Source organism: Neorhizobium huautlense (genome assembly GCF_030811685.1).
In the GTDB taxonomy this organism is placed as follows: Bacteria; Pseudomonadota; Alphaproteobacteria; order Rhizobiales; family Rhizobiaceae; genus Neorhizobium; species Neorhizobium huautlense_A.
Genome location: NZ_JAUSRF010000013.1, coordinates 1 through 113,211 on the forward strand (window position 1 = coordinate 1; position 113,211 = coordinate 113,211).

The 113,211-nt window shown below is 59.7% G+C and carries 114 protein-coding genes and 1 other annotated feature (1 of these 115 only partly in view); of the genes, 59 read left to right on the top strand and 55 right to left on the bottom strand.

The window, feature by feature from the left end:
• Nucleotides 1-142 precede the first annotated feature (142 nt).
• From J2T09_RS18675 to J2T09_RS18695, 5 genes are all read right to left on the bottom strand, one after another.
• Nucleotides 143-2,281 carry a sodium-translocating pyrophosphatase gene (locus tag J2T09_RS18675; protein ID WP_306837453.1) on the bottom strand — a complete coding sequence of 713 codons (2,139 nt, stop codon included), beginning with the start codon at nt 2,279-2,281 and terminating at the stop codon, nt 143-145.
• A gap of 243 nt (nt 2,282-2,524) precedes the next feature.
• Nucleotides 2,525-3,763, bottom strand: coding sequence for an MFS transporter (locus J2T09_RS18680; RefSeq protein ID WP_306837454.1), 1,239 nt, complete (start codon nt 3,761-3,763; stop codon nt 2,525-2,527).
• 15 nt (nt 3,764-3,778) lie between these two features.
• Entirely contained in the window at nt 3,779-4,258 is a 480-nt protein-coding gene (gene nusB / locus J2T09_RS18685) for a transcription antitermination factor NusB (RefSeq protein ID WP_373458516.1), read from the bottom strand.
• Nucleotides 4,259-4,262: 4 nt separating this feature from the next.
• The gene (ribH, locus tag J2T09_RS18690; protein ID WP_112728394.1) at nt 4,263-4,715 is read right to left on the bottom strand and encodes a 6,7-dimethyl-8-ribityllumazine synthase; all 453 of its coding nucleotides are present in this window, start codon (nt 4,713-4,715) and stop codon (nt 4,263-4,265) included.
• Between the two features lie 190 nt (nt 4,716-4,905).
• Entirely contained in the window at nt 4,906-5,286 is a 381-nt protein-coding gene (locus tag J2T09_RS18695) for a lysozyme inhibitor LprI family protein (protein WP_306837458.1), read from the bottom strand.
• Nucleotides 5,287-5,492: 206 nt separating this feature from the next.
• Here J2T09_RS18695 and J2T09_RS18700 point away from each other — a divergent pair, with 206 nt between their 5' ends.
• Nucleotides 5,493-5,831 (top strand): hypothetical protein, encoded by a 339-nt coding sequence (locus J2T09_RS18700; RefSeq protein WP_306837460.1) that lies wholly within the window; start codon nt 5,493-5,495, stop codon nt 5,829-5,831.
• Nucleotides 5,832-5,990: 159 nt separating this feature from the next.
• Here J2T09_RS18700 and nrdF read toward each other — a convergent pair whose 3' ends face one another.
• From nrdF to J2T09_RS18725, 5 genes are all read right to left on the bottom strand, one after another.
• The gene (gene nrdF, locus J2T09_RS18705; protein ID WP_306837464.1) at nt 5,991-6,980 is read right to left on the bottom strand and encodes a class 1b ribonucleoside-diphosphate reductase subunit beta; all 990 of its coding nucleotides are present in this window, start codon (nt 6,978-6,980) and stop codon (nt 5,991-5,993) included.
• Nucleotides 6,981-7,051: 71 nt separating this feature from the next.
• A complete protein-coding gene (gene nrdE, locus J2T09_RS18710; protein WP_306837466.1) occupies nt 7,052-9,178 on the bottom strand; it encodes a class 1b ribonucleoside-diphosphate reductase subunit alpha in 2,127 nt (708 codons plus the stop codon).
• Nucleotides 9,175-9,588, bottom strand: a complete 414-nt coding sequence (gene nrdI / locus J2T09_RS18715; RefSeq protein WP_306837469.1) for a class Ib ribonucleoside-diphosphate reductase assembly flavoprotein NrdI — start codon at nt 9,586-9,588, stop codon at nt 9,175-9,177. Before nrdI ends, nrdE begins: the two co-directional genes overlap by 4 nt.
• Nucleotides 9,589-9,600: 12 nt before the next feature.
• The gene (gene nrdH / locus J2T09_RS18720; protein ID WP_306837471.1) at nt 9,601-9,822 is read right to left on the bottom strand and encodes a glutaredoxin-like protein NrdH; all 222 of its coding nucleotides are present in this window, start codon (nt 9,820-9,822) and stop codon (nt 9,601-9,603) included.
• Nucleotides 9,823-10,397: 575 nt separating this feature from the next.
• Complete coding sequence (locus tag J2T09_RS18725; RefSeq protein ID WP_306837474.1) at nt 10,398-10,979, bottom strand: thymidine kinase; 582 nt, start codon at nt 10,977-10,979, stop codon at nt 10,398-10,400.
• A 324-nt stretch (nt 10,980-11,303) separates the two neighbouring features.
• On the opposite strand from J2T09_RS18725, the gene J2T09_RS18730 reads away from it, so the two are divergent.
• Nucleotides 11,304-12,596, top strand: a complete 1,293-nt coding sequence (locus J2T09_RS18730; protein WP_306837475.1) for an MFS transporter — start codon at nt 11,304-11,306, stop codon at nt 12,594-12,596.
• An 18-nt stretch (nt 12,597-12,614) separates the two neighbouring features.
• On the opposite strand, the gene J2T09_RS18735 is transcribed toward J2T09_RS18730, so the two are convergent.
• The gene (locus J2T09_RS18735; protein ID WP_306837477.1) at nt 12,615-13,532 is read right to left on the bottom strand and encodes a DMT family transporter; all 918 of its coding nucleotides are present in this window, start codon (nt 13,530-13,532) and stop codon (nt 12,615-12,617) included.
• A gap of 299 nt (nt 13,533-13,831) precedes the next feature.
• Between J2T09_RS18735 and J2T09_RS18740 the strand changes: the two genes are divergently transcribed.
• Complete coding sequence (locus J2T09_RS18740; protein WP_373458518.1) at nt 13,832-14,197, top strand: hypothetical protein; 366 nt, start codon at nt 13,832-13,834, stop codon at nt 14,195-14,197.
• 119 nt (nt 14,198-14,316) lie between these two features.
• Nucleotides 14,317-14,727, top strand: coding sequence for a hypothetical protein (locus J2T09_RS18745; RefSeq protein WP_306837479.1), 411 nt, complete (start codon nt 14,317-14,319; stop codon nt 14,725-14,727).
• 91 nt (nt 14,728-14,818) lie between these two features.
• Here the strand turns inward: J2T09_RS18745 and J2T09_RS18750 are convergent, their stop codons facing one another.
• From J2T09_RS18750 to J2T09_RS18785, 8 genes are all read right to left on the bottom strand, one after another.
• Nucleotides 14,819-16,792 (bottom strand): methyl-accepting chemotaxis protein, encoded by a 1,974-nt coding sequence (locus J2T09_RS18750; protein WP_306837481.1) that lies wholly within the window; start codon nt 16,790-16,792, stop codon nt 14,819-14,821.
• Nucleotides 16,793-17,122: 330 nt separating this feature from the next.
• On the bottom strand, nt 17,123-17,263 hold the full coding sequence (locus tag J2T09_RS18755; RefSeq protein ID WP_306837483.1) for a hypothetical protein: 141 nt from the start codon (nt 17,261-17,263) through the stop codon (nt 17,123-17,125).
• Between the two features lie 74 nt (nt 17,264-17,337).
• A complete protein-coding gene (locus tag J2T09_RS18760; protein WP_306837484.1) occupies nt 17,338-17,961 on the bottom strand; it encodes a riboflavin synthase in 624 nt (207 codons plus the stop codon).
• Nucleotides 17,961-19,103 (bottom strand): bifunctional diaminohydroxyphosphoribosylaminopyrimidine deaminase/5-amino-6-(5-phosphoribosylamino)uracil reductase RibD, encoded by a 1,143-nt coding sequence (gene ribD / locus J2T09_RS18765; protein WP_306837486.1) that lies wholly within the window; start codon nt 19,101-19,103, stop codon nt 17,961-17,963. The genes J2T09_RS18760 and ribD overlap by 1 nt, the downstream gene beginning before the upstream one ends.
• Before the next feature lie 2 nt (nt 19,104-19,105).
• Entirely contained in the window at nt 19,106-19,585 is a 480-nt protein-coding gene (gene nrdR, locus J2T09_RS18770; protein WP_306837488.1) for a transcriptional regulator NrdR, read from the bottom strand.
• Nucleotides 19,586-19,604: 19 nt separating this feature from the next.
• The gene (gene glyA / locus J2T09_RS18775) at nt 19,605-20,894 is read right to left on the bottom strand and encodes a serine hydroxymethyltransferase (protein ID WP_373458519.1); all 1,290 of its coding nucleotides are present in this window, start codon (nt 20,892-20,894) and stop codon (nt 19,605-19,607) included.
• Between the two features lie 200 nt (nt 20,895-21,094).
• Entirely contained in the window at nt 21,095-22,420 is a 1,326-nt protein-coding gene (locus J2T09_RS18780; RefSeq protein ID WP_306837492.1) for a L,D-transpeptidase family protein, read from the bottom strand.
• A gap of 238 nt (nt 22,421-22,658) precedes the next feature.
• Nucleotides 22,659-23,066, bottom strand: a complete 408-nt coding sequence (locus J2T09_RS18785) for a hypothetical protein (protein WP_306837494.1) — start codon at nt 23,064-23,066, stop codon at nt 22,659-22,661.
• Nucleotides 23,067-23,377: 311 nt separating this feature from the next.
• On the opposite strand from J2T09_RS18785, the gene J2T09_RS18790 reads away from it, so the two are divergent.
• From J2T09_RS18790 to J2T09_RS18800, 3 genes are all read left to right on the top strand, one after another.
• Complete coding sequence (locus J2T09_RS18790) at nt 23,378-24,346, top strand: Bug family tripartite tricarboxylate transporter substrate binding protein (RefSeq protein ID WP_306837496.1); 969 nt, start codon at nt 23,378-23,380, stop codon at nt 24,344-24,346.
• Between the two features lie 130 nt (nt 24,347-24,476).
• Complete coding sequence (locus J2T09_RS18795) at nt 24,477-24,902, top strand: GNAT family N-acetyltransferase (RefSeq protein ID WP_306837497.1); 426 nt, start codon at nt 24,477-24,479, stop codon at nt 24,900-24,902.
• A complete protein-coding gene (locus tag J2T09_RS18800; RefSeq protein WP_306837499.1) occupies nt 24,902-25,321 on the top strand; it encodes a DUF5086 family protein in 420 nt (139 codons plus the stop codon). Before J2T09_RS18795 ends, J2T09_RS18800 begins: the two co-directional genes overlap by 1 nt.
• Nucleotides 25,322-25,326: 5 nt before the next feature.
• Here the strand turns inward: J2T09_RS18800 and J2T09_RS18805 are convergent, their stop codons facing one another.
• Entirely contained in the window at nt 25,327-25,485 is a 159-nt protein-coding gene (locus tag J2T09_RS18805) for a hypothetical protein (RefSeq protein WP_306837501.1), read from the bottom strand.
• A gap of 130 nt (nt 25,486-25,615) precedes the next feature.
• On the opposite strand from J2T09_RS18805, the gene J2T09_RS18810 reads away from it, so the two are divergent.
• Together J2T09_RS18810 and J2T09_RS18815 are read left to right on the top strand one after the other, a co-directional pair.
• The gene (locus J2T09_RS18810) at nt 25,616-26,506 is read left to right on the top strand and encodes a LysR family transcriptional regulator (protein WP_306837651.1); all 891 of its coding nucleotides are present in this window, start codon (nt 25,616-25,618) and stop codon (nt 26,504-26,506) included.
• 390 nt (nt 26,507-26,896) lie between these two features.
• Nucleotides 26,897-27,499 (top strand): DUF4274 domain-containing protein, encoded by a 603-nt coding sequence (locus tag J2T09_RS18815; RefSeq protein ID WP_306837502.1) that lies wholly within the window; start codon nt 26,897-26,899, stop codon nt 27,497-27,499.
• A gap of 100 nt (nt 27,500-27,599) precedes the next feature.
• Here the strand turns inward: J2T09_RS18815 and J2T09_RS18820 are convergent, their stop codons facing one another.
• Nucleotides 27,600-28,364, bottom strand: a complete 765-nt coding sequence (locus J2T09_RS18820) for a hypothetical protein (RefSeq protein ID WP_306837504.1) — start codon at nt 28,362-28,364, stop codon at nt 27,600-27,602.
• Between J2T09_RS18820 and J2T09_RS18825 the strand changes: the two genes are divergently transcribed.
• The gene (locus J2T09_RS18825) at nt 28,351-29,205 is read left to right on the top strand and encodes an NADAR family protein (RefSeq protein ID WP_306837506.1); all 855 of its coding nucleotides are present in this window, start codon (nt 28,351-28,353) and stop codon (nt 29,203-29,205) included. The two genes, J2T09_RS18820 and J2T09_RS18825, sit on opposite strands and share 14 nt — an antisense overlap.
• A 148-nt stretch (nt 29,206-29,353) precedes the next feature.
• On the opposite strand, the gene ldtR is transcribed toward J2T09_RS18825, so the two are convergent.
• Together ldtR and J2T09_RS18835 are read right to left on the bottom strand one after the other, a co-directional pair.
• Entirely contained in the window at nt 29,354-29,866 is a 513-nt protein-coding gene (gene ldtR, locus J2T09_RS18830; protein ID WP_306837652.1) for a transcriptional regulator LdtR, read from the bottom strand.
• 240 nt (nt 29,867-30,106) lie between these two features.
• A complete protein-coding gene (locus tag J2T09_RS18835) occupies nt 30,107-30,538 on the bottom strand; it encodes a DUF6163 family protein (RefSeq protein ID WP_306837508.1) in 432 nt (143 codons plus the stop codon).
• Nucleotides 30,539-30,685: 147 nt separating this feature from the next.
• Between J2T09_RS18835 and hemB the strand changes: the two genes are divergently transcribed.
• The 5 genes from hemB (at nt 30,686) to J2T09_RS18860 (ending at nt 33,875) form a co-directional block, all read left to right on the top strand.
• A complete protein-coding gene (gene hemB, locus J2T09_RS18840; RefSeq protein WP_306837510.1) occupies nt 30,686-31,699 on the top strand; it encodes a porphobilinogen synthase in 1,014 nt (337 codons plus the stop codon).
• A 118-nt stretch (nt 31,700-31,817) separates the two neighbouring features.
• Nucleotides 31,818-32,276, top strand: a complete 459-nt coding sequence (locus tag J2T09_RS18845) for an RDD family protein (protein WP_306837513.1) — start codon at nt 31,818-31,820, stop codon at nt 32,274-32,276.
• 144 nt (nt 32,277-32,420) lie between these two features.
• Nucleotides 32,421-33,179, top strand: coding sequence for an arginyltransferase (locus J2T09_RS18850; RefSeq protein WP_306837515.1), 759 nt, complete (start codon nt 32,421-32,423; stop codon nt 33,177-33,179).
• Between the two features lie 88 nt (nt 33,180-33,267).
• Nucleotides 33,268-33,489 (top strand): AbrB/MazE/SpoVT family DNA-binding domain-containing protein, encoded by a 222-nt coding sequence (locus J2T09_RS18855; RefSeq protein ID WP_153356820.1) that lies wholly within the window; start codon nt 33,268-33,270, stop codon nt 33,487-33,489.
• Nucleotides 33,486-33,875: a type II toxin-antitoxin system death-on-curing family toxin gene (locus tag J2T09_RS18860; RefSeq protein WP_306837518.1), complete on the top strand. Its 390-nt coding sequence runs from the start codon at nt 33,486-33,488 to the stop codon at nt 33,873-33,875. The genes J2T09_RS18855 and J2T09_RS18860 overlap by 4 nt, the downstream gene beginning before the upstream one ends.
• Here the strand turns inward: J2T09_RS18860 and parC are convergent, their stop codons facing one another.
• On the bottom strand, nt 33,876-36,134 hold the full coding sequence (parC, locus tag J2T09_RS18865; protein WP_306837520.1) for a DNA topoisomerase IV subunit A: 2,259 nt from the start codon (nt 36,132-36,134) through the stop codon (nt 33,876-33,878). It lies immediately after the preceding gene.
• Between the two features lie 208 nt (nt 36,135-36,342).
• On the opposite strand from parC, the gene J2T09_RS18870 reads away from it, so the two are divergent.
• The gene (locus J2T09_RS18870) at nt 36,343-37,533 is read left to right on the top strand and encodes a hypothetical protein (RefSeq protein WP_306837522.1); all 1,191 of its coding nucleotides are present in this window, start codon (nt 36,343-36,345) and stop codon (nt 37,531-37,533) included.
• A 56-nt stretch (nt 37,534-37,589) separates the two neighbouring features.
• On the opposite strand, the gene J2T09_RS18875 is transcribed toward J2T09_RS18870, so the two are convergent.
• The 6 genes from J2T09_RS18875 to J2T09_RS18900 all read right to left on the bottom strand — a co-directional run bounded on the left by J2T09_RS18875 (nt 37,590) and on the right by J2T09_RS18900 (nt 45,444).
• Nucleotides 37,590-39,077: a SulP family inorganic anion transporter gene (locus J2T09_RS18875; protein ID WP_306837524.1), complete on the bottom strand. Its 1,488-nt coding sequence runs from the start codon at nt 39,075-39,077 to the stop codon at nt 37,590-37,592.
• 85 nt (nt 39,078-39,162) lie between these two features.
• Nucleotides 39,163-39,220 (bottom strand) — a sequence feature (sul1 is cis-regulatory element that is thought to sense ions involved in sulfur or methionine metabolism; They are found in Alphaproteobacteria).
• 648 nt (nt 39,221-39,868) lie between these two features.
• Complete coding sequence (locus J2T09_RS18880) at nt 39,869-40,207, bottom strand: DUF1236 domain-containing protein (protein WP_306837526.1); 339 nt, start codon at nt 40,205-40,207, stop codon at nt 39,869-39,871.
• A gap of 168 nt (nt 40,208-40,375) precedes the next feature.
• Nucleotides 40,376-42,478 carry a methyl-accepting chemotaxis protein gene (locus J2T09_RS18885; RefSeq protein WP_306837528.1) on the bottom strand — a complete coding sequence of 701 codons (2,103 nt, stop codon included), beginning with the start codon at nt 42,476-42,478 and terminating at the stop codon, nt 40,376-40,378.
• Nucleotides 42,479-42,666: 188 nt separating this feature from the next.
• On the bottom strand, nt 42,667-44,457 hold the full coding sequence (gene aspS / locus J2T09_RS18890) for an aspartate--tRNA ligase (protein WP_306837530.1): 1,791 nt from the start codon (nt 44,455-44,457) through the stop codon (nt 42,667-42,669).
• 213 nt (nt 44,458-44,670) lie between these two features.
• On the bottom strand, nt 44,671-45,042 hold the full coding sequence (locus tag J2T09_RS18895) for a hypothetical protein (RefSeq protein ID WP_306837531.1): 372 nt from the start codon (nt 45,040-45,042) through the stop codon (nt 44,671-44,673).
• A 42-nt stretch (nt 45,043-45,084) separates the two neighbouring features.
• Complete coding sequence (locus J2T09_RS18900; RefSeq protein WP_306837533.1) at nt 45,085-45,444, bottom strand: SecDF P1 head subdomain-containing protein; 360 nt, start codon at nt 45,442-45,444, stop codon at nt 45,085-45,087.
• A gap of 201 nt (nt 45,445-45,645) precedes the next feature.
• On the opposite strand from J2T09_RS18900, the gene rnd reads away from it, so the two are divergent.
• A complete protein-coding gene (gene rnd, locus J2T09_RS18905; protein ID WP_306837535.1) occupies nt 45,646-46,791 on the top strand; it encodes a ribonuclease D in 1,146 nt (381 codons plus the stop codon).
• Here the strand turns inward: rnd and J2T09_RS18910 are convergent.
• The 3 genes from J2T09_RS18910 to J2T09_RS18920 form a co-directional block, all read right to left on the bottom strand.
• Nucleotides 46,788-47,210, bottom strand: a complete 423-nt coding sequence (locus tag J2T09_RS18910) for a type II toxin-antitoxin system VapC family toxin (RefSeq protein ID WP_306837537.1) — start codon at nt 47,208-47,210, stop codon at nt 46,788-46,790. The genes rnd and J2T09_RS18910 overlap by 4 nt on opposite strands.
• Nucleotides 47,207-47,470 (bottom strand): FitA-like ribbon-helix-helix domain-containing protein, encoded by a 264-nt coding sequence (locus tag J2T09_RS18915; protein ID WP_306837539.1) that lies wholly within the window; start codon nt 47,468-47,470, stop codon nt 47,207-47,209. The genes J2T09_RS18910 and J2T09_RS18915 overlap by 4 nt, the downstream gene beginning before the upstream one ends.
• Nucleotides 47,471-47,554: 84 nt before the next feature.
• A complete protein-coding gene (locus J2T09_RS18920; protein WP_306837540.1) occupies nt 47,555-47,962 on the bottom strand; it encodes a DUF2000 family protein in 408 nt (135 codons plus the stop codon).
• Here J2T09_RS18920 and J2T09_RS18925 point away from each other — a divergent pair.
• The 3 genes from J2T09_RS18925 (at nt 47,961) to J2T09_RS18935 (ending at nt 50,949) form a co-directional block, all read left to right on the top strand.
• Entirely contained in the window at nt 47,961-48,854 is an 894-nt protein-coding gene (locus J2T09_RS18925) for an AraC family transcriptional regulator (RefSeq protein WP_306837542.1), read from the top strand. The two genes, J2T09_RS18920 and J2T09_RS18925, sit on opposite strands and share 2 nt — an antisense overlap.
• Nucleotides 48,855-49,009: 155 nt before the next feature.
• Nucleotides 49,010-50,365: an esterase-like activity of phytase family protein gene (locus J2T09_RS18930; RefSeq protein ID WP_306837544.1), complete on the top strand. Its 1,356-nt coding sequence runs from the start codon at nt 49,010-49,012 to the stop codon at nt 50,363-50,365.
• Nucleotides 50,366-50,505: 140 nt separating this feature from the next.
• The gene (locus tag J2T09_RS18935) at nt 50,506-50,949 is read left to right on the top strand and encodes an SRPBCC family protein (protein WP_306837546.1); all 444 of its coding nucleotides are present in this window, start codon (nt 50,506-50,508) and stop codon (nt 50,947-50,949) included.
• Between the two features lie 55 nt (nt 50,950-51,004).
• Here the strand turns inward: J2T09_RS18935 and J2T09_RS18940 are convergent, their stop codons facing one another.
• The 5 genes from J2T09_RS18940 to J2T09_RS18960 all read right to left on the bottom strand — a co-directional run bounded on the left by J2T09_RS18940 (nt 51,005) and on the right by J2T09_RS18960 (nt 57,523).
• Complete coding sequence (locus J2T09_RS18940) at nt 51,005-51,739, bottom strand: glycoside hydrolase family 19 protein (protein ID WP_306837547.1); 735 nt, start codon at nt 51,737-51,739, stop codon at nt 51,005-51,007.
• Nucleotides 51,740-51,843: 104 nt separating this feature from the next.
• On the bottom strand, nt 51,844-53,364 hold the full coding sequence (gene ppx, locus J2T09_RS18945; RefSeq protein ID WP_306837548.1) for an exopolyphosphatase: 1,521 nt from the start codon (nt 53,362-53,364) through the stop codon (nt 51,844-51,846).
• A gap of 20 nt (nt 53,365-53,384) precedes the next feature.
• Nucleotides 53,385-55,577, bottom strand: a complete 2,193-nt coding sequence (locus J2T09_RS18950; protein ID WP_306837549.1) for an RNA degradosome polyphosphate kinase — start codon at nt 55,575-55,577, stop codon at nt 53,385-53,387.
• A gap of 63 nt (nt 55,578-55,640) precedes the next feature.
• Complete coding sequence (hdaA, locus tag J2T09_RS18955) at nt 55,641-56,360, bottom strand: DnaA regulatory inactivator HdaA (protein ID WP_306837550.1); 720 nt, start codon at nt 56,358-56,360, stop codon at nt 55,641-55,643.
• Nucleotides 56,357-57,523 carry an AI-2E family transporter gene (locus J2T09_RS18960; protein ID WP_306837551.1) on the bottom strand — a complete coding sequence of 389 codons (1,167 nt, stop codon included), beginning with the start codon at nt 57,521-57,523 and terminating at the stop codon, nt 56,357-56,359. The genes hdaA and J2T09_RS18960 overlap by 4 nt, the downstream gene beginning before the upstream one ends.
• 281 nt (nt 57,524-57,804) lie before the next feature.
• On the opposite strand from J2T09_RS18960, the gene purM reads away from it, so the two are divergent.
• Together purM and purN are read left to right on the top strand one after the other, a co-directional pair.
• Nucleotides 57,805-58,878: a phosphoribosylformylglycinamidine cyclo-ligase gene (gene purM, locus J2T09_RS18965; protein ID WP_306837552.1), complete on the top strand. Its 1,074-nt coding sequence runs from the start codon at nt 57,805-57,807 to the stop codon at nt 58,876-58,878.
• Nucleotides 58,875-59,546: a phosphoribosylglycinamide formyltransferase gene (gene purN / locus J2T09_RS18970; protein WP_306837553.1), complete on the top strand. Its 672-nt coding sequence runs from the start codon at nt 58,875-58,877 to the stop codon at nt 59,544-59,546. The genes purM and purN overlap by 4 nt, the downstream gene beginning before the upstream one ends.
• Before the next feature lie 400 nt (nt 59,547-59,946).
• On the opposite strand, the gene J2T09_RS18975 is transcribed toward purN, so the two are convergent.
• Both J2T09_RS18975 and J2T09_RS18980 read right to left on the bottom strand, forming a co-directional pair.
• Nucleotides 59,947-60,567 (bottom strand): NUDIX domain-containing protein, encoded by a 621-nt coding sequence (locus J2T09_RS18975; protein WP_306837554.1) that lies wholly within the window; start codon nt 60,565-60,567, stop codon nt 59,947-59,949.
• Between the two features lie 57 nt (nt 60,568-60,624).
• On the bottom strand, nt 60,625-62,757 hold the full coding sequence (locus J2T09_RS18980; protein WP_306837555.1) for a molybdopterin-containing oxidoreductase family protein: 2,133 nt from the start codon (nt 62,755-62,757) through the stop codon (nt 60,625-60,627).
• A 77-nt stretch (nt 62,758-62,834) separates the two neighbouring features.
• Between J2T09_RS18980 and J2T09_RS18985 the strand changes: the two genes are divergently transcribed.
• Nucleotides 62,835-63,719: a 23S rRNA (adenine(2030)-N(6))-methyltransferase RlmJ gene (locus J2T09_RS18985; protein ID WP_306837556.1), complete on the top strand. Its 885-nt coding sequence runs from the start codon at nt 62,835-62,837 to the stop codon at nt 63,717-63,719.
• A gap of 31 nt (nt 63,720-63,750) precedes the next feature.
• Here J2T09_RS18985 and J2T09_RS18990 read toward each other — a convergent pair whose 3' ends face one another.
• Entirely contained in the window at nt 63,751-64,716 is a 966-nt protein-coding gene (locus J2T09_RS18990; RefSeq protein ID WP_306837557.1) for a lysylphosphatidylglycerol synthase domain-containing protein, read from the bottom strand.
• A 135-nt stretch (nt 64,717-64,851) separates the two neighbouring features.
• Here J2T09_RS18990 and J2T09_RS18995 point away from each other — a divergent pair, with 135 nt between their 5' ends.
• The 3 genes from J2T09_RS18995 to J2T09_RS19005 all read left to right on the top strand — a co-directional run bounded on the left by J2T09_RS18995 (nt 64,852) and on the right by J2T09_RS19005 (nt 67,287).
• The gene (locus J2T09_RS18995) at nt 64,852-65,544 is read left to right on the top strand and encodes a ribonuclease T2 family protein (RefSeq protein ID WP_306837558.1); all 693 of its coding nucleotides are present in this window, start codon (nt 64,852-64,854) and stop codon (nt 65,542-65,544) included.
• Between the two features lie 30 nt (nt 65,545-65,574).
• A complete protein-coding gene (locus tag J2T09_RS19000) occupies nt 65,575-66,171 on the top strand; it encodes a glutathione S-transferase (protein ID WP_306837559.1) in 597 nt (198 codons plus the stop codon).
• Between the two features lie 126 nt (nt 66,172-66,297).
• Complete coding sequence (locus tag J2T09_RS19005; RefSeq protein ID WP_306837560.1) at nt 66,298-67,287, top strand: Bug family tripartite tricarboxylate transporter substrate binding protein; 990 nt, start codon at nt 66,298-66,300, stop codon at nt 67,285-67,287.
• Nucleotides 67,288-67,363: 76 nt separating this feature from the next.
• On the opposite strand, the gene J2T09_RS19010 is transcribed toward J2T09_RS19005, so the two are convergent.
• The gene (locus J2T09_RS19010) at nt 67,364-68,008 is read right to left on the bottom strand and encodes an outer membrane protein (protein WP_306837561.1); all 645 of its coding nucleotides are present in this window, start codon (nt 68,006-68,008) and stop codon (nt 67,364-67,366) included.
• A gap of 372 nt (nt 68,009-68,380) precedes the next feature.
• Here J2T09_RS19010 and J2T09_RS19015 point away from each other — a divergent pair, with 372 nt between their 5' ends.
• The 5 genes from J2T09_RS19015 to J2T09_RS19035 all read left to right on the top strand — a co-directional run bounded on the left by J2T09_RS19015 (nt 68,381) and on the right by J2T09_RS19035 (nt 72,751).
• Nucleotides 68,381-69,142 (top strand): SDR family oxidoreductase, encoded by a 762-nt coding sequence (locus tag J2T09_RS19015; protein WP_306837562.1) that lies wholly within the window; start codon nt 68,381-68,383, stop codon nt 69,140-69,142.
• Complete coding sequence (gene uvrC / locus J2T09_RS19020; RefSeq protein WP_306837563.1) at nt 69,139-71,217, top strand: excinuclease ABC subunit UvrC; 2,079 nt, start codon at nt 69,139-69,141, stop codon at nt 71,215-71,217. Before J2T09_RS19015 ends, uvrC begins: the two co-directional genes overlap by 4 nt.
• 89 nt (nt 71,218-71,306) lie before the next feature.
• On the top strand, nt 71,307-71,891 hold the full coding sequence (gene pgsA / locus J2T09_RS19025) for a CDP-diacylglycerol--glycerol-3-phosphate 3-phosphatidyltransferase (protein WP_306837564.1): 585 nt from the start codon (nt 71,307-71,309) through the stop codon (nt 71,889-71,891).
• Nucleotides 71,891-72,145, top strand: coding sequence for a molybdopterin converting factor subunit 1 (gene moaD / locus J2T09_RS19030; RefSeq protein WP_306837565.1), 255 nt, complete (start codon nt 71,891-71,893; stop codon nt 72,143-72,145). Before pgsA ends, moaD begins: the two co-directional genes overlap by 1 nt.
• Nucleotides 72,146-72,286: 141 nt before the next feature.
• A complete protein-coding gene (locus tag J2T09_RS19035) occupies nt 72,287-72,751 on the top strand; it encodes a molybdenum cofactor biosynthesis protein MoaE (RefSeq protein ID WP_373458520.1) in 465 nt (154 codons plus the stop codon).
• A gap of 61 nt (nt 72,752-72,812) precedes the next feature.
• Here J2T09_RS19035 and ndk read toward each other — a convergent pair whose 3' ends face one another.
• A complete protein-coding gene (gene ndk / locus J2T09_RS19040) occupies nt 72,813-73,235 on the bottom strand; it encodes a nucleoside-diphosphate kinase (protein WP_112728489.1) in 423 nt (140 codons plus the stop codon).
• Nucleotides 73,236-73,336: 101 nt separating this feature from the next.
• Entirely contained in the window at nt 73,337-74,026 is a 690-nt protein-coding gene (locus tag J2T09_RS19045) for a glutathione S-transferase family protein (protein WP_306837566.1), read from the bottom strand.
• 230 nt (nt 74,027-74,256) lie between these two features.
• Between J2T09_RS19045 and J2T09_RS19050 the strand changes: the two genes are divergently transcribed.
• From J2T09_RS19050 to J2T09_RS19075, 6 genes are all read left to right on the top strand, one after another.
• Entirely contained in the window at nt 74,257-75,312 is a 1,056-nt protein-coding gene (locus J2T09_RS19050) for a GGDEF domain-containing protein (protein WP_306837567.1), read from the top strand.
• A gap of 56 nt (nt 75,313-75,368) precedes the next feature.
• Nucleotides 75,369-77,255, top strand: a complete 1,887-nt coding sequence (locus J2T09_RS19055; protein ID WP_306837568.1) for an ABC-F family ATP-binding cassette domain-containing protein — start codon at nt 75,369-75,371, stop codon at nt 77,253-77,255.
• A 144-nt stretch (nt 77,256-77,399) separates the two neighbouring features.
• Nucleotides 77,400-79,442 (top strand): prolyl oligopeptidase family serine peptidase, encoded by a 2,043-nt coding sequence (locus J2T09_RS19060; RefSeq protein ID WP_306837569.1) that lies wholly within the window; start codon nt 77,400-77,402, stop codon nt 79,440-79,442.
• Between the two features lie 72 nt (nt 79,443-79,514).
• The gene (locus tag J2T09_RS19065; protein WP_306837570.1) at nt 79,515-79,787 is read left to right on the top strand and encodes a type II toxin-antitoxin system VapB family antitoxin; all 273 of its coding nucleotides are present in this window, start codon (nt 79,515-79,517) and stop codon (nt 79,785-79,787) included.
• Nucleotides 79,787-80,185: a type II toxin-antitoxin system VapC family toxin gene (locus J2T09_RS19070; RefSeq protein WP_306837571.1), complete on the top strand. Its 399-nt coding sequence runs from the start codon at nt 79,787-79,789 to the stop codon at nt 80,183-80,185. Before J2T09_RS19065 ends, J2T09_RS19070 begins: the two co-directional genes overlap by 1 nt.
• A 100-nt stretch (nt 80,186-80,285) precedes the next feature.
• Nucleotides 80,286-81,161 carry a polysaccharide deacetylase family protein gene (locus J2T09_RS19075; protein WP_306837572.1) on the top strand — a complete coding sequence of 292 codons (876 nt, stop codon included), beginning with the start codon at nt 80,286-80,288 and terminating at the stop codon, nt 81,159-81,161.
• A gap of 3 nt (nt 81,162-81,164) precedes the next feature.
• Here J2T09_RS19075 and J2T09_RS19080 read toward each other — a convergent pair whose 3' ends face one another.
• Complete coding sequence (locus J2T09_RS19080) at nt 81,165-81,611, bottom strand: DNA polymerase III subunit chi (RefSeq protein ID WP_306837573.1); 447 nt, start codon at nt 81,609-81,611, stop codon at nt 81,165-81,167.
• Nucleotides 81,612-81,615: 4 nt separating this feature from the next.
• Nucleotides 81,616-83,106 carry a leucyl aminopeptidase gene (locus J2T09_RS19085; RefSeq protein ID WP_306837574.1) on the bottom strand — a complete coding sequence of 497 codons (1,491 nt, stop codon included), beginning with the start codon at nt 83,104-83,106 and terminating at the stop codon, nt 81,616-81,618.
• 273 nt (nt 83,107-83,379) lie between these two features.
• Here J2T09_RS19085 and J2T09_RS19090 point away from each other — a divergent pair, with 273 nt between their 5' ends.
• The 9 genes from J2T09_RS19090 (at nt 83,380) to J2T09_RS19130 (ending at nt 93,220) form a co-directional block, all read left to right on the top strand.
• Nucleotides 83,380-84,117, top strand: coding sequence for a phosphatase PAP2 family protein (locus tag J2T09_RS19090; RefSeq protein ID WP_306837575.1), 738 nt, complete (start codon nt 83,380-83,382; stop codon nt 84,115-84,117).
• Between the two features lie 82 nt (nt 84,118-84,199).
• Complete coding sequence (locus tag J2T09_RS19095; RefSeq protein ID WP_306837576.1) at nt 84,200-85,372, top strand: LptF/LptG family permease; 1,173 nt, start codon at nt 84,200-84,202, stop codon at nt 85,370-85,372.
• Nucleotides 85,372-86,460, top strand: coding sequence for an LPS export ABC transporter permease LptG (gene lptG, locus J2T09_RS19100; RefSeq protein WP_306837577.1), 1,089 nt, complete (start codon nt 85,372-85,374; stop codon nt 86,458-86,460). Before J2T09_RS19095 ends, lptG begins: the two co-directional genes overlap by 1 nt.
• Complete coding sequence (locus J2T09_RS19105) at nt 86,460-88,817, top strand: LPS-assembly protein LptD (protein ID WP_306837578.1); 2,358 nt, start codon at nt 86,460-86,462, stop codon at nt 88,815-88,817. The genes lptG and J2T09_RS19105 overlap by 1 nt, the downstream gene beginning before the upstream one ends.
• Before the next feature lie 126 nt (nt 88,818-88,943).
• On the top strand, nt 88,944-89,894 hold the full coding sequence (locus tag J2T09_RS19110) for a SurA N-terminal domain-containing protein (RefSeq protein ID WP_306837579.1): 951 nt from the start codon (nt 88,944-88,946) through the stop codon (nt 89,892-89,894).
• Between the two features lie 17 nt (nt 89,895-89,911).
• Complete coding sequence (gene pdxA, locus J2T09_RS19115) at nt 89,912-90,934, top strand: 4-hydroxythreonine-4-phosphate dehydrogenase PdxA (RefSeq protein WP_306837580.1); 1,023 nt, start codon at nt 89,912-89,914, stop codon at nt 90,932-90,934.
• Nucleotides 90,934-91,773: a 16S rRNA (adenine(1518)-N(6)/adenine(1519)-N(6))-dimethyltransferase RsmA gene (gene rsmA, locus J2T09_RS19120; protein ID WP_306837581.1), complete on the top strand. Its 840-nt coding sequence runs from the start codon at nt 90,934-90,936 to the stop codon at nt 91,771-91,773. Before pdxA ends, rsmA begins: the two co-directional genes overlap by 1 nt.
• Nucleotides 91,774-91,898: 125 nt before the next feature.
• Nucleotides 91,899-92,351 carry a carboxymuconolactone decarboxylase family protein gene (locus J2T09_RS19125; RefSeq protein WP_306837582.1) on the top strand — a complete coding sequence of 151 codons (453 nt, stop codon included), beginning with the start codon at nt 91,899-91,901 and terminating at the stop codon, nt 92,349-92,351.
• On the top strand, nt 92,351-93,220 hold the full coding sequence (locus J2T09_RS19130) for a sigma-70 family RNA polymerase sigma factor (protein WP_306837583.1): 870 nt from the start codon (nt 92,351-92,353) through the stop codon (nt 93,218-93,220). Before J2T09_RS19125 ends, J2T09_RS19130 begins: the two co-directional genes overlap by 1 nt.
• A 12-nt stretch (nt 93,221-93,232) precedes the next feature.
• Here the strand turns inward: J2T09_RS19130 and J2T09_RS19135 are convergent, their stop codons facing one another.
• From J2T09_RS19135 to J2T09_RS19175, 9 genes are all read right to left on the bottom strand, one after another.
• On the bottom strand, nt 93,233-93,622 hold the full coding sequence (locus tag J2T09_RS19135) for an Imm50 family immunity protein (protein WP_306837584.1): 390 nt from the start codon (nt 93,620-93,622) through the stop codon (nt 93,233-93,235).
• Between the two features lie 30 nt (nt 93,623-93,652).
• Nucleotides 93,653-94,315 (bottom strand): guanylate kinase, encoded by a 663-nt coding sequence (gmk, locus tag J2T09_RS19140; protein WP_306837585.1) that lies wholly within the window; start codon nt 94,313-94,315, stop codon nt 93,653-93,655.
• 4 nt (nt 94,316-94,319) lie between these two features.
• Nucleotides 94,320-95,207, bottom strand: a complete 888-nt coding sequence (locus J2T09_RS19145; protein ID WP_306837586.1) for a YicC/YloC family endoribonuclease — start codon at nt 95,205-95,207, stop codon at nt 94,320-94,322.
• A gap of 45 nt (nt 95,208-95,252) precedes the next feature.
• Nucleotides 95,253-96,473, bottom strand: a complete 1,221-nt coding sequence (mltG, locus tag J2T09_RS19150; protein WP_373458522.1) for an endolytic transglycosylase MltG — start codon at nt 96,471-96,473, stop codon at nt 95,253-95,255.
• A 114-nt stretch (nt 96,474-96,587) separates the two neighbouring features.
• The gene (gene fabF / locus J2T09_RS19155; protein WP_306837587.1) at nt 96,588-97,850 is read right to left on the bottom strand and encodes a beta-ketoacyl-ACP synthase II; all 1,263 of its coding nucleotides are present in this window, start codon (nt 97,848-97,850) and stop codon (nt 96,588-96,590) included.
• 136 nt (nt 97,851-97,986) lie between these two features.
• Entirely contained in the window at nt 97,987-98,223 is a 237-nt protein-coding gene (locus tag J2T09_RS19160) for an acyl carrier protein (RefSeq protein ID WP_003502080.1), read from the bottom strand.
• A gap of 289 nt (nt 98,224-98,512) precedes the next feature.
• Nucleotides 98,513-99,250: a 3-oxoacyl-[acyl-carrier-protein] reductase gene (gene fabG / locus J2T09_RS19165; RefSeq protein ID WP_306837588.1), complete on the bottom strand. Its 738-nt coding sequence runs from the start codon at nt 99,248-99,250 to the stop codon at nt 98,513-98,515.
• A 114-nt stretch (nt 99,251-99,364) separates the two neighbouring features.
• Entirely contained in the window at nt 99,365-100,312 is a 948-nt protein-coding gene (gene fabD / locus J2T09_RS19170) for an ACP S-malonyltransferase (protein WP_306837589.1), read from the bottom strand.
• A gap of 94 nt (nt 100,313-100,406) precedes the next feature.
• The gene (locus tag J2T09_RS19175; protein ID WP_306837590.1) at nt 100,407-101,696 is read right to left on the bottom strand and encodes an Nramp family divalent metal transporter; all 1,290 of its coding nucleotides are present in this window, start codon (nt 101,694-101,696) and stop codon (nt 100,407-100,409) included.
• A gap of 205 nt (nt 101,697-101,901) precedes the next feature.
• Here J2T09_RS19175 and J2T09_RS19180 point away from each other — a divergent pair, with 205 nt between their 5' ends.
• The 13 genes from J2T09_RS19180 to J2T09_RS19240 all read left to right on the top strand — a co-directional run.
• Nucleotides 101,902-102,945 (top strand): aldo/keto reductase, encoded by a 1,044-nt coding sequence (locus tag J2T09_RS19180; RefSeq protein WP_306837591.1) that lies wholly within the window; start codon nt 101,902-101,904, stop codon nt 102,943-102,945.
• Nucleotides 102,946-103,321: 376 nt separating this feature from the next.
• Entirely contained in the window at nt 103,322-103,702 is a 381-nt protein-coding gene (locus tag J2T09_RS19185) for a hypothetical protein (RefSeq protein ID WP_306837592.1), read from the top strand.
• 165 nt (nt 103,703-103,867) lie between these two features.
• A complete protein-coding gene (locus J2T09_RS19190; protein ID WP_306837593.1) occupies nt 103,868-104,755 on the top strand; it encodes an RTX toxin in 888 nt (295 codons plus the stop codon).
• Nucleotides 104,756-105,053: 298 nt separating this feature from the next.
• Complete coding sequence (gene rpsF / locus J2T09_RS19195) at nt 105,054-105,497, top strand: 30S ribosomal protein S6 (protein WP_306837594.1); 444 nt, start codon at nt 105,054-105,056, stop codon at nt 105,495-105,497.
• Between the two features lie 23 nt (nt 105,498-105,520).
• Nucleotides 105,521-105,763: a 30S ribosomal protein S18 gene (rpsR, locus tag J2T09_RS19200; protein WP_112728513.1), complete on the top strand. Its 243-nt coding sequence runs from the start codon at nt 105,521-105,523 to the stop codon at nt 105,761-105,763.
• A 220-nt stretch (nt 105,764-105,983) separates the two neighbouring features.
• Entirely contained in the window at nt 105,984-106,934 is a 951-nt protein-coding gene (locus J2T09_RS19205; protein WP_306837655.1) for a DUF2232 domain-containing protein, read from the top strand.
• 19 nt (nt 106,935-106,953) lie between these two features.
• Nucleotides 106,954-107,529 carry a 50S ribosomal protein L9 gene (gene rplI / locus J2T09_RS19210; RefSeq protein ID WP_306837595.1) on the top strand — a complete coding sequence of 192 codons (576 nt, stop codon included), beginning with the start codon at nt 106,954-106,956 and terminating at the stop codon, nt 107,527-107,529.
• Nucleotides 107,530-107,869: 340 nt separating this feature from the next.
• Nucleotides 107,870-109,366 carry a replicative DNA helicase gene (locus J2T09_RS19215; protein WP_306837596.1) on the top strand — a complete coding sequence of 499 codons (1,497 nt, stop codon included), beginning with the start codon at nt 107,870-107,872 and terminating at the stop codon, nt 109,364-109,366.
• 138 nt (nt 109,367-109,504) lie between these two features.
• Nucleotides 109,505-110,692 carry an alanine racemase gene (gene alr, locus J2T09_RS19220; RefSeq protein ID WP_306837597.1) on the top strand — a complete coding sequence of 396 codons (1,188 nt, stop codon included), beginning with the start codon at nt 109,505-109,507 and terminating at the stop codon, nt 110,690-110,692.
• A 78-nt stretch (nt 110,693-110,770) separates the two neighbouring features.
• A complete protein-coding gene (locus J2T09_RS19225) occupies nt 110,771-111,028 on the top strand; it encodes a ribbon-helix-helix domain-containing protein (RefSeq protein WP_306837598.1) in 258 nt (85 codons plus the stop codon).
• Between the two features lie 53 nt (nt 111,029-111,081).
• Entirely contained in the window at nt 111,082-111,321 is a 240-nt protein-coding gene (locus J2T09_RS19230; RefSeq protein ID WP_306837599.1) for a type II toxin-antitoxin system RelE/ParE family toxin, read from the top strand.
• 4 nt (nt 111,322-111,325) lie between these two features.
• Nucleotides 111,326-112,729: a DNA repair protein RadA gene (gene radA, locus J2T09_RS19235; RefSeq protein WP_306837600.1), complete on the top strand. Its 1,404-nt coding sequence runs from the start codon at nt 111,326-111,328 to the stop codon at nt 112,727-112,729.
• Nucleotides 112,730-112,881: 152 nt separating this feature from the next.
• A protein-coding gene (locus J2T09_RS19240; protein ID WP_306837601.1) for a CvpA family protein crosses the window boundary here: on the top strand, nt 112,882-113,211 show its 5' portion. It continues 249 nt past the right edge of the window; only the first 330 of its 579 coding nucleotides appear in the window; it begins with the start codon at nt 112,882-112,884; its stop codon lies beyond the right edge, outside the window.

The following is a 113,211-nucleotide window of genomic DNA, read 5'->3' on the forward strand; positions in this document are numbered from 1 at the left end:
ATTGCCTCATTCGAACGCGGCCGGCAAACCCGGTGGTTCGCATAAAACAAAACCCCGCCAAAAAATGACGGGGTTTGTCAGCAGTCTGAGCCCGCGAAACCTCTGGTCTCGCGGGCTTTTTTTCATGTCTGGGCGTTATCGCTCAATGCGCCAGCACGGCAAGCAGAAGCAGTGCAACGATATTGGTGATCTTGATTGCCGGATTGACGGCCGGGCCTGCCGTATCCTTGTAAGGATCACCGACCGTATCGCCGGTGACGGAGGCCTTGTGGGCATCCGACCCCTTCAGGTGACGCTGGCCGTCCTTGTCGACAAAACCATCCTCAAAGCTCTTCTTGGCATTATCCCACGCGCCACCGCCCGAGGTCATCGAGATTGCCACGAACAGACCGTTGACGATGACGCCCAGCAGTGAAGCGCCGAGAGCGGCGAATGCCGAGGCCTTGGATCCGGAAATCAGCAACACGCCGAAATAGACGATGATGGGTGCCAGAACCGGAAGCAGCGACGGCAGGATCATTTCCTTGATCGCAGCGCGTGTCAGCATGTCGACGGCGCGGCCGTAATCAGGACGCTCCGTGCCCTGCATGATGCCGGGCTTTTCGCGGAACTGGCGACGCACCTCCTCGACGATCGAACTTGCAGCCTTGCCCACCGCCGTCATTGCGATGCCGCCGAAGAGGTAGGGAATGAGACCGCCGAAGATCAGGCCGGCGACGACATAAGGATTGGACAGGCTGAAGGAAATGGCGCCGACGCCTTCGAAATAGGGATACTGGGCGGCATTGGCGGCAAAATATTCAAGGTCGTTGGAATAGGCGGCAAAGAGCACGAGTGCGCCCAGACCCGCCGAACCGATGGCATAACCCTTGGTAACGGCCTTGGTGGTGTTACCGACCGCATCGAGCGCGTCGGTGGCCTTGCGCACTTCCGGCGGCAGGCCCGACATTTCGGCGATACCGCCGGCATTGTCGGTGACCGGGCCAAAAGCATCGAGCGCAACGATCATGCCGGCCAGACCGAGCATGGTGGTGACGGCAATGCCGGTGCCGAACAGGCCGCCAAACTGGTAGGTGGCGATGATACCGCCGCAGATGACGATGGCCGGCAGAGCGGTCGATTCGAGTGAGACGGCCAGACCCTGGATGACATTGGTGCCGTGACCGGTGACCGAGGCCTGCGAGATCGAATTGACCGGGCGCTTGTTGGTGCCGGTGTAATATTCGGTAATGACGACGATCAGCGCCGTGACGATGAGGCCGACGATGCCGCAGATGAACAGGTTAGCCCCGGTGATCTCCTTGCCGGCGACGGTGCCGATGGAACCCCAGCCGATGGTGAAGGCAGTGGCGGCGGCAAGGCCTGCAATCGACAGGACGCCGGTTGCGATCAGGCCCTTGTAGAGCGCTCCCATGATCGAGCCATTGGCGCCGAGCCGCACGAAGAACGTGCCGACGATGGAGGTGAGAATGCAGACCGCGCAGATGGCGAGCGGATACAGCATGGCGGCGGCAAGCGTTGGCGTGCCGGTAAAGAAGATGGCGGCCAGAACCATGGTGGCGACCACGGTGACGGCGTAGGTCTCGAACAGGTCGGCGGCCATGCCGGCGCAATCGCCGACATTGTCGCCGACGTTATCGGCAATGGTTGCCGGGTTGCGCGGATCGTCTTCCGGGATACCGGCTTCAACCTTGCCGACAAGATCACCGCCGACATCCGCCCCCTTGGTAAAGATACCGCCGCCCAGACGAGCGAAGATCGAGATAAGAGATGCGCCGAAACCGAGCGAGACGAGCGCATCGATGACGGTGCGCGAACCGGGGTCATGACCGAGGGCACCCGTGAGAATGGCGAAATAGATGGCAACGCCGAGAAGCGCCAGGCCCGCCACCAACATGCCGGTGATGGCACCGGACTTGAAGGCGATGTCGAGACCGGCGGCAAGGCTTTGTGAGGATGCCTGCGCGGTGCGGACGTTGGCGCGCACCGAGACATGCATACCGATAAAGCCGGCAAGACCGGACAGGACCGCGCCGATGACGAAGCCGAATGCGGCCAGACCGGACAGAAGCAGCCAGACAAGAACGGTTACGACCGCACCGACAATGCCGATGGTGATATACTGACGGGTGAGATAGGCTTGTGCGCCTTCGCGAATATAGCCTGCGATTTCCTGCATGCGGGCATTGCCCTGATCCGCGGCGAGAACCGATCGTGTCGCCCAGACGGCGTAGACGATCGACAGAAGTCCGCAGATGATTACCCCTGTAAGCACTGTCATTCGTTTTTCCTCTCCAAAAAACGCAACGCCAAAAATGCATTAGGTATGGGCCTGAAAAGGCCGGGCGCCAAAACCCTCCCCTCCCAAGGACGGCTGTGCAGCGCGACCGCGAGATTGCTGCGCGGGCGCGAGTGCGTCAAGCCCCGCCTCACAACCGTCCGAGAACGGACGCATGATGCTAGTTTCGCTATGGGACGGTGTCGTTGACGATCATCAGGATTTTGCGCGCTGCGACAGTGAGGCTCAAGCGGCCGACTGGCGGCTCTGCAGGCGCAGGAGATTAAGCACGAGCAGAAGGCAGACAATCGCCACCGGCCAGATGACGAGGTTCATCACCGACCAACCATAGGCGGTAAACACCTTGCCGGAGGAGAAAGACGACGCCGCGACGCAGGCGAACAGGATGATATCGTGGAAACCCTGCACCTTGTCGGCTTCCGCCGGGCGGTAACTGGAGGCGACAATGGCGGTTGCGCCGATGAAACCAAAATTCCAGCCGATGCCGAGCAGCACCAATGCCCCCCAGAAATTCCAGAGTTCAATGCCCATATGGGCGATGACCGCGCAGGCCATGAGGATGAAAAGCCCTGACATCACCAGCTTTTCAGCACCGAAGCGGGTGATCAGCATGCCGGTGAAAAAGCTCGGCGCGAACATGGCGAGCACGTGCCACTGAATGCCGAGCGTCGCCATTTCAGTCGGGAAACCACAGCCGATGACCATGGCAAGCGGCGCGCCGATCATCACGAAACTCATCAGAGAATAGGTGCCGATACCGCAGATCATGCCGGTCATGAACCGCGGCGTGGCGACAATCTGCCGCAGGGGACGGGCCTCTTCCGCGTGTTCGGCCGCAGCTTTCGGCGCCGGAAGTTTCAGGAAAAACAGGATACCGATCGCAAGAATCGCCAACGGCACGATGGCGAGGAAAGTGCCGGCAAAGGTGAAGGGCTCGAAAACATCCTTGGCCCAGATGGCAAGCTGCGGACCGATGACGGCGGAGATGACCCCCGCCCCGAGAATCCACGAAATCGCCTTGGCCTTGAAGAATGATGGAGAAGCATCGGCGGCGGCAAACCTGATTTTTTGCGTGAAGCCGCTGCAGGTGCCGATGAGGGTGAGTGCTGCGGCAAACAGCCAGAAATCGCCGCGGAACAGAGCGATGGTGGCCAGCGCACCACCCATTGCACCAATGACTGCACCGAGCATGAAGGCTTGCGGACGTCCGAGCATTCGGGCGAGGAACGCGATGAGCACCGCGCCCAAAAGCGTGCCGGCATTAAAACCGGTGACCGGCAGCGTGGCGAGCGACTTGTCGAGGCTCAGGAGCTGGTAGCCGGCAAGCGAGCCGATCGAAATGGTAAGCGGCGCGACGGACCCCAGAATGGCCTGCGCGACGGAGAGAATGAGGACATTGCGTCTGGCGGTTTTCAGCTGCCCTTCAAGGCCATGTGAAGGCGCGGTTGCCCCAGACGCATCCATTGTCTTCTTCCCTGCTTATTTCCTGGTGTCGCCCCGGATCTGCTTGGCGAGACGGTCGAGAACCGCGTTGACGATCTTGGGTTCTTCACCCTCGAAAAAGGCGCGGGCGATCTCGACATATTCCGTTACGATGACGGCGACGGGGACGTCCTTGCGTTCGATCAATTCGAACGTGCCGGCACGCAGTGTCGCACGCAACGTGGAATCCAGACGCGACAGCGGCCAGTCTTCCTGCAGCGCGGAACGCAGCATCGGGTCGATCTTTTCCTGATCGCGGACCACGCCCGACACGATCGAGCGGAACCATGAAGGATCGGCCTTCAGGTAGGTGTCGCCGTCGAGCTCCTGGCCGAGACGATGCGCCTCATATTCGGCAACGACTTCAAGCACGCCGGTGCCGCCGATATCCATCTGGTAAAGCGCCTGAACGGCGGCGAGACGGGCAGCACCACGCTGGTTTGCCGGTTTGACCGGATGTTCGTTTTCACGTGTCATGATGTCAGCCCGCCAGCTTTTCGCGAAGGGCGATCATGGTGAGCGCGGCGCGCGCGGCAAAACCGCCCTTGTCCTTTTCCGAACGGCGCACGCGAGCCCAAGCCTGCTCGTCGTTTTCGACGGTCATGATGCCGTTGCCGATGGCAAGCGATTCCGACACGGCCATATCCATCAGCGCACGCGAGGATTCATTGGCAACGATATCGAAGTGATAGGTCTCGCCGCGGATGACCATGCCGAGCGCGACAAAACCATCATAATGGGTGCCGCCATTGTCGGCACCATCGAGCGCCATGGCAATCGCCGGCGGAATTTCGAGCGCACCGGGAACGGTGATGACATCATAGGTGGCGCCGGCGGCGGTGATGGCGGTGGTTGCGCCATCGAGCAGCGCATCGGCCATATCGTCGTAAAAACGCGCCTCGACGATCAGAAGATGAGGGTTTTCCGTAGGCATTTGCGATGTCCTGATAATGAAGGCGACGCATAAGCGCCGCGAATTGGCCGGGTCAAACCATGTCGGGCCGGGAATGGCAAGCCTTTTTAGCCATGGCTGCCCCGTGCTCTCTGCATGCTTGCGCTTTGCCAAGGCGTTGGCAAGGGGATTTCAGCCTCATGCCTGTTCGGTTTTCAAACGCGCATCCGGCTCAGTATTCACCATCGCGAAACTGCTCCAGTTGCTTGATCCGCGCCTCGATCGTCTGCGCGCGGCAGGCCGGAAAATGGATGACTTGCCCTTCCCGGCCGAAATCGCCATTGGCGAAAAAGTCGCATGACTTTTCCTTGTAGGCGTTCCACAGCCTTTGTTCGGCCAGCATGTCCTTCTTGCTGGCGTCTTCGAGGTTCGAATAGACCTCCTTCCATACCGCGTTCAGCTTCGCATCGGCGCGCGCCACCCATTCACCGCCGCATTTTCCAAAACCCGGATTGGTGCCATCGGCCTCGGCCATGCATTTGTCGTAAAGGTCATCGCCCGCGGCATAGGATGCCGGAGCAAGGAACAGGAGGGCGAGCAGAAGCTTCTTCACGTGCATTTTTCCGAAATTGATGAAGGACGGTCCCTCGGTAAATGGATGCCGAAAGCCGTGATGAAAGGGGCGCTCAGCGAAATTATACGACGGATTTTTACCCTATCGCACAGTGGCAACCGGATTATCGTTGCAGTGCCATCGATCAGGCGACTATGACCGCAACATTTCAAGATTGCGGACATTCATTTCGAAAGGAAAACAGCATGATCGTGTGGAGTGGCCTGGGCTTTCTGGTGCCGGCTATCGCTTTTGGCATATGGGTGATCATGAACCTGATGGTTGACGGCATTTACGGCGATGGCGCCGATGCGGAGCGTGTCGTGGCATCGGCCATCGCCCTGCTGCTGGCTGCGCCGGCCATCTGGTTCAGCGGCAAGGCGCTCGAAAGCCCTGGCCGCCTGGTCATCGACAAGGAGACTGGCGAGGAAATGATCCTCAACGGCCCGCGCCATACGTTGTTTTTCATTCCCATGAAATACTGGGCTTTCCCGGCCATCGCCGGCGGCCTCTTCGCCATCGGTGTCGCGCTGTTCGGTTCCTGATTGCGCTTGGCGTTGAGCGGCAGCGAATTCCGGTCAGTGAGTTGCGGGAATTCTGCCGCGATGACCACCGCTAAAACAAATGCGAGGGCGCACCGGATGCGGTGCGCCCTCGTCTCGTTTTCGCAGCCGTTCAAGGCTGGCTGAAATCGGTTTTCTTCCTCAGAAATCCCAGTCGTCGTCTTCCGTCGCGACCGCCTTGCCGATGACATAGGACGAGCCGGAGCCGGAGAAGAAGTCGTGGTTTTCATCGGCATTGGGCGACAGTGCCGAAAGGATGGCCGGGTTGACCTTGCAGGCCTCGGCCGGGAACAGCGCCTCGTAACCGAGGTTCATCAGCGCCTTGTTGGCGTTGTAATGCAGGAACTTCTTGACGTCTTCCGTCAGGCCCACGCCATCGTAAAGCGCTTCGGTGTACTTGGTTTCGTTGTCGTAAAGTTCCAGCAGAAGTTCGAAGGCAAAATCCTTGATCTCCTGACGCTTTTCCTCCGGCAGAAGCTCGACGGCGCGCTGGAACTTGTAGCCGATGTAATAACCGTGCACCGCTTCGTCGCGAATGATGAGACGAATGAGGTCGGCGGTGTTGGTGAGACGCGCACGGCTCGACCAGTACATCGGCAGATAGAAGCCCGAATAGAACAGGAAGCTTTCGAGGAAGACCGAAGCCACCTTCTTCTTCAGCGGATCGCCGCTTTCATACTGTTCCATGATCAGCGCCGACTTGCGCTGCAGGAACTCGTTTTCCTCCGACCAACGATAGGCATCGTCGACGTCGGGCGTCGAGCAGAGTGTCGAGAAGATCGAGGAATAGGAGCGCGCGTGCACGGCTTCCATGAAGGAAACGTTGGAAAGCACGGCCTCTTCATGCGGCGTGGCGGCATCTTCCATCAGGCGCACCGAACCGACGCCGTTCTGGATCGTGTCGAGAAGCGTCAGGCCCGTGAAAACGCGGATGGTGAGCTGCTGCTCATTGGCTTTAAGCGCCGCCCAGGACGGGATGTCGTTGGAAAGCGGCACCTTTTCCGGCAGCCAGAAATTGCTCGTCAGACGGTTCCAGACCTCGAGATCCTTGTCGTCCTCGATGCGGTTCCAGTTGATGGCGCGGATGGCGGCGGCGGGTTTCGCGGCCTTGGTCTTGGCTAGGGCGTTCATGGTCATTCCCGAATGTCAGCAAGGCCGACACCCGCAAGCGCCATAGACGTTGCGGGTGGCTGGCAGCGAAATCAAAGCGCGCAGGATACGCAGCCCTGCACTTCCGTGCCGGTCAGCGCCATCTGGCGAAGGCGGATGTAGTAGATGGTCTTGATGCCCTTCTTCCAGGCGTAGATCTGCGCCTTGTTGATATCGCGGGTCGTCGCGGTATCGCGGAAGAACAGCGTCAGCGACAGGCCCTGGTCGACGTGCTGGGTGGCCGCCGCATAGGTGTCGATGATCTTCTCAGGTCCAATCTCGTAGGCATCCTGATAATAATCGAGGTTGTCATTGGTCATGAAGGCAGCCGGGTAATAGACGCGGCCGATCTTGCCTTCCTTGCGGATCTCGATCTTGGACACGATCGGGTGGATCGAGGAGGTCGAGTGGTTGATGTAGGAGATCGAGCCGGTCGGCGGCACAGCCTGCAGGTTCTGGTTATAGAGCCCGCCTTCCATGACGGCAGCCTTCAGCTTCGCCCAGTCTTCCTGGGTCGGGATGTGGATGCCGGCCTTGTCGAACAGTTCGGCTACGCGCTCGGTCGCGGGCTTCCACTCCTGCTCGGTATACTTGTCGAAATATTCACCGGTGGCGTATTTCGAGTTTTCAAACCCCTTGAAGCTCTTGCCGTTTTCGACGGCGAGCAGGTTGGAGGCGCGCACCGCGTGATAGGTCACGGTGTAGAAATAGATATTGGTGAAATCGACGCCTTCTTCCGAACCATAGAAGATTCGTTCGCGGGCGAGATAGCCGTGCAGGTTCATCTGGCCAAGGCCGATGGCGTGGCTGTCGTGGTTGCCCTGTGCGATCGACGGAACCGAGGTAATGTTGCTCATCTCGGAAACGGCGGTCAGAGCGCGGATCGAGGTTTCGATCGTCTGGCCGAAATCAGCACTGTCCATCGCGGCGGCAATGTTGAGCGAGCCGAGATTGCAGGAAATGTCCTTGCCCATCTTGGAATAGGACAGATCGTCGTTGAACTCGCTCGCTTCGCTGACCTGCAGGATTTCCGAGCAAAGGTTGCTCATGGTGATGCGGCCGGCGATCGGGTTGGCGCGGTTCACCGTGTCCTCGAACATGATGTAGGGGTAACCGCTTTCGAACTGGATCTCGGCGATAACCTGGAAGAAGTCGCGTGCCTTGATCTTCTTCTTCTTGATGCGGCCGTCCTCGACCATTTCCTGATACTTTTCCGTCACCGAGATTTCGGTGAACGGTACGCCGTAAACGCGCTCCACGTCATGCGGCGAGAACAGGTACATGTCCTCGTTGTTGCGGGCGAGTTCGAACGTGATGTCCGGAATGACCACGCCGAGCGACAGGGTCTTGATGCGGATCTTTTCGTCGGCGTTTTCGCGCTTGGTATCGAGGAAGCGCATGATGTCCGGGTGGTGAGCGTTGAGGTAGACGGCCCCTGCCCCCTGACGCGCACCGAGCTGGTTGGCGTAGGAGAATGAGTCTTCCAGAAGCTTCATCACCGGGATGACGCCGGAGGACTGGTTTTCGATCTGCTTGATCGGCGCGCCCATTTCACGAAGGTTGGTGAGCGACAAGGCCACACCGCCGCCGCGCTTGGACAGCTGCAGCGCCGAATTGATCGAGCGACCAATCGATTCCATGTTGTCTTCGATACGCAGAAGGAAGCACGAGACGAGCTCGCCGCGCTGCTTCTTGCCGGCATTGAGGAAGGTCGGGGTTGCCGGCTGGAAACGGCCGGAAATGATCTCGTCGACAAGTTCGCGGGCATGCTGCTCGTTGCCGCGGGCAAGCGCCAGCGCCACCATGCAGACACGGTCTTCGTAACGCTCGAGATAGCGTTTTCCGTCAAAGGTCTTCAGCGTGTAGCTGGTGTAATATTTGAACGCGCCGAGGAAGGTCGGGAAGCGGAACTTCTTGTCATAGGCGTGGTCGAACAGGTCACGGACAAAATTGAACGAATACTGGTCCAGAACCTCGCGCTCGTAATAGCCCTCGACGACGAGGTAATCGAGCTTTTCGCGCAGGTTATGGAAGAAGACCGTGTTCTGGTTGACGTGCTGCAGAAAATACTGCTTGGCCGCCTGCCGGTCCTTGTCGAGCTGGATATGGCCCTGCTCGTCATAAAGGTTCAGCATGGCGTTGAGCGCGTGATAATCGAGCCCGGTTTCAGCCGTCTTCATTGGCTTCTCGAAGTTTGTCGCGTCCAAAATCGTTCCAATCCGTGTCTGACGTTGTCGACATCTTCCTGAGTGCCCAGAAGCTCGAACTTGTAGAGATAAGGCACCTGGCACTTGGCGGAAATGATGTCACCGGCGATGCAATAGCCTGCGCCGAAATTGGTGTTGCCCGCGGCAATCACACCGCGAATGTTGGATCTGTTGTCCGCATCGTTCAAAAAGCGGATCACCTGTTTTGGAACGGCGCCCTTGTTCTCACCGCCGCCATAGGTCGGCACGATCAGGACATAGGGGTCGCGCGCGGCGAGCGTCTCTTCGCTTCGGATCGGAATACGCCGGGCCGTGAGGCCCAGCTTTTCCACGAAGCGATGGGTATTTTCCGACTTGGAGGAAAAATAGACGATCTCGCCCATCGCCCTTCAACCTTAAGAGAGCGAGCTGATCATGTCAGGGCGGAAACCGGCCCAGTGCTGCTCACCGGCGATGACAACCGGCACCTGACGATAACCGAGGCCCTGAACGAGCTCATAGGCATCCGCATCGGCGGAAACGTCGATGATCTTGTAGTCGATGCCCTGACGGTCGAGCGCGCGGGTAGTCGCGGTGCACTGAACGCAGGCAGGCTTGCTGTAAACGGTGATGTTCATAATGGATCCTCGTGTCAGATAGGCATGGACAGGCATTCGGACATCCGCCTGATGTCCGTTGGGTAACTTACTAGGAGAGAAAACGGTCGCTACCGGGCGCTTACACGCCCATCATTCGCGTTGGCATCGATCGAAACTCAAGAACACAAAACTTCACTCCGAAGCATTTCATGCGAGAGCATTCCAGGCACAGCGCAAGCGATATCATTCCGCCTTTACGCGACCTTTCGGACCCCCGCCCGTGGACTTTCGTTACAAGACCGGCATCCTGCCCTGCTGGCCCGAGCTTCCGGCCTGTCGCCCGACGCATTACGCGCCCGAGACCGGTCGATCATTGCTCACCACTGCAGGTACAGGGACGAAACAGGCATCATACAGCCCATCATAGGCAGCACTTACCGTGTTTCCGCCTCAGCCTTCGATCATAGAATCGAAACGGCCTCGAACACTATATATAGTATAGAAGGTGAAAATTTCGTCAAGAATTATGAGCACCTTCCTGCAAAAACTCTGGGGATTTTAATCAAAAATCCGCGTTTGACGGAATTTCAAATGCTTAGCGCCACACGGCTGCCTCAATCGCAACGCAGCCGCCCTTCCCAGTGCCTGCGGCACAGCGAGACGTAGCGATCATTGCCGCCGACCTCGACCTGGGCTCCCTCGTGCACCACTTCTCCATCCGCCCCGATACGCACGACCATGGTCGCCTTGCGGCCGCAATGGCAGATGGTTCGGACTTCGCGCAATTCATCGGCGATGGCCAGCAACTCATGCGAGCCGGGGAAAAGTTTCCCCTGAAAATCTGTGCGAAGACCGTAAGCCATCACAGGTACGCCGATTCGATCGGAGACGCGAGCCAATTGCCAGACCTGCTCGGCCGACAGGAATTGCGCCTCGTCGACAAAAACGCAGGCGACAGGTTCCTCGGCGTGCATTGCCTCGATCTGCGCGAACAGATCGTCAGCGGGACCGAAGGGAATGGCATCCGATGACAGGCCAATTCGCGACGCCACCTTGCCGGCACCCGCACGATCATCCAGCGCCGCGATAAAAATCACCGTCCGCATGCCGCGTTCGCGATAATTGTAGGAAGCCTGCAAGAGCATGGTCGACTTGCCGGCGTTCATCGTCGCGTAATGGAAATAGAGCTTGGCCATGGCGGTGTTTTGATCCTGCCGGGCAAAATACGGAAGATGGGTTCCGTAAAAACCACAGAAAATTGCAGGAGACGGCGGCGGGCGACCGAAGACATGTTGCCGCCGTGACATTCATGTCGCAATCATTCGACATTATCTGTTTTGCGACGTGCGCAAGTCGCAAAAAGGAAAGCTTGTCGCGTCTGAGACTATATGTGTCGCTGCGAGCCTGCGCCCGTTTGGATCTCCGTCTCACGCATATGCCTGACGCCCTTGTCGCGGGTCAGTACGCGACTGAGCACTTCGAGCCGTCGGCAGGCCGCATTCGCATTTTTCGAGGTCTTCATGTCTCCGCAATTGCTGGCAATGGTGCTGGCACCGCTTCTCGGCCTTTTCATCATCAGTATCGGCAACGGTTTTCTGTCTTCGCTCACCACGCTGCGGCTGGATGCCGCCGGCACCTCGCCGCTGATGGTGGGGCTGATTTCGTCCGCCTATTTTTTCGGCCTCACGCTTGGCGCGCTGTTCGGCGACCGGGTGATCGTGCGCACCGGCCATATACGCGCCTATAGCAGTTTTGCCTCGCTGACCGCCGTGACTGCCATGGCACAGGCACTGACCACCGATCCGTGGATCTGGCTTTTTCTGCGCCTGATCAATGGCTGGGCGATTGTCGGCGTGTTTCTGGTGGTGGAAAGCTGGCTGCTTCTGGCCGGCGACCAGAAGATGCGCGGCCGGCTGCTGGCGCTTTACATGATCGCGCTGTACGGCGCCGGCATGCTGGGCCAGATGGGGCTTGGCATGGTAGACAGCTGGGGACCGGTCGAACCCTTCATCGTGGCCGGCATGCTGGCCTCGCTGTCGGTCTTGCCGATGGCGATGATCCCGCGCACGGCACCGCTGGTGGAAAAGGTAGAAGCACTCAGCCCACGGCGGCTGTTTGCCGATGCGCCCGCCGGTGTCGCCGGCTGTTTCGGCTCCGGCATCGCCATCGGCGCGGTCTATACGCTGCTGCCGCTTTATCTGCAGCGCATCGGGCTCGACGTGCAGAATGTCGGCTTGATGATGGCAAGCGTCATTCTCGGTGCCATGGTGCTGCAATATCCCGTCGGCCGCTGGTCCGACATGCAGGACCGGCGCGTGGTGATGATCGCGCTCGGGCTCTTGAGCGTCGTCCTGTCGGCCGCCATCATCCTGCTGCCGCCGGCTTCGTCGCTGCTGATCGTTCTTCTGTTCCTGCTGGGCGGCTGCATTTTCGCGATGTATCCGGTGGCGGTCAGCCATGCCGCCGACAATGCCTCGCATGATGCGCTTGTGCCGATGATCCAGGGCCTGCTGCTGATCAACTCGTTCGGCTCGGCCATGAGCCCGCTGGCGATCTCGTCCGTGATGACCGAGTTCGGCGAGGCCGGGCTGTTCTGGTCGTTTGGCATTCTCAACGCCGTGCTGGTCGTCTTCCTGATCTGGCGTCGCCGTCAGAAAGTGGTACCGGCGCCGGCCGTGCCGATTGCGCCGGCCCCGATCCTGTCGCCTATTCGCGCCGAATTCCGCGTGACGGAAGAAATGGTGCAAGGCGCGATCGAAAACGACGAGGCCGAGCAGAATGCGGTCGAACAGAATGCGGAAAGAGCGACCTGACGGTCGCTCTTTCGAAGGCTAGCCGTGGCTGGAATTGTTGGGGACGAGCGGCTCCTCGTCCTTCACCTTGGCTCGGTGGAAGATGAACAGGCCCGACAACACGATGATGGCGGCGCCGATGAGGGTCTGGTTATCAGGGAAATCGCCGAAGAAGGCCCAGCCGAAAGCGATTGCCCAGAGCAGAAGCGTATATTGCAGCGGCGCCAGAACCGATGCCGGCGCCAGCTTCAGCGACCGGGTGATCATCAGATGCGCCGAGCAGGACACGATACCGAGCAGAAGCATGGCCAGCAACTGCTGCAGATCGAATGTATTCCACGCGCCCACACTCAGCACAGCACCGGTGACGAGGCAGCCGATCGTCTGCCAGGTCACGAGCGTGGTATCGGATGTGGTGCGCAGGACGCGGCCGAGCACCATGGACAGCGCAAAGGACAGGCTGCCGACCAGGCCGAAGATCGACGGCCATGACAGCATGGCTTCCGATGGGCGAAGGGCCACGAGAACGCCGATGAAACCGATGGCGACCGCCATCCAGCGACGCCAGCCGATACGCTCGCCGAGCAGGAAATGCGAGATCGCCGCCACATAGATCGGGCCAGCCATATAGAAGGTCATGACATCGGCAAGCGGCAGGTAGATCACGGCGGCGTAAAACAGGCCGGTATCGGCCGTGGCCATGACGACGCGGATGAGCTGCAGAGACGGTTTTTCGACGACATAAAGCGCTTTGAGCGGGCGTTTGGCCAGCATCGGGCCGAGGACGACGAAGGCCCCGAACGAGCGGATCAAAAGCACCTGCCCGACGGAAAAACTGGCGACCAGCCATTTGCCCATGGCGTCGTTCAGGGCGAACATGAGAATGCCGATAAGCATCAGGGAAATGCCGGCCAGGATGGCGTTGCCGCCGACGGCAGATGCCGCTTTAATTTTCATGATGTGGAGGCGCTCCAGGACGCCGGTTGCGAGACGGTTGTTGCGACAGATCCGTTTCGCGGTCCGCCTGCCGTTTCGACGCCATATGATGGCGGGCTGATACTCCGGTTGCGGGGCCGCCGCAAGCGGATTTGATGGGGCTGAAGCACGCGGATGACGGGTGACGGATCAGGGATGTCTGGCCCCGGGATTTTACGGGTATCCCTATCGATCGCGCAGGAACCTGTTCGGAGGCGTTTGAGGCCCCGCACTGGGTGATCGTCAGGCCGGATCGGAAGGCATGGAGGGCGATAATCTGCATGGTGTGCCCCACAGGCATTCTTGTGCTGAGCATTCCCGATACCCAGATAGCTGAAAACATTCAGGAGCCCCGATTGTCCGATTTCTTCAGCTATCTCTTCGCCATTTTCGTCGTCACGCCCCTGCAGGCGGAACTGAGCGATCGGTTGCCCTCGCCCGAACTGATGGATGCGGCCAGAAGCTGCGTGACGACCGAAGGCCCGCGGCTCTTGGAAATGGCCGAACAGAACTGGGGCTGGGCTGCGGCCAATGCCATCGGTGTCGGTTTCGGCATGGTCGATCCGGTCACGCTGCTTTCGCCGGCCAATGCCGATTGCGCCAAGATCATCCGCGCCCTGCGTGCTGAGGAAACCGAAGAAGCCTGAGCACGTGGCAGGGTATTCTTTCCCTATTTGTCAAACTGCCAAGCATTGGCACTTGCGAAGCCGACAGGCTCTCCTAATTTCCCGATCCATTACGTAACGTTTTCGTGAAGGATTGGGGAATGAGACTGTTTTGCCTCTCGCTGGTAACAGCGGGATTGATTGCCGGTGCTGCCAATGCGGCGCCATGTGACACGAATTTCAAGGTCAGCGGCGTTCCGATGTTGAGCGCCATGAGCTATCGCACGTTCGAAGTGTTCCCGAAGGCAAAGGCACCCGCCATGCTGCAGAAGCTGGCGCAGGCGGTGTCGGCTGAGGGTTTTGACGGCGTGAAGATCGACAAGGGGTTGTCATCCATCAACGCGTTTCAGGAGACCACCGGTTCCGGCCGCATCCAGACGCTGCGTGTCGTTGCCCGCCAGCAGGGTGCCAATGTGCGCGTCGATGCGATCTTCGATATTCAGGCCGGTCAGCTGACCGACAAGAAGATCGTCCGCGAAGGCCTTTGCAACATCATCAACGGCGCGCGCTGAACCATCATAGAATGCCGACATGAAAAGAGGCCGGACGATCGCTCGTCCGGCCTCTGCGCATCATGCAAAAGTACTTGTCAAAAGTGCTTTATCAAAACTCTTCCCAGGCATCGCCCGAGGGAGCTGCGGCAGCAGCAGCAGCGCCGCCACCCGAAACCCGGCGGACCAGGTTGTTGACCATCTGGCGGGCCGGCGAGGCAACCGGACGCGCCCCATTCGTGGCGACCTGCGGTACGGCGACCGGACGGGCGCCCATATTGGTACCGGCCCCACCATTGCCGATGTTGAACTGACCGAGCAGATGCGTGAGCGCTGCGGCTTCGCTGGCCAGACCATGGCTTGCAGCATTGGATTCTTCCACCATCGCGGCATTCTGCTGGGTGCTCTGGTCCATGGCATTGATGGAGGTGTTGATCTCCTGAATGCCGTTTGCCTGTTCGCGCGAAGCCTCGATGATGGCACGCACCAGCGTGGAGATTTCCTTGACCTCATGCTGGATGGCATCCAGCGCCTCGCCGGTTTCGCCGACCAGATCGACACCGGTGCGGACATGACCGCCGGACTTCCCGATCAGCACCTTGATCTCGCGGGCGGCGGTGGCCGAACGCTGCGCCAGTTCGCGCACTTCCTGGGCAACGACCGCAAACCCCTTGCCGGCTTCGCCTGCACGTGCCGCTTCGACACCGGCGTTAAGAGCCAGCAGGTTGGTCTGGAAGGCGATGTCGTCGATGACGCCGATGATGTTGGAGATTTCACCGGAAGAATTCTCGATCTCTTCCATGGCGGAGACGGCCTTGCGGACGACATCGCCGGAACGTTCGGCCTCATTGCGGGCCTTTTCGACCAGAATACCGGCCTCTTCGGCGCGTCTGGCGCTGTCGCGTACGGTGGTGGTCATCTCGTCGAGGGCGGCTGCGGTTTCTTCCAGCGAAGCGGCCTGCTTTTCGGTGCGCTTGGCAAGGTCGTCGGCAGCCGAGCGGATTTCATCGGCGCCCGAGGAAATGGCAGCGGCATTGCCGCCGACAGTCTTCAGCGTTGCCTGCAGCTTTTCAAGCGAAGCGTTGAAATTGCCGCGCAGCTGATCGAGATGATCGACGAAAGGCTGGTTGATGCGATAGGCGACATCGCCATCAGACAGGCGCTGCAGGCCGAGCGCAAGCGCATCGACGGCAGCCTTGGTATCGGCGGCATCCTTGGCCTTGGCGGCGTCGCGGGTGCGGGCCTCCTGTTCCGACTGGCTGCGGCCGGCATCGGCTTCGCGGGAAAGACGGGTGGCCTCGAGAGCCTGATCGCGGAAAATGGCAACGGCCTTGGCCATCTGGCCGACCGCATCCTTGCGGACGAGGCCCGGAATTTCGCCAGCGGTATCACCTTCCGACAGCGACACCATGCGGGCATTCAGGCGGTTGATCGGGCCGACGATGCTGACGGTCGCGATATAGAGAGCCATGAAGACCATGGCGACGATGACGATACCAAGCACGATCGGGCCGGCCATGATGGTCACGCCGTTTTCTGCGGTCAGATTTGCAGCCCCCTGGTCGACCGCCTTCATCAATTCGTCATTGCCGGTGGCAAACAACGGCAGGGTGGCCATGACCTTGGCGCCGGCTTCGCGCATCACGGCGCGCGCCTGCATGGTCTGGCCTGCCTGCGAAAGCGCGATGACGCGCTTGCCGATCTGGTCGAATTCATCGACGGCCTTCAGCATGTCGGCGACGGCGGGAGCGCGCGACGGAACCAGTTCGGCGGTCTTTGCGACGCGTTCCTTCATGAGGACGAGATCGCCCTGATATTTCTTCACGGCGGCTGCGAATTCCGGCGAGGCAGGATCGTTGACCTGCATCAGGCCAAGCTGAAGACCCATCTGAAGCAGACCGCCGGTCGCGCGCGCATTAAGCGTGGATGCCAGGCTCTCGTGGCCGATGAAATCGGTATAACGCTTGTCGGCATCCTTGAACTGGGCGCTGACATAAACAAGACCAGTGAAGGAAATGATGCCCATCAGGGCGACAAGGAAGACGATCTTGGTGCGGATTTTTGCATTATCGAGATATTGCAACATGGCGGGTTCCGAATGGCGCACAGACGACCGCGCCCGGCCGTGCGAAAGCGCAGCCGACTTCAGGAAGATCTGTCGATGAAAATTTCTTGCATGGCAGCCGACATCGCTAACATCGCGACAAAGACACCCCTTACTGCCGAGAATATACCTAGTCTTACCGTGGTTTAAATTTGATTAAACACGATTTTATCAGCAGTAATTTTATCAATACATAGAGTCACTTAATAGTCGTTTCCGAGATATTGTCGCAACAATGCAATCAATTGTGGAAACAACGCGGCGAACGCCGCCACTTGACGGTTGCAAACGACACCGCAACCGGAAAGATACTCAGTTTTTGATGGAGAACGTGAAGTTCGACTGCGCATATTCGCGTGATTTCGCGACCCCATGCATGGATGGCAGAACGTATGTGGCGGCGACGGCCAGAAGCGCCACGCCTATGGATGTGGAAATCAGCACCAGCTTCATGCTTTGCTCCTCCGACACGAAGTCACCCGTAACGACGGGTGACAGGTTTGGTTCCGGAGAAGCGTCGAGGTTCCTTAAGGCTGTGTTTGCGGCTGCGGGAATTCGGCAAGGCGGGCGGCATAACGAGCCATGGTATCGACCTCGAAATTGACGCGATCGCCGGCCTTGCGTTCACCCCAGCTGGTAACACCGAGCGTGTGGCGGATCAGAAGGATATCGAAATCCGTACCTTCAACCGCGTTGACGGTAAGCGACGTGCCATCGAGCGCGACAGAGCCTTTGGGCGCGACGAAACGCGCCAGATGTTCGGGCGCACGCAGGCGGATGCGTACAGCCTCGCCTTCCGGCTCCACCGACAGGATTTCGGCCGTGCCATCAACATGGCCGGACACGATGTGGCCACCGAGTTCGTCGCCGATTTTCAGCGCGCGCTCAAGATTGACTTTCGTGCCTTCGACCCAGCTCGAAACGGTGGTGAGGCGCAGCGCCTCTTCCCAGGCCTCGACCTCGAACCAGCGCTCGTTGGACCCCTCGCCCGGCAGGCCGGTGACGGTGAGGCAGACGCCGGCGTGGGAAATGGAGGCGCCCATATCGATCGTCTTCGGATCATAAACGGTGTCGATGCGCAGCTTTACGCCTTCGTCCATGGGTGTGATGGCGGAAACGGTGCCGACATCGGTGACGATACCAGTGAACATCAGGCGGACCTTTCGTATTCATAACGGCGATCTGCGCCGACCGTGGCGCTGCCGAGAAAAGTGAAGCTGGCCGGGATATCGGATGGCGTCAGCGGCGATTCAAGACCACCCTCGCCGACGATCGTGTCGCTCACGTAAAGGACGATGCGATCAACGAGGTCCTGCGCGAGGAACGCGCTTGCGACCGTGGCGCCGCCTTCGACCAGCAGGGTGGAGAGGCCACGGGTGGCGAGGGTTTTGAGGAGAGCGCCAAGGTTGGAAACTTCCAGGTGGTTGATCGGGGTCAGCCGCGCTTTGGCTTCTTCGGAATGATCGTGGTGGCCGCACCGGCATGATGCGTCATGAACAGGCTCGTGACCTGTCTCGTTCGCCATGTCACGGATATTCGCCACGATCACCGGCACGATATCCGACGTCTGCGCCAGCCGCGAGGTTAGCGGAAACCGTCCGTCCCGATCCAGCACGATGCGCACCGGCGAACGATCCTCAAGCCCCGTAATACGCACCGTCAATTCGGGATCGTCGGACAGAACAGTGCCGATACCGACCAGAATGGCGTCGCTTTCGGCGCGCAGGTGATGCACCTCTTCGCGCACTTCAGCACCGGTAATGGCAATCTCTTCACCACGCCGACCAAGCATGCCATCGGCGGAAACGGCAAGTTTGAGAGTGACATAAGGCCGGCTGCTCGTCTGGCGCATGAGGTAACCGGCAAGCGCTCGCCTGCCCTCCTCTTCCATCAGTCCGGTTTCGACGGTGATGCCGGCATCGGACAGGATCTTCAGCCCCTGCCCTGCCACGCGCGGATCGGGATCGGTGACGGCAACCACGACACGGGCAATACCGGCATCGACCAGCGCATTGGCGCAGGGCGGCGTTCGGCCCCAATGGGCACAGGGTTCGAGCGTGACGTAAGCGGTGGCGCCGCGTGTCCTGTCCCCGGCGATGGCGATGGCTTGGGTTTCAGCATGTGGCCGACCACCGATGGCGGTGACGGCGGAGCCGACGATTTCGCCCCCATTGACGATGACGCAACCGACGGAGGGATTGGTATCGGTGAGGCCGGTATGCGTTCGTGACACCCGGATGGCTTCGCCCATGAAACGGCGATCATCTTCGGGCGCGCTACGCTCCGGCGTCACGATCAGGGCTCCACGACGCTGTCGCGGCCGATCTTTGCGTTGATCTCGGCGATGACCTTTTCAAAGTCTTCCGCATGGGAAAAATCGCGATAGACCGAAGCGTAACGCACGAAGGCGACGTCATCGAGGCTTTTCAGGGCCTCGAGAACCTGCAGACCGATTTCTTCCGACGAAATTTCCGCCTCGCCGGAGCTTTCCAGACGCCGGACGATGCCCGAGACGGCACGTTCGATACGATCAGGATCGACCGGGCGCTTGCGAAGCGCAATCTGGAACGACCGCACCAGCTTGTTGCGGTCGAAAGGAGCCTTGCGGCCGGTTTTCTTGACGATCATCAGCTCACGCAGCTGCACGCGTTCGAACGTGGTGAAACGTCCGCCGCAATCCGGGCAGATGCGACGCCGGCGGATGGATGTTGCATCCTCCGCCGGGCGGCTATCCTTCACCTGCGTGTCTTCGGATCCGCAATAGGGGCAGCGCATTCGCGATCAGTCCTCAAGATTACATGTAGGGGTACATGGGGAAGCGATCGGTCAGCTTAACGACCTTTTCGCGTACCGATGCTTCAACGGCGGCATTGCCTTCGTCGGAATTGGCAGCCTTCAGGCCATCCAGCAGCTCGACGATGAGATTGCCGATTTCCTTGAACTCGGCTTCCTTGAAACCGCGCGTCGTGCCAGCCGGCGTGCCGAGGCGGACACCGGAGGTGACGAACGGCTTTTCAGGATCGAACGGGATGCCGTTCTTGTTGCAGGTGATGTAACCGCGACCAAGTGCTGCCTCGGCGCGCTTGCCGGTGGCGTTTTTCTTGCGCAGGTCGACCAGCATCAGGTGGTTGTCGGTGCCGCCCGAAACGATGTCGAGACCGCCGGCAACCAGCGTTTCCGAAAGCGCCTTGGCATTCTTGACGACTTGGGCCGCGTAGTCCTTGAAATCAGGCTGCAGCGCTTCACCGAAGGCAACTGCCTTGGCGGCGATGATGTGCATGAGCGGGCCGCCCTGCAGGCCGGGGAAAACGGCCGAGTTGAACTTCTTTGCCAGATCCTCGTCGTTCGTCAGGATCACGCCACCGCGCGGACCGCGCAGCGACTTGTGGGTCGTGGTGGTGGCAACGTGGCAATGTGGGAACGGCGACGGATGCTGGCCACCGGCAACGAGACCGGCAATGTGGGCCATGTCGACCATGAGGTAGGCGCCGACTTCATCGGCAATCTCGCGGAAACGCTTCCAGTCCCAGATGCGGGAATAGGCGGTGCCGCCGGCGATGATCAGTTTCGGTTTGTGGGTGCGGGCCTTTTCGGCAACGGCATCCATGTCGAGCAGGTTGTCGCCTTCGCGCACGCCGTAGGACACGACGTTGAACCATTTACCGGACATGTTGACCGGCGAACCGTGCGTCAGGTGACCACCCGAGTTGAGGTCGAGGCCCATGAACGTGTCGCCCGGCTGCAGGAGAGCCAGAAAGACGGCCTGGTTCATCTGCGAACCCGAGTTCGGCTGCACGTTGGCGAAGTTGACGCCAAACAGTTTCTTGGCGCGCTCGATGGCGAGCTCTTCGGCGATATCGACGAACTGGCAACCGCCGTAATAGCGCTTGCCCGGATAACCTTCCGCGTACTTGTTGGTCATGATCGAGCCCTGGGCTTCGAGCACGGCGCGCGAGACGATGTTTTCCGATGCGATCAGCTCGATTTCGTGACGCTGACGACCGAGCTCCTTGCCGATCGCGCCAAAGATTTCAGGATCGGTTTCGGCCAGCGGGCGGGAAAAGAAAACGTCGGTCGTCGACATATGCAAGGCTCCTCGAAGGGGTGGGCAAGCGATGTCAGGCGTCTTAGCGGGCTGGCGACATCAGGGCAATACGGTGAACGACATTTGCAGGCCTGATGGCGCGCCACACCCCATATCTTTGTCGACGATCGCGCTAAAAATCAAAACGCCCTCCCGCAAAACGGAAGGGCGCTTGACGATTGTCAAATATCGACGGTCGATTATTGCGGCAGCATGTCGCTTTCGGTGAGCGCGCCCTGGCGCTGCTCGATACCGGTCGTGGTCTGCAGAGCCAGTTCCTGGTTGCCGTCGGCCTGATAGATATCGTCACGGAACTGCACGACGCGGTCCTTCGCCGACCATGCGGTGATGTAGACGATATAAACCGGCACTTCCTGCGCCAGCTTGATCGGCGTGTTCTGGCGGGTGGCGATGACGCGTTCCATTTCCTGACGCGACCAGCCAGGCGTTTCCTTGAGCAGCCATGCATTCAGGTCACGCACGTTCTGGACGCGGATACAACCGGAAGATTCGAAACGAATGAGCTTGTTGAACAGGCCCTGCTGAGGCGTGTCATGCATGTATTCGTTGTTCGGGTTATGGAAGTTGATCTTGGTGGACGCCATGGCGTTGATCTTGCCCGGGTCCTGACGGAACATCAGGTTCGGTGCCTTTTCAGCGTGCCAGTCAACCGTTTCCGGAGCCACTTCCTGCCCCTTGTTGTCGAACAAGCGGATCTGGTTGCGTGTCAGATAGGTCGGGTCCTTGCGCATCAGCGGGACGATATCCTTGACGATGATCGAGCGCGGCGCGGTCCAGTAAGGGTTGAGGATGACCTCGTAGACCTTGGAATTGATGGCATGGGTCGGGCGGTCGATGCGACCGACAACGGCGGTATTGCGCAGTGCCACGCGGTCGTTTTCAACGGCCTCGACGTAAGCGCCCGGAATGTTGACCATCATGTAGCGCGGGCCAAGGTCGCCCGACATCGCCTGAAGACGGATGAGGTTGGTTTCGAGCTGCGCAAGGCGTGTCTGTGCGGGAACATTCAGTGCCTTGACCGAAAATTCTCCGAGAACGCCGTCTGCCGGCAGTCCATGGCGGGACTGGAAACGCTTGACCGCGCCATCGACATAGCTGTCGAACGCTGTCGAGATGCCGGCCTGACGCGAAAGGTCGCCCGATATCATCAGGCGCTGGCGCAACTGCTGCACGGCCGGATCGTTGACGCCGAGACGCAGGGTCTGGCCGGAATTGACTTCCGGCCAGCCACCGTTCTGGACGATGCCCTGATACTCCATGATCGCCGTCTGGATATTTTGCGGGCCGGAGGGGCCGAGAACCGGATTGTTGGTGCTGACGCTGGCGCTGGAAGAGGAGCGCGCATCGAACTGGTCGTCCCAGCCACCGCGGCGCGGCGCATTGATCAGATCATCGATTGCCGATTGCGCGAGCGCCGGTGCCGCAAGCGCCGCTGCACCGGCGGAAACCGCCGTGCGAAGCATCGTGCGGCGGGAAATCAGTTCAGATCCAATCTTCTTCGACATTTTCCTGTCCATCTCATCCGTAGGCATAAGGCAACATCCCTAAACGGATATGGTTAAAAATCGTTGCGTCTTCCGCAGCAGCTGGGCGCGGAAAAACAGACGCAAGACGGCTTTGTGTAGCTTGGCGGTCACATAGCAATATGGCCGATTCGTGTCAGCAAAACTTCCGCTCACGCGGGCGTGTTGAGACGTGACCGGAAGGACACAGATTTGCTGCAGCGCAACGGAAACCGGCAGTTCAGTTCAGTTCGATCTCCGGCGGATATTGGCGAAAGCACTCTTTTGCGATGCCCTGCGCTTTTACCGGCTCACTGAGCATCATCTCGGTCAGCACATCCATGATGTGCTGGATGCGATCTTCCGATGACAGCGACTGCGGGATCTGGGCTTCCGACGAAGGCACGTCCGGAGCCTGAACCTCAGAGGCTTGCACTTGCGCAGAAACGACATCCTGCTGCGGCCGGATGTGTGCGCGTGCCAAAACCTTCTTCTCTTCCAGCAGCCGCTCTTTCAGATCATCGTCGGCATAGGCGTAAGCCATGACGGTGAACACCGCGACGCAGGTTTCGGCAGCGGCGGGATCAATCGCGCCCTCCTCTGCCCGGACGGGAACGGAGGAAAAAGCGACTGCGCAGGCAAGCGCCAATGGCGACATCGAAAGCAAACGTCGCCTGAACGACCGGGATGAAACTGACGACATGTTTTAACAGACCCGCGCAGGAGCGATTTTTATCCGATCAATCAGAGCAGATCGTTGCCGGAGTTGATAGTGCCGCGCGTGGCCGATCTCAATCTGCAAAGACGCTGCATCCACATCTGAGAGTGGTCACAACGAGATAATATGACTGACGCTTGCATTGTCAGACATTCTCGCGGAGAGTGCATATATCCGCAGTCTCGGGGAGGAGTTCGAGGGGTGGATGTTTCGCACATGACCATCAATGGGAGAGATGTTTCATGAAATTTTCGCGCGTTTTTATGCTGGCGACCGTGGCAACCGTGTTTTCCACCTTCGCAGGGGCTCAGGATTATCCATCGAAAACGGTCACGATCCTCGTGCCGTTCGCGGCCGGCGGCAATACCGATGCGTTTGCGCGCCTCGTCGGGGAGCGACTGGACCAGCGGTTGGGGCAACGCTTCCTCGTGGAAAACAAGCCGGGCGCCGGTGGCAATATCGGACTTGGGGAACTCGCCCGCGCCGAACCGGATGGCTACACGATCAGCATGGGTACGGTCAGTTCCAATGCGATCAACCAGACGCTCTACAAGGAACTGCCCTATGACAAGGCGAAAGGCTTTGCGCCGATTTCGCTGATTGCCACCCTGCCCAACGTTCTGGTGGTCAACCCGGAACGGATTTCGGCCAAAACGGTGCCGGAACTGATCGAGTTCCTGAAAACCAAACCGGGCGAAATCAGCTACGCCTCATCCGGCACCGGCACATCGATCCACCTCGCCGGCGAACTGCTGGCGACCAAGGCGGGCGTGACGATGAACCATGTGCCCTACAAGGGATCGAGCCAGGCGATCATGGATGTGGTGGCCGGCCATGTGGACATGATGTTCGACAACATCCCCACCGCCGCCCAGCAGGTGAAGGCCGGCAAGGTGCGGGCGCTGGCCGTCACCAGCCTCGAAAAGGCCGAGCTTCTGCCCGACGTGCCGACCATGGCGGAGACCATTCCCGGCTTCGAGGCGACCTCGTGGCACGGCCTGTTTGCGCCCGCCGACACGCCGCCGGAAATTGTCGAGAAGCTGAGCCGCGAAGTGCAGGCAATCATGGCCGATCCGGACATGGTGGCCAAGATCAAGGGCATGGGCGCGACCCCCGTCGGCAACACCTCGGCCGAGTTCAAGACTTTTATCGGCAACGAAACGACCAAATGGGCCGAGGTGATCAAGGCCGCCAACGTTCCGCTGCAATAAGCCGGAATCATCGACATCTGCCGGCCGGAGCATCAAAAACCCGGCCGGACGATGCTTGACCATCGATGTGGGATCGGCCGACACTGGCGGCATGCAAATCAGAACCGCAATACCGAATGATGCCCCGGCCATGAGCGCCATGTTGCAACTGCTCGTTCAGGCGGGCAAACGCACCGCCCCTGCCGACGAGGCTTTTGTGCTTTCCCACTACATCAACAATCCTGACGGCATTCGCTGCTCGCTGGCGGTGGATGACGATGGCTCGGCGCTCGGACTTCAATCGCTGATTTTTGCCCGGCAAGGCAACCGCTACGAAACGCCGGCCGGCTGGGGGATTGTCGGCACGCATGTTTCGCCTCTGGCTGCCCGACGCGGTATCGGACGACAATTGTTCGAGGTGACGAAACTGGCAGCTGTCGAAGCAGGCCTCGAAAAGATCGAGGCGTTTATCGGCGAGAAGAATGCCGAGGGGCAGGCCTATTATGAGAAGATGGGTTTTGTGACCTATAGGCTGGCCGACGGTGCGGTGTGCAAATGTTTCGAGGTGATGCGCTGATGCGGCTGCGTCTTGTTACGGCGCTCGCACTGCCTTTCCTGTCCTCTGCAATCCCGGCACAGGCACAACAGATGCAACAGGAAAACGTCATCCTCTCCGTATCGGGTAAAACGGTACGCTGGGCGGTTGCCTATAAGGCGATGCCGGAACGTGCCGACGATCCCTATGTCCACGTGATCGTGTTCGAGCACGAAAAAGGTGCCGAGCCGTGGCGCTACAAGCAGCTCGCCTTCCATATGGCGGTGACGCCGCAGGCACTCGAAAAAAGCCGCAGCGGCAGAAAAGCAAAAATTCATAATTACAAGGACGTGGAAATTCGCGGCGCCTATCGCCGCTGGCTGGAAGACCCGACAGCACGCGGGGATGTGCCGGTCTGCGAAACGGATATTCTGGACTGCATAAAACGGCTCGGCCGATAAGCCGCTCAGCGGTCGGCGATATAGGCACCGGATGTGATCGCGGGTGCGGCATCGGCCATCATCGGTGCGCGATTATCCGGCACATTCCGGGCGACGAACACCAGAAGAAGCAGGAATGCCAGCCTCCATGCAATGCCGCGCAACAGGCCTTCCGAGGCGTCCATATCGAAGTCCTTTCCACAAAAACATGGCGCCATTCTCCGCGAGGCGCGACTTTGCACAATGCGGAAGATACAAGGAGAGACTTCGGATAATCCGAAGGGTCCGGGATCAGACCGGTGACGGGAGGACATGATGCGCTTCGACCTGACGGATTTGCGGCTTTTCCTGCATGTGGTGGAGGCGGAAAGCATCACGCAAGGGGCCGAGCGCGCCGGCATGGCGCTGGCTTCGGCCAGTGCGCGCATCCGCGGCATGGAGGAAACCAGCGGCATTTTGCTTCTGGACCGCGGCCCGCGCGGCGTGCGCCCCACCCCGCCCGGTGAGGCACTGGCGCATCACGCCCGCATCATGCTTGGCCAGATGGAACAGATGCGCGGCGACCTGCAGCTTTATGCGCGCGGCCTGCGCGGCCATATCCGCGTCTGGTCCGGCCGCGCCGCCATGGCGCATCTGCCGGGCGCGCTGCGCCGCTTTCTCGTCGATCATCCGGCGATCGATATCGATCTCGAGGAGCGCCAGAGCGTCGATGTGGTGGCGGCGGTTGCCGGTGGACTCGCCGATCTCGGCATTGCCGCCGATACGACCGATACCGGATCGCTGGAAACACGGCCTTTCGAGACCGATCGGCTGGTGCTGATCGCACCGCGGACGCATGTGCTGGCTGAAAAACAGTCGATCGCCCTGCGCGAACTCCTGGACGAACCATTCGTGGGCCTACCCGCCGACAGCGCCCTGCAGGGGCATCTGGCCATCCACGCTGCGCGCGAAGGCAAACCGTTCAAGCTGCGCATCCGGCTGGACAGTTTTGAAGACATCTGTTCGATGGCCGGCAGCGGTGTCGGGCTGGCAATCGTGCCGGAAATCTATGCGCAGAAATATAAAAACGAAATGGGGCTGGCGATTATCGCCCTCTCCGATCCTTGGGCGCTGCGGCATCTGCTGATCTGCGCCCGCAGCTTTACGGCCCTGCCGGTACACGCGCGCAAACTGGTGGATTGCCTGACCGGACATGCCGCCCACTGAAGTGTTCGGCCCGTTAACGCCCACATCACTTGCGCGCGGCGACCGTGGTATAATTACCCTTTTTACTTCGCTGGCGATCCAGCCAATGACGATCTGCGTTCGCACGGATTATCGAGGCGCTTACCGTTTTGCTGCGACAGCAGACAGAAATCGATTCCCGCAAACAACTGTAAAACAACGCTTTTTCCGATTTCCTCAATCCTTTTTCGGCGGCATCGGATGCGCTGGAAGGCCAAGGCTTGCGTGAATATCGGACAGCCACCTGCCCCGAAACGGACCAAATCCCGACTTGATAAAAGCTCAATTTTTATATTCGTTCATAATTCTAAATTATCGCGCCGCAGGTATTTCGGCATTTCGACTGTAGATGAATATGGACCAAGCATTTCGATGAGCTTTGCAAGCAGCGAAGAATCCAAGAACTTCTTTGACTTTCTGGACATCTATTACGAATATTCTAAAATATGCAATGACGACGAGGTCATCAGCTGGCTGGAAAATCGCGGCAGTGACCCGGATTTCTGGCACGAAACGGCTCTTACCTGGCACTGGGAATCCGGTGTTGACGTGCTGCACTGGATCATCCGGCAACCGACATGCGAAATGGCGACCGCCTCTTGGATCCTGATCGAGGCGCTGTCCGGCGGTGACCTTCACGCAACGGCCGCCGATTACGTGACCTCCGATCTCGAATTTTTCGACATGTGCAAGGATATCGTCGAGCGCTGGCGCGCCGGCTTCTACACATCCAACCGTCTCGGCTTCACCAAGCAGCAGGCCATCAATTTCGACCAGAGCGTCGCTGCCTTCAACCGCCAGCGCCTGCGCATCGGCAACCCGCCGCTTTGGCAATTGCCGCGCGCGGCTTTGGGCCCGTTCAAGGGCAAACAGGCCGTTTCGGCAAAGGACGCGATATTCGAGCGCGGCACGCTGCGCATGACCATGCAGCAGTTCACCGACACGTATATCGGCTCGCTGACGCTGCCAAAATAACGACAGTTCCAGGATATTGCGCAGGTTTTCAGCGCCGCGTGTCAGAGATGACGCGCGGCGTTTTCGTGACCGATGGCGCCGGAATACCCTGCGCGAAAAATCAGACGCAGGGCGATGGGCCGGTTTCGGCGACGAGATAGGGTTTCAGCTCTTCCGGTGCATCATCCTGAAAATCGGCCCGGGAGATCAGCGACAGTTCGGACAGGGCGCGCAGCTGTTCGCCGAGGATCGCCGGCACCACCTGCACCGGCATACGGCCGGTCTTGATGACGGCAAGATCCGTCGTCGTTTCGCCCCTTCTGACGTTTTCCGCCACCGAAACGACACCCGCCCTCTGGGCGCGAACGAATTCCTCAAGCTGGGCAATAATCCGGGTGCGATAGGGAGCTTCGCATAAACGCCCCTTGTAGACCTGCAAAGAGCAGACGAGGAAACGCGCGCCGGTCTGGGTGTTCAGCGGCACCATGCCGTTTTCCTGCGCATATCGGGCAGCATTGCCGTTCAGACGCTGCAGGCAATTTTCCTGCAATGCGCTGTCGACCTGATCGACCCCTTCGGACGTCACGGTCATGGTGAGCATCATGGCCATGGGATTGTCGGCAGTAAACCGGGTCTGGCCATAGGAACGTTCGAATTGGCCCGGCTCATAGCCGAAAGCCATCACCGGATCGGCCTCCATAGTCGCGGGACCGTAGGCCCTGACGGCATCGCCCGCGAAAAGATAAACGCCCGTAAAAACCGCCAGAGCGGTGCAGAGCGCAAGGCCGACATCGCCGCGCGAAAGGCTCCAGTCGCCCCGACGCACTGCCCGGTGACCGTCGATTGGCCGCTCCAGCTCGGATACGCCCCTTTTGCCGAATGCCATGATGTTAACCCAACCCCTGAACCCCAAAATCTTCCGGCCCATGTGGTGCCGACACGAAGACAGGGCCAGAACATCAGGAAAACCGACAGAAATCGTTACAAGATCCAGGCAAAGTCATTGGGAAGCTTCAGTAACTGATCACATCGTTAAGCGTGCATTTTCGAAAAGAAGAAAATTGCCAATCAACCGATATCAACCATGGCCCATGCGTCGTCATAGCCGATCATCGTCGCGGTGGAAACGGTTCGTTGACAAAGGCACATCCGGCTCCATCTATGGCGCCATGTACGACAACCGCACCGCAATCGAAACCGCATTTTTATCAAATGCTTCGCTGGATTTCCTGTTCTTCTGGGGCCACCGGCCGTCCAGGGATGGCAGGATCACGGCTTCGTGCCTCAGCCAATGGTGGCCCTCACCTTTCACCGTCAATGGCGTCACCTATCAGACCGCAGAACACTGGATGATGGCCGGCAAGGCACGGCTTTTCGGGGATGAAGAAACGGCAGAAAAAATCCTTGCCGCAACCGATCCGAAGCAGGTCAAGGCGCTGGGGCGGAAGGCGCGTGGCTTTGATGCGGAAGCCTGGGACCGTGAAAAGTTTTCGATCGTCGCCGAAGGCAGCTTTCAGAAGTTTTTCCAGAATTCAGAGTTGCGCGCGTTTCTGTTGTCGACCGAAGACACGGTTCTGGTGGAAGCTAGCCCGGTCGATCCCGTCTGGGGCATCGGACTTGCGGCCGATGATGCGGCGGCAGCCGATCCGACGCAGTGGCGTGGGGAAAACCTGCTCGGCTTTGCGCTGATGGATGCGCGGGCGCGGATCAGGGCAGCGACTTTTTAAGCACGACACTCACGCGAAAAACCGGAGGCGCAGGGGCGCGTCCGGTATTGATCGCTTCTGGAGGTGTTTTGTTGTTCTTGCCGGTGGCCGGCCCGTGGATGGGCCTGGCCGCGCGGAGGCATGGCCTGATGTCCCGTGAGGGATCTGATTACATGCGGTAGGCGATCGAGTCGTTCCAGAAACGGTCGAGACGCTGCAGAAGCTTGTTCATCTGCGAAAATTCGCCTTCGCCGATGCCGCCGACCTTTTCGATCGAGCCGATGTGGCGATCGTAAAGTTTTGCAACCGTTTCAGCGACTTCCTGGCCTTCCTTGGTCAGGCTGATGCGGACCGAACGACGGTCGATGCGCGAACGCTGGTGGTTGATGAAACCGAGGTCGACCAGCTTCTTGACGTTGTAGGAAACGTTGGAGCCGAGGTAATAACCACGCGAGCGCAGCTCGCCGGCGGTCAGTTCGGAATTGCCGATGTTGAACAGCAGCAGTGCCTGGACGGCGTTGACATCGTCGCGACCCTGACGGTCGAACTCGTCCTTGATGACATCGAGAAGGCGACGGTGAAGACGCTCGACCAGATGCAGGGATTCCATGTAAAGACCACGGATCTGATCTTCGTGGGGATTGGCGACTGCCGCAGCCTGCGGCTTGATTTTTGCGTTCAACATTTTTTGCCTCACTGTTTTGTTTGGCGGTGTGTTTGTTTGTTCCCGCCTTGTGAGAGACACTATCGAATGCGCATAAAATTCGACTTAAAACACACGGCTAACAGCCGGTAAACGCACGTTTCCCCATTGTGGCGCGGTTGGGGCAAGGGCCGCGTTAAGCAAATCAGCCCCATATTTTTCAATGGCTTGCCAGATAAATTCGATCGAATTTTAACGAAAATTGCTTGGGAAACCTGGTTAATCAGTGGTTACCCGCTCGGCATTTTTGCGGTTTTCGAGGTAAATCGCGACGCGAAAGAGCACATAAATGGCGGCGACGAGGGCGTGCATGAGAGTTATCAACAGGCTGTGCCCGAAGATTTCCGGCCAGACTTGATACATCAGAAGCTGGGTGCCGGCGGCAAGCGCCCAAAGCACGGGCCCCCACGAGACGGCAAGCCAGAGGCCGAGCGAAGCAACCGGGAAAAGGACGGCCAGCGTCGAGGCCGCCGCACGCCATGGAAAGCTCAACAGATCGAACCGGCCACGCCCGCCAAAACTGTAACCGGTGATCATGCCCCAATATTGCAGGCCGAACCAGAAACAGGAAACCGCGACGAGACGCAGGAACACGACATAAAGAAGCTGGGTCAGCGAAGGTTTCGGTCGGTTGAGAGAATCATGGGCCATGATGCGGACGATAGCGGTGGTTTTTGCGGATCGCCAGAGGCTGGCGCGCCTATGACTTCAGTGCATACAAGATGCGGTGTCAGATCAATTCGCAAAACGCAGGTCGCGTGATATGGGATCGGAACCATTATAAAGAAGAGGCATACCATGTCCGACAAGACGCACCTGGTGGACGAGATCACCGGCCACCGCCGCATGCGGCGCAACCGCAAGGCCGATTGGACACGCCGCATGGTTCAGGAGAACCGCGTGACCGTGGACGACCTGATCTGGCCGATCTTCATCGTGCCGGGTGAAAACATCGTCGATCCGATCAAGGCCATGCCCGGCGTCTATCGCCTCAGCGTCGACAAGGCGGTGGAAGCGGTGAAGGAAGCCGCCGATCTCGGCATTCCGGCCGTTGCCCCCTTCCCCGATATCGAGATGGATCTGCGCGATGCGACCGGCTCGGCCATTCTCGACCCCAACAATCTGATCAACCGCTTTACCAGTGCGGTGAAGAAGTCGGTGCAGAATATCGGCGTGATCAGCGACGTGGCGCTCGACCCGTTCACCAGCCATGGCCATGACGGCATCTTGCGTGATGGCGTCATTCTTAATGACGAGACGGTGGATCAGGTGGTCAAGGCCGCCGTGCTGCAGGCTGATGCCGGCTCAGATATCATCTCGCCATCGGAAATGATGGACGGCCGTATCGGCGCCATCCGTCGCGGACTGGACGCAGCCGGCCATCAGGATGTCGGCATCATGTCCTATGCGGCAAAATTTTCGTCCGGCTTTTATGGCCCCTATCGCGAGGCGATCAATACCGGTGGGCTCCTGAAGGGCGACAAGAACTCCTATTACGTCTCGCCCGCCAACGGCACCGAAGCTTTGCGCGATGCCGCCCTCGATGTCGAGGAAGGTGCGGACATGCTGATGGTGAAGCCGGGCCTGCCTTATCTGGACATCTGTTGGCGCGTGAAGGAAGCTTTTGGGCTTCCGACCTATGCCTATCAGGTCTCGGGCGAATATTCGCAGATCAAGGCCGCCGCCATGCAAGGCTGGATCGACGAAGAGCGGGTGATGATGGAAACACTTCTCTGTTTCAAGCGCGCCGGCTGCGATGGCATCCTCACCTATTTTGCCGTCGATGTGGCACGGAAGCTGGCCAAGGGCTGAGCGCGCTTTTCCTCTCTCTATAATATGCAGCATTTTCCGGCGGTCTTGTGTCGCCGGATTTCTCCACCATATTGAATAGGGTAAAATCCCGATTTCGGGAGAAGGAGAACATAAGACCATGAGCCTTGACCCCAACACAGCCGTCGTCGCACCGGAAGATTGGCGCGCCTATAGCGGCGTGCTGCTGCGGCGCTCATTCGCCTTCATTCTCGATTACCTGATCGTGCTGCTGCTCTGTATTCCGGCGGCAATCATCGTCTTCTTTCTCGGCGTGCTGACGCTCGGCCTCGGCTTCATGCTCTACCCGGCGCTGTTCGTGATCGTGGCAATTCTCTATTTCGGCATGACACTGGGCGGCCCAAGCCAGGCCTCTCCGGGCATGCGTGCCGCCGGCATCACCATGCTACGCCTTGATGGCCGCCGCATGGATTTCATGACCGCCATGGTGCATACGGTGCTGTTCTGGCTGATCAACTCGGTGCTGACACCGCTGATCCTGCTGGCCGGCCTGTTTACCGACCGCTCGCGTCTGGTGCATGACTTTCTGCTCGGCACCGTGGTTGCGCGCACCAGCTGAGGCCGCAACCGCGCCTGAATGAAAACATTTGATGACCACACATGCGGGCAGGCTTTGCCCGCATGTTGACGTTTTGCGAACTTAGGTCATGCTAATGCAAATTGTCGCAACGCACGCTCGTCGAACGCAAGGCTCCAACCCGGGATGAACTCGCAAATTTCGCCATCACCGCAGTTCTATCTGACGGCTCCGGCAGCGTGTCCTTATCTTCCGGGTGAATACGAGCGAAAAGTCTTCACGCATCTGGTCGGCCCCCGCGCCGCAGAGATGAATGACCTTCTGACACAGGGCGGTTTCCGTCGCTCCCAGAACATCGCCTACCGTCCCGCCTGCGAAGCCTGTCGCGCCTGTGTTTCGGTGCGCATTCTCGTCGACCAGTTCGAGCCGAGCCGCACGATGCGCCGCGTACTCAACGCCAATAGCGACATCACCGCCGACATCTATCCGGCCCAGCCTTCTACCGAACAGTTTTCGCTGTTCCGCACCTATCTCGACAGCCGCCACCAGCGTGGCGGCATGTCCGACATGTCGGCGCTCGATTACGCGATCATGGTGGAAGACACGCATGTGAACACCCGCGTCATCGAATACCGCCGCCGCGTGGAAGGTGCCGGTATCGGTGCCGCCAAGGGCGAACTAGTGGGCGTGGCTTTGACCGACATGATGAGCGACGGGCTTTCGATGGTCTATTCGTTCTTCAACCCGGAGCTGGAAAAACGCTCCTTCGGCACATTCATGATCCTCGACCATATCAACCGCACCCGCACGCTCGGCCTGCCGCATGTCTATCTCGGCTACTGGGTGAAGGGGTCGGCCAAGATGGGCTACAAGACACGCTACCAGCCGCAGGAGCATCTGACGGCACGGGGTTGGGAATTGTATACGGGTGAGGATGAGGGCTGAGGCCCTCTGTATCCAAAGCGCTTCATGAGAGGATATTGCCCGCATCGAGCGGCGGTGTTATAACATGGTTAGAACAGAGGTTTGAACCATGAACGCGACCATTCGTAAAATCGGCAATTCCGAAGGCATTATCATTCCCAAGGATGTTCTTGATCGCATGGGGCTGAAGGCCGGCGACACGCTCGAAATTCGTGAGGAAAATGGCAACATTGCCCTCGTGCCCGAGCAAGCCGACCTCGCTGAGCAGCTCAAGGCGGCACGTCTTGGCATGGAAAAATATCGGATCGCGCTGCGGGAACTTGCCAAGTGACAGCCATCAAATGGCTGTCACGCCCGGCCATTGAGATCATCCATAGCGAACAGCTAGCCGAACATGGTGGACTGGTCGGCATAAAGGATGAAAATGCTCTCGAAGCTGCCCTTGCCCGTCCGCTCCACAAAAACACCTATGGCGAGGAAGATATCTTCGTTCTTGCTGCAGCCTACGTGTATGGACTTGCGAGAAACCACCCATTCTCAGATGGAAATAAGCGCACTGCGTATCTGGCAGCTTTCACCTTTCTTCTGATGAACGGTTACCTGATTGAAGCAACGCAGGCGCAGATCGTAACCCTCATATTGGGTGTCGCCGCCGGAGAAATCGATGAGGACGGCCTGACACGCTTCCTGCGTGATCACACCGTCCCCTATCCCTGATTACCCCGCAAACTTGCCAGAGCGCGGAAAGCCTTTCGGCACCGTACGGCCAGCCGAGGCACGGTCGCCGCTCCATTCCAGAAGCTCGTCCTTGGTCTTGGTGAACTGGCGGCCGGCGCTGTCTTCCCAGGTCAGACCCGTCTCGATCGCAAAACACTTGATGTCGGAAATGCCGCCATCCTTGTAGCGCTGCAGGCGAACGCCCTTGCCGCGGGTCATTTCCGGTAGCTGCGCCATCGGGAAGACCAGCATCTTGCGGTTTTCGCCAACGACAGCCACGTGATCACCCGATACCGGAATGACAAGCTTTGTTTCGTCCGGCATGCCGACATTCATGATCTGCTTGCCCTTGCGGGTATTGGCGATCATTTCGCTTTCGGCAACGACAAAGCCGTTGCCGGCGGTCGAAGCAAGTATGTGTTTGCGTGTCGCGTCATGCACGAAGGCCGTCAGAATATCCTGATCGTTCTCCATGTCGACGATGATACGGATCGGTTCGCCATGCCCACGGCCGCCCGGCAGCTTGTCTGCACCAAGCGTATAGACCTTGCCGCCGGTAGTGATCAGCAGCAGCTTGTCGGTCGTCTGCGCCGGGAATGCCAGTTTCGGCCCGTCGCCTTCCTTGAAGGTGAGCGTCGAAGTGTCGGCGATATGGCCCTTGAGCGCGCGGATCCAGCCCTTTTGCGAGATGACGACGGTGATCGGTTCCTTTTCGATCATCGCCTGCTGGATGGCTTCGAGATCGGCTTCAGGCGCATCGGCGAACTGCGTCATGCGCGCGAACGGCTTGCCCTTGCCCTTGGCAAAGGCTTTTCGCACGTCCTGGATCTCGATCTCGACGACCTTCCATTGCTTGTCGTCGGAACCGAGCAGCGCCTCGATATCTGCCTTTTCCTTGGTGAGCTCATCGAATTCCTTGCGGATTTCGAACTCTTCCAGCTTGCGCAGGGAGCGCAGGCGCATGTTGAGGATGGCTTCTGCCTGGATGTCGGTGAGCCCGAAGCGGGCGATCATCGCCTGTTTCGGCTCATCCTCCTCGCGGATGATGCGGATCACCTCATCGATATTGAGGTAGGCGATCAGGAAACCGCCGAGCAGTTCCAGCCGGCGCTCGATGGCGGCCAGACGGAAACTGGAGCGGCGAACCAGCACTTCCTTGCGGTGCGCCAGCCACTCCGTCAGCACTTCGTTGAGCGCCATGACCCTGGGCACCTTGCCCATGGACAGGACGTTCATGTTGAGCGGGAACCGGTTTTCCAGATCCGTTAGCTTGAACAGCGATTCCATCAGAAGCGTCGCATCGACGGTGCGGTTTTTCGGCACCAGCACGACACGGACATCTTCGGCGGATTCGTCACGCACGTCTTCCAGAAGCGGCAGTTTACGAGCGATCAGCAGTTCGGCGATCTTTTCGATCAGGCGCGATTTCTGCACCTGATAGGGAATTTCGGTGACAACGATCTGATAACCGCCGCGGCCGAGATCTTCCGTCTCCCATTTCGCACGCACGCGAAAACCGCCGCGACCGGTGCGATAGGATTCGATGATCGATTCACGGCTGTCGATGATGATGCCGCCTGTCGGCAGATCCGGGCCGGGAATGAATTCGACCAGCTTTTCGACCGTCGCATCGGGATGTTTGATCAGATGCAGCGCCGCGTCGCAGAGTTCATGTGCGTTATGCGGCGGGATGGATGTCGCCATGCCGACGGCAATACCGGACGAGCCGTTGGCAAGTAGGTTCGGGAAGGCGCCGGGCATGACGACCGGTTCTGAGTCTTCCTCGTTATAGGTCGGACGGAAATCGACACTGTCCTGATCGATGCCTTCCAGCAGGAGGGCAGCAACCTCGGTCATGCGCGCTTCGGTGTAACGATAGGCGGCGGCGCCATCGCCATCGATATTGCCAAAGTTGCCCTGGCCATCGACGATCGGGTAACGCTGCGAAAAATCCTGTGCCAGACGCACCAACGCGTCATAGACCGACTGGTCACCATGCGGGTGGAACTTACCGATCACGTCACCGACGATACGGGCGCATTTCTTGAAAGCCGAATTCGGCCGGATGCCCATTTCGCTCATCGCGTGGATGATGCGGCGATGCACGGGTTTGAGGCCGTCGCGAACGTCCGGCAGCGCGCGGTGCATGATGGTCGACAACGCATAAGCGAGGTAGCGCTCTTCCAGCGCCGCCTTCAGGTCGACCGGCAGAATGTGGTCGTCGCCATCTTCTGGCGGCGGAGTCAGACTTTTTCCCATGGGGTTTGACTAGCGGAAAGCCCGATTCCCGGCAACAAACCGAGAGAATCAGACTGTGGAGAACCTCACGCTTCAGTCATCTCTCATTAAGCCTTGCCACAAAAAGGCCCGGATAGACTTCACAGAGAGAATTCAACGCATTATTCGCGTAGCTTATAAATTCCATTTATTTTTCAGGCGGATCACCTGCCTCATGAGGAGCCTATTCATGCGCTACACTGCCTCGGCCAAGTTGTTTGCGGCCGGAACTGCCCTGTTTGCTTTCACCACGCCGGCTTTGGCGCTGGATGGCAACGATCTCGTCAACAAGCTCAACACCGCGCTGAACATGCAGAACGGCATGGGCATCGTTGCCGGCTCGATCACCGTCGATGGATCGGACGTGACGCTAACCGACAGCCGCTTCGAAGCCGGCAACGGCCAGGGCAGCGTGCCGCTCGGCACGATCGAGCTGGAAGGCGTCGAGGAAGATGCCGGCGCCTACACGATCGAAAGCGTCACCTTTGACGACATCAACATCACGGATGAAAAATTCGCGCTGACGGCTTCGGACCTGTCGATCTCCGACATGCGCATCCCTGCAAGCTCGGCCGGCGACACAACAGATGCCGTGCTGTTCTACGGCGAGGCAAGCGTTGGCGCCATCGAGATCAAGCTCGACGGCAAGAGCGTGGCATCGGTCGGCTCCGCCAAGATGACGAGCGAAGCCGCAGACGACAAGAAGTCGATCACGTTCGATGTCAAGGTTGCCGATATCACGGGCGATCTCAGCGCCGTCGAAGACGCACAGGTACGCCAGACCATCGACGACCTCGGCATCAACGAGATCGACGGCAATATCAGCATGACCGGCAGCTGGGACCTGACCACGGGCACGCTGGAAACAGAGGAATACGCCTTCGACTTCGCCAATATCGGCCGCCTGAACATGGCGTTCAGCCTGTCCGGTTACACGCTCGATTTCCTGCGCTCCGTTCAGGAGGCTGCAAAGAAGGCTGAAGCCAGCGCCAATGACGAACAGGCCCAGCAGGCAGCAGGCCTTGCCATGCTCGGCCTGATCCAGCAGCTCAGCTTCAACAGCGCGGAAATCCGCTTCGACGACGACGGCATCACCACCAAGGCGCTCGATGTGGCCGCCAAGAAGCAGGGCACGACCGGCGACCAGCTGGCGCAAATGATCAAGGCCATGGCGCCGATGATGCTGGCACAATACAACGTGCCGGAACTGCAGAAGGCTCTGACCGAAGCGCTCAATACCTATCTCGACAAGCCGGGCAGCTTCACGATCAGCGCGAAGCCGGAAAAGTCGGTTCCGGTTCCGACGATCATGGGTGCCGCCATGGCCGCGCCGAACACGATCCCGCAGGTTCTCGGCGTGACCGTGACCGCAAACGACTAAGGTTCGGTTCAAACTAGTTTTGGAAGCCCGGCAGGTGACTGTCGGGCTTTTGCGTTTCAGTGTGCGGGTGATGCGCTGAAGGAAGCGTGTTCCTTGTCGTGCAGAGCAAAACGATCAATCATCCCGGCACTTGCCTCGTTGACACCGACGACATCAACATCAACACCGCGATGACGGAATTTCAAGACGACCTGATCGAGCGCGCCGACGGCGGAAATGTCCCACAGATGTGCGCGTGTGACATCGATGACGATACGCTCCGGCGTCTCCGTGAAATCGAAACCGCCAACAAAGGCTTGCGCCGAGGCAAAGAAGATTTCGCCTTCGACGCGATAGGTGCGCAGCTTGCCGTCTTCGGAAAACTCTGAGGAGACGCGGAACATGCGCGCCACCTTGCCGGCAAAAAACACGCCCGACAGGAGCACGCCGACGATGACGCCCTTCGACAGGTCATGCGTGGCGAGCACAACGGCAACAGTCGCCAGCATGACGATGGAAGACGTGCCGGGATGGCGCTTCAGGTCGATGATCGATTTCCATGAAAACGTGTTGATCGAGACCATGATCATGACCGCCACGAGGGCCGCAACCGGCACGACGCGCAGAATGTCATCGAGCACCAGAAGCAGGATCAGCAGGAAGGCGCCGGCGACAAAAGTGGACAGACGTCCACGCCCGCCCGACGAAACGTTGATGACCGACTGGCCGATCATGGCGCAGCCGCCCATGCCACCGAACAGGGCCGAGACGATATTGCCGGCGCCCTGACCCAAACATTCCTGACTTTTGCTGCTGGTCGTATCTGTCATCTCATCGACGATCTGAGCCGTCAGCAGCGATTCCAGCAGGCCGACGGCGGCAAGCGCCAGCGAATACGGGAAGATGATCTGCAATGTCTCGAAGGTGAAAGGCACCATCGGGAAGGCAAAACCCGGCAGGGATGTCGGCATGGCACCGAGATCGGCGACCGTCTTCACCTCCACGCCAAAAACGAGGACACCGATGGTGACGACGGCGATGGCGACCAGCGGTGACGGCACCGCCTTGGTAACATACGGAAAGAGATAGATGATGGCGAGACCGACCGCGATCAGCGCGTAGGTGATATGCGGAACATTGGTCAGTTCCGGCAGCTGCGCCATGAAGATGAGGATGGCCAGCGCATTGACGAAACCGGTCATCACCGATTTCGAGACGTAACGCATCAGGCGGCCGAGTTTCAGCAGGCCGGCAAAAATCTGCAGCACGCCCATCAGGATGGTGGCGGCAAACAGATACTGGATACCGTGATCGCGTACCAAAGGCGCCATCAGCACGGCGGTAGCGGCGGTGGCGGCGGAAATCATGGCCGGACGGCCACCGCAAATGGCGGTGACGCAGGCGATCAGCACCGAGGCGAATAGGCCGACGGCCGGATCGACGCCGGCAATGACGGAAAAGCCGACAGCTTCGGGGATGAGCGCAAGTGCAACGACGATGCCAGAGAGGATATCGCCGCGGATATTGGAAAACCACTCACGGCGGTAGGCAGACAATGAAATCATGGGTTTGGATTTTTCGCAAAAGGGAGCGCATCCGCCGGGAGGAAATCCTGGTGTGACTTATGTCGAGATAAAGGCTGATGCTTTGCGTTGTCCGACGGATCGGCGGCCGGAAGAGCCACCCGGGAGTTTCACCCGAGTCCTTGTGGTGAGCGACCTATAGCCTCGAACCAAGCAAATGCCAAGTGCGGGATGTGGCTCTTGAGGCGGAAGGCTTTGCGGATAAGCTGTGGGGGACTTGGGGATGGGGCGATGGATGATCGAAGCAAGCTTGTGAACAATGAGCGGCTGAAGCTGCTGGCAACGTTTGTAAACGGCATGGGATTGGCGACGTTCGCCATCGGCGGCCTTGGACCACTGATATCCAGCATATACGGGCCACATGGACTTACGCGCCCAGTCGCTATCCTGAGTGCAGTTTGTTTTCTGGCTGCCTTCGTACTACATTATGCGGCAAGTCTGTTTCTGAGGAGGCTCGTACCATGACCATATGGCAAATAGCCGCGATGCTGATGATGCCTGCTTCTGCCCTGATCTTTGCCGGGGTTGCCCTTTATATCGTCAATCGCAAATTCGGGCCTGGTTACAAGGACTGATCACCGCTTACACAAGGCCGCATGACCGATCTCGATTTCTTCCTGCTTCCGCTACCAACGGTTGGCAAGGTGATTTTTTGCCTCGCTATACTCTATTGGTGGCACCGCAAATTCGGCTGATCGATCGCCGGACGTAGAAAAGGCCGGAAGCGCTGAGACGATCCCGACCTTCTTCTTCAATTATAACCTGCCGTCAGGTCATTCCAGAACCTGGATGACCGTGTGGGTCTGTGGATCGACGATCACTCGGCGTTCGTTGACGATCGTATAGCCGTAATCGTTATACCCTTCGACCGGACGAACCTCGACACTTTCCGGCAGGACACGGCCGACAAGGACGTCGCCTTCATAGGGGATGGATTCCATCGGCTCCTGCTCCATCACATAGGTGCGGACTTCGCCGGGCAGGACATGGGTGGTCGAGTGGGTGACGACCGGGTCGGCCGGTTGCTGTTCGATGATGACGGTGCTTTGTGCATAGGCCGAAGCCGAAAGAGCGAGAAAAGCTGCCGTGGCAGCGAGAGTAAACTTACGCATATTGCTTCTCCCTTGAGCGAATTGCTGGGGTAGAAACACCGATCTTTGAAGATGGTTCCGCTTTTATCGCTGCCCCATTTGGACAGATATCAAGGCAAAACCGCCACAATACAAAAGAGCCGCCAGGTTTACTTGGCGGCGGCTCCGTTGTTTTTACAAGGCTTACGCTCAGGCCACGCGGCTGCCACGAAACCCTTGCGCCTTGCCTTCCGTCAGCCTGAACATGCCGACCAGATCACGCAGTCGCTGGGCCTCGCTCATGAGAAGCGCGCTTGCGGCATTGTTCTCTTCCACCATGGCGGCGTTGTGCTGGGTATTCTGGTCAAGCAGGTTGACGGCGGTGTTGATCTCACCCAGGCCGACCGACTGTTCACGGGCGGACAGCGCGATCGCCTCAACCTCGATATTGATCGCCTCGACGCGGCTGCCGATACCGGTAAGGGCTTCGCCCGTTTCACGCACTGAGCGTACACCATCCTTCACCTCGACACCCGACACGCGGATCAGCTCCTTGATCTCGCGTGCCGCATCAGCGGAACGGCCGGCGAGCGAGCGAACTTCCTGCGCCACGACGGCGAAACCGCGGCCGGCCTCCCCTGCCCGTGCCGCCTCGACACCGGCGTTGAGGGCGAGAAGATTGGTCTGGAATGCAATCTCATCGATGACACCGATAATGCCGGCGATACGCGAGGACGAGGCTTCGATGCGCCCCATGGCCTCCAGTGCTTCGGTCACGAGCACGCGTGTCTGACCGGCCGACACATTGGCTTCGCCAGCGATGCGGTTGGCATCCTGCGAACGTTTCGAGGAATTGCGGACATTGGCGGTGATCTGTTCCAGCGCCGAGGCGGTTTCTTCCAGCGAGGCGGCCTGCTGTTCCGTGCGGCTGGACAGGTCATTGGCGCTGCCGGCGATTTCGCGACTGCCACCGTCGATCGCGTGGGCGGAATGGGCGATCGATGCCATGACTTCGCCGAGACGGGCAACCGTCTGGTTAAGGTCACCGCGCAGGTTTTCGAAATCCGGCGCGAATGGTTCTGTCAGTTCGAAGGCGAGATCGCCGCCAGCGAGACGACGCAGGCCTTCGGCAAGTCCTTCGGTCGCCTGCATCAGGCGGGCACGCGCTTCGGCTTCGGCCTGGCGCTGCAGACGAACACGTTCGCCCTCGGCATTGGCGCGCGCCTCTGCCGCCTCTTCTTCCAGTCGACGATTGGCAATGGCGGCTTCTCTAAAAGTGTCGAGCGCGCCGGCCATGGCGCCGAATTCGTTGCGACACTTCAGCGAAGGAATGGTGAGGTCCGTCTGGCCGCCTGCAAGCTTGCGCATGGCGGCGGTCATGGCAACGACGGGCCTTGTGATGGAGCGGCCGATCAGCCAGACGCCGAGACCGAGTGCGATGATGGCGGCAAGGACAAGACCGGCAGCAATCATCAGGTTGCGTTCGGCGACGCGGGTGTTTTCGGCAAGCGTTGCTTCGCGCTTGGTTTCATAAGCGGCGCTGACGACCTGAACCTGCGGTTCCAGAGCCTGATAGGCGGCTGTGACGGCTTTTTGGCTCTGCGCTTCCTTCAGGCTGGCCTCGGCATAAAAACGGAACGCCGAACGGTAAACTTCCAGCGCGTCCATGACGCGGCTGCGCTGCGCGCCGGGACGAAAGGCTTCCTTCACGAGCGTGGTGAAGGTTTCAGTCTCCGCATCGTGCTTCTTCAGATAGGAGGCATCGCCGCGCAGCATGAAATCCTTTTCGTGTCGGCGCAGCATCAGCATGCTGGCGCGGATGCCGGCTTCTTCGACGGTTTCGAGACGGTTCTCGATCGAGTGCACGGCCGAGCGCATGGCGCCCTGCAGGCCGCTGTTCTGGTCGAGACCGAGTTCCTGATCGTTCTTGACCAGTTCGGCGAAGGCGGCTTCATAGGCGATGAGGCCGTTATCGAGCTGATCGAGTTGACCTGCCAGTTCAGGGCTGGCCGTTGCACGCAGGCCATCAAGAGTGGTGCGAACCTCTGCAGTTGCTGCCGAGAACTTCTCGACGGCACCCATATCCTTGTGCAGCAGGAAATATTGCTCCCACAAAAGGCTGTCGCGAACGCTGGCCGACATGCCCGCCACTTCGGTCTGACGCTGCGAAAGCGCGTCAGCAGCCGTCCGATAGCCCGCCTCGATCTGACGTTGACCGAGGAAAATTGCGGCGATGGCGATGATGCCGGCAAAGGCCAAAACGGCCAGAAGCAGAACACGCTGTGAAATCCGAAGATTTGAAAAGAACGACAAGAGCAAAATCTCCGAGGCAACTGAACTTTGCCGGTGTTCTGACCCTTGAGGTTTTAACGAACCTTCAAATCTGAGGTGAAATTACAATGACAGTTTCATGACAGTGGATAACGGGGATTGCCGATACACGAACGGCGACCCGAAGGCCGCCGTCGCAATACTTGACGAAAAATCACCTTTACTGGCGATCAGTCCTTCTTGACCGGCGGGATCGGGCGGATCGCCAGTTCGCGCAGCTGCGCCGGCTGTGCTTCCGAAGGCGCACCCATCAGAAGGTCCTGCGCCTGCTGGTTCATCGGGAACAGCGTGATTTCGCGCAGGTTCTTCGCTCCGGTCAGCAACATGACGACGCGGTCGACGCCGGCTGCCATGCCACCGTGCGGAGGCGCACCGTACTGGAAGGCGCGGTAGAGGCCACCGAAGCGATCTTCCACGTCCTGCTGGCTGAGACCGACCATTTCGAAGGCTTTCACCATGACTTCCGGCAGCTGGTTACGGATCGAGCCCGAGGCGATTTCAAAGCCGTTGCAGACCATGTCGTACTGGTAGGCCTTGATCGTCAGCGGATCCTGGTTTTCCAGCGCGTCGAGGCCACCCTGTGGCATCGAGAACGGGTTGTGGGCGAAATCGATCTTCTTGTCTTCTTCGTTATATTCGAAGAACGGGAAGTCGACGATCCAGCAAAGAGCGAACTGGTCCTTGTTGGCCAGACCCAGTTCGTCGGCAGCGCGGTTACGGGCTTCGCCTGCAAACTTGTAGAATTTTTCCGGTTCGCCGGCGACGAAGAAGCAGGCATCGCCCGCTTCGAGGCCAAGCTGTGCCGCAATCGCTGCGGTGCGCTCTTCGCCGATGTTCTTGGCAAGCGGACCGGAGCCGGCAACCTTGCCCTCTTCTTCCTTCCAGAAGATGTAGCCGAGGCCCGGCTGACCCTGCTGCTGTGCCCATACGTTCATGCGGTCGCAGAATGCGCGGCTACCGCCGGTCTTGGCCGGGATCGCCCAGACTTCGACCTTCGGGTTGGACGCGATCATGCCGGCAAACACCTTGAAGCCGGAACCGTCAAAATGCTCGGTAACGGCCTGCATTTCGATCGGGTTGCGCAGATCCGGCTTGTCGGAACCATACTTGCGGATCGCCACGTCATACGGGATGCGCGGGAATTCCTTGGTGACCGGCTTGCCTTCGGCAAACTCTTCGAAGATGCCACGCATGACCGGCTCCATCGTTTCCCAGACTTCTTCCTGGGTCACGAAGCTCATTTCTAGGTCGAGCTGGTAGAATTCGCCCGGCAGGCGATCGGCGCGCGGGTCTTCATCGCGGAAGCAGGGTGCGATCTGGAAGTAGCGGTCGAAACCGGCCACCATCATCAGCTGCTTGTACTGCTGCGGCGCCTGCGGCAGGGCAAAGAACTTGCCGGGATGAATACGCGACGGCACGAGGAAGTCGCGCGCGCCTTCCGGCGAAGACGCGGTCAGGATCGGCGTCGAATATTCGGTGAAGCCACCGGCCGTCATTTCGCGGCGCATGGCGGCGATGATCTGGGTGCGCTTGACGATGTTCTTGTGCAGCGTTTCGCGGCGCAGGTCGAGGAAACGGTACTTCAGGCGCACGTCTTCCGGATATTCCGGCTCGCCGAAGACCGGCAGCGGCAATTCCTTGGCAGCCGAAAGAACTTCGATTTCCTTGGCGTAGAGTTCGATTTCGCCGGTCGCCATGGTCTTGTTGACGGTCTCTTCCGAACGCGCCTTGACCACACCATCGATGCGGATGACCCATTCGCCACGCACGATTTCGGCCGACTTGAAGGCTGGGCTATCCGGGTCGCAGACGACCTGGGTCATGCCGTAATGGTCGCGCAGGTCGACGAACAGCACGCCGCCATGGTCGCGGACACGATGAACCCAGCCGGAAATGCGGACATTGGAGCCGACATCCGACTTGCGGAGGGCTGCGCAGGTATGGCTACGGTAACGATGCATGTCTTTTATCCTGGACTGATGCTTTGAACGGCCTTTTTGGGCGCGCGAAGCGGCCCGGCCGAAAATCATGAAAATCGGCGCGAAAAGCGCATGGGCGGGCCGATTTGTCAAGGGTTGCGGGGCATCCGTCGACGGTGGCTTTCAGGCGAAGCGCACTATTCGCTACCCGGACATCATCAGCACCATGACAAGGATGCAAACAGACAGCCCCTCTCAAGCGTCCGGGTTGTTATATGCAACAACCTTAAGGTCATGGGCGCTTCTGCTGAATGGAAAACGCCCGATGGGTTGAAGAGCAGCCAAGACCTTTTCTGCGTGTTCTTCCGCGATCTCAATCCATTCGATGTTTCTATAAGGCCCGTAAGGAGACGGCAAAACATCACCCAATCCGGTTTCAAGATAGCTGTCTGCAAATGGATGCAGGCCCGCGTTATAGATGCATTCGTTACGGACGAATTTCCAGCGCAATTTACCGAGTTCGAGCGGGACAAGCGTATCAAACAGCTTTTTCCATTTCGCGTTGCTCATATTCGAGGCCGTCATGCGCGAAATAGCCGCGTCATCGCGTTGCTGTGCTTTTGACATCTCTATATTTCTCGCCATGTCTAATGCAGACCGATCTGTTTTCTACGGCGCGATGATGGTCGCATCCAGCTGTCCGGCCCGTTGAATGTCCTCGGCCAGCCTTTCTGCATCGGGGCGTGTCATAGCCCCCGAGAGAAGGAAATAACGATTGGTGGTCGGCTCACGTATGACCGGTGCCATCAGTTCGCGCTCTCCGAGCTTGAGTGAAAGGCGCCGACCCACATTCTCGGTCGTCAGCCGCTGAACAGCCTCACCGCCTGCGGGCGTCAGACGCACAACCACCCCTGGACCGTTACTATCGGCAGAACGGTTCGGATATGCATCAAGAATCTCAAGCGGCTCTGCGGACGCCACGGTGATGGAGCCCAGTAGCAGCCATATCGAGTAAGTCGTTTTTCTCATTTCTCGCTTCCCGCTTCAATGACAACCAAAATTGGAGTGAGCATGCGGATCGGCAAGCAACGGACGCCAAGTTTCGCGCTTTATGGTGACTTCTTGCCGCCACAAGGCGGTTTCGGGCCACATCCGCACCGCTTGCGGTTGACATAAGCGATTGAAAGGGAAAGGAAGGTTGATCCTTTATTTCCCCGCCTGACGAAGACCATGATCGAAACCACTGCTGCCCTAGAAGAAGCCTGCCTCAAGCTGGCAAAGTCGGAATTCATCACCATCGACACGGAGTTCCTGCGGGAAACGACGTTCTGGCCGGAACTGTGCCTGATCCAGATGGCAAGCCCGGACCTGGAAGTGATCGTCGATCCGCTCGCCAAGGGCATCGACCTGAAACCTTTCTTCGCATTGATGGCCGATACGTCGGTAGTGAAAGTGTTTCATGCGGCGCGTCAGGATATCGAGATCATCCATCATCTCGGCAATCTCATTCCGCAGCCGATCTTCGACACGCAGGTTGCAGCCATGGTCTGCGGTTTCGGCGACAGCATTTCCTATGACCAGCTGGTCAACCGCATCAAGGGCGTGCAGATCGACAAGTCGTCGCGCTTCACCGACTGGAGCCGCCGCCCGCTGACCGACAAGCAGCTGGATTATGCCGCCGCCGACGTCACGCATCTGCGCGACGTCTATCTGTCGCTGAAGGAACAGCTGGAGCGTGAAGGCCGCGCCCTGTGGGTGAGCGAGGAAATGGCGGTTCTGGAAAGCGCTTCCACCTACGACATGCATCCGGACAATGCCTGGCTGCGGCTGAAATCGCGCCTGCGCAAGCCGACCGAGCTGGCCATCCTGAAATTCGTTGCCGCATGGCGCGAACGCGAGGCGCGCAGCCGCAACGTGCCGCGCTCGCGCGTGCTCAAGGATGACGGTCTTTTCGAGATCGCCCAGCAGCAGCCGAAAGACACCGAAGCGCTTGGACGCCTTCGCACCATTCCAAAGGGCTGGGAACGATCCGCTTCGGGTGCCGCCATCATCGAGGCGGTAAACGCCGCGCTGGCCCTTCCCAAGGCTGACATGCCACACGCACCAAAACACGTACACGTACCTGAAGGCACGGCTGCCGCCGTCGAACTCCTGAAAGTTTTGCTGAAGCTGGTTTCCGATCGTCAGGGCGTGGCGGCAAAGATCATCGCCAATAGCGACGATCTGGAAAAGATCGCAGCGGAAGGCGAAAATGCACAGGTCGGTGCCTTGTCCGGCTGGCGTCGCGACCTGTTCGGCGACATGGCGCTGCGGCTGATCAATGGCGGCGTGGCCCTGCGCTTCGTCGACAAGAAGGTCGAGGCGGTCGAGCTTTAAGCGACATTCCAAGGATTGATGACGGGTACGCCCGCCGCCTCGAACGGGGCGGTATCGCGCGTGGCGACGGTGAAGCCGCTGCTTTGCGCGATAGAGGCGATCTGACCATCGGCCATCAGGATGGAGCGTCCCTTTGCGCGGGCGGCTGCTACGATACGGCCATAAGCCCGCGCGGCGGTTTCGTCGAACGGCAGAATACGAGACGAAAATACACGACGAAAAATCTCGTCCGTCCGGGTATTGAGCGATGTTTTTCGCACTCCATCCGGCATGATTGCAATCCCGAAAGTCACTTCAGCCAGCGTTACTGCCGTGGTGAACAAATGCTGCATTGCCTGGGAGGCGACCCAGATCCTGACACGAACATCCATATCCGGCTTGGCAATTTCCGAAAGGACGTTCGTGTCGAGTACGATCATTCGAAGGACGCGGCTCTTGCCGGTGTCTGATCGCGCGAAAAATCAAGCTCCAGAAATTCTGGAAAATCTCTGCCGAGTTGCTGAAGCGCCTCAACCAGTTGCAAACCGGAAGCGTCCGCTGCCTTCGGTGAAACGATTGCAAGTGCATCCTCCAACATCCGCTCGGCCTCCACCTCGGCCGTCGTACCGTTCTGCTCGGCACGCGCTTCCAGAGCCCGGCTCGCATCATCGGATAGATTTCTCAGCGTAATGGCATTCATGGCTGCACCTCCGATCACGCATCGATCGATGCCCCAACAATAAGCGCCAGCCAGAACCTTTGCAATCCGGCACTTTTGAGGGGCTTACGGGTGCATCTTCGCGCCCTTAGTGATCTTGTCGACCACCTTCTTGTCCGCCCTGAGCGCAATACCCACCAGTTTTGCATCCTCGGGCCCGAACTGCGCAAACACCTCGCGGTTGGCGGCATCATGGCCGGTCGAGAACATCTCTTCGATATAGGCCGAAGTCGTTACCTCGCGGTCAAGCGCGCGTTTGTGGATGGTCCGCAAGGTCTCCTGATCCGTGGCCAGCACGACAATTGGCTGAACGCTGAGCGGATTGTAGACATGGCCGGCCGCATCCCGGTATGCTTCGCCGATGATCGCCGGCGTTTGCGCGACGATGCCGCTTGTCAGAAAAGCGGTGACGTTGAGCTTCTGCCAGGTGGCGAGGTCATCGCGGATAATAATCGCGATCTTGGTGTCGAACATGCAGGAAAACTCCGTTCGGGGGATCGAAAGAACCGAACACTTAGCGCCGGGCGTTGCGGGCGGTCTTGAACGTTCGTGCAAGGCCGGCTTTGCCGATGGCATGCGCATCGCCATGCCATCGCGCGGTGTCGAGCGCATCGAGGCGCGTTTTCATGGCAATGGCTTTTCCCCCCACCGGCACGATACCTATGCGCTCGGCCTGACGCTGCATGGCGTGCAGACATTTCGCTATCGCGGGGCCGAGCGGTTCAGCAATCCCGGCAATGTCATCGTGCTACATCCCGACGAAGTGCATGATGGCGCGGCCGGCACCGAGGACGGGCTGATCTACCGGATGATCTATCTGCCGCCGGAGCTGATCGGCGCGGTCGATGGCCACCGAACAGCCCTGCCCTTCGTCGCCGATCCGGTCGTGGCCGATAGCGGCCTCTGGCAGGCGCTTGCAGATATTCTCGGCGATCTGGATGCCGACCCCGACGACCTGATCATGGACGATGTGGTGATGCGCGTGGTGGCCGGTCTTTACCGGCAATCCGGCGCACCGCGCAAGGTGGTGACGGCCTCGGCGCAGACTGCCGTTCTGCGCGCCCGCGACTTTATCGAAAGCCGTTGCGGCGAACTGGTGCTCTCCGAAACACTGGAAGCGGAAACGGGGCTGGACCGTTACGACCTTGCACGACAGTTTCGCCTTCTGCTCGGCACCAGTCCGCATCGTTATCTCATCATGCGCCGTCTGGAGCGGGCGAAACGATCGATGGCGGCGGGTGGCGGACTGGCGGATGCGGCCGCCGATGCGGGTTTTGCCGATCAGGCGCATTTCACCCGCCATTTCCGCAAAAGTTTCGGCATGACACCGGGACGCTGGCTGGCCTTGCGCAGGGGGACCGGTTAGGCGGCCCGTCATGCCGACGTCTGCGCAACCCCTTTATACGCCTCTCAAAACTACGCCATGAAACCTTCATCGATCTGTCAAATGCCGATCACCTGAGCGTCATGCGGGATGGATAATCGGAGCATGTGTCCGACACCCAACAGATAGGTGATCCCATGACCCGACTTTTTCTCAGCACTGTCGCTTTTGCCGCGCTCTTCGCCGGCGCCGCTTTCGCCGATGACAAGGAATTCCCGGCAAAGCTGGCCGGCCAAGCAATTCTCCCCGCCAACACGCTGACCCCTGCGCCTTCCGATGCGCCGGATTTCCTGAAGACGTCGGGCAAGTTCACCACGCCCGGCAAGCGTGTCGAAAAGCTCGGCACCGTGGATGGCAAGGACGGTGTCCGTGTGACCGATGTGAAACTGCCGCTCGATGGCCAGCCGATCCAGGGATTTTCGGGCATCAAGGCCATGGATGATGGCACCTTCTGGACGCTGTCCGACAACGGTTTTGGCTCAAAGGCCAATTCCGCCGACGCCATGCTGTTCCTGCATCAGGTGAAATTCGACTGGGCCACCAACAAGGTCGAGGTGGTCAAGAACCTCTTCCTGTCGGATCCAAACCGCATCGCCCCCTTCCCGATCGTCATGGAAGGTTCCGACAAACGCTACCTGACGGGCGCCGATTTCGATATCGAGTCGATCCAGCCGGTGGCGGACGGTTTCTGGCTCGGCGAGGAGTTTGGCCCCTACCTGATCAAGGTCGATGCCAATGGTCAGCTGACCGATGTCATCCCGACCATGGTGGATGGCAAGCCGGTAAAATCTCCCGACAACCCGGCGCTTGTGATGCCGGCCAACCCGACGGCCAAACTGCCGGTGTTCAACCTGAAACGCTCGGGTGGTTACGAAGGCATGGCGATGTCGAAGGACGGATCCAAGCTTTACGGCCTGCTGGAAGGTCCGCTCTTCCTCGAAGACGGCAAGGTCGAACAGGTGGATGGCGCAACTGCGCTGCGTGTCATCGAGTTCGATATCGCTTCCAAGTCCTGGACCGGCCGTTCCTGGTTTTATCCGCTCGCCGAAAAGGGCGTCGCGATCGGCGATTTCAACATGATCGACGACACGACCGCCCTTGTCATCGAGCGTGACAATGGTGCCGGTACGAAGGACAAGGCCTGCGCCGATCCGAAACAGCCGAAGCCGGATTGTTTTGATGCCCCGGCCGAACTGAAGCGCGTCTACAAGATCGAGATGAGCGACGCCAATGTCGGCAAGGCCGTACGCAAGATCGGTTATATCGATCTGATGAACATCAAGGACCCGGACAACAAGAAAAAGGCCGGCTCCAAGGATGGCGTCTATGACATGCCGTTCGTGACCATCGAAAATGTCGACGTGGTCGATGCCACCCATATCGTCATCGGCAATGACAACAACCTGCCCTTCTCGGCCGGCCGCGCCGTCGACAAGGCTGACGACAACGAATTCAGCCTGCTGGAAGTCGGCGCGTTTCTGTCGGCGAAATAAGCCGGCCACCTCGACAGGAAACGCCCGGTGAAAGCCGGGCGTTTGCGATTTTTGAAATAATTCGCTGCGGCATGTCGGACCGTGGGTTTATTCTTCGTCCTTGGGGAAGTCGCCATGGTTCAAAACAGGAGGATCAGACCATGCCAAGCACGATCAAGCTGCACCGCGTTCTCGCCACCAAGCCGGAAAAGATCTATCGCGCCTTTATCGAGGCCGACGCGCTGACCAAATGGTTTCCGCCGAACGGCTTTACCTGCACCGTGCATCATCTCGATGCGAAAGTCGGCGGCACGTTCAAGATGTCGTTCCGCAATTTCACCACCGACAACAGCCATTCCTTCGGCGGCGAGTTTCTGGAACTCGTGCCCGGCGAGCGAATTCGCTACACCGACAGTTTTGAAGACCCGAACCTGCCGGGTGTGATGGAGGTGACGGTGACCCTGAAGGCCGTGTCCTGCGGCACTGAAATGCACATCACCCAGGCCGGCGTGCCGGAGATCATCCCGGCGGAATCCTGCTATCTCGGCTGGCAGGAATGCCTAGCAAACCTTCACCGGCTGGTGGAACCGGACATCAATGAATAGGACGAGTGGCCGTCATCGCGGCCACCCGATGCCTGCCGCCCGGGGCTAAAACCGCTCAACTCTGCGCGCGGCGCAGCGGCCGCACGGCCGGCACCGGCGTCACGGACCGGATCGTCTCCACGATCGGAAACAGCGCCGCGACATTGGTCAGGCGGCTGATCATCGGATCATGGCCGGCCATGCGTGCCTCATGATCGGCGATGCTGACGCGGTGGCCTTTCCATTTTTCCACGCAACCGTGGAAATTGCCGACATCCGCCTGTGTGCTCAGCCCTTTCCAGCTCCAGAAGGCGGCAAGGATGGCCGGTTGATAGCGGGCTTCGGCCGCCAGTTCCGGCCGATGGACCAGATCAAGTCCACAACGTTGGCCAACTTCCCAATATTCTTCCCGACCGATGATCTGTGGCCCGCCCCGCCCGATGAAGCGCGAACCGTCGCTCGTGCCGCGTCCATTGCCCATGCAGTCGCCATAGATGTCGTCGATCGCCTTTTTCTGCCAGCCGTACCCCGTGCCATAGGCCTTGCGCACGGAAGCGGCATCGGTGAAACGGCCCGGCCAGGTCTTCGCCACGCCCTCGGCGGAATAATAAATGTCTTCGGTCAGGTTCTTGAGGGTAAAGCCGTCGCACTCATGTTTCACATTGGCAAGCGCATAGGCCAGCCGTGTGCGGTTCAGCGTAATGCCAGCCGCAGCGAGAAGCGGCGCGCCATCGATAAAGGCTTGAATGATCGCATTCGAGGCCCGCGGCAATATCGCGCGCCAGTCTGCCCCCCGCAGCACCAGCACCATTCATCTGCATCCTTGCCAAAACAAATGTGACAATATCACATATTACATTTGTGGGCGAGATGTATTTCGCAGCGCTCACCGTGCCGGGAGGATAACGGCCATCCTTATTCGTAGCGGAAGGCCAGACGCTTGCCTGTGAGCTTGGCGAGCTGCTGCAGACGACCATCCAGACGCTCTCCGGCAAACTCGCGATAGGCCGGCGGGACGACGAATTCCAGGTCGATATCCGACTGGCTGGACGGCCGGAAGCTCAGGTGGTTGACGATGCCCGGCATCGATGCCGAAAACAGGTAGACCACCCGCAGCAGACCACCCAGCAGCTTGGCCAGTTCCAGCAGGCGCGGCGTGCCGATGGCGGCAAGCGGGCCGGTGGCCCCGTTATCACTTAGTCCTTCGAACCGGTAATAATTGGCAAGCGCGATATAGGCGCGGCCGGCATGCGTGATGCCGGTAAACGACGAATGGGCGATGATGTTGAGCGCCTGAAGCCCGCGATAATCGGGATGCGCGCGCCAGCTGATATCGGCCAGCAGGCAGGCAGCGCGGCGATAACGGCTTTCCTCGTCGCTTTCATCGATGCCGAAAACCGGCACCATGCGACCGGTCCATTCCGCCAGTTCGCGCGCATGTTCGGGCGATCGGGCGCGGAGAACCGCAAGCTGATCGGCTGCGACGAGCAGCGGATCGGATGCCTTTTCTTCCGGAGACAGTTTTGAATAGAGATACCCTTCGCGCACGCCCTGCGCCGACACGATGATGCGCGACGGTTTCATCACCGCCAGCACTTCCTGCATGGCGACGGCGCCGAAAGGGAGAAGCGCGCGACGGTTCTTGGAAACCGCCTGCCAGGCCGGGTTCTTGGCCGCAGTGCCGTCAACGATCTCCTTCAGGAAGATCTGCATTTCCGACAGCGGCAGCTCGTAACCCTGCATCATATGCAGCGGATAACCGCGCATTTCCATGTGCAGCTTGGCGATGTTGCGCCAGGTCCCGCCGACAGCATAGAAGGTGCGCCCCTCGCCTTTCGACAGGAGCTTGGCCGACTTGACCTGCTGCCGCGCAAAGGCACGCGCCTTGGCAATCGAACCGCCGGAATATTCCGACAGGCGCAGGCCGCCAAGCGGTAGCGTGATACCTTTGCCGAGTTCGTGATCCTGGATATCGATCAGTTCCAGCGAGCCGCCACCGAGATCGCCGGCAATGCCGTCGGCATGGTGGAAACCACTGGTGACGCCGAGTGCAGAATAATAGGCCTCTTCCTCGCCGGAGAGCACATGTGCCTCCTGCCCCAGGATTTTCTCGACATTGCGGATGAAATCCGGGCCATTGGAGGCTTCGCGGGCGGCAGCCGTGGCGAGGACATAGATTTCCTTGGCACCGGCCTGTACCGACAGCGCCTTGAAACGACGCAGGGCCGCGAGCGCACGATCAACCGCCTCGGGGTCCATGCGACCGCTCGAGCCAAGCCCTTTGCCGAGGCCACACAACACCTTTTCGTTGAAAAGGGTCGTCGGGGCGCGGGAAAGACCTTCGTAGATGACGACGCGAACGGAATTCGAGCCGATGTCGATAACGGAAACAGGAGCGCTACCTTGAACGCGCCCCTGAGCTTCTGTTCGTACCATGCGAGCCTGCAGTTTGGGCCTTATTTCTTTCGTCCGGACATGACGCCCGCGATCAGTTTCGGCGCACTCGATTTCAGGGCTTCCCCGCGTCCAGAAAGAGACGGGTTGGTCATGAAATACTGCTGGGCGTTGAAAGGTTCCTCTCCATGACGAACCTCCATCCGCCGCGATGTGCCGTCGGGCAATATCTCGTAGCTCTGCTGGTTGTCAATGAGATTGCCCAGCATGATCTGTGAAAGAACCTGCTCGTGCACGGTAGGATTGAGCAGCGGCACCAGCGTTTCGACACGGCGGTCGAGGTTGCGCGGCATCATGTCGGCCGAACCGATATAGACGAGCGCCTTCTCCGAAGGCAGGCCAAAACCGTTGCCGAAGCAGAAGATACGGCTGTGTTCCAGGAAACGGCCGACGATCGATTTGACGCGAATATTGTCGGACAGACCCTTCACCTGCGGGCGCAGGCAGCAGATGCCGCGAATGACCAGTTCGACATCGACACCGGCATGGCTGGCGCGATAGAGCGCATCGATGATCTCCGGGTCGACCAGCGAGTTCATCTTCATCCAGATGGCGGCCGGGCGACCTTCCTTGGCGTGGACGATCTCTTCCTCGATATGACGCAGGATGCGCGGACGCAGCGTATAGGGTGAAACCGCCAGCTTCATGCTTTCGGTCGGCTCGCCGTAACCGGTGATGAAGTTGAAGATGTTGGCCATGTCGTGGCCGATCTTGGCGTTGCAGGTGAAGAAGGACAGGTCGGTGTAGATCTTCGCCGTGACCGGGTGATAGTTGCCGGTACCGAGGTGGCAATAGGTGCGCAGCTTGCCGTCTTCACGGCGCACGACCATCGACATTTTTGCGTGCGTCTTCAATTCGATGAAGCCGAACACGACCTGTACGCCGGCGCGCTCGAGGTCGCGGGCCCAGCGGATGTTGGCCTCCTCGTCGAAACGCGCCTTCAGTTCGACCAGCGCCGTCACCGACTTGCCGGCTTCGGCGGCATCGATCAGGGCTCGGACAATGGGGCTGTCGTTGGAGGTTCTGTAGAGGGTCTGCTTGATGGCGAGGACGTCGGGGTCGCGCGCCGCCTGCAGAAGGAACTGCACCACCACGTCGAAACTTTCGTACGGATGATGGACCACCATGTCCTTTTCGCGGATGGCGGCGAGGCAGTCTCCGGCGTGTTCGCGGACGCGTTCGGGAAATCGCGCATTGTAGGGCAGAAATCGCAGATCATCGCGCGGTGCCTTGGCGATCTCCGAGATCGTGTTGAGGGCAAGCAGGCCCGGCAGAACGGCGACGCGGTTTTCCGGCACGCCCAGTTCCTGCACCACGAACTGGCGCAGCGAGGCCGGCATTTCCGAATCCGTCTCGATGCGGATGACCTTGCCGCGACGGCGGCGCTTCAACGCCGTCTCGAAGAAGCGCACCAGATCTTCGGCTTCTTCTTCCACTTCAAGATCGCTGTCGCGGATGAGGCGGAACGTGCCGGCGCCCTGCACCTCGTAACCGGGGAAAAGCCGGTCGATGAACATGCTGACCACATCTTCGAGCGTGATGTAGCGCACCGTCGTGCCATCATCAGGCAGGCGCGTGAAGCGATCGAGCGTGGTGGGCAGGCGCAACAGGCCGGTCATCGGCTCCTTGCCGTGCTTGCTGTGCAACTGCAGGCCCATCGAGAAGCCGAGGTTCGGAATGAACGGGAACGGATGCGCCGGATCGATGGCGAGAGGTGTGAGGACCGGGAACAGATCCTCCTCGAAATCGGTGGCCAGCCAGTTGCGATCCTCTTCCGAAAGAGCCGCAGGGCGGACGATCAGGATATCTTCCTTGGCGAGATATTGCTGCAGGACGGCAAGCGAGGCCTGCTGTTCCATCTGCAGATTGTCGATTTCCTTCAGGATCTCTTCCAGCTGCTCGGCCGGCGTCTTGCCATCGGGGCTGCGCACCAGAATGTTCTGGCGGACCTGACCTTCGAGACCGGCGACGCGGACCATGAAGAACTCGTCGAGGTTGGCCGCCGAGATCGACAGAAAACGGATGCGTTCCAGCAGCGGATGATCGGTGTTCAGGGTCTCTTCGAGGACGCGCCGATTGAACTGCAGCCACGAAAATTCGCGATTGATGAAGCGCTCGGGGCTGGCCATCAGGTCCTCGAAGCTCGGGCTCGCCTCAACTTCGGTAGCTTCATGCGTATCGGCGATCTGGTCCATGCCCCGTCCCTCATATGTTTAGCCTTGCGGCCGTATAACGTTTTGACGACGGAACTGTGACAGTCAATCGTCGCCGTCGTCGCTTCCGCCTTCTTCGCTGAAGGTTTCCAGCACTTCCGCCGCGATACTGCGGCTGATGCGGGTACCTCGCGCCAAAGCCAGACGGTCGATCTGGTCTACCACGCGCTGGGCAGCCTCCAGCGACCGTTCCATTCTGGCGACGATATAAGCGACAATCTTGTCATCGATATTAAGCTGACGGTCGGCAAACAATTTGACGATCACCTGCGCCAGAAGTTCCTCGTCCGGCTCGCCGATCTCGACGATGGTCGCGGCCTTGAGGCGCGAGCGCAGATCCGGCAGGGTGACACCCCAGGCGGACGGCCATGTGCGCGAGGTCATCAGCAGGCTGGAGCCGTTTTCACGTACGCTGTTGATGACGTGAAAAAGCTCCGTGTCATCGAAACCACGGCGATCGGCATCCTCGAACAGGACCGGGCCTTCGGCTGCCACCAGATTGGCATGCTCGCCGGGCACCGGGTGAATGTCCTTGGCACCGCTTTTCTGCCGCCAGATGCTGGTGAGATGTGTCTTGCCGGAACCGGCGGGGCCGGCCAGCACGATGACGGGCGATGGCCATGCCGGCCAACTATCGACAATGGCGACGGCAGCGCTGACCGGGCCGGACACGAGCAGGTCGTCGCGGCCCGTTGCCGGGTCGTGGGAAAAGGATAGCGCCAGTTGTTCGCTGCGCTTTTGCGTCTGCCGGTCGTTTTCGGTCATTCTGGTTTCTGGACGATAATCTGGGTGGCGTCGGTTGTCTGGTGAGCCACCTGAGGTCTTTCCTCCTCCCATGGCAGCGTTTCCGAACGCCCGTAATACATGTCGCTATCAAGATAACGAGACAGCACGAAGCGGACAAGCACGCCGACCATGGCGGCGGCGGGTACGGCGACCAGAAGGCCGACGAAACCGAACATGGCGCCGAAGGCAAACAGTGCGAACATCAGCCAGACCGGGTGCAGGCCGACGCTGGAGCCGACGAGCTTCGGCTGCAGGATATTGCCTTCGAGGAACTGGCCGAGGAAAAACACACCGGCAGTGGCGATGATCCAGGTATATTCCGGCCAGAACTGTACCAGCGCCACACCGACGGACAGCACGAGGCCGATCAGCGAGCCGATATAGGGAATGAACGAGATCATGCCGGCAACAAAGCCGATGAGCAGGCCGAAGTTCAGGCCAACAGCCGAGAGGCCGGCGGCGTAAAAAATGCCGAGGATAAGGCAGAGCGAACCCTGCCCGCGGATGAAGCCGGCAACCGAGCGGTCCATTTCACGCGCCAGCTGGCGCACGACCTGCACCTGATCGCGCGGGATCCAGCTATCGACCTTGTTGACCATGCGGTCCCAGTCGAGCAACAGATAAAAGGCGACGACCGGGGTAACGATCAAAAGCGATACGACATCAACGATGGCCTTGCCGGAATTCCAGACCTGCGCAAACAATGTGCCGATGAAACCGGCGCCCTGGCTCAGCACTTCGGAAAAGTTCTGCTTCACCGTGTCGATCTGGCTGGTGACCCAACCGGGCAGGAACGATGTTTCCGGACTGGAGAGGATCTGCTGCAGCTGGGTGATATATCCCGGCAGGGCGGCTGCGAACTGCGCGAACTGGTTGACGATGACCGGGATGACCAGCATCAGCGACAGCGCGAAGATCAGCACGAACCCGATCAGGATCAGCACCGACGCCATCATGCGGCTCAAGCCCCTCCGCTCCAGCCAGTCGGCAACCGGATCGAGGAAATAGGCGAGCGCCATGCCGGCCACGAAGGGCAGCAGGATCGAGCGGAAGAACCACAGGAATGCGACGAACAGGATGAACACGCCGAGCCAGAAATAGATATGGCGTCGCAGAGTGGTTCCGCTGATATGATAGGCCATAAAGTGTCCTCTCGGCTTCGTTCTTGTGCCTTGGGATATGAAGGCGCGGCCTCCCGAGGTCAAGCTTGGGCAGGCTCAGGATAGCGCTGCTGTGGATCACGCCTGTGAAAACCCTGTGAACTGCCTGTAAAAACCCATGGAAACCGTGGTGGCGCTTGCATCCGAAGGCCCATCGTGCAATTGCGGGCCAAACGATTATATGCATGCCCCTGACCGGGGTTCGCTTTGCTTCCCCTGGGCGTTTCCGGCAGACATGCAATGGCTTCATTGGAGAACATGCGATGAGCGAGGCGGGCAAGAACGGTCTCACCTATAGCGATGCGGGCGTCGATATCGATGCGGGCAATCTGATGGTGGAAAAGATCAAGCCGGCCGTGCGCTCGACGCGCCGTCCGGGCGCCGATGGCGAGATCGGCGGCTTCGGCGGCCTGTTCGATCTGAAAGCTGCGGGCTTCAACGACCCGATCCTGGTGGCCGCCAATGACGGCGTCGGCACCAAGCTGAAGATCGCCATCGACGCCAACCGCCACGACACGGTTGGCATCGACCTCGTTGCCATGTGCGTCAACGACCTCGTCGTGCAGGGCGCCGAACCGCTTCTCTTCCTCGACTATTACGCCACCGGCAAGCTCGACCCGGAACAGGGTGCCGCGATCGTTCTCGGGATTGCCGAGGGCTGCCGCCAGGCAGGCTGCGCGCTGATCGGCGGCGAGACCGCCGAAATGCCCGGCATGTATTCCGAAGGTGATTACGATCTCGCCGGTTTTGCCGTCGGTGCCGCCGAGCGCGGAAAACTGCTGCCGGCCGGCGATCTGGCCGAAGGCGATGTCATTCTGGGCCTCACCTCTTCCGGCGTGCACTCCAACGGCTTTTCGCTGGTGCGCAAGATCGTTTCGCTGTCGGGTCTCGGCTGGGATGCCCCTGCCCCGTTCGCGGACGGCAAGACGCTCGGCGAAGCGCTGCTGACCCCGACCCGAATTTATGTAAAGCCGCTGCTTGCCGCGATCCGGAGCACAGGCGCGCTCAAGGCACTCGCCCACATCACCGGCGGCGGTTTCCCGGACAATATTCCGCGCGTATTGCCTGACCATCTGGCGGCTGAAATCGAGCTTTCCAACATCCCGGTTCCGCCGGTATTTTCGTGGCTGGCCAAGACCGGCGGCGTTGCGCCGACCGAAATGCTGCGCACCTTCAACTGCGGCGTTGGCATGATCGTCGTCGTTTCGGCTGAAAACGCAAAGACCGTGACCGAGGCGCTGGCCGCCGAGGGCGAAACCGTCGTGCAGCTCGGCCACATCATCGCCCGCGAAGAAGGCGGTGCAGGCACCGTCTACAAGGGCACGCTCGGCCTATGACATCGACCTTCGGCCGCAAACGCGTCGTCGCCTTCATTTCCGGCGGAGGCTCCAACATGGTGTCGTTGGCGGATGCCTGTGCGAGCGAAGACTTTCCGGCCGAGATCGTTGCCGTCATTTCTGACAAGCCGGATGCCGGCGGGCTTGCCAAGGCGGCCGCACGCGGCATCATGACCCGCGTGTTCGAACGCCGCGCCTATGGCAGCAAGATCGAACACGAACTGGCAATCCTCGACGCGCTCGAGGTCATCAAGCCCGATATCATCTGTCTTGCCGGTTACATGCGGCTGATCTCGGGTGATTTCATTTCCCGTTACGAAGGCCGGATCATCAATATCCATCCCTCGCTTCTGCCGCTGTTTGCCGGCCTGCATACCCATCAGCGCGCCATCGACGCCGGCATGAAGATAGCCGGCTGCTCGGTCCATTTCGTCACCGAAGGCATGGACGAAGGCCCAATCGTGGCGCAGGCGGCCGTGCCGGTTCTGGCCGACGACACATCCGACACATTGGCGGCACGTGTGTTGACCGTCGAGCACAAGCTCTATCCGCTGGCGCTGAAGGCGCTGGCCGAGGGCAAGGTGCGGATGGAAGGTGGCAAGGCGATTTCCGCGCCCGGCACGGATGCCGGCCTTGCAGACCAGCGCATCGTTTCCGCCAGCCTCTGAGCCGCGATTGACGGGTTTTCCGGGTGGCTCTATCCTGTGATATCAGGTGGAGCGGAATTTATGCGAATTGCTAAATGGTTGGCGATAGCAGCCCCAGTTATCGTGTTGTTTAGCGGGTATCTGAGTGGTTATGGCTGGCTGATACAAGAAGTGCGGTCGTTTGGCGCCAAGGGTGACGAAGGCACATGCCGGTATCAGACCTTGAGGGGCGTAAGGATTGCATATTATCTCGGGGACTGCCCGAAATTCTCAACGGCACACTTTCCAGACGAACAAAAGAGATTTTGATTGGCGTATTATAGAGCCGTTGCGCGCAGCAGCGGCACGGGAAGGTGTGCCGCTGCTGGCTTGATGACATCGGCCTTGTCGGCCGTATCAGCGTCATCCCAACGCGGCTGCCTCAGCCGAGGTTCCCTGAAGACAGTTTTGCGCGGTTGATCATCGCCCATTGCAGGGCAACGACCGTCTTGGCGTCTGTAATCTCACCGCTACCGATCATGTGATAGGCATCATCGAGACCGAGCGTGACGATCTCGATATCCTCCCCCTCTCCGGCCAGACCACCACCATCTCCGACCTTTTTCGTCGCATCGATGCTGGCTGCAAACAGGGACAGTTTTTCCGTGACGGCACCCGGGCTTGGATACATTTCGCAGATATGATGCGCCAGATCGATCTGGAAACCGGTTTCTTCCATCGCTTCACGAATGACGGCTTCGGCAGGATTTTCGCCTTCATCGACAAGACCGGCCGGCAGTTCGAGCATGAAGCCGGGATCACCATTGACGAAAGCAGCCGGTCGGAACTGACGAACCAGAACAACGGTATCATCGCCCGGATTGTGCAGTAGAATGGCTGCGGCACTGCCATGATCATGGATTTCACGGTGAATGGTGACGAGACTGCCATCGGACATGCGTTGTTCGAAAGTCAGCTTTTCCAGCCGCACAAACCCTTTGTAGAGCATTTCCCGACCAACGAGACGCACGCGTTCTGCTTCGGAAGTGTCGATGTCGATCATGTCCGTTCCTGTTATTCCAACTCGGGCCTGTGATTCCATTTGGGCGATGATGCAGGATCAGGCTTTCTGGAGCCAGACCCGATTGTCGTGGAATGCGGCGCCACCGTAAGGGGCAACCGCATCGGCGCCGGTCAAAACATTGATGCCCTCGCCATCGAGATGCGCCGAATTGGGCCACAGGCCTTCTGCGACAAGTACGCCGGGCTTTGCCCCCGGCACGATGCGGGCATGCAGCCGGATATCGCCGCGACCGTTGCCGATGCGCACGATATCACCATCAACAACGCCAAGACGTTCCGCATCGGATGGCTCGATCATCACGTTTGGCCTGCCCTCCTTCTGCACCGAGCCGTTTGTTTCGGTGAAGGAGGAGTTGAGAAAGCTGCGGGCCGGCGATGTCGCCAGCCGGAACGGATGGTCCTCGTCCGGCATCTCGATCAGTTCGACATGATCGGGGAAGACCGGCAGGTTGGCGAAAGGACCAAGCGTGCCGACATTTTCCGGCGGTTTGTCCGGTGACGGGCCGTTCTGCCAGTCCGGGCTGAAGCGGAATTTGCCGTCCTCATAACCGAAACCGTTCAGATAATGCGCCGTCTCGAAATCCGGCTGGGCATCGATCCACTTGTCGCGCGCCAGATCGTCGTAACCCGGCCAGCCGCTGTCAGACAGAATACGGTCTATATGACTGCGCTCATCCTCCCCAAAGCCGGGACAGTGGTCGATGCCTAGCCGTTTTGCCAGTTCTTCGATAACGAAGAGATTGGTGCGTACCGTTGCCGGCGGCTCCACGATTTTCGGGCCGAGCAGAATGTGCATGTGGCCGCCACCGCGATAAAGGTCGTCATGTTCCACGAACATGGTGGCCGGCAGCACGATATCGGCGACCTTGGCCGTATCGGTCATGAACTGCTCGTGCACCGCGACGAACAGGTCATCGCGCATGAAACCATCGCGGACGAGGCGCTGTTCCGGTGCGACATTCATCGGGTTGGTGTTCTGGATCAGCAGCGCATCGACCGGACCACGATACCGCAGCGCCTCGGCATCACCGGTCAGCACACGGCCGATCTGCGACTGGTCGAGCATGCGGATATCGGGATCGACGAAGGCCGTACCCATCAGGTGCGACTTGTCGAGATGATAGATAGCACCATTGTTGTGAAAAGCGCCGCCACCTTCATATTGCCAGGAGCCGAGCACGGTGGCTATGGAAAGCGCCGCATGCATGGCGGCGGTGCCGTTGCGCTGGCGAGCAAAACCGTAGCCCAAGCGGAAGAAGGTCTTCTTGGTCGTACCGACCAGGCGGGCGAAGGCTTCGATTTCTTCCACCGACAGACCGGTGATGGCGGAGGCCCATTCCGGCGTGCGGGTTTTCAGATGCGCTTCGAGACCGGCCGGATCGTCCGAAAATTTCGCCATATAGGCGCGGTCGGCATACCCGTCGCGGAAAGCGATATGCATGACGGCGCAGGCAAGTGCAGCATCGGTGCCGGGGCGCACGGTCAGCGCCATGTCCGCCTGTTTCATCGTCGGGTTGTCGTAGATATCGACCACGACGATTTTTGCGCCGCGTTCCTTGCGGGCTTTTATCGCGTGGGTCATCACATTGACCTGGGTGGAGACGACATTCGATCCCCAAATCACCACGCAATCGGCCCTGGCGATTTCGCGCGGATCGGGACCACGCAGGTCGCCCGTGCCCATCACATAACCCGTCCAGGCCATGTTGGTGCAGATCGTGCCGAAGAAGCCGGAATATTTTTTGGCGTGGCGCAGGCGCTCGATGCTGTCGCGCTGCACCTGCCCCATCGTGCCCGCATAAAAATACGGCCAGACGGCTTCCGAACCGTGGCGGGCCTCGGCCCTGACGAAGGCATTGGCGATCTCGTCGAGCGCGGCTTCCCAGGAAATCTCCTGCCAATTGCCATCGCCCTTGGCCCCTGCCCGACGCTGCGGCACCAACAGACGGCCGGGATGATACAGCCGCTCGGCGTAGCGCGCGACCTTGGCGCAGATGACGCCTGCCGTATAACTGTTATCCGCCGAGCCACGCACCCGTCCGATCTTGCCTTCAGCAGTGATATCGATATCGAGCGCGCAGGCCGACGGACAGTCGTGCGGACAGACCGTGTGCGCAACGGAATTGTGGCCGGGCAGGTTTGTGGCGGAGATGGGCGTCGCAATGTTCATCGGATTTCTATATGGCATGGGCAGGCCCGCAAAAAGCGAGATTTGCGGGTCATCAATTTTATTCATCCGGAGCTGCCATGAACTACCGCCACATCTACCATGCCGGCAATTTTGCCGACGTCCTGAAGCATGCGGTGCTGGCTCAGCTGGTTCTCTACATGCAGAAGAAGGACAAGGCTTTTCGCGTGCTCGATACACATGCGGGCATCGGCCTTTACGACCTCTCTTCCGAAGAGGCCCAGAAGACGGGTGAATGGCGCGACGGCATCGGCAAGGTGATGGCGGCGGAATTTTCGCCTGCGGTCGCTGCCGTGCTGAAACCTTATATGGATGCCGTGCGCGAACTCAATCCGGGTTTCGAGACCGACGGTGCGCTGAAACTTTATCCCGGTTCGCCAAAACTTTCGCGCATGCTGTTTCGCCCACAGGATCGTCTGGCGGCGATGGAACTGCACCCGGAAGACAATACCCGTCTCTCGCGCCTGTTCGAAGGCGACTTCCAGACCCGCGTGACCGAGCTTGACGGCTGGCTGGCGCTTGGCGCGCATCTGCCGCCGAAGGAAAAGCGTGGCGTGGTGCTGGTCGATCCGCCCTTCGAGCTGGAAGGCGAATACGACCGCCTCGTGAAAGGTCTGGCGACAGCTTACCGGCGTTTTCCGGGCGGTACCTATTGCCTGTGGTATCCGTTGAAAAAGGGGGCTCCGATCAAGGCTTTTCACGAACAGCTTCAGGCACTCAACATTCCAAAAATGCTGTGCGCAGAACTGACCGTGATCAGCGACCGCGAGACGACCGGCCTGAACGGCTCCGGCCTGATCATCGTCAATCCGCCCTTCACGCTGAAGGATGATCTGCATCTGGTTCTGCCGGCGCTGAAGGATGTGATGGCCAAGGACAGATACGCCTCGCAGCGCGCCTTCTGGCTGCGCGGCGAAGAGGTCATCGAACGCGACGAGGAATGAAAAAAGGCGCCTCCCGGGGCGCCTTTTCTTTTCAGCTTTCCTGCTGTTCTCCACGCTTCAGGTCCGGCGGGTTGTTCTGCCTGAACTGCGAGCGTTCGAAAATGAGGATGACGACCAGCGCCATCACGAACGGGATGATCAGGTAGAACAGCCGGAAGACCAGAAGGGCGGCGATCACATCCGCCTGGTTCATGTCCGGCAGGCCCATCAGGAAGACCAGTTCCAGCACGCCAAGACCTCCCGGCGCATGCGACAGAAGTGCTGCCGAGAACGAGATCAGAAAGATGCCAAGCACGATCATGAAGCCGGGATTGCCGGCTTCCGGCAATGCAAAATAGATGATGCCGGCGGCACCGATCAGCTCGATCGGCGCGATGATCAGCTGCGGCATCACCACTTTCGGTGCCGGATAGAAGATGTTGATGGACCCGAGTTTCAGCGGCTTCAGCTTCATGAAGGACGCAACGACATAAAGGCCGATCAGCGCGAGGATCAGAACACCGGTCGCGGCAGACGCCTCGACGGGCACGAGATCGCCGAACCGTTCCATCAGTTCCGGTTCATAGACCAGAACCATGCCGGCCAGCAGCAAGGTGCCGAGCATGAAGGTGAAGGAGCAGGTGGCGATCAGCACGCCGATTTCGGCCGGCGTCAGGCCACGCGTCGAATAGGCCCGGTAACGCACCACCGCACCCGACACGACCGAGGCACCGACATTGTGCGACAGCGCATAGGTGGTGAACGAGCAGATGGTGATGAACCACCAGTCGATCTTCTTGCCCAGATGCATCAACGCGATGCGATCGTAACCTGCCAGCGCCGCATAGGCGACCAAGGTCGATCCTGCCGCCAGCAGCCAATGCATCATGGGGATCGCCATCAGACTGTCCCAGACGTCATCCAGAGACAGGCCGCGCAATTCCTTGTAGAGAAGCCATGCCGAAAGCGCTATCGTCAGCGCGCCAACCGTTGGCCAAAGGTATTTCTTGAATGTCATTAAGCCGTTTCGCTCTTCACTCCTCACCACGGCCGCGATTTGCTGCCGCCCGCGAAGCAGCAGTTTACCCGCCAAATTCCTAACCATTCAACCTTTCCAACGCATTCGTGTTCCAAAGACCGGGATTTTTCGACCATGACGAGGAAGCTTTTCTCCGCCATCCGGCTCGCATCCGCCACCATGCTGGCGTTTTGCGCCGTTTTGACACCGGCAACGGACGCTTCGTCACAGGAGCGCAATCGGCCGCGCGGTGAAGCTGGCGTGTTCGATTTCTATGTCCTGTCATTGTCCTGGTCGCCGACCTTTTGTGATGCACAGAAAGGCGGGCGCAATGCCCAGCAATGCGGTGCGGACAAGGACTTCGGTTTCATCGTGCATGGGCTGTGGCCGCAATACGAGCGCGGTTACCCGGAATTCTGCAAGGTCGGCGAACCGGGTCGCGTGCCCAACGAACTCGGCCGGCCGCTGTTCGACATCATGCCATCGATGGGGCTGATCGGTCATCAATGGCGCAAGCATGGCGCCTGCAGCGGCCTTTCGCAACGTGACTATCTGAAGGCGATCCGCACCGCCTATGATCGTATCAAGATGCCGGCAGGCCTTGCCGATCCGACAGCGGCACAGACCCTTTCCACAAGCGCCATCGAGGATGCCTTCATCAAGGACAATCCCGGCATGCAGCCGCAAGGCATTGCCGTCACCTGTGAGCGCGACAAGCTGGACGAGGTGCGCATCTGCATGACCAAGGATTTTGGTTTCCGCACCTGCCCGGAAGTCGATCGGCGCAGTTGTTCGCTCTCTCGCGTCAATGTGCCCCCGGCGCAATGATTTCCTGATCTCCAACATGGTATTCTCGCAATGAAGATCCTCTACTCCCCCGCCTCCCCCTATTCGGCCAAGTGCCGCATGGCCGCGCGTTACCTGAGCCTCGATGTCGAGGAGGTGAAGACCGACACCAATCAGGAACCGGCCGAGCTGATGGACAACAATCCGCTTGGAAAAATTCCGACGCTGCTCACCGCCGACGGCCGCGCGGTCTATGACAGCATCGCCATCATGTCCTATCTCGACCGCCTGTCCGGCAATCGGCTCTATCCGAAAAAACACGAGAAGCGCACCGATGCGGAAGTGCTGGAAGCGCTGTGCGACGGCATTACCGACTGCCTGCTTGCCATCGTCTACGAACGCCGTTTCCGCCCGGAGGACAAGGTGCACCAGCCGTGGATCGACAAGCAGTGGAGCAAGGTCACGCGCGGCCTCGATTACCTCGAAAAGAACCTGCCGAAGACCGGCAAGAAGCTGAATGGCGGCCATTTTTCGCTGGCAGCGCTGCTCGGTTATCTGGATCTGCGTTTCGCCGGACAGTGGGAAGAGGATCGCCCCTTCCTCGCCGCATGGCGCGAAACCTTCGCAAAGCGTTTTAGCGATTATAACGAAATGAAGTCGGCCGGCTGAGGCGGTCTCCTCCTCCCCGCAAGGCGTCTCTACGACCTTAGGCTGAGAGCAGGCTGCAAACGCTTGCTCTCAGTTCCTCCTCCGCTACTATCGCGCTAGCGGCGGGAGGCCGCAGAGGAGGAACTCATGAAACATTCTGCGTTCACGCGGCGGGCAGCGCTTGCCCTGGCGGGCTCGGCCCTTACCCTGATGTCGCTCGGGTCGGCGGTTCAGGCCCAGAATTTTCCCAACAACACCGTCACGCTGGTCGTGCCGTTTGCAGCGGGCGGCTCCACCGATGTGGTCGGACGCGTGGTCGCTCAGAAAATGGGCGAGATTTTAGGCCAGCAGGTCGTCGTCGAAAACGTGGCGGGTGCCGGCGGTAATCTCGGCGCCGACCGCGTGGCGCGCGCGGAGCCGGACGGCTACACGATCCTGATGGGAACCGTCGCAACACATGCGCTCAACCCCTTGATCCTCAAGACGAAACCATATGATCCGGAAAAGGATTTTTCACCCGTTTCGCTGCTGGTCGTGGTGCCGAACGTGCTGGTGGTCAATCCGCAACTGCCGGTCAATTCCGTGCAGGAACTGATCGACCTCCTCAAGAAGGAACCGGACAAATATTCCTACGCCTCATCCGGCAATGGCACGCCGCTGCATCTCTCCGGTGAACTGTTCAAGTCGATGACCGGCACGACCATGCAGCACGTGCCCTACAAGGGAGCGGGCCCGGCGCTGAACGACCTGATCGGCAACCAGATCTCGATCATGTTCGACAACCTGCCCTCCTCCTCCGGCCATATCAAGGGCAAGACCCTGAAGGCGCTTGGCGTGACCACCAAGGAACGCGCGCCGTCCTTCCCCGACGTGCCGACGGTGGCGGAAACCGTGCCGGGTTACGAGACCTATACCTGGAATGCGCTGTTTGCACCGGCCGGCACGCCTCCCGAAGTGGTGGCCAAGCTGAACGAAGCCGCCAATACGGCGCTGAAGGACCCGAAGGTGGCGGAGCGGATGAAGGAATTCAGCGCCACGATCGTCGGTTCGACGCCGGAAGACCTTGGCAAACACGTCACCGCCGAACTGGCCAAATGGGGACCGGTGGTGAAGGACGCCAATATCCAGATGGATTGAGGCCCGCCACCTGCCCAAACGAAAAAGGCCGGAAGCTTTCGCTCCCGGCCTCTCGAAACCAATCCGATAATCCGGATTAGAACTTCATGCCGATACCGACCTTGACGCTGTTGTCGTCAAAACCACGCGAGTAGGTGGTGCCGTCGATGTTGAAGTCCTTCTTCTGGTAGTCGGTGTAGCGGTATTCTACACGAGCGGTGATGTTGTCGGTCACCATCGTTTCGACACCGGCGCCAACCGTGTAGCCGACTGCGGTCTTGTCGTCGGAACCGGCAGCGTTGGATACCTTGTTGTTGGCGGCAGCAACACCGGCCGTACCGTAAACGAGAACCGGGCTGAGGTCGTAACCGACGCGGCCACGAACGGAGCCGTTCCAGCCTTCCTTCATGTCGACACCGCCAGCGGCGCCCTTCTGATCAGCATAACCGACGTCGGCTTCAACACCGTAAACGATCTGGCCGCTCTGCCAGTTGTAACCGGTGTAGAGCGAACCGCCCCAACCGTCTGCATCGCTGTGAACGCTGCCGCCCGTCGGGGTGCCGGCGAAGTCGTAGTTGCCGGTGGCGCCGAGGTAATAACCCGACCAGTTGGCAGCCGGAGCCGGCTGTTCAACGGCAACCGGTGCTTCCGGGATCTGCTCGACGGCATCAGCAGCCTGGGCAGCCGAGACTGCGATGAGGCTTACGCCGGAAACGATGATGGAAGCGATAAGGGTACGCATACTTAATCTCCTTTAATTCGGGTCGGTGAACGCTGCGAAACCTGTATGGTTCCAAAAACATTCGGTTCGTCGCCCGTTGGAGATGAAAGTGGAGGTCAATTGCGGAGATGAAAGAGCCGAAATGTGAATTGTTTGTGGCGGAGAGAAGGCTGAATCTGGATGTTGCTTGATCGCAACATGCACTTTATTAACCTTACTTAAAAGTTTAAACAAGTATATTAATTTTAATCTCAAGCTCTACAGCGCCGCCACTCAAATAATACATCGCGCCAGCTCGTGCAACTATCATTTTCGATAGCCTTCCACCCGACTCAATCCATGTCTATATGAGGAACAAGACCTATACCCGCAGAGAAGAGCGTAGATTTACCTGTGAAATCTCCCAGAACCGTACTTGTGACCGGAGCGGCCCGACGGATCGGTGCTGCGATTTGCAGCGATCTGGCGGCAAACGGCTTTGCCGTCGCAATCCATGCGAATGAGGCGATCGAGGAAGCCGAAAGCCTTGCTGCCCGATTGCGGCAGGAGGGCGCAAAAGCGATCGCCATCCGGGCCAACCTTCTGGACGCGGTCGAAACGGAAAATCTTGTCGCCCGAGTCGCAGCCGAACTTGGCCCGCTCGGTCTTCTTGTGAACAATGCCTCGATCTTTCGCGAGGACAGTGCCGAGAGTTTTGACGCCGACGCTTTCGAGCAGCACTTTGCCATCCACGTCAAAGCGCCATCTGTCCTTTCGGCTGCATTTCTGGCGCAACTGCCCACCAATACGTCGGGCCTGATCGTCAACATGATCGACCAGCGCGTCTGGGCGCTGACGCCGCGCTTCTATTCCTACACGCTATCGAAATCCGCACTCTGGACGGCAACGAAGACGCTGGCCCAGGCTTTCGGCCCACGCGTGCGCGTCAATGCGATCGGTCCCGGCCCGAGCTTCAAAAGCCCGCGACAGACAGACGAGGACTTTCAGACCCAACTCTCCGCCCTTATATTAAAGCAGGGTCCGGCACCGGAGGAATTCGGGCGGACGATTCGCTTTCTGTTCAATACGCCCTCGATCACCGGCCAGATGGTCGCGCTCGACGGCGGCCAGCATCTGGCGTGGCAAACGCCGGATGTGGCGGAGATCAATGAATGAATTCTGCAAAACTGCCCGACGGCGGTGTGCTCTATGACGAGACCGACGAAGACGACGATGATTCCGCGCTGGATGCGACAGCGCCGGAAAGCGACGCCGCGCGCCTGACGACGGCGATCGACTGGAACGAGGCGGTCAAAAACGACAATGGCCTCAAGGGCGCTGACCTGATTGCCGAATTCGTCAAACACCTGCCGAATGCGCCGGGCGTCTATCGCATGTTCAACGAGGCCGGCGACGTGATGTATGTCGGCAAGGCACGCAGCCTGAAAAAGCGCGTCGGCAATTATGCGCAAGGGCGGCTGCACTCGAACCGCCTGACGCGGATGGTGCGCGAAACCACCCATATGGAATTCGTCACCACACGGACGGAAACCGAAGCTCTGCTGCTGGAAGCCAACCTGATCAAGCGCCTGCGCCCGCGCTTCAACGTGCTTTTGCGCGACGACAAGTCGTTTCCCTATATTCTCATCAGCGGCGATCACCGCGCGCCCGCTCTTCTGAAGCATCGTGGCGCGCGCGCGCGAAAAGGCCAGTATTTCGGGCCGTTCGCATCGGCATCCGCCGTCGGCCGCACCATCAATTCGTTGCAACGCGCCTTTCTGCTGCGCACCTGCACCGACAGCGTGTTCGAGACGCGCACGCGGCCCTGTCTGCTTTATCAAATCAAGCGCTGTTCCGGCCCCTGCACGCATGAGGTCAGCGATGCGGGGTATGCGGAACTCGTCAAGGAAGCGGCCGACTTCCTGTCCGGCCAGAGCCAGAACGTCAAAACCGTCATCGCCAAGCAGATGGCTGAAGCCTCGGAAGATCTCGATTTCGAGCGGGCTGCGGTCTATCGCGATCGTCTGGCGGCGCTTTCCCACGTTCAGAGCCATCAGGGCATCAACCCAGCTGGCGTCGAGGAAGCGGATATTTTTGCCATCCATCACGAGGGTGGGCTGACCTGTATCCAGGTGTTCTTTTTCCGCACCGGCCAGAACTGGGGCAACCGCGCCTATTTTCCAAAAGCCGACCCGCAGATGCCGGGCGCGGAAGTGCTCAACGCGTTTCTCGCGCAGTTTTACGATGACAAGCCGGTGCCGAAACAGATCCTGCTTTCGGAAACCGTCGAGGAGCAGGAATTGCTGGCACTGGCCTTTTCGGAAAAGGCCGGACACAAGGTGTCGATATCCGTGCCGCAGCGTGGGGAAAAACGCGATCTGGTCGAACACGTTGCCTCAAACGCACGCGAGGCACATGGACGAAAACTGGCGGAAACCTCTTCGCAGACGCGCCTATTGGCCGGCTTGGCCGAGACGTTCAAGCTGCCTTACGTGCCGCAGCGCATCGAGATCTACGACAACTCCCACATCATGGGCACCAATGCCGTGGGCGGCATGGTCGTGGCCGGACCGGAAGGTTTCGTCAAAGGCCAGTACCGAAAGTTCAACATCAAATCGACCGACATCACGCCCGGAGACGACTTTGGCATGATGAAGGAAGTGATGACGCGGCGCTTCTCCCGCCTGATCAAGGAGGAAGGCATTCCCAACCGCAGCATTTCGGCGGCCACCAGTACCGAGGAAACGGCGGAAGCCTCACGCGAAGACATCAACGATGCAGCCTTCCCGGCATGGCCGGACGTGATCCTGATCGACGGTGGTCAGGGTCAGATGACGGCGGTGCGCGCCATTCTCGACGAACTCGGCATCCGCGACGTGGTGACCGCCATCGGCGTCGCCAAGGGTGTGGACCGCGATGCCGGCCGCGAACGCTTTTTTGCCGATGGCAAAAGCGATTTTTCGCTGCCGCCGCGCGATCCGGTTCTCTATTTCGTGCAGCGCATGCGCGATGAGGCACACCGCTTTGCCATCGGTTCACACCGGGCACGGCGCAAGAAGGAAATGATCAAGAACCCGCTCGACGAGATCGCCGGCATCGGCCCCGGCCGCAAGCGCAAGCTTTTGCAGCATTTTGGCACGGCGAAAGCGGTTTCGCGCGCCGGGTTGAACGATCTGATGGCAGTCGAGGGAATTTCGGAGACTGTCGCCCGCCAAGTTTATAACCATTTCCATGAGAACCGGACCAACTGACGCAATCGTCTGTAAAAAAGCCGCGAAAGCCTGTTGACGCTAGCGGCGCAAAACCTCAACTAGGGGAAAAACCCCAGGACAGGTCAAAAATGGCATCGCGCGCATACAGCATACCCAATCTTCTGACCTATGCGCGCATCATCGCCGTGCCGTTGATCGTTCTCTGTTTCTTCGTCGAAGGAAAGCTGGAAAGCTCGGATTTCGCGCGCTGGGCAGGCTTCTGGATCTTCGTCGTCGCCTCGATCACCGACTATCTCGACGGTTATCTCGCCCGCATCTGGAACCAGACCTCGAATATCGGCCGCATGCTCGACCCGATTGCCGACAAACTGCTGGTCGCCGCCGTGCTTCTGCTGCTGGCCGCCGATCAGACGATTGCCGGCTGGTCGCTCTGGGCGGCGATCACCATCCTGTGCCGCGAAATCCTTGTCTCGGGCCTGCGTGAATATCTGGCAGCACTGAAAGTGGCCGTGCCGGTCACCAAGATCGCCAAGTGGAAGACGACGATCCAGATGCTTTCTATCGCCTTCCTGCTGGCCGGTCCGGCCGGTGAAGCCTATCTGCCGTTCACCACCGAAATCGGCCTTGCGCTTCTGTGGATCGCGGCGATCCTGACCTTCTACACCGGTTACGATTATTTCCGTGCCGGGCTCAAACATATCGTGGAAGAGTGATGGTCAAGCTCGTTTATTTCGCCTGGGTGCGCGAACGCATCGACAAGCCGGAAGAGGAACTGGATGTGCCGGCGCATGTGGTGACGGCCGGTGATCTTCTGGCCTACCTGAAGACGCTTGGCGACGGTTATGCGGCCGCGCTGGAATATCCCGACGTCATCCGCGTTGCCATCAATCAGGAACATGTCGAGCATGACGAGCCGATTGCCGGCGCGCGCGAAATCGGCATCTTTCCGCCGATGACGGGTGGGTGAGGCGCGGTCCGGCAAAGCCGGAGAAATCGATCCAGTGAATCGATTTCAGCGCCGAACGCCCTGAGCCAAAGCGAAGGGCCGGGATACGGTGCGGCATATTCTGCCATGAGCACACCCGACCCAATTCCACGGGAGATGACGATGACACCCCCTACCCCCAACATTCGCGTCCAATCCGACGACTTCGACCTGCAAACCGAAATCGATGCGCTGACAGCAGGCCGCACCGATATCGGTGCCGTTGTTTCCTTCGTCGGACTCTGCCGTGGCGAGCAGAACACGCTGTCGGCGCTGGAACTTGAACATTATCCGGGCATGGCGGAAGCCGAGATGCGCCGCATCGCCGAGCTTGCCATCAAACGTTTCGACCTCATGGGCCTGACCGCCGTTCATCGTTACGGCAAGATCGCGCCCGGTGAAAACATCGTGCTGGTGATCGCCGCCTCGCCGCATCGGCAAGCGGCGTTCGACGGCGCCAACTTCGTCATGGACTTTTTGAAGACATCGGCGCCCTTCTGGAAAAAAGAACACGGCAAGGACGGCAAGGCGCGGGACTGGGTGGCGGCAAAAGATGCCGATGACAGCGCGCGGGACAAGTGGGAGTAGGATGCAAAAAAGCCCGGCTTCAACCGGGCTTTTTCGTTTCGTTCAAAACCAGATCGGGCAATCAGCCGACGATTTCGGTTTCTGCGAACCAGTAGGCGATTTCCTGGGCTGCGGTTTCCGGAGCGTCCGAACCGTGAACCGAGTTTTCGCCGATCGACAGGGCGAACTGCTTGCGGATCGTGCCTTCGTCGGCGTTTGCCGGGTTGGTCGCACCCATGATTTCGCGGTTCTTCAGGATGGCGCCTTCGCCTTCCAGAACCTGAACGATGGTCGGGCCAGAGGTCATGCCTTCAACCAGTTCGCCAAAGAACGGGCGTTCCTTGTGAACGGCGTAAAAGCCTTCGGCTTCGCGGGTCGACATCCATACGCGCTTGGAGGCGATGATGCGCAGGCCGTTGTCTTCGAATACCTTGGTGATGGCGCCGGTCAGGTTGCGCTTCGTTGCGTCCGGCTTGATCATCGAGAAGGTGCGTTCAATCGCCATGTCTCTATCCTTTGTTTTGCGGAAAAGTGGGCGGTGTTTACCCGCCCCAAGCGCCGGAAACAAGGGGGTTCGCGCCATTCATCATCAAAGCCGAGCCAAATTCACGCAGCTGTCACACGCCGACCGAGCCCTTGATGAAGGTCAAGGCAGCGTTCGAACCAGTCCGAAACCGCATCACCGGGCTTAAAAACATCGGCGCCGGCGGTGATGCGCATCCATTGCAGCGCGCCGAACAGGATGTAATCGGCAAACAACGGCGCCTCGCCGCCGAGATAGGGCTGATACCTCAGCATCTGCCGCAGCGGCTCGAGCTTTGGCGCAAAGGCGGCGATGGCGGCTTCGCGGCCGGTGCGCATTTCCTCCAGCGTCCGGCCGAGCAATGCTTCACGACTGCGGCGGAAATAACGCTGGTCTTCGTCAGCCAACATGTCGTGGATATCGGAGATGGCAATCGCCGTGACGGCCGGGTGGATGGTCGATTGCGAAAAACGCTCGACGAAGCGTGACAGCGCCTTGCCGCCTTCTCCGCCAAACAGCGTCGGACCATCCGGATAGGCCTGTTCCAGATAAAGCGCGATCTCGAAACTGTCGGCCACCAGAACCTCACCATCGCGCAGGATCGGCACGGTTTTCGAAAAGCCGTTTTCCAATGCCGGGATCGCCGTGAAGGCCGTCGGCCGTTCGACAAAATCCAGCCGCTTGTGGGCAAGCGCCATCACCACTTTCCAGACATGCGGTGAAAACGGTCTTTCGTGGTCGCGGCCGCTCAGTGTGTAAAGGATGCGGGTCATGCCTGTTCCCTTTCGTGATCTATCGCAAAGGGAGCGCAGGACGCGGTAAAAATCCAGTCAGGATTTTTCATGGCATCCATTCCTCCGAACTTTGCGGGAATTTTCCGATCGGCAGTCCACCGACTGTTAACCCTCAATCGAATTCATCATCATGTTTTTCAGCAGATGTTAAAACTCGTGCATTTTAATGGGCTTCACACGCAAAAGGACACAAGAACCGAGAGACTGGCATGTCGGCAGAGGCAGCAAAGACGGCACCGAAAAACAGGATATTGCTTGCGGTGAGCCAGCAGATGGCACGGCTGGAGATCACCGGCCTGCCCCGGAATTATGAACTTTTTCACGAAGCGATCACCGGCGGCGATGCTGCGCTGACGCGCGACGTGATGGGCCTCAATCCCGGCCCGACGCAGATTCAGCTCGACGAGATCGGCCTTCGCCACCGCCTGCCCTCTTTCATGGGCCTTTCCGCCAATGTGACCCGCAAACAGGACATCGAGCTGATCGCCGGCCTGTCCGAAAAGGTTGCGCGCGGCGTTTCGCAAAAGCAGACCTTTGCCCGCGCGCTGGAATCCGTGGCCCGCAGCCTGCGCAGCGATAGCAGTGGCAAGATTTCCGATGTGCTTTCCGAGATCGAATATCTGACGAGTTCGATCAGCGAGGCGATGACCGCCGAAACCGAATTGACGACGGCACTGAAGAGCAGCGCCGAAAAGCTGGCGGCCAGCGAGAAGGCAACGTCTTCGGCCCGCGAAGCCTCGCTGCGCGACCGGCTGACATCGTTGCCGAACCACATCGCGCTTTCGGAACGTCTGGAAGGGCTTTATTCGGCAACGGCCGAAGGACGCCGTACGGCTCTCTTCCTCGTATCGCTCAACCGTCTGTTCGATATCACCCAGGTACCGAACGACACGGTCGGCAACCGTGTGCTGAAAAAATCCGCCTCGATCTTCCGCAACACCATCAAGAAGAACGATTTTGTTGCCCGCATCGGCCCGCGCGAATTCGCCTTCCTGTTCGATAATGTCGGCCAGGAAAGCGTCGGCGCCATTGCCGACCGGCTGAACAATTCGATCATCAATGGGCTGCAGCTTATTTCCGACGACAACAAGCCGGCGGTCATGCCGATGGAATTGTCGATCGGTGTCGCGCTGACCGATGACGCATATTCGCCGCAGGAATTGCGCAGCCGCGCCGCCGTGGCGCTGGACAGCGCGCTTGCCAATCCGCGTCAGCCGGTGGTGATCGGTGGCGGCAAGGCTGTGGCACGCACGGCACGCGGCTGAAATCACTTTGAGATGACGTCTTGTCAGGGCCGGCGGTTTCAGCCAAAACCGCCGCCATGATCACGATATCAGACCTTTCCGCCCGCATTGCCGGCCGCCTCCTCCTCGACCATGCCAGCGTGACGCTTCCGGCGGGCACGAAGGCAGGCCTTGTCGGCCGCAATGGCGCCGGCAAATCGACGCTGTTCAAGATCATCACCGGCGACATGGCGTCCGAAAGCGGCTCGGTCTCGATCCCGAAAAATGCCCGCATCGGTCAGGTGGCGCAGGAAGCACCGGGCACGGAAGATTCGCTCATCACCATCGTCATGGCCGCCGACAAGGAGCGCACTGCGCTTCTCGACGAAGCCGAAACGGCGACCGATCCGAACCGCATTGCCGAAATCCAGATGCGGCTTGTCGATATCGACGCGCATTCGGCGGAAGCGCGTGCCGCCAGCATTTTGGCCGGTCTCGGTTTTAATGCCGAAGCGCAGCTGCGACCTGCCTCTTCCTTTTCCGGTGGCTGGCGCATGCGCGTGGCGCTGGCGGCGGTTCTTTTTGCCCAGCCGGACCTCTTGCTGCTCGACGAGCCGACCAACTATCTCGATCTCGAAGGCACGATGTGGCTGGAGGATTATGTGCGGCGTTATCCGCACACGGTCATCGTCATTTCCCACGATCGCGACATGCTCAACAATGCCGTCAATTCGATCGTGCATCTCGACCAGCAGAAGCTCACCTTCTATCGCGGCGGTTACGACCAGTTCGAGCGCCAGAAGGCCGAAAACGACGAATTGCAGATGAAGGCGAAGGCGAAAAGCGACGCCGCCAGAAAGCATATCCAGAGTTATATCGACCGTTTTCGCTACAAGGCTTCCAAGGCCAAGCAGGCGCAGAGCCGCATCAAGGCGTTGGAGCGTATGGGCACGGTGTCCGCCGTGGTCGAGGATCATGTGCAGCCAATCACATTTCCGGAGCCGGAAAAGCAGCCGGCCTCGCCTATCGTGGCGATTTCAAAGGGCGGCGTTGGTTACGAACCCGGCAAGCCGATCCTGAAAAACATCAGCCTGCGCATCGATGCAGACGACCGTATCGCCCTGCTCGGCTCCAACGGCAACGGTAAATCCACCTTCGCAAAACTGATCTCTGGTCGCCTGAAAATCGATGGCGGCGAGATGAAGCTGGCACCTTCGCTTTCCATCGGCTTTTTCGCGCAGCACCAGCTCGACGACCTGATCCCCAACGAATCCCCTGTCGATCACGTGCGCCGGCTGATGCCGGATGCGCCGGAAGCAAAAGTGCGTGCACGCGTGGCGCAGATGGGCCTAGCCACCGAAAAGATGGCGACAGCCGCAAAAGATCTGTCGGGTGGTGAAAAAGCCCGCCTGCTGATGGGCCTTGCCGCCTTTCATGCGCCGAACCTGCTGATATTGGACGAGCCGACCAACCATCTGGATATCGACAGCCGCCACGCACTGATCGAGGCACTGAACGATTACGATGGCGCCGTCATCCTGATCTCTCACGATCGCCACCTGATCGAGGCGACGGTGGATCGGCTCTGGCTGGTCAACGAAGGCACGGTGAAGCCGTTCGAGGGCGATCTTGAGGAATACCGCGACCTGATCGTCGCCTCGAGCCGCAAGAAGGATGACAAGCCGCAGGCGGCCGCCGACGAGCAGGTCAACAAGGCCGATCAACGCAAGGCGAATGCCGAAAAGCGCGCATCATTCGCGCCACTCAAGAAAAAAATCAATGAAATCGAAGCGTTGACGGGCAAGCTTGAGAAGCTGATTGCGGGTCTTGATAAAGAACTTGCGGACCCGGCGCTTTACGAAAAGGCGCCCGCCAAGGCCGCGGCAAAGGCCAAGGAACGTGGAGAGGCGGCAGCCAAGCTGTCCGCCGCCGAAGAAGAGTGGCTGATGCTTTCCTCCGAATATGAAGAGGCGATGGCGGGCTGATCCGCCCGTTCGAAATGCCATATTCGCGGCGCCAGAAATGAGCCGCAGCAGATGCCCGGGACGAGCCCGAGCATGACGATGGTGAGGGTTGCCCCACCTCCCCCACATGCCTAGGTAAGGGTCTCACACCAGAGGAGACCTTTCATGGATCTGTATCTCGAAAACGACAACGACCCGAAGACGCTCGCCTTCGTTGCCGACCGCAACGAACAATTCGACGGAAAATTCAGGACGCCCGAATTCGAGAAGGATCGTGATGCGCTCAAAGCGATGATCGAGCGCGAGGACAGACTGATCGTGCCGACACGACGCGGCAAGTGGCTGTTCGATTTCCATCGCTCCAAGGACAATCCACTCGGCCTTTGGCGGCGCTTGGCCGTGGGTCAGGAACCGAAGCCGGAAGCAGCCTGGGAAACCGTGCTCGATTTCGATGCCTGCTGCGCCAGGGAAGGCAAACGCTGGATCTATTCCGGCGCTGTCACCTCGCCTTATGACCCGGCCCGTGTTCTGCTGATCCTGTCCGATGGCGGTTCGGATCAGGTGCGGCTTGTGGAATTCGATACGGAAGCCAAAACCTTCGTCGAGGGTGGTTTCGACACACCGGCGACGCGCGCCCATGCCAGCTGGATTTCCCCTGATGAGATCGCCTATTTCGGTTCCATCAACGAAAATTCCGCCACCCGTTCCGGCTGGCCGAGGGTTGCTCGCAGCCTGAAGCGCGGTGTCGCTCCGAAGGATGCGCCGGTTCTTTTCGAAGCCAGCAAGGATGATATTACCGGCATGGTCGGTTTCATCGATCCGGCCTTCTGGGGCGGCAAGCCGGATGAGCGTGCCATCGAAATCTATTCGCGTATTCTCGACATCGGCAAGATCGGCATGGAAGTACGCGATGCAGACGGCAATCTGCGCCGTCTCGACCTGCCGACCGAGATCGATGCCGATCTCAACCATACCCACGCCATCTGGCGGGCAAAAACCGACGAGCGTTATCCGACCGGCAGCCTGATCCTGCAGGAATTTTCGCCTTTCGGGCCTGAACCGCTCGGAAAGGCGCGCGTGCTGTTTTCGCCGAAGGACGGGCAGTCGGTCTCGCAGTTTTCCGTGCTGAAGAGCTGGGCCGTGTTCGTGGTCAGCGACCGTATGCTGCCGAAACTCTATCTCCTCGACCTCACCAAGGCGGATGCCGAACCGAAGGAACTGCCGCTGCCGGAAGGTTTGCAGAGCATCGGTTACCGCCTGCTGGATGCCGACCTGACGCTGGGCGAGGAAATCCTCACCGTCATCGGCCAGGGCTTTCTCCTGCCTTCCACCGCCTATCGTCTGGATCTGACCGATCATGCGGCCGAGCCGCAATTGGTGCCGATCGGCTCTTCCCCGGCCTTTTTCGATGCAGACGGCATGCAGTCCGAACTGCTGGAAGCGATTTCCGAGGACGGCACGAAAGTACCTTACCACATCGTGCTTCCGAAAAACTGGACGAAGGGTGAGTTGCCCGTGCTGATGTATGCCTATGGCGGCTTCGAAGTGTCGCTGTCGCCGGTCTATTCCGGCGCTTACGGGCTTTGGCTTTCAGAGGGTGGCGGCTTCGTGCAGGCCTATATCCGCGGCGGCGGCGAACTGGGGCCGGACTGGCACAAGGTGGCCAAGGGCAAGGGTCGCCACAAGGCGTTCGAGGATTTTGTCGCCGTGGCGCGTGATCTGGTGAAGCGCGGTTATTCAAAACCGTCACGCATCGCCTGCAATGGCGGCAGCAATGGCGGGCTTTTGACCTCGGTCATGCTGACGCGTTACCCGGAAGATTTCGGTGCGGTCTGGACTTCGGTGCCGGTGATCGACATGTCGCGTTTCCACCTCTTCCCCTCAGGCAAAGCGTGGATGGACGAATACGGCAATCCGGATGTGCCCGAAGAGCTGGAGGCGATGCTGACCTATTCGCCGCTGCATCAGGTCAAACCTGCCGGCGAGATCAGCTATCCGCCGGTCTATATCGAAAGCTCGAGCAATGACGACCGCGTGCATCCTTCGCATGCCCGCCGTTTCGCCAATCGTCTGATCGAGGCGGGGCATCACCCGTTCTTCCGCGAATTCGGTTCAGGCGGCCATGGTGGTGCCGGCGACAGCACCGAAATGGCAACGAGACAGGCGCTCGGCCAAAGCTTTTTGCGCGAGACGATCAAGAAGGGCTGAGAATCCTACCCTGCAGTTGTTCGCCTCGTGGAGATACACTATCTTGAACGTGTCTCTTCACGAGGTGCTGACATGGCCCTTCATATCACCGACCCCGAACTCGATGCGCTGGCCAAGCAGGCGCAGAAAATCCTGAAGGCTGAAACCAAGACGGACGCAGTGCGCCAGGCGCTGGAGCGTGTGGTCGGGGATGAGGCGGAAACCGTTCCGACATCGGAAAACCCGCGCCAAGAAAAAACGCTGGAAGAGCGGATGAAGGCTCTGCAAGATCGTGTCAAGGCAATGGGCACACCCAATCCGGACTTCGATGACAAGGCATTTCTCGACGAGATGTGGGAGATCTGATGTTCATCGACACATCCGCGATCATCGAAGCCCTGATCGCTGGACCCTTGGCGGAAAATCTTGTCGATCGTCTCAAGAATACTGCGACACACCGATCGACACTGCCGACTGTCATTTACGAAGCAACGGTGGTGCTGGCAAACAAACGGAATGTTGCGATTGCGGAAGCCGAAGAGGTCGTTCGCGATTTCCTGAATGACTTCAATGTTGCGGTCATTTCGATCACAGACAAAACCGCCTCGCTCGCTATCGACGCCTTCGCCCGCTATGGCAAGGGCCGCCATCCGGCAAAGCTCAATTTCGGCGACTGCTTCTCCTATGCCGGCGCCAAATCTTCCGATCTTCCCCTCCTTTACGTCGGCAACGATTTTTCGCTGACGGATTTGGGTGCCGCCTGATCTCAACCTCAGGCATGCAATCGGTAACCACCCATTAACCATGATCGACGAAAGATGACGGCACACTGATTCCCGTGTCATCCGTCGTCGAGAAGTTTTCATGTCCGTACGCGTCCTGTGTGCCGCCACCGCCTTTGCCTGCCTTTTGTCCTCCTGCGCCGGCAAGCCACCATCGGAAGGCGGATCGCTGAAGACGGCGTTTGCGGCCGGAAATGCGACCGGACCATTGCAGGCCAAGGATGACGCCAACTCTCCCGTGGCACTGACGCCGGCCGCCTGGGGCCGGATGAACAATCCGGGTGGCTTGAGCGGCCGCACGCTGACCGTCAACTCACTGGCCGATCTCAAGCTGCGCAACAAGGAAGTCGTGCTGACCTTCGACGATGGCCCGGTGCCGAAAAAGACCGAGCGCATCCTCGCCACGCTCGATGACTTCAAGGTCAAGGCGACCTTCCTGATGGTTGGCGAAATGGCCAAGGCCTATCCGAAGATTGCCCGTCAGGTGGTCGATGCCGGTCACACGGTCGGCAGCCACACGTTCCGTCATGCGGATCTGCGCAAACTCGCCGTCGATGAAGCGATCGCGGAAATCAACCGCGGCCGCGATGCCGTGCGCCTGGCTACCCGCACGGACACCAATTTCTTCCGCTTCCCTTATCTTTCCGATAGCGGCACGCTGCGCCATTGGGTCGCCCAGAACCGCATGGTCGTGCTCGACGTGCAGATCGATTCGAAAGATTATTTTGGTGTTTCACCGGCAGCCGTCGCCACCCGCACCATGTCCGAACTGCATCGCCATGGCCGCGGCATCATCCTGATGCACGACATCCATAACCGTACCGGCGCCATGCTTCCGGCACTGCTGACGCAGTTGAAAGCCGAGGGCTACAAGGTGGTGACGCTACGGTATGGCGGATCGCGTGGACCGATGTTGTCGGCGGCTCTGGAGCGGGATGCGGACAGCGATCGTTCCTGACGATCAAGCCTTCTTGACCCAGCGGCCTTCCTGCTGCTGCCAATAGGTCAGCGCATGTCCGGCGCCCTTCAACTGTTTCCACTGGGCACGAGCACCATCCAGTTGCTCGGTGTCATAACCGTCGAACATGAAGACGACCCGCTCGTATGGCTCAAGCGGCGGCGGCTCTGCGCCATCAACGATGAAACGCACGGTGGCGCCGTTGGCATTGCCGTCTTCCGCGGTGATCAGCACCGGCTGGGCATCGGCCATCTCGCCCGCATCCGTTCCGTGCGGCAGAAAGCTGTCATCGCGAAAGGTCCATAGATGCGCGTCGAGAAAATCCCGACGCGCTTCGGCTCTGGTCTGCACCACCACTTTCCAGCCGCGCTCGACGCTCTTTTCCAGAAGCGACGGCAAGGCCTCTTCCAGCTTCGAGTCGGTCAGGTGGTAGAACAGGACATCAGTCATGGAATCAGGCTTCGAAGTTTGCCCGGACGAGCTGGTCTAGCAGACGCACGCCGTAACCCGAACCCCAGGACTGGTTGATCTCGCTCGATGGCGAGCCCATGGCGGTGCCGGCGATATCGAGATGCGCCCAGGGCGTATCGCCGACAAAGCGCTGCAGGAACTGGGCGGCGGTGATCGAACCGGCGTGGCGGCCGCCACTGTTCTTCATGTCGGCGAAACGCGAGTCGATGATCTTGTCGTAATCCTTCGACAGCGGCATGCGCCACAGCTTTTCCTGGGATTCCTCGCCGGCAGCGAGCAACTGGCCGGCCAGTTCGTCATTGTTGGAAAACAGGCCGGCATGCAGGTTGCCGAGCGCCACGAGGATAGCACCGGTCAGCGTCGCCAGATTGATCATGAAGCGCGGCTTGTAGGTTTCCTTGGCATACCAGAGCGCATCGCACAGAACGAGACGGCCTTCGGCATCGGTGTTGATGATCTCGATCGTCTGGCCCGACATTGAGGTGACAATATCACCCGGACGCTGGGCATTACCGTCAGGCATGTTTTCGACAAGGCCGATGATGCCGATGGCGTTGACCTTGGCCTTGCGGGCGGCAAGCGTGTGCATCAGGCCGGTCACGGCAGCGGCACCGCCCATGTCGCCCTTCATGTCTTCCATGCTGGCGCCCGGCTTGATCGAAATGCCGCCGGTATCGAAGGTGACACCCTTGCCGACGAAAGCGATCGGCTGTTCCTTGGCCTTGCCCCCCTTCCAGTGCATGACGGCAATGCGCGGCGGCTTGACCGAACCCTGCGCCACGCCGAGCAGCGCGCCCATGCCGAGCTTCTTCATTTCCTTCTCGGTGAGGATGTCCACCTCGACGCCGAGCTTTTCTAGCTCTTTGGCTTTTGCGGCGAACTCCACCGGGCCGAGCACGTTCGGCGGCAGGTTGACGAGTTCGCGCGCCAGATTGACGCCATCGGCAACCGCCTGTGCGGCAACGAAGGCAGCCTTGGCGGCAGACGGATCGGCGGTGACGATGGTGACCGTCACCGTCTTGACGACCTTTTCGTCCTCGTCCTTCTTCTTCGTCTTGTAACTGTCGAAACTGTAGGCGCGCAAAAGCATGCCGAGCGCCACATTGGCAGCCTTCTCGCCATCCATGGCAATGCCCGGGGCGTCCACGTAAACGGCAACCTTGGCGGCGGCCTTTGCGGCGGCGCCAACGATGCCGCCGGCACGCAGCCAGTCATGCGCGCTCAACGACGCCTGTTTGCCGAGGCCGACCACGGCAACCCTGTCGAAAGGCGAGCCATGCGGCGCGATCATGTCGAGCACGTTCATCGACCGACCGCTGAATTCGGCAACATTGGCCGCCTTGTCGAAAACACCGGCCGGATCGGCTTGCGCCGCACCTGCCGGCGGCTGATCGCCCGCAAGCTTCAGAAGCACGGCGAGGCCACCTTCCGCACGAGCGGCTTTTGCGAACGATATCTGATATTTGGCGAACATGGTTTCTCCGGTACGTAATGTCTGGGGATACAAATCTATTGGTCGACCTTGATCGGCGTGATGATGGCCTTTTAGACCGGTGATGCAAGATCGTCACGCCGCAATTGAACCTGCGCGTCGCATAACGTCTCAATATTGTCATCAACCCCAACTAGCAGTTAAGGTAAATACAAGCAGCCATATATAACGTTTGATCGGGGACATATGGAGCAGGCACAGGTGAAGCGATGGGCGGCCGCACTTTCTGTGCAAGCCAGCTCAACGAACCCATGGATGACCGGCGCCCGTGGCTGGTTCCTGATCCTTGCCACCATCTGGCTGTGCCTTCTGGCAGTCTTTCATGCGTTTCCCCAGATCGACATTGCCGTCTCCGACATGTTTTTCGTCCAGTCAGCCTGTGTGCCCGGAGAATTGCCGGGGCGGGTTTGCGGCGAATTCGCACGCTCGGCAGATTTTGCGCTGCAGATCCTGCGCCGCGTTCTTTTCTATCTGCCGGTCGCCTTCGCCATCGTGCTGATCGTCGTGCTGGTCAGGAATCTTCAACAGCACGGGGCAACCTATTGTGCAATGCGCACACGGAACTGCGGGATCGCACTGACAGCACTGATTGCCGGACCCTATGTGCTCGTCAACCTGATCCTGAAATCGCTTTCGGGGCGCCCCCGCCCCTATGAAACAGACATGTTCGGCGGCGACAAACTGTTCGCGGCAGCCGGCTCTTTCGACGGGGCCTGTTACAACAACTGCTCGTTCATTTCAGGTGAGGCTGCCGGCGCCGGCTGGGTCGCCTGCCTGATCGTTCTGGTGCCGGCCCGCTATCGGCCATTGGTGGCCCCGCCTCTCCTTCTCGTGACATTGATCTCGCCGGTTCTGCGGGTTTCCTTCGGCGGACACTACCTTTCCGATTCCCTGCTGGGCTTTCTGTCTGCCGCGGTGGTCTATGCCGGAGTAACCCTGTATTTCGAAATGACACAGACCGAAAAAAAACGTGGGCCTTCGACAATTTTGTGAACGGCGAACTGTCGCCATGAGCGCTTTAATCTCGTAGAGCTTGGCGGCGTCGACAGGCGTATCGAGTCATCATCAGGTCGGCATGAAGCTTATCGAGTCATATATATTGCGGCGTACGTTCCAGATGTTTCTGGCCACGCTGCTGCCGATCCTGGCGATCATCTGGACGATCCAGGTGCTGGGACGAATCAATCTTGTGACCGATACCGGCCAGTCGATGGGCTCGTTTGCCACGCTTGCCTCCTTTATCCTGCCGACAATCATTCCCGTTGTCATGCCGTTTGCGCTGGTGATCGGCATCACCCAGACGCTGAACGCGATGAACAACGATTCGGAACTGGCCGTCATCGATGCCGCCGGCTCCCCGCGCAGCGTGCTTTACAAGCCGGTTCTGCTGCTGGCGGCCATGACCGCCCTCGTCTCTTTCGTGACGACGACCTTCGTCGAGCCGCCTGCCCGCGTCAAAGCGCGTGAAATGGTGGCGGAAGCCTATGCCGACCTTCTGGGTTCGGTCATCGAGGAAAAGACGTTTCGCAGCATCGAAAAGGATCTCTACGTCCAGATCTCGGAGCGCCATTCCGGCCGCATCCTGCTGGGCCTGTTCATGGTCGATTATCGCGACCCGGCTTTCGAGATGATCTATTATGCACGTGAAGGCTCGATCGACGAGGCTGGCACGACCCTGACCATGCGCAATGGCGAGGTCCATCGCAAGACGCCCGATGGCCGTGTCTCGGTCATCAAGTTCCTGTCCTACGCGTTCGACCTGTCCTCCATGGCCGAATCGACCGGACGCGCGCCGGTCTATGCCGCGGACCGCAGCATCGGCTTTCTGTTGAACCCCGATCCGACCGACAAATATTACCGCGATGCCGCCGGCAGCTTCCACGCCGAACTGCATCGTCGTTTTTCGGACTGGATCTATCCGATCTCCTACGCGCTGATTGCCCTTGTCATCGTCGGCGGCGCACGTTCACACCGTCGCGCCAGACTGCATCCGATGGTGCTGGCGCTGATCATTGCCTTCACCATGCGCTGGCTCGGCTTCTCGCTGACCAATCTGGCAAAGAACACCGATCAGTACATGATCATGATCTATGCGCCCCCGGTCGTACCCGGCCTTGTGGCGATATACCTGCTGATCAGCCAGCGACAGATGAAACTGCCGACCTCGTGGAGCAATGCCATCGGCAAAGCCTATGGCCAGGTGCAACAGCGCATACTTGCCATGCGCTCGAAAACCGGAGGCGCATGATGTTGTTCTCCACACTCGGTCGTTATTTCTTCAAGCGCTATGTAATCACTGCCATGTGGTTCTTCCTCGGCGTTTCGGCGATCATCTTCCTGGCCGACTTCAGCGAGACCAACCGCCGCATGTCGGCGCTGGCGAGCTACACGATATACGGCGCGCTCGGCATTACCGCGATGCGGGTCCCGTCGATCCTGCAGCAGACGATCCCCACCCTGTCGCTGTTCATCGGCATGACGACGCTGATCGCGCTGAACCGCCGCTCCGAACTGGTGGTGACACGGGCCGCCGGACTTTCCGTCTGGCAGTTCGCGATGCCCTTCGCAGCAGGCGCCTTCCTGCTCGGCGTCTTTACGATTGGCGTCATCAGCCCGCTTTCCGCCTGGGGGCTCAAACAATCCACGTCGCTCGAATCAACTTGGCGCGAAGCCGGTGGCCAGAGCCGTGCCTCGAACTTCCTGCCCTGGATCCGCCAGATCAGCGACAACGAGGACACGATCCTCGGCGCAAAGAGCTTCCAGAAGGATACATTGACCATGGTCGATGTCGTTCTGTTTCATTTCGACAAGGACGCCCGCGTCATCCTGAGACAGGATGCGGCGACGGCGAAGTTGGAAAATGGTTACTGGCTTCTTAACGATGTGCTAGAAACCCGCTCCGATGCGCCGCCCGCCCGTCTGGCAACGGCGCAGGTTCGTACCAATATCAAACAGGAATTTCTTCAGGAGAGCCTTGAGAAGCCCGAAAACGTTGCTTTCTTTGATCTTTCGGACAAGATCGAGGTGGCGCGCTCCTTCGGGATTTCAACCAAGGGTCTCGAAACGCAATTTCACTCCCTGCTGTCACTGCCGCTGCTTCTGGTGGCAATGACATTGATCGCCGCTACCGTTTCACTGAAATTTAGCCGTATGGCGCAGTCGCGCTCGGTGATTCTCGGTGGCATAGTTTGCGGCTTCGTGCTTTATGTCGTCACGGTACTCGTGAAGGCGTTCGGTAGCAGCGGGGTGGTCCCTCCCTTCGTCGCTGTCTGGATTCCAGTCATCGTGGCCATGGCGTTGGGGGCAACAATTCTGCTTCATCAGGAGGATGGCTAGTGGCGGTAACAGACCGCGGGAATATCAGACGGCTTTGCATGGCCCTGCTGACAGGCGTGGCCGTGTGCGCAATCGCCATTGCTCCCCCGACTATTTCACATGCGCAGACCCCTTCCCTCGCCCCCGAGGCTGCCGACGGCGCAAAGATGCTGCTGCGGTCGAACGAGCTTACCTATAACAAGGACGCTCAAAGGGTGACCGCCGTTGGCGGCGTACAGATTTATTACAACCGCTATCGCATGGTTGCGCAGCGTGTCGAATACGATCAGGCAACCGGTCGCGTCATGGCGAACGGCGATATCGAGCTGATCGATCCCGATGGCAACCGCGTCTATGCCGAACAGCTGGATGTGACCGACGATTTTGGCCAGGGTTTTGTCAACGCGCTTCGCGTCGAGACCCCGGACAACACCCGCATGGCCGGCGAAAGCGCCGAGCGCCTGCCCGGCGACCTGATGGTGCTGCACAACGGCGTCTATACCGCCTGTCTGCCCTGCGTTGCCAAGCCCGGCAAGGCGCCGCTCTGGCAGGTCAAGGCGCAGCGCGTCATCCAGAACGGCCAGAAGAAGACGATCCGCCTGGAAAACGCCCGCTTCGAACTGTTCGGCATGCCGATCGGCTTCCTGCCCTTCATCGAGGTGCCGGATCATACGGTCGAGCGCAAATCGGGCTTCCTGTTTCCGCGCATGAGCATGGACGACAAGCTCGGCTTCGGTTTGACCGTGCCCTACTACCATGTCTTCTCACCGAGCATGGACGCGACGCTCAGCCCGACCTATCATTCACGTCAGGGCCTGCTGGTTCAGGGTGAAGTGCGCAACCGTTTCGAGACGGGTTCGCATATCCTGCGATTCGGCTGGATCGACCAGAAGGATTCCGGCGCATTCGACGCCAACACGGCTGACCGCAACAACGATGAACGTTTCATGATCGCCAGCAAGGGCGAGTTCGAGATCAATCCGCGCTGGACGTTTGGCTGGAAGGCCATGCTGCAGTCGGACAACAACTTCTCGAACACCTATGATCTCGAGGAGGTCAACGACGACGTCTTCACCAATGAAGTCTATCTGCGCGGCCTTGGCGAGCGCAATTACTTCGACCTGAGCGCCTACTATTTCGACATTCAGGACCTGCGCGACGACTCCTTTACCGAGCGCCGGCAAGCGATTGTCTATCCGTCTCTCGATTACCAATACATCGCGCCTGAGCCGGTGTTCGGCGGCGAATTGTCGGTCAACATGAACCTGACCAACATTTCGCGGCGCAGCAGTGACTATTGGCTGGATGCCGGCAACACCATGCCGCGTTTCCGCGGTCTTGAAGGCAGCTACAGCCGCTTCACCACCGAAGCGGAATGGAAGCGCACCTTCACCACCGATGGTGGCCTGCTTCTGACACCGTTGGCAGCACTCCGCGGCGATATCGGACGCCATACGGCATCTTCTCCGACTTATTATGACCTCGCCAATCCGGGCGGAATAGATTACGCGGGCAATTTCGACGAAACCAGCTCGGCATCGCGCTACATGGCCACGCTCGGCCTTGAAGCCCGCTATCCGATCCTGATGACGACGGCCAATAGCAGCCATGTGATCGAGCCGATCGCGCAGCTGTTCCTGCGCCCAGACGAACAGAAGGCCGGCGGCCTTCCGAACGAAGATGCGCAAAGCATGGTCTTCGACGCCAGCAACCTGTTCGAGCGCGACAAGTTCTCCGGTTACGACCGGATCGAGGGCGGCACCCGCGCCAATGTCGGCATCCGTTATACCGGTTCGTTCGACAACGGCATTGGCCTGCGCGGTGTTTTTGGCCAGTCCTACCATCTGGCGGGAGAAAACTCCTATGCCAGCGCCGATCTGGTCAATGCCGGCGCCTATTCGGGCCTCGAAACCGACACGTCCGACTATCTCGCCATGGCCGCGATCGACACACCGCAGGGCTTCACCCTTGCCGCACAGGGCCGCTTCGACAACAAGAACTTCGATGTCGAGCGCACGGATGCATCGGTCAGCTATTCGCAGCCGCGTTTTTCGGCCAGCATGATCTACACCCAGATCGCACCGCAGCCTGAATATGGCTCGGTGAACAGTGGCGAATATCTGCAGTCGGCAGGCAGCCTCAAGATCAACGAGAACTGGTCTGTGGCCGGCACCGCGACCTGGGACCTCAAGGATGAGGAAATCATCCGCCGTGCGCTTGGCTTCACCTATGCCGATGAATGCACGATCTTCACGGTCGCCTACAAGGACGAGCCGAACAGCACGACGGCAAGTGACTGGGCCGTTACCGCGCGCCTGACCTTCAGGACGCTCGGCGATATCCAGATCGGCTCGACGGACCTCAACGACACCGATTGATCGAGAAGACACACAATCGTGCGGCGCAACGTCATTGTTTCGCCGCATGCATTGTACAATCGCATGGCTATTGTGATATTGGGTCGCTGCCGGGCCGGTGGCCCGCGTGAGCGTGAAAGGGATGGCATGATGGTCGCGGGTCGAGCTTTGCGGGTAACAATGGCGGCATTGGCGGTTTTGTCGGCTTCGGTCGTGATCGAGCCGGCAATGACAACCGCTAAGGCGGCAAGCGAGATTGCAGCCGTCGTCAATAAGATTCCGATCACATCCAACGACGTTGCGCGCCGCGCGGCTTTCCTGCGCCTGCAGCGCGCCAAGGGCGACCTGCGCAAGCTTGCCCGCGAGCAGATGATCGATGACACGTTGAAGCGCGAGGAAGTGGCGCGCGTGAAAATGTCCGTCAGCATGGATGACGTCGACCGTTCGTTTGCGCGTTTCGCAGCAAGCAACAAGATGACGCCGCAGCAGATGGGACAGGTTCTCAATCAGGCCGGCGTCGGCGTTGAGCACTTCAAGGCCTATATCGCCGTGCAGATGAGCTGGCCGCGTGTGGTCAATGCCCGTTTTTCCGGCGGCAGAAGCGGCCGCATGTCCAATGAGGAACTGGTCAAACGCATGGCCGAGGGCGGCCAGAAGCCGGTGACCACGGAATATTTCCTGCAGCAGATCATCTTCGTGGTGCCGGAAGCAAAGCGCAAGTCGATCCTCAACAAGCGCATGGCCGAAGCCAAGGCTTCCCGTTCGAAATTCCCGGGCTGCGATCAGGCAAAAACCTTTGCCGCCACCATGCTCGACGTTTCCGTAAAGCCGCTCGGCCGCATCATGCTGCCGGAACTGCCGGCCGACTGGAAGCCGCTGATCGAGAAGGCATCCGGTGGCACGACCGAACCGCGCATCACCGAAAAGGGTGTCGAGTTCCTGGCGATCTGCAACCAGCGTCAGGTCTCCGATGACGTTGCCGCCGAAGTCGTGTTCCGCGCCGAAGATCTCGGCAAGGCCGAAAAGACCGGCGAAGATCCGAACGACAAGAAGTATGTCGAGGAACTGCGCTCCAAGGCTCAGATCTCCTATCCTTGAACGCAGGCCAAGGCAGAATGACACAGATCGATCGCCCTCTCGCACTGACACAGGGCGATCCTGCCGGTATTGGCCCGGATATTGCGCTGGCCGCGTGGTCGCTGCGCAATCAGCATGGTTTGCATCCGTTTCTTTATATCGGTGATCCCGCAGTGCTTGCCGCACGCGCGCGCCTGATTGGCGTCGATGTGCCGCTGCGCGAAACGGATGCCGGATCGGCCTCCGGCATATTCCAGGACAGTCTTCCGGTTCTACCGATCCCTGTCGGTTTCGACGTTGCTGCCGGCCAGCCGCAGGTGGCGAGTGCCGCCTCGACGATTGCCGCGATCGAAACGGCCGTGCGCCTGAGCCTTTCCGGCGAGACCGCCGCAGTGGTGACCAACCCGATCGCCAAATCGGTGCTTTACGAATCCGGCTTCAAATTTCCCGGGCACACCGAGTTTCTGGCTGAACTGGCACATCGCGCCACCGGCCGCGAGGTTCTGCCGGTGATGATGCTGGCGGGGCCGAAACTGCGCGCCATTCCTGTAACGATCCACATACCGGTGAAGGACGTGCCGACGGCGCTGACCCACGACCTGATCGTGGAAACCTGCCGTGTCACTCACGCGGACCTGAAAGCCCGCTTCGGCATAACAAGCCCGCGACTTGCCATTGCCGGCCTCAACCCGCATGCGGGCGAGGACGGCACGATGGGAACCGAGGACCGGGATATCATCGCGCCTGCAATCACCGCCTTGCGCGCCGAGGGCATCAATGCCTTCGGCCCCCTGCCCGCAGACACCATGTTCCATGACGAGGCGCGCGGTCGTTACGACGTGGCGATCTGCATGTATCACGATCAGGCGCTGATCCCAGCCAAGGCGCTCGGCTTCGACGATTCGGTCAACGTCACGCTTGGCCTGCCCTTCATCCGCACCTCGCCCGATCACGGCACCGCCTTCAGCCTTGCCGGCCAGGGCATCGCCCGCGAGACCAGCCTGGTCGCCGCCTTAAAACTTGCCAGCGAGCTGGCCCAGCATTCCGGAAGTATCTCCTGATGGCCACACTCGACGGCCTGCCGCCCCTTCGCGACGTCATCCAGCGGTTCGACCTCGCCGCCAAGAAATCGCTTGGCCAGAACTTTCTGTTCGACCTCAACCTCACCCAGAAGATCGCCCGTTCGGCCGGCTCGCTGGAAGGCGTCACCGTCATCGAGGTCGGGCCTGGCCCCGGCGGCCTGACACGCTCCATTCTCGCGCTCGGCGCCAAGAAGGTCGTCGCCATCGAGCGTGACAGCCGCTGCCTGCCGGCACTGGCAGAAGTCGAGAGCTATTATCCCGGTCGCCTCGAGGTCATCGAGGGCGATGCGCTGCAGACCGATTTTGCAGCACTCGCTGCGGAAAAGGCCGATGGCGGCCCGGTAAAGATCATAGCCAACCTGCCTTACAATGTCGGCACGCAGCTGTTGGTGAACTGGCTGGTGCCGAACGACTGGCCGCCCTTCTGGCAATCGCTGACGCTGATGTTCCAGAAGGAAGTCGGCCAGCGCATCGTGGCGCGTGAGAACGACAACCATTACGGCCGCCTCGGCGTGCTTGCCGGCTGGCGGGCGGATTCGCATATGGTGTTCGACGTGCCGGCCTCGGCCTTCTCGCCACCGCCGAAGGTGACATCCACCGTGGTTCATCTGACGCCGAAAGCGCAGCCGTTGCCTTGCGATCTCGCCAGGCTGGAGCGCGTGACGCTGGCAGCCTTCGGCCAGCGACGCAAGATGTTGCGGCAGAGTGTCAAGCCGCTGGGTGGTGAAGCGCTTCTGGAACGGGCAGGCATCGATCCGCAACGTCGTGCCGAAACACTGTCCGTCGAAGAATTCGTGACATTGGCGAACAGCCTCTAAGGCCAATGCCGCCTTGCCTGCCATCGAAAAAACATCGCAGGAATTTTAAAAAAGCGCGCCGGCATGTCACACCGGCAAAAGCCCGCTCGTCATGGTGTCGTAACCCAACAGAAGGATACGGACCAATGACTGCCAAACTTGACCTCTTTGCCGCCGCTCCCGCCATGATGAAGAAGTGGATGGCCGTGTCGGTCGATGCCGCAACGAGCCTCGAGCCATCCCTCGTCGAACTCGTGAAAATCCGCTCGTCGCAGATCAATGCCTGCGCCAACTGCATCAACATGCACACGGTCGAAGCCCGTGCCAAGGGCGAGACGGAACAACGCATCTACCTGCTTTCCGCATGGCACGAAGCCCCCTGCTATTCCGCTCGCGAGCGGGCTGCGCTAGGCTGGACGGAAGCGCTGACGCGGCTTTCGCAGGGCCATACCCACGCAGATGCGTATGCAGCCCTTGCCGCCCAGTTCACGGAGGAAGAACAGGTGAAGCTGACGCTGATGATCAATATCATCAATGGCTGGAACCGGCTGGCGATCGGTTTCGACCTGTGGATCGAGCCGGCGGTGCAGGCCGCCTGATGGAAACGCCCGGCCACAACCAAGCCCCGGACGCGGCCGCGAGTTTCGACCCGCTGCGGCCAAAACTCATCCGCGTCGCCTATCGCATGCTCGGTTCGGTGGCCGATGCCGAGGACATGGTGCAGGAGGCCTTCATCCGCTGGATGAGGGCCGACCGCGCCACTGTGCGCGAACCGGAAGCGTTTTTGCGTCGCACGGTCACGCGGCTTTGTCTCGACCAGTTGAAATCCGCGCGTCACAGCCGCGAGACCTATATCGGTCCCTGGCTTCCCGATCCGATCGTGGAGGAGGAAGAAGAGCCGGAAGACGTGACCCTGCCGCTGATGCTGGCGCTGGAACGGCTCTCGCCGCTGGAGCGCGCCGCCTTTCTGCTGCACGATGTTTTCGGTCTCGGCTTCGAGGAAGTGGCAACCACCATCGAACGTGACGCCACCGCCTGCCGCCAGCTGGCCAATCGGGCGAGAACACATGTGCGCGAAGCCCGCAGCCGCTTTCAGGTGGACAAGGCGCATGGCCTGGAACTGGCGCAAGCCTTCTTTACCGCCTCACGCACCGGCGACATGAAAACGCTGGGCGCGATGCTGGCGGCCGATGTCAGCCTGCATTCGGATGGTGGCGGCAAACGTCATGCGGCATTGCTGCCAGTCTTCGGTTTCGAGGATGTGTTTACGCTCCACCGCAATCTTTCCGCCCTGTTCGAAAAACACGGCTCGACGCTCGTGCGCACCTGCTTGATCAACGGACTGCCGGGCTTTGTGACCCGCGAGGCAGATGGCGAATTGCAGACGACGGCGCTCGACATTCTGGATGGCAAGATCACCGCGATCTATGTGGTGCGCAATCCGGACAAGCTGCGGCATTTGAATTGAGTGGCCAGCCGGTTAGGCGATAGCCGGCTCGAATGCCACCGTCACATCTTGAACTATAATGGTGCCATGTGCGCCATAGCTCGCTTCAAGCAGCAGCGTGATGCCTTCGTCACCCTTCTCGAAGTCCAACGAGAAAACGATCGCGGCTTCCATGATCTCGGCCAGTTCCACGGACTGCAATCCGAACAGAGTGAGCGTCACGCTCACGTGTTTTTCGAGAATGAAGTAGCCGGCGACATCCGTTTCGGATGTCATCCGGAACGTTTCCAGCACCATTCGACCAGGCGCGTTCTGTCGCAGCTCCAGTTCAGTCAGGGTAGCATCGTGAAAAGATGGAATGCCGCCGAACCATTCACAGAGCGCGGCGCCACCTTCAAACTGGTCGATGGTCGCTTTCGGCATGCCGCACTCCCATCAGTCGTCAGCAGACGCTCAGAGCGCCGGCTCTTCCGTCAGCAGGTCACCGATGAAATCGAACAGGCCATGCCTGCGGTCGCGGCGCACGCGTTCGGCGTTGACGATGCAGTTGACGTTGCGGAATGCCTCGTCGAGGTCGTCATTGACAATGACATAATCATATTCGCGCCAGTGCTCGATTTCGGCGCGCGAATTGAGAAGACGCGTGCGGATGACCTCTTCCGAATCCTCGGCGCGGCGGTGCAGGCGCGACTGCAGCTCGGTCATGGTCGGCGGCAGCACGAAGATGGAGACGACATCGGCCGACATCTTTTCCTGCAACTGCCGGGCACCCTGCCAGTCGATGTCGAACAGCATGTCGCGGCCTTCGGACATCGCCGTTTCCACCGGCTCGCGCGGCGTACCGTAGAAATTGCCGTGAACTTCCGCCCATTCCAGCAGGCTGTCTGAATCACGCAGACGCTCGAATTCACGCACGCTGATGAAGTGGTAGTGCTTGCCGGCGATCTCGCTCGGGCGGCGCTGGCGTGTCGTCACGCTGACAGAGATTTCCAGGCTCGGATCGGATTCCAGAAGGTTGCGGGCAATGGTCGACTTGCCGGCGCCGGATGGCGAGGACAGGACGAGCATCAGGCCACGTCGGGCGATTTTGGAAAGGTTAGACGGGGCCGGGCTCATATCATCACTCCAGATTCTGAACCTGTTCGCGGAACTGGTCGATCACGACCTTCAGCTCGATGCCGACCGCCGTCACGGCTGCCGAATTCGATTTCGAACAGATGGTATTCGATTCCCGGTTAAATTCCTGTGCAAGGAAATCCAGGCGGCGGCCGACGGGGCCGCCCTTGTTCAATAGCTCGGTCGCCGCCACCACATGCGCATGCAGCCGGTCGATTTCCTCGCGCAGATCAGCCTTGGTGGCGAGGATCGCTGCTTCGGCATAAAGCCGGTCGCGATCAAGCGAAGACGCGCCTTCCATCAATGCCGCCACCTGCCCTGCGAGCTTGCGGGCAATCTCGTCCGGGCTGCGCGACGGATCGGCTTCCACCGTCTTGGTCAGCGTGGAAATGGTGTTGACGTGATCCTGCAGCACGGCACCGATGGAGGCCCCTTCGCTGACGCGCATGGCGGTCAATGCGTTGAGGGCGATATCGAGACCGGTCATGATTTCGCGGTCGAGGGCCTCGGATGCGTCTGCCCCCTCTTCCGCCTCACGGATATCAACGAGGCCGCGGATCGACATCAGTGTGTCGAGACGCAGCGGCGACGGATCGACGAGATCGCCAAGCTCTTCGCGCAGCGCCAGCACGGCGTTGAGCGCATCGCGGTTCAGCACCGCTTCCACCTTGGTCTCGGCAACGGTGATCGACAGATTGGCCTGGATATTGCCGCGGCTGAAACGGGCCGGCACGGCTGATCGCACCGGTACTTCCAGACGCTCAAGCCCGGTCGGCAGGCGCAGGCGCAAGTCCAGCCCCTTGCCATTGACCGAGCGCAGTTCCCAGGCCCAGCGGGTACGACCGCTGGTGCCTTCGCTGCGTGCGAAACCCGTCATCGACTGCAGGCTCATACCGCGTTCTGCCTTTCCTGAACAACCGAAGCGAATGCGCCGGTGTTAATTGCTTCTCGGCGCCCGTTCGGCGTCAGCACCATCGGGCTGGCCATCAACGAGTTCGTCGGTCTGCGCACCGGCAGCGCGCTGCTGCGCCTGAATCTGGCGCCAGCGGCGAACATTGGCGTTGTGGTCTTCCAGTGTCTGGGCAAACGCATGCCCACCGGTACCATCGGCCACGAAGTAGAAATCCTTGGTGCGCCACGGATTGGCGACGGCTTCCAACGCCGCGCGGCCCGGATTGGCGATCGGCGTCGGCGGCAGACCCTTGATGTGATAGGTGTTGTAGGGCGTTTCCTTGTCGATGTCCGAACGGTAGATCGGACGATCGGCCGGACGACCGGCACCACCGAACAGGCCATAGAGAATGGTCGGGTCGGACTGCAGACGCATGCCGCGATTGAGGCGGTTGATGAACACCGAGGCGACATGGGCGCGCTCGTCGTCCTTGCCGGTTTCCTTTTCGACGATCGAGGCCAACGTGACGAATTCCTGCTTGGTCTTGACCGGCAGGTCGGCATCACGCTTTTCCCAGACCTGATCGATCAGGCGTTCCTGGGCGGCGCGCATCTGCGCCATGATCTCGGTGCGCTTGGTGCCGCGCGAAAACTTGTAGGTATCCGGGCGAAGCGAGCCTTCCGGCGGCTGTTCCTGCGGCAGTTCACCTTCGAGGATCGGATCATCCATCAGGCGCTTCATCATCTGCTGGACGGTCAGGCCTTCCGGCATGGAAACGGAATAGAGAATGGACTTGCCGGATTCCAGCAGTTCCATGACTTCCTTCATCGAGGCACCGGCCTTGACCTCATATTCGCCGGCCTTCAGCGTCTTGCCGCCTTCCAGATAGGTGGGCGTGACATAACGGAAGATGCGGGCATCGGAGATGATGCCGTTGCGCTCGAGGCTGTCGGCGATCGCGGATACGCCAGCGCCGTCACGCACGATGAAATGCGTATTGGTTTCCAGCGGACCCGGATCGGAATAGGTGGTCATGACATAATAGAAACCACCGGCACCGACGATGCAGGCCGTGACCGCCATGGTCATCACGAAATTGAGAAAGATCACCAACTGGCTACGTGCCTTCTTCGACCGCTTCGGCGGATCGGGCACACGCTCAGGCTTCAGCGCCTCATTGGGCGACTTAGGGATGATCGGGCCTTTTCCAGTGCCGTACGCTCCGCGATCGGAGGGCATTTCACTGTTATGGTTGGTGTCGCTCACCGGCACTTCCTTCTGAGACTCTAGACATTGCCGGGTGTGGCCCGGCAATGCGGCAAAAACAGGTTCAGAGGACAAGCCCTGAGCAGCGGACCCGTCTCGTTAACAGCCTTGTTATCAGGCCTCAAAACGCTTCAGCACGAGCGACGCATTGGTGCCGCCGAAACCGAAGGAGTTGGACAGCGCCACGTTGATGTCACGCTTGCGCGCCTTGTGCGGCACGAGGTCGATCTTCGTCTCGACATCGGGATTGTCGAGATTGAGCGTCGGCGGCGCGATGTTATCGCGGATCGCCAAGGCGGAGAAGATCGCTTCAATCGCACCGGCGGCCCCCAGAAGATGGCCGGTCGCCGACTTGGTGGACGACATGGAAATCTTCGAGGCACTGTCGCCGACCAGACGCTCGACGGCGCCGAGTTCGATCGTGTCGGCCATGGTCGAGGTGCCGTGCGCATTGATATAATCGATATCCGAGGCACCGAGACCGGCGCGCTTCAGCGCCATGGTCATGCAACGGAATGCGCCGTCACCGTCTTCCGACGGAGCGGTGATGTGGAAAGCATCGCCCGACAGGCCGTAACCGACGACTTCCGCATAGATTTTTGCGCCGCGTGCCTTGGCATGTTCAAGCTCTTCCAGAACGACGATGCCGGCGCCTTCACCCATGACGAAACCGTCGCGGTCGCGGTCATAAGGTCGCGAAGCCTTCTGCGGATCCTCGTTATACTGGGTGGACAGCGCCTTGCAGGCGGCAAAACCGGCCAGCGCGATGCGGCAGATCGGCGATTCGGCACCGCCGGCCACCATCACGTCGGCATCGCCAAGCGCGATCAGGCGGGCTGCATCACCGATCGCATGCGCGCCGGTCGAGCAGGCCGTGACGACCGCGTGGTTAGGGCCGCGCAGCTTGTGCTTGATCGAAACCTGTCCGGAAACGAGGTTGATCAGGCGGCCCGGAATGAAGAAAGGAGAAATACGGCGCGGGCCCTTGTCGCGCAGCGTATGGCCGGCTTCGACAATGCCTTCGAGACCGCCGATACCCGAACCGATCAGAACGCCTGTCGCAATCTGGTCTTCGTCGGTCTGCGGATGCCAGCCGGCGTCAGCCAGTGCCATGTCGGCGGCAGCAACACCGTAAACGATGAAGGGATCGACCTTGCGCTGGTCCTTGGGTTCCATCCAGTCGTCGGCATTATAGGTGCCGTTGGAACCGTCGCCGACGGGAATGCGGCAGGCAATCTTTGCCGGCAGATCATCGACTTCGAATTCGGTGACGAGGCGAGCCCCGTTCTGACCGGCGAGAATGGCAGACCAGCTGGCCTCCGTTCCGCAACCAAGAGGAGATACCATGCCGGTACCGGTGATAACGACACGCCTCATCATCCAGCGCTCCACCCTTGTCTGTTTTTATCTGTTATCTGTTTTTGGCTGTCGCCAATACTGAAACGGCCCGAACATGCCGGGCCGCCATGGGAGATAGCCGTTGCCGGCTTCTCCCGAATATACCGTTATCGGATCAGGCCTGGGCCTTCTCGATGAACTTCACGGCGTCGCCGACGGTGAGGATCGAGTCAGCAGCGTCGTCCGGGATTTCAACGCCGAACTCTTCTTCGAAAGCCATGACCAGTTCGACGGTGTCGAGCGAGTCCGCGCCCAGATCGTCGATGAAGCTTGCGCCTTCGACAACCTTGTCGGCGTCGACGCCGAGATGATCAATAACAATTTTCTTTACGCGTTCTGCGATATCGCTCATGTCGGTTTCCTCGACCTTTATCTTAATCGGATGGCCATCAAGGCATCCGCACCCTGTTGAAACCCGAGGCCGCCGCCGGATAGGACAGCGCCGAGGGCAAACCCGCTTTCCCGCTTGAGGCTTCACCTGACGCGTTCAAAGTTCCGCGTGGCCGCCTTCAATACGGGACGACTGATCACAGTCATGGCCCGCTTAACACGGTTTCCGCCCGCCGCAAAGCCAGAATCTTACCGGGATGTTACCCGTATACAGGCTATTTCGGCATTGGGCGGAACCGGTGCGAACCGTTTTAGATCATTGCCATACCGCCGTTGACGTGCAGCGTCTGGCCGGTGACGTAACCCGCTTCGTCGGAAGCAAGGTAAAGAACGGCGGCAGCGATATCCGAGCCGGCGCCCATGCGCTTCATCGGGATCGCGCCCATGATGGCGTCCTTCTGCTTGTCGTTCAGCTTGCCGGTCATGGCGCTTTCGATGAAGCCCGGAGCCACGCAGTTGACCGTGACGTTGCGTGTGGCGATTTCCTGTGCCAGCGACTTGGAAAAGCCGATCATGCCGGCCTTCGAAGCACAGTAGTTGGCCTGGCCCGGATTGCCGGTCACGCCGACGATCGAGGTGATGTTGATGATGCGGCCATGGCGGCGGCGCATCATCGGATGCGTCAGCTCGCGCGTCAGGCGGAAGACCGAGGTCAGGTTCACTTCCAGAACCGCATCCCAGTCCTCGTCGGACATGCGCACGAACAGGCCGTCCTTGGTGATGCCGGCATTGTTGACGAGAATATCGACGCCGCCGAGAACCTCTTCAGCCTTTTCACCCAGCGCCTTCACTTCGGCGCGGTCGGAAAGGTTGGCCGGGAAGATGTGTACGCGGTCGCCGAGTTCGGCGGCAAGCGCTTCCAGCTTTTCGACGCGGGTGCCGTGAAGGCCGACGATGGCGCCCTGCGCATGCAGCATGCGGGCGATTTCCTCGCCGAGGCCACCGGTCGCGCCGGTCACGAGGGCCTTGCGGCCGGTCAGATCAAACATGGTTCGTTCCTTTATTGAGCGAATAGGGAGTAGTGAATAGCGGGTAGTAAAGAGGCAACAGCGAGACGACCTAACGTCTATTCACTATTCCCTACTCTCTACTCACTCACCACATCACCCGAGAATGGCGGCGATTGCCGCGTCGATATCGGCCGGTGCATTCACGGCAACGCCGGAAATATTCTTGTCGATGCGGCGGGCAAGGCCGGTCAGCACTTTTCCCGAACCGACTTCATACAGCGTGCTCACGCCATTGGCGCCGAACCATTCCACCGTCTCGCGCCAGCGCACCTGACCGGTGACCTGGGTGACGAGCAGGTTGGCGATCTCTTCAGCATCGGTCACCGGAGCGGCGCGCACATTGGCGACAACCGGCACGACCGGGTTGTGTTTTTCGACCTTGTCGAGCGCATGGCGCATGGCGATTGCAGCTGGCGCCATCAGGTCGCTGTGGAAGGGTGCCGAGACCGGCAGCATGATGGCACGCTTGGCGCCCTTTTCCGTTGCCAGAGCCGCCGCCTTTTCGACGGCTGCCTTGGAACCGGAAATCACCAGCTGGCCGCCGCCATTGTCGTTGGCGATCTGGCAGATGCCGGCGTCGCGGGCCGCAATGCAGATGGCCTCGACGTCACCATGCTCGAGGCCGATGATTGCCGCCATGGCGCCCTCGCCCACCGGAACCGCCGACTGCATGGCATCGCCACGGATGCGCAGAAGACGCGCGGTATCTGCAAGCGAGAAGGTGCCGGCAGCACAGAGCGCCGAATATTCGCCGAGCGAATGGCCGGCAACGAAACCGACATGGCTTTTCAGATCGAGGCCGCGGGCTTCGAGCACACGCAGAGCGGCGATGGAAACGGCCATCAGCGCCGGCTGCGCATTGGCGGTCAGCGTCAGCGTGTCTTCCGGACCATTCCACATGATCTCGGAGAGTTTCTGGCCGAGTGCGTCATCGACTTCCTCGAAAACCGCGCGGGCTTCCGGAAAGGCGTCGGCAAGGTCTTTGCCCATGCCGACAGCCTGGCTGCCCTGACCGGGAAATGTGAATGCGATGTTGCTCATTGGGGTCGTTTCCTTTCCCTGAATTTGCCTTTCCATTCACATTCCGGCCTTGCAAGTCAAGGGTTTCGGGGTTTTGACACCCCGTTACCCCCTGTTAACCGCCCGAAACGAGGCTCATGACCTCATTGACGCACAACACCACGAACAGCAGCGCCGAGGCTCCCAGCAGGCCGTTGGAGAGCCAGCCATTGCGCCACTCTTTCGGCACACGCGAGGAATTCAGCAGCCAGATGAGGGTGATCGCCAGGAAGGGCATGAAGAAGGCCCCGAGAGCGCCATAAATGATGACCAGCGTGAACGGACGGCCGAACCACAGAAGCGCCATCGGCGGGATGGTGAGCCAGAACAGGTAGAACTTGAAGGCCGGCGTCTTTTCGAGACCATCGCGCGAACCGCTGTTTCCGCCACGCACGCTGCGCACGAAATCCGCAAACAGCAGAGACACGCCGTGCCAGACGCCGAGAATGGAGGAAATGGTCGTAGCAAAGAACCCGACCAGGAAGGTCTTGGCGACAAACGGGCCAAAGCGGTCTTCCAGAACCTTGTCGAGATCGAGCAGGCCGCGATCACCGGTCGAAAGGGCGATCTGGGCGGTATAAAGCAGTTCTGCACCGACGATCAGCATGGCGACGACAAAGATGCCGGTCATGATATAGGCGACGCGGTTGTCGAGGCGCATGACACCCATCCAGGCAGGCGTGCGCCAGCCCTTGGCATTCACCCAGTAACCGTAGGAGGCCATGGTGATGGTGCCGCCGACGCCGCCGATCAAGCCGAGCGTATAGATAGCGGAGCCTTCCGGGATAGTCGGGACGAGACCGGTCAGTGCGGCACCGACATCCGGCACGACGAGAATGGCGATGCCCACGACGATGATGAACATGATGGCGATAAAGAGCTTCATCACGTTCTCGAAGACTTCATAACGGTTGAACGCCACGAAGGCCGCGCAGACGAGGCCGGACATCATTGCCCAGGCCCAGAGCGGCAGGAAGGGGAAGAGTGCGGCGAGCGGCAGCGCCGTCGCGCTCATGGCAGTGGCGCCATACACGAAACCCCAGATCATGATGTAGATGCCAAAATACCAGCTCGTCCATTTGCCGAGAGACTTCCAGCCATCCAGCATGGTGGAGCCTGTGGCGAGGTGATAACGGGCAGAACCTTCCGCGAGCGCGATCTTGACGATGCAGCCGATGACGGCGGCCCATAACAGCGCGTAACCGAAACGCGACCCGGCAATCAGCGTGGCGACGAGATCGCCGGCTCCAACGCCGGTGACGGCAACCACGATACCAGGGCCGATGAGTTTCCAACGTCCCGTCTTCGGCGGATCGCCGGCATCCGGGAAACCGCGTTCGTCAAATTGCGCGCCATTATCGGCCATGCATACCTCCGCAAATTTATTCTACACACGCTCGGTTTTCAAAGCTGAAGCGCGCCACTTCCGGATGAACTAGAACTTTTTCTGCGTTTTCGACCCCGAGGACATAAAGTTTTCGCGATACTGCCGCGAAACGGCTGTATTCCACCCTTGCGTGAGCGCAAATCCCGCTTAAGGTCGGGCTCTTCAAAGACGGGACGATTTTTCCATGAAATTCAACAGACTCGGCCGGACGGACATTTCCGTTTCGGAAATCTGCCTCGGCACCATGACCTGGGGCACGCAGAACACGGAAGCCGAAGCCCATGCGCAGATGGATTATGCCGTCGAACTGGGCGTCAACTTTTTCGACACGGCCGAACTTTACCCGACCACGCCGGCCGGTCCGGAAACCTATGGCCGTACCGAAGAACATATCGGCACCTGGCTGAAAAAGACCGGCAGCCGCGAAAAAATCGTACTCGCCACCAAGATTGCCGGCGGTGGTCGCCCGCATATCCGTGATGGCCGCCCGATCGAGGCCGCCACCATCCGCGATGCGGTCGATGCCAGCCTGAAGCGCCTGCAGACCGATTACATCGACCTCTACCAGATCCACTGGCCGAACCGCCCGCACTACCATTTTCGCGGGAGCTGGGATTTCGATGCTTTCGAGCAGGATCGCGAAAAATCGGTATCCGGCATCGCGGAAAAGCTGGAAACCCTCGATGAACTGGTGAAGGCCGGAAAAATCCGCACGATCGGCCTTTCCAACGAAACCGCCTGGGGCACGATGCAATATCTGCGTCAGGCCGAGGAAAAAGGCTTTCCGCGCGTCGTTTCGATCCAGAATGAATATAATCTGCTCTATCGCGCCTTCGACCTCGACATGGCGGAAGTCTCGCATCACGGCGATGTCGGCCTGCTCGCCTATTCGCCGCTCGCTGCAGGCCTGCTGACCGGCAAATATCTGGGCGGCACGCGTCCGGCCGGTTCACGCGGCACGATCAACATGGATCTCGGCGGCCGTCTGCAGCCGCATCAGGAACCGGCGGTGGCCGCCTATGTCGAACTTGCGAAAAAATATGGGCTCGATCCGGCCCAACTGGCGATCGCATTTTGCCTCGCACGCCCGTTCATGGCCTCGGTCATCATCGGCGCCACCGGCCTGGAACAGTTGAAGGCCGATATCGGTGCAGCCAACATCACGCTGTCGGATGACGTCCTTGCCGATATCGCCAAGGTTCACAGACAATATCCGGCGCCGATCTGAGGCACGGCATACACTTCTATTATTGGCGGCACGCAGGCGACTGCGTGTCGCTTTTGTTTCTGGATTTGGCCAATCCAGGTGAAGATGATTCGCGGCCAGATCGCGCCCAACGCAATTAAGGCATTGCTAATTTCGCTTGCCCCCTGTGGAAGACGCCCCGATTCCGTACCGGGACGAAGCAGGTTCGTGACTTTCGAAATACGCGGTAAGCTCTTGTTAACGAAGGTCGCTGCGGTTTTGTGCGCCGCACTTTCCGCTCGCCGAGGTCAGCGCTAGCTTTCCGTCAATCAGTTACAAACCTGTTGCCGGAGAGCGCATCCCCTTGCGTCCAATATCTTGTGTTCGATCGGCAGCCCGAACCGCGGAAGAGAAAACCATGACGATCAACGCCATCAGCTCCCTCCAGCGCTCCCTTTACACCGGCAACGATGCCGCGCTGCTCGTCACCCCCGCAATGGGTTCTTCGGCCACGACCATGCCCAGCCAGCCGCTGATTCCAGAAAGCGAGCTGGAGACCGGTTTTCAGAACGATACCGGCAATCCCGGCCAGCCGAGACTTGCAAAGATCGTGGAAATTCTCGACCTGATGCGGCCATTGCAGAAGAACTCGACCGGAGATGTGACGCAGAACCCGTCTCACGATGACAGCGTGCGGGCTGTTTCCGCCTTTCTCGACGGCCTTGAGGAGGATGCGATTTTCTCGACGCCCGCTGCTCCCCGCCAAACTGACCTGCAGGATCTCTACCGTCAGTTCTAAGGATCGTTTCGGGCGGTTCACACCTCGTTTACCGATTCCGAAGGCCGCGATGGCTCGACGGCCCATGCAAGCATAGGATGCGAATAACAGGTCCGGCATGACGGTGGACCCGGCCTCGCCGCAGGCGCAATGACGCCGCCTGCGCCAATCTCGCCCGGATGAAGCATGGTCAGCATCAACGCATTCTACCGCAGCTCCAATGCCGGGCAGTATGCCAGCCAGCTGTTCGGCAACAACCGCCCGTCATCTGCGCCATCCACCTGGAGCAACACCTCCTCCAGCACCTATGTTCCGGGTGAAAGCGCCGCGGAAAAGGCGATTTCCCGCATCGTCGAGATACTGACACTGGGCAATGCCGATAGCGATGATCAGGCCAGCGTCTCCGAGAGCTTTGGTTACATTACCCATGCACGTGGCACCGAAGGCGACGACACGCTGACATTTGCCGGCCGCAGCGTCTCCAATGTGGAGGCTGGAGCGGGCAATGACAGCATCATCGCCAAGACAACCACTGCGTCTTCGATCGACGGTGGTGATGGCGATGACCAGCTCAAGCTGGCGGCCCGCTTTATAAACGACATTACCGGCGGCACGGGTGACGACACGATAGAGATTTCCGCCAAGACGGTCCTGGCCGTCGATGGTGGCGGCGGCAATGACACGCTGAAGGTCGCGGCCGATACCGTGCTTGGCCTGACCGGCGGCGACGGAGACGACAAGATCCATGTCGAAAGCAAGCGCCTCTCCGTCTCGGGCGGCACCGGCAACGACACCGTGACCTTCAACATCAGGCGCGGCGGCTCCGCCGAATACCTGTTCGCACGGGGAGACGGCACGGATACGATCGCCAGCAACGGCGCGTTGACCATCGTGCTGACCGGCTACACGCCCGCCGAACTTTCCGTCATGACCAGCAACAACAGGATGGTCGTCACGTTTGAGGGATCGCAGGACAAGCTTACGCTCGACTTCACGGACGGAGCGCTTGAGGCCGGCCAACCGAAATTCGGCTTCTCCACGGAGAATGGCGCACTGAGCCTCTGGATCCGGTAAGACCCATAATCCCACCGGTGTCACACACAGCTTTTGCGTGTCGCCTCTTGCCATCCGGCCAAAAATCCGTATAAGCCGCCGTGTTCGACACATCCGGTCTTCTGGCTGGTGGCTGTACGGAGGGCGGGTTCCGCATCAGGAACCGCAGGGGCCGCAGGGTCCAAGCCTCCCGTGTCTCCGCTCTCGACCGTCTCGAAACAACAACTTTTCTTGCCGGCGTTTTCGCCTTCAGGAGCTGTCGTTGAGGCTTAGCCGCCGAGGTCCGGGTGAAAACAAACGCAAGAAAAGGCAAAGTTACATGGCTCTTTACGAACACGTATTCCTTGCCCGACAGGATATGTCCGCACAGCAGGTCGACGCCCTCGTAGAACAGTACAAGGGTGTCCTCGAAGCTAACGGCGGCAAGGTCGGGCGCGTAGAAAACTGGGGCTTGAAGTCCCTGACCTACCGCATGAAGAAGAACCGCAAGGCTCACTACGCCCTGATGGACATCGATGCTCCGGCTGCTGCCGTGCACGAAATGGAACGTCAGATGCGCATCAACGAAGACGTTCTTCGCTACATGACGATCGCCGTCGAGAAGCACGAAGAAGGTGCGTCTGCCATGATGCAGAAGCGCGACCGTGACGACCGTCCGCGTCGTGACGGCGACGACCGTGGCCCGCGCCGCGAGTTCGGTGACCGCCCGCCGCGTCGTGACGGCGACTTCCAGCGCGCGCCGCGTCCGGCTCGCGAAGCTTAATCGGCTAGAAGGGATCAAACACAATGGCTGAATCTTCTCCGGCTCGCCGCCCGTTCCATCGTCGTCGCAAGACCTGCCCGTTCTCGGGTGCAAACGCGCCGAAGATCGACTACAAGGACGTTCGTCTGCTGCAGCGCTACATTTCTGAGCGCGGCAAGATCGTTCCTTCGCGTATCACCGCAGTTTCCCAGAAGAAGCAGCGCGAACTGGCTCAGGCCATCAAGCGCGCCCGTTTCCTCGGCCTGCTGCCGTACGTCGTAGCTTAATGATTGTTGGACCCGCTGATTAAGTTTCAGCGGGTCTAATTTCCCTCCCGCGTTGGGCGCGGATCGGACCGAACTGCCGGCCCACAAGGCCAAAACCCATGTTGGGGATTTCAGGCATTCCGCCCTCCCCTAACTGCTCGACACGCAGGACAGCGAAACCGTGAACGCACAGATAAAGACAGTATTGCCGACCGGCATCATCGCCGGCATTGCCGCGACCATGCTGGTGCTGGGCGCGTCTACGCAGTCGTTCCTGTCGACCATTCTCTTCGCATCCTCCGCACTTCCCATTCTGATTGCCGGTCTCGGCTGGGGCAATCGCGCCGCCATCATCGCCGTCCTCTCGTCCGCAGTGCTCGGCGCCATCATGGTCTCGCCGACCTTTGCGTTGATGATCGGCGTCTTCACGCTGATCCCGGCCGGCTGGCTGTCGCATCTTGCAAACCTGGCGCGCCCGGCTTCCGAACTCGGTGGCCCCGACAACCTGATGGCCTGGTATCCGATCTCGGATATCCTCATGCATCTGTGCGGCCTGGTGACAATAGCGCTGATCATTCTCGGCTTCATGATCGGTTATGGCCCGGAACTGACCAATTCCATCGTCGATGCCATGAGCGCATCTCTGAGCGCCCCGAATTCCGAATTCGCCGGTGATCCGCAGGCGCTGGCGCAGATCCAGCAGAGCCTTGAGCAGACCAAGTCGATCATCGTGCTTCTGATGCCGGTGGTTCAGGGTGCAGCATGGGTGGCACTGCTGTTCGCCGCCTTCTATTTCGCGGTTCGCATCGTTTCCCGTTCCGGCCGCGCCGTGCGTCCGCGCGAAGACATGCCGTCGGCGCTGCGCATGAACCGCAATGCCATCTTCATCTTCCTCGCCGGCATCCTGATGATGTTTGCCGGTGGTGTGCCGGCCATGATCGGCGCCACCATCTGCGGCACATTCGGCGGCGGTTTCGTGATGTCCGGTTTCGCCGCGCTGCATTTCCGCAGCCTCGGCAAGGACTGGCGCATTCCGGCGCTGACGCTCTGCTACCTCTCCACGATGATGATGCTTCCGGCCTTTGCCGTGCTCATTCTCGGGCTTTTCGATACCCGCCGCACGATTGCACTGACACCGGTGAAGGCTGCGGACGGCAAACAGACCAATACAGATATCAACGAACAGAACTGACACCCGAAAGGATAATACAATGGACGTCATTCTTCTTGAACGCATCGCCAAGCTCGGCCAGATGGGCGAGACCGTAAAGGTCAAGGACGGCTTTGCCCGTAACTACCTTCTGCCGCAGGGCAAGGCGCTGCGCGCCAACGAAGCCAACAAGAAGCGCTTCGAAGCCGAACGCGCCACCCTTGAAGCCCGTAACCTTGAGCGCAAGGGCGAAGCCCAGACCGTTGCCGACGTTCTCGGCGGCAAGACCTTCCTCGTCGTCCGTTCGGCCGGCGAAACCGGTCAGCTCTACGGTTCTGTTGCTGCCCGCGACATCGTTGAGGTTCTGGCTGAAGAAGGCTTCAACATCGGCCGCAACCAGGTCGACCTGAACACCCCGATCAAGACCATCGGCCTGCACAGCGTCACGCTGCACCTGCATTCGGAAGTCGAAATCGAAATCCAGCTCAACGTTGCCCGTTCGGCTGAAGAAGCAGAACGTCAGGCCAAGGGCGAAAGCCTCACCTCGGCCGACGCCATCTACGGCGTTGACGAAGACGCCCTGCGTCCGGAAGATTTCTTCGATCCGGAAGCCGACCAGGACGGCGACGACGAATAATATTTTTCTCGCAGATTTTTCTGCGGGTCGCGCCCGGGCTGCAAGGCCCGGGCGTTTTTGTTTGTGCGGCCGCGCGACAATATGCATACGACCGACACCAAACCCGTTTCGACTCGACATCAGATGCGTTAGACTCCCCTAATGTGAAGCCGAGTCGCATCCGCCGCACAGTCAACCGGATTTGCCACTTCGTTGCGTTTTTTCTTGCGCCTGTGAACTGCTGTGGGAAATGCTTTTCTCGCCGGTCCGGCGTTCCAAGCCGCGGCGAATGCTTCTACAAGCAGACGATACCAAAAGACGCTGACGACCTGACCGCTTAAAAAGACGGATAAAAAGACCGATGAACGAAGTCCCGCGCAAACTTGCAAACGCCCAGCCCGCAGAGCCGCATTACCGCGAAGCTCCGAACAATATCGAAGCGGAACAGGCGCTGCTCGGCGCGATCCTCGTCAACAACGACGCCTATTACCGCGTCTCGGACTTTTTGAAGCCGACACATCTGCACGAACCGCTGCACCGCAAGATTTTCGAGATTGCCGGCGACATCATCCGCATGGGCAAGACCGCGACGCCGGTGACGCTGAAAAACTTCCTGCCGTCCGACCAGAAGGTCGGCGACATGACGGTAGCGCAATATCTCGCGCGCCTTGCCGCCGAAGCCGTTTCGATCATCAATACCGAAGACTATGGTCGCGCCATCTATGATCTGGCGCTGCGCCGCGCGCTGATCACCATCGGCGAGGACATGGTCAACATCGCCTATGACGCGCCGCTCGACATGCCGCCGCAGGCGCAGATCGAAGACACCGAACGCCGTCTGTTCGAACTGGCCGAAACCGGCCGTTACGACGGCGGCTTCCAGTCGTTCAACGATGCCGTGGCGCTTGCCATCGACATGGCCGGCCAGGCCTATGAACGCGACGGTCACCTGTCGGGCATTTCCACCGGCATCATGTCGCTCGACAGCAAGATGGGCGGCTTGCAGCGTTCCGACTTGATCGTGCTTGCCGGACGTCCGGGCATGGGTAAAACCTCTCTTGCCACCAACCTCGCCTACAACATCGCCGCAGCCTACGAGCCGGAAGTGCAGCCCGATGGCTCCTTCAAGGCCAAGAATGGCGGCGTCGTCGGCTTCTATTCGCTGGAAATGTCATCCGAACAGCTGGCCACCCGTATCATCTCCGAGCAGACCGAAGTGTCGTCCTCCAAGATCCGTCGTGGTGACATTACCGAGGCCGATTTCGAAAAGCTGGTCGCCTGCTCCCAGATGATGCAGAAGGTTCCGCTGTTCATCGACCAGACCGGTGGTATTTCCATCGCCCAGCTATCCGCCCGTGCGCGCCGCCTGAAGCGCCAGCGCGGTCTCGATTGCCTGGTGGTCGACTATATCCAGCTGATGACGGGCTCGGGCAAATCCGGTGAAAACCGCGTGCAGGAAATCACCCAGATCACCACGGGCCTGAAATCGCTCGGCAAGGAACTCAACGTGCCGATCATCGCGCTGTCGCAGCTGTCGCGTGGTGTCGAAAGCCGCGAAGACAAACGCCCGCAGCTTTCCGACCTTCGTGAATCCGGCTCGATCGAGCAGGACGCCGACGTGGTGCTCTTCGTGTTCCGTGAGGAATATTACGTGAAGAACCTGGAGCCTCGTGACATTTCCGACCCCAAATATCCGGAATGGGAAGCCCTGATGGACAAGGTCAAGGGCACGGCCGACGTGATCATCGCCAAGCAGCGCCACGGACCGACCGGCACGGTAAAACTCGCCTTCCAGTCGGAATTCACCCGCTTTACCGATCTGGCCGAGCCGAGCTTCACGCATTACGAAGAGCCGTGATTGATGGAAGGCCTGGATTTTGTCCGGGCCTTTCCTCTTATCTCAACCCTGTACCATTATTATTCGAAGCGGCTTTTCTCGTCGCGACGAAGCCTATAGGGTCGCCGCACAACAGCCCCATCGCATGAGTGCCTCCCCATGAACGAGATGATCGACCTTTCCGAAACCGAAGATTTCGACACTGGCACGGCTTACGACCCGTTCGATGTGGCGCCGGTGCGGCTGACCGTCGATCTCGGGGCGCTCACGGACAATTGGCGCGACATGGCGCGCCGCTCTGGCAATGCCCGCACCGCCGCCGTCGTCAAGGCGGATGCCTATGGTCTCGGGTTAGAAGACTGTGGCACCGCGCTTTACGAGGCCGGCGCCCGCGACTTCTTCGTGGCCGTGCCGCAGGAAGGCGCGACCTTGCGCACCTATGCGCCCGACGCCCGCATCTATGTCCTGTCCGGCATCTGGCCGGGCCAGGAAGACTTTTTCTTCGATCATGATCTGGTACCGGTTCTAGCATCGGAAGAGCAGCTTGCCTTCTGGATGTCTGTCATCGCCGATCGTGACGAACACCCTTGCGCGCTGCAGGTCGATACCGGCTTCAACCGCCTTGGCCTTCCACTCGAAGATGCGCTGGCGCTGGCCGACGACGTCTCGCGACCGGCAAGTTTTGCCCCGGTTCTGGTGATGTCTCACCTGCATAGCGGCGACAACCCGTCCTCGCCGCTCAGCCGCGTTCAGCTCGAAGCTTTCAAGAGGGTTGCGGAGGCTTTCGAAGGCATCGAGGCAAGCCTTTCCGCCTCAGCCGGCATCTTTCTAGGGCCGGAATACCATTTTGATCTCACCCGCCCCGGCATTGCCGTTTATGGCGGCGAGGCCGTCAACGGCATGCAGCCGCTGAAAACCGTTGCCAAGGCGGAAGCCCGCATCATCCAGATCCGCGAGGCAGCGGCCGGTTCCACCGTCAGTTATGGCGCTACCCACCAGCTGTCGCGCAACAGCCGGCTTGCCGTGGTGTCCGCCGGTTATGCCGATGGCTACCTGCGCTCGCTTTCCGGCTCCGGCGTGCCGCTGCGCGCCGGTGGCACACCGGGTGCCTTCGGTTTCGTCGGCAATACCCGCGTGCCGGTGCTTGGCCGCGTCACCATGGACATGGTGATCTTCGACATTACCGATGTGCCGGACGGTGATGTGCGCGTCGGCGATTATATCGAACTGTTCGGCCCCAATGTGCCGCTCGACGAGGCCGCCCGCGCCGGCGGCACGATCGGTTACGAACTGCTGACCAGCCTCGGCCTGCGCCACGAGCGCCGTTATATCGACGCCAATGACTGATCTCTTTTATTCCTTCTTTTGACGTCGCTCTTGGAAGCCGATAAGGACCGTGCTAGAAGAGAACAAAAGGAGATCGAAATGACCGAGATCCATCTCAGTGACAAGCAAAAGGCGTTCATCGAAGAGCAGGTGAATTCCGGAGCTTACAAAAGCGCAGAAGACGTCATAGCGGACAGTCTGTCCCGCCTTGGGAGCGAGAACGAAGAATTGCGGGCGATGATCGCGGAAGCGGACGCGCAATTGGCGCGGGATGAATTTGTCACCTACGCCAATGCCGATGCCCATGCCGATGCCATCATCGAGCGGGGGATGCGGTTATTAGACCGAAAGAGCTGATCTACGCCCCGCTCGCCGACACCGACCTGCTCAACATATTTCTCCATATCGCTGTGCACGATCCTGCGGCGGCTTCCGTTTTTGTCAGAGACCTGACCCGAAAGATCGAATGGATCGCATTGAGCGGCTTTCCGGGGTCCCCCCGTGACAATCTCTCGCCCGGACTGAAAGCCTTGCCCTACAGAAAACGCTGCATTTATTTCCGCACGACTGAGACAACAGTCCGCATTCTCCGCGTGGTGCATAGTCACCAGAACATCACGCCAGACTTTTTCAAGACAAACGACATCTGATCCCATGGCAAAACCCAAAACCCAATTCGTGTGCCAGAACTGCGGCACGGTGCATAACCGCTGGGCCGGCAAGTGCGAAGGCTGCGGCGAGTGGAACACCATCGTCGAGGAAGATCCGATGGGCGGCATCGGGTCTGGCCCCGGCAAGGTGCCGAAAAAGGGCCGTGCCGTCACGCTGACCACACTGTCGGGTGAAACTGAGGAAGCACCGCGCGTCCAGACCGGCATTTCCGAACTCGACCGCGCCACCGGCGGCGGTTTTGTACGTGGTTCGGTCGTGTTGGTCGGCGGCGATCCCGGCATCGGCAAATCGACGCTTCTCATGCAGGCCGCCGCCGCACTGTCGCGTCGCAAGCAGCGCATCATCTATGTCTCGGGCGAAGAAGCCGTGGCGCAGGTGCGCCTGCGCGCGCAACGTCTGGGTGCCGCAGATACCGACGTATTGCTCGCCGCCGAAACCAATGTCGAAGACATTCTCGCCACCATTTCCGAAGGCAAACGCCCCGATCTCGTCATCATCGATTCCATCCAGACGCTTTGGAGCGATACCGCCGACAGTGCCCCCGGTACCGTCACGCAGGTGCGCACCGGCGTGCAGGCGATGATCCGCTTTGCCAAGCAGACGGGCGCGGCCATGGTTCTCGTCGGCCACGTCACCAAGGAAGGCCAGATCGCCGGCCCCCGCGTGGTCGAGCATATGGTCGATGCCGTGCTGTATTTCGAAGGCGACCGCGGCCATCATTACCGCGTGCTGCGCACCGTGAAAAACCGCTTTGGCCCGACCGACGAGATCGGCGTGTTCGAAATGTCGGATCGTGGTCTGCGCGAAGTCACCAACCCGTCCGAACTGTTTTTGGGCGAACGCAATGCCAAGTCTCCGGGTGCCGCCGTGTTCGCCGGCATGGAGGGTACACGTCCGGTTCTCGTCGAAGTGCAGGCGCTGGTGGCACCGACCTCGCTCGGCACGCCACGCCGTGCCGTGGTCGGCTGGGATTCATCCCGCCTCGCCATGATCCTTGCCGTGCTCGAAGCCCATTGCGGCGTACGGCTCGGTCAGCATGACGTTTATTTGAACGTCGCGGGCGGTTACCGCATTTCCGAACCGGCGGCGGATATGGCCATTGCATCCGCCCTCGTCTCGTCACTTGCGGATACACCGTTGCCGCCGGATTGCGTGTTTTTCGGCGAAATCAGCCTGTCCGGTGCGGTGCGCCCGGTATCGCAGACGGCGCAACGCCTGAAGGAAGCCGAAAAGCTCGGCTTTGCCGGCGCCATGCTGCCAGCCACCTCTGCCGAATTGCCGAAGGGCGGAAACGCGCGCTGGACGAAGATCGAAGACTTGCCGGATCTTGTATCGCGCATTGCCGGGTCGGCAAAGAAACTGGGGAAACAGGACGATGAGGATTGATCTTCCGTTACCGAGACGACTGATGTAAGAGGGCAGCGATAAGGACGTCAGTGCCTTTTCGGCACACGTCATGACAGGCGACCGGACAAAGCGACCGGACCGCCTTTCGCATTCCGGCCCCGTCGCCGATCAAGTTCTGGAGTAGGTAGTTTATGCCCATCACGATTTTCGACGGTATCGTCATCGGCGTCACGCTGTTTTCGGCCGTGCTCGCCATGGTACGCGGCTTTTCCCGCGAAGTGCTGTCGATTGCCAGCTGGGTGGGTTCGGTTGCCGCCGCCTATTACCTCTACCCGCTGATCCTGCCCTATGCGAAGAACTACACGGCGGATGACCGTATCGCGCTGGCCGCCTCCGTCGGCATCGTGTTCCTGATCGCGCTGATCATCATCACCTTCATCACCACCAAGATCGCCGATTTCATCATCGACAGCCGCATCGGCGCGCTGGACCGCACGCTCGGTTTCCTGTTCGGCGCGGCC

Excerpts from the sequence above, each read along its gene's own strand:
- alr (WP_306837597.1), top strand. The coding sequence starts at position 109,505 with ATGAACGAGATGATCGACCTTTCCGAAACCGAAGATTTCGACACTGGC.
- J2T09_RS18740 (WP_373458518.1), top strand. The coding sequence starts at position 13,832 with ATGGTGTGCCCCACAGGCATTCTTGTGCTGAGCATTCCCGATACCCAG.
- J2T09_RS18795 (WP_306837497.1), top strand. The coding sequence starts at position 24,477 with ATGAGCGCCATGTTGCAACTGCTCGTTCAGGCGGGCAAACGCACCGCC.
- J2T09_RS18835 (WP_306837508.1), bottom strand. The coding sequence starts at position 30,538 with ATGGCCCATGATTCTCTCAACCGACCGAAACCTTCGCTGACCCAGCTT.
- J2T09_RS19205 (WP_306837655.1), top strand. The coding sequence starts at position 105,984 with ATGCTGGTGCTGGGCGCGTCTACGCAGTCGTTCCTGTCGACCATTCTC.
- J2T09_RS19185 (WP_306837592.1), top strand. The coding sequence starts at position 103,322 with ATGACGATCAACGCCATCAGCTCCCTCCAGCGCTCCCTTTACACCGGC.
- J2T09_RS18790 (WP_306837496.1), top strand. The coding sequence starts at position 23,378 with ATGAAATTTTCGCGCGTTTTTATGCTGGCGACCGTGGCAACCGTGTTT.
- J2T09_RS19130 (WP_306837583.1), top strand. The coding sequence starts at position 92,351 with ATGGAAACGCCCGGCCACAACCAAGCCCCGGACGCGGCCGCGAGTTTC.
- J2T09_RS18960 (WP_306837551.1), bottom strand. The coding sequence starts at position 57,523 with ATGGCCTATCATATCAGCGGAACCACTCTGCGACGCCATATCTATTTC.
- pdxA (WP_306837580.1), top strand. The coding sequence starts at position 89,912 with ATGACACAGATCGATCGCCCTCTCGCACTGACACAGGGCGATCCTGCC.
- J2T09_RS18815 (WP_306837502.1), top strand. The coding sequence starts at position 26,897 with ATGAGCTTTGCAAGCAGCGAAGAATCCAAGAACTTCTTTGACTTTCTG.
- J2T09_RS18760 (WP_306837484.1), bottom strand. The coding sequence starts at position 17,961 with ATGTTCACTGGTATCGTCACCGATGTCGGCACCGTTTCCGCCATCACA.
- J2T09_RS19055 (WP_306837568.1), top strand. The coding sequence starts at position 75,369 with ATGATCACGATATCAGACCTTTCCGCCCGCATTGCCGGCCGCCTCCTC.
- purM (WP_306837552.1), top strand. The coding sequence starts at position 57,805 with ATGAGCGAGGCGGGCAAGAACGGTCTCACCTATAGCGATGCGGGCGTC.
- J2T09_RS18980 (WP_306837555.1), bottom strand. The coding sequence starts at position 62,757 with ATGAACATTGCGACGCCCATCTCCGCCACAAACCTGCCCGGCCACAAT.
- J2T09_RS19085 (WP_306837574.1), bottom strand. The coding sequence starts at position 83,106 with ATGTTCGCCAAATATCAGATATCGTTCGCAAAAGCCGCTCGTGCGGAA.
- J2T09_RS19135 (WP_306837584.1), bottom strand. The coding sequence starts at position 93,622 with ATGCCGAAAGCGACCATCGACCAGTTTGAAGGTGGCGCCGCGCTCTGT.
- nrdR (WP_306837488.1), bottom strand. The coding sequence starts at position 19,585 with ATGCGCTGCCCCTATTGCGGATCCGAAGACACGCAGGTGAAGGATAGC.
- J2T09_RS18985 (WP_306837556.1), top strand. The coding sequence starts at position 62,835 with ATGAACTACCGCCACATCTACCATGCCGGCAATTTTGCCGACGTCCTG.
- hdaA (WP_306837550.1), bottom strand. The coding sequence starts at position 56,360 with ATGACCGAAAACGACCGGCAGACGCAAAAGCGCAGCGAACAACTGGCG.
- moaD (WP_306837565.1), top strand. The coding sequence starts at position 71,891 with ATGGTCAAGCTCGTTTATTTCGCCTGGGTGCGCGAACGCATCGACAAG.
- J2T09_RS18920 (WP_306837540.1), bottom strand. The coding sequence starts at position 47,962 with ATGTTCGACACCAAGATCGCGATTATTATCCGCGATGACCTCGCCACC.
- pgsA (WP_306837564.1), top strand. The coding sequence starts at position 71,307 with ATGGCATCGCGCGCATACAGCATACCCAATCTTCTGACCTATGCGCGC.
- J2T09_RS19145 (WP_306837586.1), bottom strand. The coding sequence starts at position 95,207 with ATGAGCCTGCAGTCGATGACGGGTTTCGCACGCAGCGAAGGCACCAGC.
- fabD (WP_306837589.1), bottom strand. The coding sequence starts at position 100,312 with ATGAGCAACATCGCATTCACATTTCCCGGTCAGGGCAGCCAGGCTGTC.
- J2T09_RS18805 (WP_306837501.1), bottom strand. The coding sequence starts at position 25,485 with ATGGACGCCTCGGAAGGCCTGTTGCGCGGCATTGCATGGAGGCTGGCA.
- nrdE (WP_306837466.1), bottom strand. The coding sequence starts at position 9,178 with ATGAAGACGGCTGAAACCGGGCTCGATTATCACGCGCTCAACGCCATG.
- J2T09_RS19175 (WP_306837590.1), bottom strand. The coding sequence starts at position 101,696 with ATGGCCGATAATGGCGCGCAATTTGACGAACGCGGTTTCCCGGATGCC.
- J2T09_RS19010 (WP_306837561.1), bottom strand. The coding sequence starts at position 68,008 with ATGCGTACCCTTATCGCTTCCATCATCGTTTCCGGCGTAAGCCTCATC.
- radA (WP_306837600.1), top strand. The coding sequence starts at position 111,326 with ATGGCAAAACCCAAAACCCAATTCGTGTGCCAGAACTGCGGCACGGTG.
- J2T09_RS18915 (WP_306837539.1), bottom strand. The coding sequence starts at position 47,470 with ATGAATGCCATTACGCTGAGAAATCTATCCGATGATGCGAGCCGGGCT.
- parC (WP_306837520.1), bottom strand. The coding sequence starts at position 36,134 with ATGGGAAAAAGTCTGACTCCGCCGCCAGAAGATGGCGACGACCACATT.
- J2T09_RS18680 (WP_306837454.1), bottom strand. The coding sequence starts at position 3,763 with ATGGATGCGTCTGGGGCAACCGCGCCTTCACATGGCCTTGAAGGGCAG.
- J2T09_RS18910 (WP_306837537.1), bottom strand. The coding sequence starts at position 47,210 with ATGATCGTACTCGACACGAACGTCCTTTCGGAAATTGCCAAGCCGGAT.
- aspS (WP_306837530.1), bottom strand. The coding sequence starts at position 44,457 with ATGCATCGTTACCGTAGCCATACCTGCGCAGCCCTCCGCAAGTCGGAT.
- J2T09_RS18870 (WP_306837522.1), top strand. The coding sequence starts at position 36,343 with ATGCGCTACACTGCCTCGGCCAAGTTGTTTGCGGCCGGAACTGCCCTG.
- J2T09_RS19000 (WP_306837559.1), top strand. The coding sequence starts at position 65,575 with ATGAAGATCCTCTACTCCCCCGCCTCCCCCTATTCGGCCAAGTGCCGC.
- J2T09_RS18735 (WP_306837477.1), bottom strand. The coding sequence starts at position 13,532 with ATGAAAATTAAAGCGGCATCTGCCGTCGGCGGCAACGCCATCCTGGCC.
- J2T09_RS18935 (WP_306837546.1), top strand. The coding sequence starts at position 50,506 with ATGCCAAGCACGATCAAGCTGCACCGCGTTCTCGCCACCAAGCCGGAA.
- J2T09_RS18855 (WP_153356820.1), top strand. The coding sequence starts at position 33,268 with ATGAACGCGACCATTCGTAAAATCGGCAATTCCGAAGGCATTATCATT.
- J2T09_RS19075 (WP_306837572.1), top strand. The coding sequence starts at position 80,286 with ATGTCCGTACGCGTCCTGTGTGCCGCCACCGCCTTTGCCTGCCTTTTG.
- rnd (WP_306837535.1), top strand. The coding sequence starts at position 45,646 with ATGATCGAAACCACTGCTGCCCTAGAAGAAGCCTGCCTCAAGCTGGCA.
- nusB (WP_373458516.1), bottom strand. The coding sequence starts at position 4,258 with ATGACACGTGAAAACGAACATCCGGTCAAACCGGCAAACCAGCGTGGT.
- J2T09_RS18995 (WP_306837558.1), top strand. The coding sequence starts at position 64,852 with ATGACGAGGAAGCTTTTCTCCGCCATCCGGCTCGCATCCGCCACCATG.
- ndk (WP_112728489.1), bottom strand. The coding sequence starts at position 73,235 with ATGGCGATTGAACGCACCTTCTCGATGATCAAGCCGGACGCAACGAAG.
- J2T09_RS19045 (WP_306837566.1), bottom strand. The coding sequence starts at position 74,026 with ATGACCCGCATCCTTTACACACTGAGCGGCCGCGACCACGAAAGACCG.
- fabF (WP_306837587.1), bottom strand. The coding sequence starts at position 97,850 with ATGAGGCGTGTCGTTATCACCGGTACCGGCATGGTATCTCCTCTTGGT.
- rplI (WP_306837595.1), top strand. The coding sequence starts at position 106,954 with ATGGACGTCATTCTTCTTGAACGCATCGCCAAGCTCGGCCAGATGGGC.
- J2T09_RS19110 (WP_306837579.1), top strand. The coding sequence starts at position 88,944 with ATGATGGTCGCGGGTCGAGCTTTGCGGGTAACAATGGCGGCATTGGCG.
- J2T09_RS18675 (WP_306837453.1), bottom strand. The coding sequence starts at position 2,281 with ATGACAGTGCTTACAGGGGTAATCATCTGCGGACTTCTGTCGATCGTC.
- J2T09_RS19160 (WP_003502080.1), bottom strand. The coding sequence starts at position 98,223 with ATGAGCGATATCGCAGAACGCGTAAAGAAAATTGTTATTGATCATCTC.
- J2T09_RS19095 (WP_306837576.1), top strand. The coding sequence starts at position 84,200 with ATGAAGCTTATCGAGTCATATATATTGCGGCGTACGTTCCAGATGTTT.
- lptG (WP_306837577.1), top strand. The coding sequence starts at position 85,372 with ATGTTGTTCTCCACACTCGGTCGTTATTTCTTCAAGCGCTATGTAATC.
- rpsF (WP_306837594.1), top strand. The coding sequence starts at position 105,054 with ATGGCTCTTTACGAACACGTATTCCTTGCCCGACAGGATATGTCCGCA.
- J2T09_RS19065 (WP_306837570.1), top strand. The coding sequence starts at position 79,515 with ATGGCCCTTCATATCACCGACCCCGAACTCGATGCGCTGGCCAAGCAG.
- rsmA (WP_306837581.1), top strand. The coding sequence starts at position 90,934 with ATGGCCACACTCGACGGCCTGCCGCCCCTTCGCGACGTCATCCAGCGG.
- J2T09_RS19215 (WP_306837596.1), top strand. The coding sequence starts at position 107,870 with ATGAACGAAGTCCCGCGCAAACTTGCAAACGCCCAGCCCGCAGAGCCG.
- J2T09_RS19050 (WP_306837567.1), top strand. The coding sequence starts at position 74,257 with ATGTCGGCAGAGGCAGCAAAGACGGCACCGAAAAACAGGATATTGCTT.
- hemB (WP_306837510.1), top strand. The coding sequence starts at position 30,686 with ATGTCCGACAAGACGCACCTGGTGGACGAGATCACCGGCCACCGCCGC.
- J2T09_RS19035 (WP_373458520.1), top strand. The coding sequence starts at position 72,287 with ATGACACCCCCTACCCCCAACATTCGCGTCCAATCCGACGACTTCGAC.
- J2T09_RS19180 (WP_306837591.1), top strand. The coding sequence starts at position 101,902 with ATGAAATTCAACAGACTCGGCCGGACGGACATTTCCGTTTCGGAAATC.
- J2T09_RS18745 (WP_306837479.1), top strand. The coding sequence starts at position 14,317 with ATGAGACTGTTTTGCCTCTCGCTGGTAACAGCGGGATTGATTGCCGGT.
- J2T09_RS18725 (WP_306837474.1), bottom strand. The coding sequence starts at position 10,979 with ATGGCCAAGCTCTATTTCCATTACGCGACGATGAACGCCGGCAAGTCG.
- J2T09_RS19060 (WP_306837569.1), top strand. The coding sequence starts at position 77,400 with ATGGATCTGTATCTCGAAAACGACAACGACCCGAAGACGCTCGCCTTC.
- J2T09_RS18800 (WP_306837499.1), top strand. The coding sequence starts at position 24,902 with ATGCGGCTGCGTCTTGTTACGGCGCTCGCACTGCCTTTCCTGTCCTCT.
- nrdF (WP_306837464.1), bottom strand. The coding sequence starts at position 6,980 with ATGAACGCCCTAGCCAAGACCAAGGCCGCGAAACCCGCCGCCGCCATC.
- J2T09_RS18750 (WP_306837481.1), bottom strand. The coding sequence starts at position 16,792 with ATGTTGCAATATCTCGATAATGCAAAAATCCGCACCAAGATCGTCTTC.
- J2T09_RS19190 (WP_306837593.1), top strand. The coding sequence starts at position 103,868 with ATGGTCAGCATCAACGCATTCTACCGCAGCTCCAATGCCGGGCAGTAT.
- J2T09_RS19125 (WP_306837582.1), top strand. The coding sequence starts at position 91,899 with ATGACTGCCAAACTTGACCTCTTTGCCGCCGCTCCCGCCATGATGAAG.
- J2T09_RS18975 (WP_306837554.1), bottom strand. The coding sequence starts at position 60,567 with ATGATCGACATCGACACTTCCGAAGCAGAACGCGTGCGTCTCGTTGGT.
- uvrC (WP_306837563.1), top strand. The coding sequence starts at position 69,139 with ATGAATTCTGCAAAACTGCCCGACGGCGGTGTGCTCTATGACGAGACC.
- J2T09_RS19070 (WP_306837571.1), top strand. The coding sequence starts at position 79,787 with ATGTTCATCGACACATCCGCGATCATCGAAGCCCTGATCGCTGGACCC.
- J2T09_RS18900 (WP_306837533.1), bottom strand. The coding sequence starts at position 45,444 with ATGAGAAAAACGACTTACTCGATATGGCTGCTACTGGGCTCCATCACC.
- J2T09_RS18730 (WP_306837475.1), top strand. The coding sequence starts at position 11,304 with ATGTCTCCGCAATTGCTGGCAATGGTGCTGGCACCGCTTCTCGGCCTT.
- fabG (WP_306837588.1), bottom strand. The coding sequence starts at position 99,250 with ATGTTTGATCTGACCGGCCGCAAGGCCCTCGTGACCGGCGCGACCGGT.
- ppx (WP_306837548.1), bottom strand. The coding sequence starts at position 53,364 with ATGGTACGAACAGAAGCTCAGGGGCGCGTTCAAGGTAGCGCTCCTGTT.
- J2T09_RS18895 (WP_306837531.1), bottom strand. The coding sequence starts at position 45,042 with ATGTCAAAAGCACAGCAACGCGATGACGCGGCTATTTCGCGCATGACG.
- J2T09_RS19080 (WP_306837573.1), bottom strand. The coding sequence starts at position 81,611 with ATGACTGATGTCCTGTTCTACCACCTGACCGACTCGAAGCTGGAAGAG.
- J2T09_RS19225 (WP_306837598.1), top strand. The coding sequence starts at position 110,771 with ATGACCGAGATCCATCTCAGTGACAAGCAAAAGGCGTTCATCGAAGAG.
- J2T09_RS18850 (WP_306837515.1), top strand. The coding sequence starts at position 32,421 with ATGAACTCGCAAATTTCGCCATCACCGCAGTTCTATCTGACGGCTCCG.
- J2T09_RS19005 (WP_306837560.1), top strand. The coding sequence starts at position 66,298 with ATGAAACATTCTGCGTTCACGCGGCGGGCAGCGCTTGCCCTGGCGGGC.
- ribH (WP_112728394.1), bottom strand. The coding sequence starts at position 4,715 with ATGCCTACGGAAAACCCTCATCTTCTGATCGTCGAGGCGCGTTTTTAC.
- J2T09_RS18925 (WP_306837542.1), top strand. The coding sequence starts at position 47,961 with ATGCAGGAAAACTCCGTTCGGGGGATCGAAAGAACCGAACACTTAGCG.
- J2T09_RS18755 (WP_306837483.1), bottom strand. The coding sequence starts at position 17,263 with ATGAAGCTGGTGCTGATTTCCACATCCATAGGCGTGGCGCTTCTGGCC.
- J2T09_RS19090 (WP_306837575.1), top strand. The coding sequence starts at position 83,380 with ATGACCGGCGCCCGTGGCTGGTTCCTGATCCTTGCCACCATCTGGCTG.
- J2T09_RS18845 (WP_306837513.1), top strand. The coding sequence starts at position 31,818 with ATGAGCCTTGACCCCAACACAGCCGTCGTCGCACCGGAAGATTGGCGC.
- J2T09_RS18810 (WP_306837651.1), top strand. The coding sequence starts at position 25,616 with ATGCGCTTCGACCTGACGGATTTGCGGCTTTTCCTGCATGTGGTGGAG.
- purN (WP_306837553.1), top strand. The coding sequence starts at position 58,875 with ATGACATCGACCTTCGGCCGCAAACGCGTCGTCGCCTTCATTTCCGGC.
- nrdI (WP_306837469.1), bottom strand. The coding sequence starts at position 9,588 with ATGGGCGAGATCGTCTATTTTTCCTCCAAGTCGGAAAATACCCATCGC.
- J2T09_RS18780 (WP_306837492.1), bottom strand. The coding sequence starts at position 22,420 with ATGTCGAAGAAGATTGGATCTGAACTGATTTCCCGCCGCACGATGCTT.
- J2T09_RS18940 (WP_306837547.1), bottom strand. The coding sequence starts at position 51,739 with ATGGTGCTGGTGCTGCGGGGGGCAGACTGGCGCGCGATATTGCCGCGG.
- gmk (WP_306837585.1), bottom strand. The coding sequence starts at position 94,315 with ATGAGCCCGGCCCCGTCTAACCTTTCCAAAATCGCCCGACGTGGCCTG.
- nrdH (WP_306837471.1), bottom strand. The coding sequence starts at position 9,822 with ATGAACATCACCGTTTACAGCAAGCCTGCCTGCGTTCAGTGCACCGCG.
- glyA (WP_373458519.1), bottom strand. The coding sequence starts at position 20,894 with ATGTCGACGACCGACGTTTTCTTTTCCCGCCCGCTGGCCGAAACCGAT.
- J2T09_RS18875 (WP_306837524.1), bottom strand. The coding sequence starts at position 39,077 with ATGATTTCATTGTCTGCCTACCGCCGTGAGTGGTTTTCCAATATCCGC.
- J2T09_RS18990 (WP_306837557.1), bottom strand. The coding sequence starts at position 64,716 with ATGACATTCAAGAAATACCTTTGGCCAACGGTTGGCGCGCTGACGATA.
- J2T09_RS18930 (WP_306837544.1), top strand. The coding sequence starts at position 49,010 with ATGACCCGACTTTTTCTCAGCACTGTCGCTTTTGCCGCGCTCTTCGCC.
- J2T09_RS18950 (WP_306837549.1), bottom strand. The coding sequence starts at position 55,577 with ATGGACCAGATCGCCGATACGCATGAAGCTACCGAAGTTGAGGCGAGC.
- J2T09_RS18700 (WP_306837460.1), top strand. The coding sequence starts at position 5,493 with ATGATCGTGTGGAGTGGCCTGGGCTTTCTGGTGCCGGCTATCGCTTTT.
- J2T09_RS18820 (WP_306837504.1), bottom strand. The coding sequence starts at position 28,364 with ATGGCATTCGGCAAAAGGGGCGTATCCGAGCTGGAGCGGCCAATCGAC.
- rpsR (WP_112728513.1), top strand. The coding sequence starts at position 105,521 with ATGGCTGAATCTTCTCCGGCTCGCCGCCCGTTCCATCGTCGTCGCAAG.
- J2T09_RS18880 (WP_306837526.1), bottom strand. The coding sequence starts at position 40,207 with ATGCGTAAGTTTACTCTCGCTGCCACGGCAGCTTTTCTCGCTCTTTCG.